This is a genomic window from Alkalihalobacillus pseudalcaliphilus (assembly GCF_028610675.1).
In the GTDB taxonomy this organism is placed as follows: domain Bacteria; phylum Bacillota; class Bacilli; order Bacillales; family Bacillaceae_D; genus Alkalihalobacillus; species Alkalihalobacillus pseudalcaliphilus.
The window spans coordinates 96,944-212,286 of record NZ_JAQQWS010000001.1 but is presented as its reverse complement, the minus strand read 5'-3'; the positions used below and the strand labels follow the sequence as shown (position 1 = coordinate 212,286).

Below are 115,343 nucleotides of genomic sequence, written 5' to 3'. Positions count from 1 at the left end.
TAACTAAAGAGGATTTAATTAATAGTGCAAAAGAGTGTTTAATTCAAAACGGAATAGAAAAATTTACTTTAAGATCAGTTGCAGAAATGGCAGGCGTAACACAAGGAACGATCTATTATCATTTTAAAACGAAGGAGCAATTGTATTTAGATATTGTAAATGACATTTGCACTAAATCGTGGAAAGAGATTTCACAACAAAGTAATCCATATTCGCTTAGTGAAGCAGTAGAATCCGCAAAAAGTCGTTCTTCTTACGATTCTACCTTTCATAAACTATTTCTCTCATTAATTGTATCGAGTTTTAACAATGAAAAAATGAGGAAGCAATTAGGTGAAATAATTCAAAAAGAGAATAATGAATTGACTAAAAAATTATTAAGTGTATGGTCAATATCACCAATTAACGGTATTTCAATTGAAGCTTGGGGAATTTTCATTAATGCGATTGTTGATGGGATAGCATTACAAGCATTGGTACAAAAGGATTTTCCAGTAGATAAAACATTTAAAGAACTTGAACTACTATTTAAAGGTCTTACTCATTTACTTAACAAGGGAGATTAGCCATGAAAAAATATTTAATCACAATATTATCGGGTGTCTTCATTTGGTTTTTTGCGACAATGTTTTTTGTGTTTTTTGGAGAACATGTCCTTTTTAGCCCAGGTTCAAAACAATTTACAACAAGTATTATGTTGTTATTAGTAGGAACAGGATTTTTATTGTGGGGTATTACTTATATCTATCTTTTCTTCGATAAGACAATGAATGCACCACTTAAATTTGGAGTAATTGGAACGATCATTGGTTTATCATTAGACACATTTTCTATATCAAATCACACTTTGATTTTCCCAAAATTGAACGATTCCCAGATTATAGCGTTTACCACATGGATGTCCTTTGCTTATGCATTATATTTATTAATACCTGCATTGATCTACCAACGGAGAATTAAACATATGTAAATAAAATAGAGGGGCTGTTTGCAGTTGAAACAAAACGTCGGCACAATTGATAGAATTGTAAGAGTAATAATCGCATTCATTTTACTTTCTTTATTTTTCTTGTTAGAAGGCAAGATGAAATATTTAGGTTTAATTGGTATCATTCCATTGGTAGTTACGGTCATTAAATACTGTCCACTTTATACAGTATTAAGAATAAACACTTGTACTATAAAACAATAAATTTCCGAAGTTTGTTGACAAGATAATAGTCTTCTTCAAGATTTTTAATCTATGTGTAGTGCAAAAATAATTAAATGGAGCGCGATTTCACTTAATAATCGCGCCCGATCGTTGAAGATTGTTTCTTTGTTCCCTAACATTGATTTGGGAACGTTATTTTGTATGTTTTATAATTTTCAACATCGATTTAGCATTTATCTGAAATTCATATGGTACTTTTACTTCTTCAACAGTATATCCGTGGTGATTTAGATAACTTATTATTTTATCTAAATGCTCATATCTTTTTCCTTCTAAATCATCTAAAGAAAAAATACGAACTTCCTCTTTCGTAACCCTCAATAACTCATTTAGTGTTTCAATGTGAAATTGATAATCTAGTCTATCCGAATACATAAACAAAAAATGTGCCGAGAGAAGAATATCAAATTTTGCATTCTTAAATGGTAATGAAGGTAGAGTGACTGGAATGTATCTTTCATTGAATTTCTTCATATCTTTAGCACAATCTTGCAAAGCATTTAGACGATGTTCTCTAAGGAGCGCGTCTTTATTATTTTCATTCATTTCTCGCTTCGCTTGTTTAGCTGTGGGTACTTGTGCTTGTTGCTTCCTTAATGTTTCAATTCGTTCACGAATATCCTTGTTGTTGTATATTGTTGCTTTCGACACGCCAGCTTCACTAGAAACGCTATTAAAATTAATATTCTCGTTAGCTCGTATAAGCCTATTAATTGCTTCATCTACCTTTTGATAGGTGTTATGGACTTCTTTTAAATGAGCAGAACGGTCATATTTAGTCATTTTGAACACCTAACTTTCTTTTCATCCTATCTTGTCTCACAAAGAAGATATTTCCTTCCTGGAGGGTATTAAAAATATTTTGATAAGAGTTGTTGGAATGTTCAAGGGGGCCATGGTTAAATAGACTAAACTAATAAGAGGATACTATGTTCAATATATGAGCATAGATCCTTTTTTTATACATATTTAAACAAACGGGGTTTGAATGTCAAATGTTTATTATATAAACGAACATAATGAGCACAAACATTTCACACGTTAGATAAAGTTTGCAACCAGCTCTCTAAATAATAATAGGGCACATTATAAAATTCCTTAGAGATATGCTTCTTCACATCTTCATCTAGTACTTTTTACATGAGTATGTACATTTTCAAACAAATTTGTGTCATTTTTTTAATAGCAATTTTTCCACTCCCTTTAAAATTTAAAAAAATGCCCCCAATATGATTGGAGGCACTGTGCAACATTAATGTGTTTAACCATTAAGGACACCAATATAAGTTATCCTAATTATGTCACCTGTATAGGTATAAAATTATTAAGTTTATACTCTTTTTCATATTTTAATCGTAATATATTAAAATGGAATTGGCTTTCTACTGAACCCTTACCAATAAAAAATTGGGGTTATAGCAGAAATTATGAGTTCTAACATCGCCATTATATTTGGTGGAAGCTCTGTTACTATTTATTTTTTGTTTTTAAACATAAGTTCTTTATTTCACATCTATTTCAAAAATATCATCATAGAGAATCGTTTCAACCCCTGTATTATAAGAATAGATATATGGAATGACCTTAAGTTTTGTCACATGATTTTCTAATGCTACAAACCTATTATAGTTATTATAACCCATAGTTAGTGAGGAAAATTCTTGTAATTCCACCCCATTTTGGTCCTCTAGTTTGAAGTAAAGGTCTGTTGTAATATTTTCCATTTTGTAATTTACCCCTGTTGAAACTGGAGTTAATATTAACTCTTCCACCTCTATCTTCTGCCCATCTTCCAATGTGAAGTACTTATCAATGGGTATTGATTTTCTATTTTCCATAAGATTTTCACCTGACGCGGTAAATTCAAAAGTCCATTCCCCTTCTATCACTTCTTTTGAATCAAAACGTTCCAAATTATTAAATACTATTTTAATCTGATGATTATCCTGCAGTTTAATATTTTGTAAGTCAGCAGTCCAAAAGTAATCTAACTCTGAATTAGTTATTCCATTAGAGCTTAAACCACCTCCAGCGAAGTTCGACTTGATACCATCAATATAAACTTCTATATCTGAAAACCAAGTATAATCTAAGTCTTCATCCATTAACTCTGTGTGGAATGTGCTACTAATAAGAAGTTGACCTTCATCTAATATGACTTCATTCAACGTCACTCTCATTCCATTATCTTCTACCGTTTCTCCAATGACCGTTTTATATTCCTTTAAAGAGTCTTCTTGAGAATACACAAATTCCTCAAGTGCCCTTCCAATAATCGGTATATTCGATAAAGCTTCTGCCATTCCAGTTGAAACAAACCCAGAACCAACTAATGTCATACATAATCCACATGCAACCAATATTGAATGCTTCGTTTTCTGTCCCAATTTTTTTCTTTTTTTCCCTTTGAACATAGCCGCCTTTTCCCTTGCAACTAACTTCTCAATAGATATATCAATGTTATCGATGGAACGATTGAACTTTTCTTTATTCATAAAAATAACCCTCCTTTAAAATAGGCCGAAGCTCTTTTTGTGCTCTATTTAAATGTGATTTTACCGTCCCTTCTGGATATTTCATAATTTTAGAAATTTCCTTGATTGAAAGATCGTGATAATACCTCAACAAAATAATGGTTTTGTATTTAGGATCCAAGAACTTAAACGCTTCCGATAAATCCATTGAATGCGTTATGTAATTGATGCTTTCTTTAGAAATTAACTCAGCAAATATTTCCTCATCATCTGTAGTAAAATGTCGAGATTCTTTTCGAATAAAATCAATAGATTTGAAAATGATAATCTTAATGATCCAACTTTGAAAACTCTCTGGTTTTTTTAACATCTTAAGAGAAGTATAAGCTTTGTAAATGGTTTCTTGATAAATATCAAGAGCATCTTGTTCATTTCTAACGTATGAATAGGCAGTCCGATACAATTTATGTCGAACAGAACTAATCAGTTGTTCAAATGCTTCATCATTACCTTTCTTTGCTTTTTGTACTAAATTAACTAAATCCATTATATCTATCCCTCCATTTCATATTAAAGTCGAATGAGGCAGTAGAAACGTTGCAAAAAACTAAAAAACCTCTAAGTGAACATCTTTAACACATTAGGGAAAAATTTGCCTCATAACCCTTCAGCTTTGTCATATAGATTATATCCTTATATTGAAGGCGTTTATTTTATATCCTTTAGAGATATATAAATTTACGAATGCCGTTGACTTCCAAAAGAGGCCAGATTCTAGAAAAAAAAGTGTTTGAGGAATATCTATTGATACTAGATGAACGGTTACTGACTGTGCTGTCCATATATGCATATTTGAAGATAAAAGCTTCTTGGTCACGAAGAGCTTGTTCGGCTTGCTGTGGAGATTATCTTAGATGAATTAGACGATAAGGAATTTAAATAAGCTAAATCAGCCATTGGAAAACCACCAATCGCTCATTTTATATATATAATGGCTCAAAAGGATGAACTAAGTGGATCAATTGTCCGCTTTTTGTAGATCAAAACTCCCCATATGTGGCTAATTTTGAGCACAATATTCATTATAGATGAAAATTACTGTTTGGTGTCCTACCAACAAAATGCGGTTATCTTAACTTCGATGTGAGAACTATTGGAATACCAATGGTTCTCACATCGTTTACATGTATTTAATGTAAATATTGTTTTTTAAAAAGTTTGATCATTTTCTAGTGTCTTGTTAAACTAACGCATTTTTAATTGAAGTAGGCTTTCAAAGTTTTTGCTACTCCATCATTATCATTGGTTTCAGTAACTTCTTTAGCTAAGTCTTTTAGTTTTGCTATCGCATTTCCCATTGCAACGGGATAACCACATAGCTTAAATAACCCCAAGTCATTAAAATCGTCACCAAATACGACTATTTTATTAAGAGAGATTCCAAGTTTTTCTGCTGTTACTTTAACTGCGTATTCTTTAGAAATATTTAATCTCATGATTTGGGTTAATTGATTAGAATCAGTATTGACAATGTTAGTTCTATTACTGAATTTTTTATTTAGTGATTCGAAGGAACTTAGATTTGATACTAGAATCTTTGTTGGATTTATTTGCCTTAATTCATTTAAATCAATTTTTTGGGGATTACTTGTAACTTTCATAATTGAACTATAATCAAGATCTTCATAACTGTACCAACTGTCTTTAGCTTCTATTGATAACCAATGATGTCTTTCCATCTCAATTAAATGATCAATTATTTCTGAAGATAATATTGAATCTATTGTAAAGTGCTGGTTAATACTTAATTGCTCACTAACAATCATAGCACCGTTATAATAGACCATTATTGCTGAAGATTGAATTTCTTCGGGTAATAAATATCTAACTGTTCTGGGGGGACGAGCAGTCGCAATAATTATTGGTATTCGATTCTTGTTTAATTTTTCAATTGATTTTAAATTTCTTTCACTAATCTTTTTATCCGAGTTTAATAAAGTACCATCCAGGTCAAGAACTACTGCTTCCATTTCCATCTCCCCTTAATCCCTAACATTTTTCTTTTAAAAATAATAAACGTTTTGTTATTGTACTAACCTCTACTGTTTATACAATAAGCAAAATCGAAACTATACATATACATTATCATTTTTATGGTCTGCGGTGAATTTAGCCCTTCTTGCTGCTTTCGTATTCCTTCTATTCGGTTCCGTATTTCTTGATTGTTATAGAGAAATGCCTTAGATACACCTGATTCCATCGCAACCTGATTAAAATAATTTTTGCTTTCGTTTTGAGAAAGCTCTAAGCGTATTGGCGAAGCACTTACTTTATGGCTTGATGATTTCGAGGTTGATGCGAGAAAATTCATATACGTGATACGCTAAGCAAATTTCACCATAAATAAAATTCCTGCTCATTGAATTCCATTCTTAATATATCTGGTTTTGATGTATGTAGTAAGAAATTCAAATCGTACTTACTGTAATAATATCCCATCATCAAAGTCATAACAGGTCCATGAGTTCCTACCACTACTTTCCGTTCTTGATAGGTATTTAACAATTCTTTTAAGACTTTTTTTTGCACGATTTTGGCAATCTGTATTAGACTCTCCCCCAATAAAGAAAAATTTGGTTTGGAAAACGATTTTTTTAATAATGGGAATAATCCCCTATCAGATATTCGCTCGTCTTCATCCGAAAAAAATTCTTTCTTTTAAATTTTCAAATAGTAAAACTTCTTGTCGGATTTGTTTAGCTAACGGCTCTACATTTAAAATTGATCGAGTGTATGGACTTGAGACAACACTGTTAATCCCTTCATCCTTTAAAACATCAGTAATTCTTTGAGCTTCTAATTTTCCTTTTTCAGTTAAGTCTCTTATTCTTTCATTTCCTTTTTTTTGTGAATTCCCGTGCCTTACCATATATATCAGTTTTCATAACCGCCTCCAGAATTCCTGCATTCTTGTTTTAGTAAAATAAAAAAGAAGGAAGCAAGTATATAACTTCGCTTCCTTCTTTAACCTTTATTTGATGATAATGTCCGTATGGTGTCCTGGTAAACCACCATTATCTTCTCCAGTATTTAAATCGTAATCATAAGATGCACCTAGCATAAGTCCAAATAAAAGTATTCCTAAAAATATAATTTTTTTCATAATAACCCCCTAATGAACTTTTAAGATAATGCACTAGGATCATTATATCATTTATTTAACAAAAATTATGAGGAAATATCAAAAAATATTAATTTTTTCTATATTATTATTGATATATCTTACCATATCAATATTCCCTTGTAATTCAAAGATTAAGATCGATCTCTTCATGTAATCTCTTCCTATTTCTTTTTCATTCAAGCGATAATAGTTATAGCCTGTTTGATAATATAGATCACCCAACATAAACAAACTCGAATGATTCATACAATTTTCGATTCCCAATAGACTGTAATTTAATGATTCTTTATATTCTCTTCGCTTAGTTAAATTTGCTGAAAGGTTAAAAACGATTTTTGAGTAAATCGTAGGTATATGTAATTCCTTAGTACTATATTCATTCAAACACTCTAACAATATTTTTTCCGATTCTTCGTGCTTTTTTTCATCTGATAGGATAATGCCATAACTCATTTTGATCTCAATTTGCTGTTCTTTATTGACAACGTTTAATTCAAGTGCCTTATCCAACATTTCTTTTGCTTGAGTAAAATCATGGTCTAGATAATAAATATAAATAGCTTGATGCCAATATAAAAATTGTTTATCCGTATTCGTCAAACTGCCCTCTTTCTTCAATTCATTATCAATGATATATTTTAATGCATAGTAATCCCTTTTTGCTTTTAATTTCTCTACCATATATTTAATGTGGCGAAAATTTGATAAAACATCATTATTGACTTTATTTACTTCATCTTGACCATATAAGTAACTCATACTGACGCCTAAGCGCTCACTTAATAAAAATAAAGTGTGGGATGAAGGATTTTCTTTATTTTCTTCTTTTTCCATATTACTTATTAACGCCTGCGTACAAATTCCTTCTGCTAACTTACTTTGAGTTAGTCCACTATTTACCCTCATTTCCTTCAAACGTTCACTTAATATTTTTCTACTTCCACTCATACCAATACGCCCCTTACGCTCATAAATCTACTCTAATTATAGCAAAGAACAGAAAATATTAAAAATATAATAAACTGTAATCCGATATGAATATTTTAATCAAACCCCACATTTAACTCCTTTTACATCTCTCAAATGTAGTATCACTTCTAAAACCATTCAAGATACTCACCCAGCCCCCGTACTATCTACAGGATTATCGAACCATACCCTGACCACCTCTTATTAAACTCTCAATACAATATAGGCACCGCCATCCAGTTTAGAGACTGTTTTCTATTTCACCGAAAAAACATTGGTCCTATAAACATGCTCAACGAAAAATCAGTTATTTAAGTATGAGCGATTCAAAGCATGAATTAGATGTGAAATAAAGTATAGGAAACGTGGTTTATTTCATGGTATTGCTGGGGTGTCTATAAAGTGGAAAAAGAACAATTAATCGTTGATGCCATTATAAATAGGGTTTACTTAAAAATAACGATCTTGAACTATATTTTTAGCATTTTCATCGTTTCCTCTGAAAGCTGGTCGGGGCTTATTTGTATGATCTTACGTCTTAGATTACTAAGTAAAAATTCCGTTCCAGTAGCTATAGATGATACTTGCTATCTTTCTATATGATACAAAATTGGATACGCATCGAGGTTATTGCAGGGAACAGGATTCATGGGTCACCTCCTTATTTTCTTAGTATGACAAAAGCCCTTCTTCCATTTTCATAAAACCCTTAAAGATTATAACCCTTATCAAAAAAATCAAGTGAGCTGACATTTCCTTAATCAATACGGCTACCGCACACTATGAAGATTTCATAATTAAATCATGCCCTTATCCAAGTGAGGTTTCAGTTACCACAGGGAAGAAAGTATAAAAGTGAGTCGACAAAAGCAAGTCATTATTTACAGGCAAAAATATGCGTTGAAGGCAAACGCTGTTCTGCCTGCATCCCTTGAAAGATCAAGAGCTCTTTTTAACCATCCTTTCAATGAGAAAGAAAGCCTGACATGTTATTCGTCAGACAATCTGCTTTTACAGATTGTCGTTATCGACGATTCTAGGCCAGAGCGAGATGCCAGGCTATTAGGAAATGCAGTTGGCTTCCTTACAACCTGGAATCAGACCTTTAGACACCCCGAACAACCAATACATCACACCATCTCAACTAAATCAGCAGCTCGCACTTTCCCTCGTTGATAATAGAGATTCAAATTCTGAGGGTATGATGTAACCCTTCTTCTTCTAAACTTTTGCTATTTTTATACGAACGGCAGTGATGAACTGCAACTACCCGTTTTTTCGTATTCAGACACATCACAAACTAAACTTCTCGGTACTCATCACAAATAATTAAAATTACTATTTTCTTAATATTCCTCTAAAAATAAGAGCATTTTCTATAATTCTGAATTTATTTTATACTCATCAGACTTTGCTTTAATTCAGTAATAATAAGCTTAGCTCCTTCCGTACTTAGAACTAACTTTCCATCATGTAAGGAAAGATTATCAGGACTAATATTACCTGTAACATGACATTCCATATCTGATCGATGCTTTTGTAAAACAATCTTATCATTGTCAATAACAATTTCTAATGGATCTTTTGTATGAATATCTAATAGCTGTCTAATCTCTGTCGGTATTACAATTCTCCCTAGATCGTCAACTTTTCGGATAATACTCGATTCATTCATTTTTTTCATCCCCTTTAGTTTCAAGTAATCATTGACATCAACATCATTATATTTTAAATTTGTTTTATTATCAATATTATCAATATATAATTTAAAAAATAAAATATAGATAAATTATAATATTAATTCACTGCATTTGATGTTATCATTGAACTTCAACAATATTGAACCGAATAGGTTATAAACACAGGGATGAAACGAATAAGCTGTTGAGCAAAATCTCACTCAACAGCCGAGTATTCCTTTTAAGAAGATATTCTAATTATCTCAAACTATTAGCAACATCTTCTGGTATTTTATAGTATAAGTTTATAAAACGAGTAGAAAGTGTAGCATATGAAATATCTTCATATATAACTAACTGACCATTTAAAGAAACATCCCTGTCTTTAAACAACTCAGATAATCGGACTGTATCAATACTACTCATTTCATATATCTTTGCAACAACTGCATCATTTGGAATTTCTTCAGGTATCCATTCATCAATTCGCAGCTCATTCACAAACTCAACAATTTCTTCATCTTCTATAATGACTTCTTCTACTGTCCCCTCTTTTGATACTACCTCAATTTTTTGACCACTTTCAGATAATTCCTCCTCATTTACATTACAACCAACCAATAAAATTCCTACACACAAATTAATTAGACTAAATGCAATTATCTTTTTCATATTACTCCTCCTTATTTCTTTTATTTATCATGATATGAGAAAAGTAGGGAATTTTTATTTATATTTTAATAATTTACTTTGTTCTATATTATCATATAAATTACTTAAATTTACTTTTATTTCGTTTTATAAGTACTTTTATAAAAACGTTCTAGAACTTTGGAGAATTTCTTCAGATCTCATGCAAACCTAAGGTTGCTTGTCATTCAGAACAATTGATGACCCCATTCAATCTATTTATACTCCGGAAAAAACACTTCAAAAAATAAAAGGCCTGCTCTTAGATGGCCTTTTGGATGTCCTCTTTTTTAAACATGATGTAATACCATACAATATTTATAATAACGACCCCTACACCAAGTACTATTGCTAATATCAACATAATCCAACTAAGCTGATTTATATTTGGGTCAGCGAATACTGAAAAAATCATCAAAGCCATAATAATGGATAAAGCAACAAATATACCAAACCCATTCAAAAAAGCCATAATATACTTTGCAATGTACAAATCATTGTAATATCCGATTAGAGGTAACGCATAAGCAATCAAAACAATTACCAACGTATAGAAGAAGCTTCCATTTCCAAATTGACTTGTGTTTTCCCCAATCTGAGATATAGGTGAAAGGGATATACATAAAAAATGAAGACAATATAAGAATGCTGAAATTCCAGTTACAATAAGTACCTTTCGTTTCCTTTCATCAACATGCACCATTCAACCACCCCTTTTTACGATTATATAGAAATAAGCTAAATAATGTATATAAAAATAGCTCTGTGCATATACTAATTATATACACAGAACCACTTAAATTAAGTATTAGCAAATGAAGACACTGAGTGAGCTGAACTTTTTACAACTTATACTAAGAGATGAAGCTGCACGTAATTGGACATCTTCTTTAGCTTTCATTCCTTGTAAAGAAAGAACTTTATTCATGTTTTCACCCCCTTTCAATGGTGTGATAAATCTATTAAACAGTTTCAATAGATTTAACATGGAGCGTTTCATAAGCGTTTACAATTGGCAGCCACGAATACTGCCTTTTTTTATTTATGTCATTTAATGCCAACAAAACGCCAGCTGAACCAGAAAATATATCTCCTGATGCTCTGTAATTATAATCACCTGGCACATAATAATTCCCTTTTTCATTTTCCAAAATATACAAATTTATTGTTTCAAATGCTTTTGAAAAGAATTTGTTGTCATTCATAAACTCTTCATCCACAGCTCTTGCTGTAAGCAACATACCTGTATATCCTCTAAACAAGCCATTTGAATAAAAACACCTAGAATTTGTAACTAGTCCAATACCATTCAATTCTTTCTGCCATTTGTTCTCACCTAAGCAATTCCTAATATGGATCATGGCTAATCCAACACCAGCACTACCACCAGCTATATATGGAAGTAATCTATTTTGTTCCTCTACCTGATACAATCCGGAATTCTCAAGGTGACATTGCTCCAAATCTTTTTCTAAAATCTTTTCACTTAAAACAAGCCATTTTCTATCTTTTAAATGTAGGTAGACTGTGCTAATAAAAAGTGCAGCGCCAGACCAACCTTCAATTAAGCCAATTGGTATTCCATCTTCATCATCTGTTAATACAGGGGCATCTTGATAATACAATTCACCAATTCGATTTGCTGTTTTTTCTGCCTGATTAAGATAGTACTCTTTCCCCGTTGCCAAATAGAAAGAAATTAATGCTAAACCAATTCCAGCCAACCCAGATTTCATAGAAACATTTTCAGTATCTAAAAAATCACCTTCCAAACCCATTATCCTTTCTGCGTCTTCCTGAAAGCCTAATTCATATAAAACACAGGCTATACCAGACTTTCCTGTAAATAAACCATTACCTAAATCCTTCAGATATTTTTCTCCACTGTACTTCTGCACCCAGTTATTAACCAAACTCGGCAACTCACCCGTTCGATGTAAGGCTAGAGCGATACCAAACCCACCATTTAAAATATTTAATTTACCCTCTTTAGCTTCATGTTGCCTAATGTCACCCGGCAACAACCTATCATCTAGTTGTAGGTCTGTAATCATCCCCATGCGTAATTTATCAATAATCTCAGGGATGTCCTTTTCTACAAAATATTTTTTTGGTGCTGATATTAAGCTAGGAAATGCCCTTGCATTAATAGATAAAAATTTGTTCTCTAAGTCGATAACTAAATCCAAAGCATCTTGCCCAAAGTTTCGAAGAATCCATTCATTATGTTTCTGCAAAATGTCCTCAGCCATATCTTGGATTGGGCCAATTGGAATAAATAATTGTCTAGCTATACGTGCTAAAGAAAACCAATCCGCTTGTTCCCTATTGTTTGTTATAGCCCCCGAAAATCCTGGTGTCATTAGTCCTGCATGTTTTTCATCAGTTAAATGACTTGCTGATTCAAAATCAATTAATTTAACCTTCTCATCCTCCAAAATCATTATATTAGTTGGAGTCAAATCACCAAGACCATAACCTTTTTTGTGGACTTCTTTAACAGCTTTTTTTACTTGTTTTATTATCTTTAAAACCTTTTTAGTATACTCACCTGGGTTCTCTTGCATAGGAAACGGATAGTTACCAGACATCCAACTTTGTAATGGTATACCTTCCAAGTATTCCTCTACTAAGAAGATATGTTCCCAAGCATTAAAAATCTCATTAAACTCTACAACATATGGAGAACCTTTTAATTGATTTAATACGTTTCCTTCATGCTTAATTCGCTCGAATGCATCACGTTTTTGTCCATCTAAACCTGCACCTGGTCGACCTTCCTTTAATATCACTTTACGGTTAGTCGTTTTATCATTAGCAATGTATACTCCTCCACCGTTACTAAAATGGATAGCATCCAAAATCTCATAGTTCTCTAATCTTGATTGAGTTTCAGAAGATTCATTAGCTATTTGTTCTTCCATTTCAGTAACTGCTTGTGGTTCTTTTATAAATGATGGAATGTGATAAATAGGTTCTCTTAAATCAGCAATTAATTCACCAGTCGGGCTTTCAATTGCAGGAATTCGAGCCGCTCCTTGAAAAAGGAACATCTCTATAAACGCTCCATATCGAAAATAAACATTTCCTTTTTTCCAACGTTTATCGCTCAGGATGTAAGGACCTTTCGGAATTTCACTCAATAACTCATCTAATTCATTCACAAGGAAAATAAACTGTTCCTCATCCTTTGGATAAATGGTCATAAATTTACCAGAACTTCCTCTGTGACCATACTTGGAGTTTTTGAAAAGCAATTCATATGAATTGGTAACATATTTAAAAGTGACACTCTCTTTATAAAGAACTCCAGCCGCAAGGTCTAGCGTTTTCTGAGCATTTGGTACATCTGAGCTCACATGTATTTTCCAACCTTGGTTTGGTATTTTGATATTAGGATTTAAAATATAAGTCCAATGATCATCTGACGCAGACTGCCAGCCCTCTATAAGCTCTATCTTGAACAAATCCTCTGTAGGTGGAGTGTCATTAGGAGGCTCATAATATTTTGATTCTTGATTTATATACCGTACATATCTCATGTCCATAATGATTACCTCCTAATGATTTTATTAACATAAGAATGCGCTAACAGAACTCACAATACGATTGGAACAACAAAGTGCGATACTTCGCGAAGAGAATAACGGACCCATTGGTTGAATTTCACCTTGCTTCATTCTTAAACCCTGCATCTCAAGAATTCTATTTTTTTCGTTAGATTTTTCCATATTAAACTCCTCCATCTTTCACTTCTTTATTTTCAACCTTGCGGTGGTTCAATGGGTGGAACACAGTAGAATAAACTAATAGTACTTCTGTCTTTACAAACGATACTTATGTTAGATTGTTGTTGAGCAATTGGTTGCTTCCTCATTCTTTGAAGTCTTAACACAGTATTTTTTTCTGACATACGCTACTCCTCCTTTACACATTTTCATTTATAGCAACTTCCCTATTGGAAAGAACTACCCTTGTTAGTAATCATAAATAAAAACATCTGAGTGTTTATCAATTATTCCTACCGCAACCTCATACGCTATTTTTATAGTTTCACCCCAATAAGGTCCCCAGAGCATGTTTTTCTTAGATTTCAAACTCATACTTGTCAAAGAATTCTGAATATAAGCGCCATTTTTTTCTATTAGCCAAGGACCTCCTGACATCCCTCCCTTCCCTTTACTTGAGATACCTTGTAAGGTTGAAGAGTACTGTAAGTCTAACTCGGCTTTTCCTGTACTTATATAAGGCTTATTATTTTTAAAAATACTATCTCTAAAACCATAAACTTTATATTCCAAGCCTTTTTCTAGTTTAAATTGAACAGGATAGCCTTTTTCCATTACTTCATCAATTTCACACACAACAAAGGCAGTGTCATAATCTACAATGGCATCTTTTATCCATCCATTAGGGATTACTGCTCTTTTAGCCTTTATTCTCTTTCTTGATTTTCCATTAAACGGTATAAAATACACTGGATTATAAAAAATTTTATCTTCCCAATCAAACAAACAGTGGGCTGCTGTTGCAACAACTATGAAACTACCATTCCCTCCATCAACCAAACTAGCACTTCCATAGCTTTTACCGTTATTTCGATAAAATTCTATTTTTCCTAGTGCACGAGTTAAAGGGTCAGTCAAATTACCCACAGATTATCATTCCTTTTTAAAGAATATTTGTATTAAATTACCATTGACAAATTCAGTATCACCCAATAAGTTTAAGAAGTCAACATAAATTTGGAAAATATTTTAAATTATTGTAATTTTTTAGAATTGTATCCTCACTTTAGAAAGGGTGTAATCAAATGGAAAAACTAAATATTAAAGAGTTTTTTAGAATTATTCGTTCGTATTATCCATCTAAGAAAATCACCATAACAGCCATTTGTCTTGTATTATTTCAAACATGTCTTTCCTTGGCACTACCCCTTTTTACTATGAATTTCATCGATGAAATGGATATAGAAGGACTTTCATTAGCAACTATATTATTAGTAGGTTGCCTCTTTATTCTTCAACTTATTTGTTCGGCTTTTGCTATATACATGATGATTTTCATAGGAGAAAAAATTGTTTTTTCACTAAGAAATAATACGTGGGAAAGATTAGTTGACCTACCAATTAAGTTTTTCGATGAAAATAGTACAGGAAAATTAATGAGTCGGATAACCAATGATACACTGGTCATAAAAAACTTTATTACTTCTCAACTTATTCCATTTTTCTCAGGTGTGATTTCCGTCATAGGAGCCATTATTCTATTATTTATAATAGATTGGAAAATGACATTATTAATGATGACGGTCGTTCCCGTTCTAATGTTAGTTATGATTCCATTAGGGAAACAGATGTATAAAGTATCACGTGCCTTACAGGATGAAACAGCCTCTTTTCAAGGCGATCTAGGCAGAGTTTTATCGGATATTAGGCTTGTAAAACTTTCATTAGCGGAAAACCAAGAAAAAGAAGTAGGAAACTCGCGAATGAAAAAATTATTTAATTATGGATTAAAAGAAGGAAAGATTTCTGCGGTCGTTCAGCCTATATCAATGAGTGCACTTCTACTTATACTTGTAGTCGTCTTTGGCTACGGTAGTTTACGAGTATCTAACGGGACATTATCAGCTGGAGCACTTGTTGCTATTATTTTCTACCTATTCCAAATTTCTAATCCTTTGGCACAACTCTCTAGTTTTTTTACAGAAATGCAAAAAGCACTCGGAGCAACTGAACGATTAAATTATATTTTGTCTCAAGCTAAAGAACCTATCACAAAAGAAAGTTCAGAAAACAAGCTTTATTCGGAAAATGATAGCCTTATCTTTCATAAATTAAAATTTGGATATAATCAAAATGAAGAAATCTTAAAAGAAATTGATTTGGAAGTGAAAATTGGACAAATGACAGCAATTATCGGACCAAGTGGCTCTGGCAAAACTACCTTATTCTCTTTAATTGAAAGATTCTACAACCCTACTGATGGATTTATCACTTATAAAAATCAAGATATTCAAACCATTCCTCTTAACCAATGGAGAGAGAAAATTGCCTACGTATCACAAGAGTCACCTATTATGTCCGGAAGCATTTTATCCAATTTAACTTATGGACTTAGCACCTACTCTATAGACAAAGTAAATTTAGCACTAAAAGATGCTAACTTAGAAGAATTCATTAACAAATTACCGAAAGGGTTGCAAACAGAAGTTGGAGAACGAGGAATAAAATTATCAGGTGGTCAAAGGCAACGATTAGCAATCGCCAGAGCAATGATTAGAAACCCTGAAATACTATTGTTAGACGAAGCAACAGCTCATTTAGATGGTGCCTCTGAGAAGCTAGTTCAAAAAGCAATGGATGTATTAATGGAAGGCCGAACTACTATTGTTATCGCTCACAGATTATCAACAGTATTGCATTCCGAACAATTGATATTTCTTGAGAATGGCAAAATAACAGGAAGGGGAACCCACTTCGAGTTAATGAGTGAGCACAAACTCTATAATGAGTTAGTATCTCAACAAACTGAGTTTAATCATTTAGTTTCTCATCCCTAAAAATATATCAATACATTCACAGGAACTCTACAAATTAGGAGAAGTCTTTTTTTCAAAAATAAGAATAAATAATTAAAGGGCATCGAATAAATCGATGCCTTTTCATTTAATATCTTAATAAAATTTAAATTCAGCTCGTTTGTAATTACTACCTATTTCCTTATCTCCTAATCTATAAATAACTGCCTTCAAGGCGGTTTAAACGTTTGGATGTTTCTTTTCTAGCTGCTCTATTAATATTTCTTTCCCTTTCCGACTTAAAATCAGTTTCCCATCTAAGAAAACTTCATTATCATCAGAAACTTCCCCTGTCACATCACATGTCATATTTGCTTCATATTTCTTTAAGATGATTTTCTCCCCGTCGATATAAATTTCTATCGGGTCCTTTTCATGAATGTTTAATGTTCTTCTCAATTCCATCGGAATCACAATCCGCCCTAACTCGTCTACTTTCCGCACAATGCCTGTTGATTTCATTTTCATCACATCCTTTTCTATAGTGATTCCGTATGAAGCTGTTGAAATCCTTCTACCATCCACTGTTGAGCATCTTTATTTAACTGAATCTCTAACACCGTTTGGTTCCGTTCTTCTTCATTTATCAAATAGACCGTTATCCCTTCCATCAAAACAATAGCACGCTCCTTTTCTAGAGATGGATAAACGGTTACGTCTTCTACTCGGTATTCTATAGACAGTACTTTCTACTACTTCTTCTGTCACAGGAAAGTACTCATCCACCATAGTCGGTGTCATCACAAGCTCGGCTTTGGCACCCTCATTTCATAATTATCTTGACGTACATCATAAATCGCCATCACAAAAAAGTAACAACATCCGTGACCAGTTTTACATCTTCCTCTTGGTACTCAATATCAACACGTTGATTGGCAGCTGCTAGTAAGGAATTTTGCTCTCCTACTGCTCAGTCAAGGCTTGTAAACCTTCTATTTCCGCAAGCTGTTTATGAAACTCACGAAATCCTATAAATACACCGACGATTACCACCATACCCCAGTCGTTATATATTAATAGTAGGTTCTTTACTAGTATAAATTTTCTATTGCGTCTTCTGTTTCATCACTTCACTAGCTTGTTTTCTCTTTTTTCGCTCACGTATCACATACAAACCAATAACAACCACCGCTAACCCTACTAAAGTTAAAATTAATTGCTCTACAAAAGAATTCCAATCTGTTATCGTACGACCATAATAAAATCCTAAAAGAAAATATAAACTTAACCAAATCAGTGAGGACGTGTGGGCAATGAATAGAAAATGAATAAACCGAAATTTCGCTAACCCTACACTAAAAGGCACCGCATGCCTTACAAAAGGGAAAAAGTAACTAAACGATGCCGCTTTTAGCCCATATCGATCTAAAAGCTCAAAACCTTTTTCAGCCCTTTTTGCCCAGATTGACTCATCTTTTTTCTTTAAACGATCCTGAGGCGAGAATTTATGAGCTGTAAAAAAACCGACCACATATAAAATCGTACCATGCAGCATAATCGCCGAATATATCGTAAAAAAAGCAGGTATAGGCTCTAAAAAAGAATACGTAGAAAAATACCCTCCCGCCATTAATAACACTTCATTCGGAACAGGAAAAATAAATAAACCAATTGCATATATAACAAACAAAGCAGCGTAACCATGTTCTAAAATAAAGTGATAGACGCCTGTTAAATCCATCCTTCCAATTCCCCTCTTTTATTGACCTATAATTAGTTTACCTGATCATGAATAAAAAGGAAAAAGATAACGCTCCCTAACCAATTCTAACTTATGGCTCCAAAATAAAAACACCTCAACACGGAGGTGCGCTTTTCGTTTTAGTTCTTAAAGTAATCTTTGTAATAACCACCGATTTTACCTGTGTTATCAATGACAAAATAAAACTCTTCTGTCTCATTTTTTAATTCGTATATTTTGCCAGCAGTTAGTGATTCATGAACTTGAAACTTCTTTGCATCTGTATGTACGCATTCAACCTCACGAATCGTATCTGTCTCTTGCCATTTTTGATGAATCATATCCTTCCACCTCACAATCACTTAGAAATATATGTTATATTATTATACCATAAACGCTGCAACCAACTAAATACTTTTACAACATTGCTTATGGTAGAGTTGCTTTATTCTTGAATTTAACCAGATTACTTTTAAAAAATTAATTTTTATGAAAGTGATGAAAGAGTCGATATGCTCTTCTTCGAAGGTCGCTCCGGGAATGGGTTCGTGCATACCCATTTGTTTATGTACTTCTCATACATAGAATAACTTAAAAGAAAACAACTCTTAGAAAAGCGAACCAACATTGAATAAATTTTATTAGTCAAACAGATAAAAAATCACTCGAATAGTTACTATTTTAAAACAAACAAACTTTCATATTTGTTGAGAGTGAAGTGAATCGAGAACCATTAATTAAAAGTCAGAACGTTATTTTTATCTTTATTGGTGCCTTTCATTCATAAAAATGGTTGAAAGATTATTACATCCATTCGTCACCCCTCCGCTTTTGGGATATTGCTCGAAAGTATTATCCCAAAATAATTCAGCTCACCGGCGAAGCAGCTACCAATAACAATAAAGAGAGTGTAGGCTTTCATCAAAGATTAGTAACCCATATTCACGTGTTTTTGGACCATCAGTTAAGCACGTTTGGCTACTTCACTTGCTTGACTAAAAGGTAACATACCCTTGAAATGGGTGCCCAATTGAATGTTCCTACTAAAAAATACGAGTAAGAGAGGAGATTTCCCCTCATTACTCGTACTTGTAATTAAGACCTGTTTAATTATTTATTAACCTTCTAATAATAAAGATTCTGGGTCTTCTAGCAATTCTTTCACACGAACAAGGAAGCCTACTGCTTCTTTACCATCAACAATTCGATGGTCATAGGAAAGAGCAATATACATCATTGGACGATTTTCAAAGTTCTCTTGATCAATCGCAACCGGTCGCCATTGGATCTTATGCATTCCTAGAATTCCTACTTGTGGAGCATTTAGGATTGGCGTTGACATGAGTGAACCAAACGTACCTCCATTAGTAATCGTGAAACTACCACCTTGTAGGTCTCCTAATGCAAGCTTGTTATCACGTGCTTTTTTCCCAAGGTTACCAATTTCTTTTTCAATACCTGCGAAGCTTAATTTATCTGCATCACGAACGACTGGTACAACTAAACCGTTGTCCGTCGATACGGCAATACCGATATCATAGTATTTCTTCATTAAAATTTCGTCGCCTTGAATTTCAGCATTTAATAATGGGAATTCCTTTAATGCACCAATAACTGCTTTACTAAAGAATGACATAAATCCTAACTTCACGCCATTTTTCTCAAGAAATGCATCTTTGCGACGTTTACGAACATCCATCACAGCTGTCATATCAACTTCATTAAATGTCGTTAACATGGCTGCTGTTTGTTGGGCTTCAACTAGACGCTTTGCAATCGTTTGACGACGGCGGCTCATTTTAATTCGCTCAGCTGGTTTACCATCATCAGATGTTGTTGCCGCTGGTGTATCTGCCTTCTTTGGAGTTGGAGCTGATTTCGCTTCAGACTTTGGCTGATAATTCTCAACGTCTTGTTTACGAACACGACCTGTTGGATCATTTGTAGACACTTCGTTTAAGTTAATCCCTTTTTCACGAGCTAATTTACGTGCTGCTGGTGAAGCAAGTGGACGTCCGCCTTCAGAATCTGGCGTTTCGTCTTGCTTCGCCTCTTGTTTAGGTTGCTCTGGTTCTGATTTTGTTTCTTCTTTTGCTTCAGGTTCAGCTGAGGAATCTCCTTCAGATCCTTCAGCATCGATCACGGCAATGACTTCCCCTACTTCTACCGTGTCACCTGGCTCTTTTTTTAATTCTTTTATTACACCAGAATGTTCAGCAGTGATTTCTAAGTTTACTTTATCTGTTTCTAGTTCAGCAATAAAATCACCTTGATTTACGTATTCTCCAACTTCTTTTAACCACTGAGCAATCGTTCCTTCTGTAATCGATTCAGCTAATTCAGGTACTTTAATTTCAATCACGAGTAATGGCCTCCCTTAATTTTTACGAGTCAAAGATTCTGTTATGATACGTTCTTGTTCTGTCTTATGAGCAATTGGATTTCCTTCAGCAGGACTTGAACGGAATGTTCTTCCAATATAACTCAAGGATACATCTTCTGGCGTAATATCTCGGATGCGTGACTCCATAAACGGCCAAGCTCCCATATTTTTAGGCTCTTCTTGAACCCAAACAACTTCTTTTAAATTTTTATAAGATGCAAATAATTCACGAATTGGACGTTTTGGAAACGGATAAAGCTCTTCTACACGAGCGATGTGTAACCAATCCCAATTTTCATCTGATTTTTTATCAATTCGTTCAGCTAAATCAATGGACACTTTACCAGAGCAAAGGATGATTCTTTCGACTTTTGTCTTCTTCTTCCCTAAGCCAGATTGTTCCAATAATGGACGGAACTCCTCATCAGAAAATTCTTTTGCGTCCGAAGAAGCATAAGAATTTCTTAACAAGCTCTTTGGCGTCATGATAATGAGCGGACGTACTGAGTCCTTTTTAAGGATTGCTGCTTGACGACGTAATAAATGGAAATATTGGCTGGCAGATGAACAGTTAGCAATCGTCCAGTTATTCTCAGCCGCAAGAACTAGGAAACGTTCTACACGTCCACTTGAATGCTCTGGCCCCTGACCTTCGTAGCCATGTGGTAACAAGATGACTAAACCTGATTTTTGTCCCCATTTTGCACGACCAGCAGAAATCCACTGATCAAACATAACTTGAGCTCCATTCGCAAAATCACCAAATTGCGCTTCCCATAAAACAAGCGTCTCAGGCGAATGTACATTATATCCGTATTCAAAACCTACAACAGCCGCTTCAGATAACGGGCTATTGTAAACGGCAAACGATGCTTTCGCACTTTCTAGCTCTTTGAGTGGTGTATACATTTTATTTGTATCTCTGTCATGTAAAACAAGATGACGTTGAACAAATGTACCACGCTCTGAATCCTGACCAGACAGACGAACTGGTGTCCCATCAGAGATAATAGAAGCAAAGGCTAACACTTCACCATGTGCCCAATCTATCTTTCCGCCTTCTTCAAAACCATCTAAACGTCTCTTAAGAATCTTAGCTAACTTCTCATTAGCATTAAAAGATTCTGGCCACTCAAGTAACTCTTCGTTGATTTGTTTTAACGTATCGAACTCTACAGCCGTTTTAACTTTAGGTAATCCATTAACAATAAAATCTGGCTGAGAAATCTCCACCTCATGCTCTGATTTCTTTGAAGCAACCTTTTCGTATTCTTGACGCAGGAAATCTAAGTTTTCCTTTTCAAGTTGACCACCATACGCTTTTTCAATTACACCTTGCTCAGTTAAGAAGTCGGCATAAACCTTTCTGGCGGTTGGATGCTTTTTAATCATGTTATAAGTAGCTGGCTGCGTAACAAAAGGATCATCTGTTTCGTTATGTCCGAGTCGACGGTACCCAACTAAGTCAATTAAGAAGTCCTTTTTAAAGCGCTTTCTGTATTGAAATGCTAAGTGAATAGCGGCCATACATGCTTCCGGGTCATCGGCATTAACATGAAGAATTGGAATTTCAAATCCTTTTGCCGGGTCACTGGAATATGTTGTTGAACGCGAATCATAAGTTTCTGTCGTAAACCCAATATTATTGTTGGCAATGATATGTAACGAGCCACCAACTTGATAACCTGTTAATCGACTAAGGTTTAGCGTTTCTGTAACAATACCTTGACCTGGGAATGCAGCATCTCCATGAATTAAGATCGAATAGGCTTTTAATGTATTTTGTAAAGGCTCTCCTTTTTGTGAACGATCTTCCTGTGCAGCTCTTGCATACCCTTCAACGATAGGACTAACAAATTCCAAGTGACTTGGGTTATTAGCTAACGTTACAGTAGCTTCAACTGTATTTTCTTCTTTAATTTGTCTATCTGCACCTAGATGGTACTTCACATCTCCTGTCCAGCCATTAATGCCTGTAGAACTTTCAGATGATAAATCTTCCTTTGGTGCGTGTAAAAACTCAGAAAAAATCATATGGTATGGCTTACCTAACGTATGAGTTAAAACATTAAGACGTCCACGGTGGGCCATTCCAATCATAATATTTTCGGTACCCTCATGTACCGACTCTCGAACAGCTTCATCTAACATTGGTACGAGAACATCTAAACCTTCTATAGAAAATCGTTTTTGACCAACGAATGTACGATGAATAAACTTTTCAAAGCCTTCAACTTGAGTTAATCGATTCAATAAATTAATACGTTGTTGTTTTGATAAATTTGGTAAATATAAGCCGGATTCAACCATTTTATATAACCAATTTCTTTCCTCTTCGTCTTGAACATGTCCAAATTCAAAAGCAACGGTTTGGGTGTAAACCATTTTTAAATGATTAATTGCCTCGAGTCCATCTTTTATATGTGATGGTGCATCTGGACATAACAAATCGACAGGTACCTGTCGTAAATCTTCTTCAGTTAAGTCATAACGACTTAATTCGAGCAAGCTATCATTTTTAAAATCTTTGTGAATCGGATGAATATTAGAAGCCAAATGGCCCTTTAATCGGATGGTATCTGCTAATTTAACAGCACCGACAATCTTCCTCATCATGTCCGTTCCGACAGACTGCTTTGCTGTTGGAACTTCAGCTGCAATGAACCTCTCTTCGTCTTGTGACGTTGGTGGTGGCCCTAAAGTATCAAAGAGTGCTCGAAGCTCTTCATCTACTGCTCCTGGGTCTTTGGTGTACTCCTCATAAAGTTCGATTGCAACGCCAAGGTTCGGACCATGAAATCCTTTCCATGACTCGCTTGGTTTGTTCTCCTTGCTGGACATGTGACAAAAACCTCCTAGTTACTTTTAAGTCAAATCTTCAGAAGTTGGATAAAATAACGCTTTCATTCCTATATTATCATGGATACCTAGTTGACTCAAAGGTTATCTGTCCAATTTCAAAGGATTTGTCTAACGATTTTTCAAATTACGACTTTTGTTACATTTCAAAACCATGTAGATAATTTTATTATCCCTTTAAAGTGTAAATCTTTTTATTCTGAAAATCTAGTGATTTGTCATAAAATATTCTTATTTTCATAACTTTTTTTTCCTTTACACAAATATACAGAAAAACTTTCACTATTCAACGAATTCCGTTCATTTAATTTTCAAAAATCTTCGTGAAATTAAGGTTTTTATTCGGAACTTTCATCTGTTTATTCCATTTAAGAAAAAGTCTTGACCACTCATTTATTTACGCAAACCAATTATATTGATTAGTTTTAAATTATTATATTCTATCACCCAAAGACAATCACTCCACTACTTTCACTTTACATGTAAAAGTGAAAGACAACTTCCTTCTTCTTTTACAGTTTTCAACTCGAAAATTCCATAACCTTTGAATCTCTCTATCTTTCCATTTCAGCTAACTTCAAGTACTTCAGTTTGATTACCTTGGGTATATCGTACCGTATTTTACTCATTTATTTTGTTCTACTATTAATGGAATGTTACATTCAAGTTAAATGATGGTAATTGTTCATTTTATCACCGTATAGGTATGTTCAAGTTTAATCGTTTTCGTTATAATGTGAGAAGGAAAAAAAGAAGGGTGTCGTTTTATGTTCAAAAAGATATTCTTCATTTTCTTCTTCCTGGTCGCTTTTTTTATCACTCTCCTCACCGTGGCTCCTATTGATAAACTGAAAGAAATTGGTTATCGCAGTTTCATTGCTCAACAGCAAATTCCAGAAGATTATGTGGAATTGTATCAAGAAGCTGCGAGTGAATACGATATCCCTTGGGAGCTACTAGCCTCCGTGCATCGAGTAGAAACGATATTCTCTACGATGGATCCTATGGTTAGTCCCGTTGGTGCTTTAGGCCATTTTCAGTTTATGCCAAGAACATGGGTCGGATGGACACACCCTGGTGGTGCCCTAGGAGAAATGGATGAAGATATTGATATTACCGACCTTGATTTAATTGCTGATCATGGAGGTTATGGGGTCGATGGTGATGGTGATGGTATTGCCGATCCATTCAATATTGTCGATGCCACACACTCAGCCGCCAAATATTTAGCTGATCACGGTGCACGTGATGGTGATTACGAAAAAGCTCTTTTTGCCTATAATCAAAGTCAAGACTATGTGGATGAAGTAATGAAGTACTTTAATCAGTATAATGATGAATTCGAGTTAATTACGCTACGAAATGTTTATGAATATTAAAGCATCGGACAACGTGTTCGATGTTTTTTATTTTTGGATATATCGAATACATGATAAACTAACACTAAGAAAAACAAAAGAATGGTGAGGATTCGTCATGGAAATTACTTTAAAAAAAGAAATTGATACAAATGTAGAAAACAATGAGGTAGGTATGCCACTTGATATATTTCTGGATAAATCACTAAAACCAGAAAGCTTAATGCTATTAATGTTTCTAACCTCTGCGACACAGAGCGTATTTTCATTTGAACAACTCTCACAAACATTACCGTCTACGGAAGATGAGCTCATGACAGCCATTCATAACCTCAATGACTCTGGTTATATTCAAATTTTAGACAAAGCTTAAAGTTGGGTGAAATCACAAAGGGTTCATCTCTTCACAACCATTGGATATGACAGATAGCGTGTTTATTCTAAAGAAATAAATAACCTGAAAAAGGTTCGCCTACCATTTTTAGGCGAACCTTTTGTTTTACCGCCAGCATCGTTAATATAATTCAGAATAATCAAAAAATATAAACGGAATAAATGACGTTAGTTTACCTAGAAAAACAAAAAAAGCATCACTCTTAACAAAGATACATTCTCAAAGGTATGTTTACAAAATAAAATTCTTTATCGCTACTCCAAAGTGATATTCTTCCATTTATTTTAATTGCCAATTTTTCTAAGACATTCATTGTCAAAGGAAAGCGAGGGTATACTATGTCTTTGTTTATTGTTATTTCAAATACAAAATACATCTATGAAGAGCCAATTATTAACGATCCGAATCTTTTAAATAGTATTCTAGGTATCTTTTGTATAGTTTTATTTATCACAATTATAACTTATCTATATTCTAAGAAAAATAGTGATTAATTAGGTGCTTATATTACCAACTTTATTATTAACAGAAAGTTATGAATTTTTTTCATATTGTAGATTTTAATATAATCAGTTATTACTATGATACATTCGCCATCTCAGAGGATTTTGTAATTGTAAAAACAGCACCACATAGTAAAGGAATAGATATCGGTCAATTTTTTGGGACACCTCCATTTAAAGAAGTAACAAACATTAAAAATCAAACAGTAAGTATTTTTGGTTACCCATGGGATAAAATTTCATCTACAGAGCTAATACCTCAATGGGGAATGTTTGGCACTATTTTTGACGAAGTTTCTAGCGTATTACTTTATCATAGCCCGGACAATCAGGTTCACCTATATTAAATAACTCTAGTGAAATTGTAGGTGTGCATGCTCGTGGATTTAGGGACGGGAATGGAACCCCAGTCTTTAATGGAGGGCCAAAGATGTCCTCATATTTAAGCCAATTTTTAATAGAGTCAATAGATTTGACTGAGCATTAATATAAAGCCCTCATCCCAAAGAATGAGGGCTCAACTTATTTTTGTGACATCCCATTTACTGGTCATGACACAAATCCATTTCGATTATTAAAAATAATCACGTAAAAATAGTTAGCAAAATCTCAAAAAACAACAGGAATTATCTGTTATCAATCGGCTCCGGATACATATCATGATTCATCAAACGATATTCGGCAATTTTTTCATATTTCGTGCCAGGTTTTCCGTAGTTTGTATATGGGTCGATCGAAATACCACCTCGTGGCGTAAATTTCCCCCAAACCTCAATATAACGAGGATCCATTAACTCAATTAAATCATTCATAATGATATTCATACAGTCCTCGTGGAAATCGCCATGATTTCGGAAGCTAAATAAATAGAGCTTTAACGACTTACTCTCAACCATTTTCTCACCAGGAATATAACTAATATAAATCGTCGCAAAATCAGGCTGGCCTGTTTTTGGACATAATGAAGTAAATTCCGGACAATTAAATTTAACAAAGTAATCACGATTTGGATGTTTGTTATCAAATGACTCTAAAATCTTTGGATTATATTCAAAATCATAAGTTGTCCCTTGATTTCCTAGTAATGTTACCCCTTCTAATTCTGAATCTTGTCTTCCACCCATACCAAATACCTCCTATACGCCTCGTTTATTGCCCCACAATAATGTGTGCAATTGTGGTAATACTTTAGCGTTATTCATTTCTTTCGATTGAATGGCCTTATCAATCAGCCATTCGTATTTATTTAATAGACGTTGTAATAATTGCTCGTTTTCTTCTGTCTGACTATCATCATTACCAACTTGCAAAAAGAAAGGAATGTCTGGATATCTTTGATGGATAGCTGTTGCATATTCAAAATCTGTATCATCAAAAACAACAACCTTTAAGCTCACATTCCTACCCGTAAGATTTGAAGTCATCGTATCTAATTTCTGATAATCTGTCACCATTTTAGAGCTTGGTGGCTTCGGCGAAATCGTCACCTCATCAATATCTTGAAGCCAGTCCTGCCACACGGAACCTTGTGTCTCAATCGCCGATTTTACACCATTTTCCTTTAAAAGTTCAAGCAAAGAAGCTATCCCTTTATGCAATGCTGGATTTCCTCCAGAAATCGTCACATGGTTAAATTTGGCACCACCAATTTCTTTGAGCTTTGACCAAATTTCCTCTGCCGTCATTAACGTACTTTTACCTGTCCCATTCCATGTAAAAGCAGAATCACACCAGTCACAACTATAATCACAGCCAGCCGTTCTCACAAACATCGTTTTTTGTCCGATAACCATTCCTTCTCCTTGAATCGTCGGACCGAAAATTTCCATCACCGGAATTTTCTTCATGATAACTCACTCTCTTTAGGTCGATATACGACATAACTAGTTGGTGTTTCTCGTACAATCGTTTGTATACAAACAGGTTGATTGGACTGCTTTTGTAAAAAACGATTAATCTCCGTCGTTATCGTCTCTGCTACTACCTCTGTCGTTGGGTGCTTCCCTTTGAAATCAGGATGTTCATTTAACAGTGAATGGTCATATTTTTTATGAACGTGGTCTTTTAATAGTTTGAAATCAACTAAAAACCCTAACGAATCCAATTCATCACCAACCACAGTCATGTTAATTGTATACGTATGACCATGGACTTTTTGACATTTCCCCGCCATTTCATCATCAATATAATGAGCAGCAGCAAGGTGCATGTCCTTATTTAGCTCAAAGCGAAAAGTATGCGGGGTTTGCGGATAATAATTATACATCATCGTGAAGCACCCCGTTTTTTTCATTTATATATAAGTCGAGACCTTTTTTCCTTAATTCACATGCCGGACATTCTCCACAGCCAGCACCACGAATTCCTTCATAACATGTCAATGTCTTCTCTTGAACAAAATCAAGATAACCAAGTTCATCTGCGAGTTGCCACGTCTCTTTTTTATCTAACCACATAAGCGGGGTATGAATCACAAATTGATGATCCATCGCGAGATTTAACGTCACATTTAACGACTTAATAAAGCTATCGCGACAATCAGGATAACCACTAAAGTCGGTTTCACATACACCAGTTACGATATGTCTTGCACCTACTTGTTTTCCGTAAATAGCAGCAAATGATAAAAATAAATGATTACGCCCCTCTACAAATGTTGAAGGAAGTCCCCCTTCTTTACCCGCTTCTACTTTAATATCATCTCTTGTTAAGGCATTGGCCGATAGCTGGCTTATAAGTTGCAAGTCTAACACCTTAAATGAGACACCTAATTCATTTGCTATCTCTTTGGCGCATTCAATTTCATCGCGATGTCTTTGTCCATAATCAAAGGTTACGGTTACTACTTCTTTAAAATTTTGTAATGCCCAAACTAAGCAAGTAGTACTATCTTGACCTCCACTAAAGACAACGACCGCTTTTTCCTCTTTTAACATGTACGTATCCTCCTTGTTATCAAAGAAAGAACGTTCGTCAACTCCTATTATTCAAAAATAGAATCAAAATAACTTACACAAAAAGAAGACTCTACCATATTTGGCTCAGTGAGTCCTTGTATAGTTTTTTATAGAGGGAGTTTGCGAACCTCTTGTAGACTTCATTGAATTAGTCATACTTTCTTATACTAACATAAAGAATGAAAGGTAGCTATTATTTTTAAGCTTTGATAAAATAGGAATGATATTGACCATTTTGCTTCATATATGTAAGCGATAATGCTGTCATTACATAAAAAAATTGAAAATTCAAAGAAAAAGAGGGATGCACGATGTCAATGTTTGAGCAAAAACTCAAAAAATATGCTGCCTTAGCCGTAGAGGTTGGTGTCAATGTTCAAAAAGGACAAACACTTGTCGTAAGAGCACCACTTTTTGCTGCTCCATTAGTACGTCTAGTGACGGAACGCGCTTATGAAATGGGAGCAAAAAATGTACATGTAGATTGGAATGATGAAGAAGTTACACGTCTTAAATACAATCTAGCACCAGATGAAGCTTTTCTTGAGTACCCTGAATGGTTAGCAAAAGGGTATGAACAACTATGTGAAGAAGGAGCCGCTTTTTTAAGTATTACTGGTGCTGACCCAGACCTATTAAAAGGGGTTGATCCTGAACGTGTTTCTAACGCCAATAAGACAAGTGGCAAAGCAATGGATGGTTTCCGTTCCTATATCCAGGCTGACAAAGTGAGCTGGTCGATTGTCGCGAATCCTTCAGAGGGCTGGGCGAAAAAGGTATTCCCTGACGTTGAAGCTGATGAAGCCATCGAAAAATTATGGGAAGCTATTTTCCAAGCAACGCGTATTCACGAAGAAGATCCCGTGAAAGCTTGGAAAGCACATTTAGCTTTACTTGACCAAAAGATGAGTTTACTTAATGAGAAACATTTCCACGCTCTCCATTATACGGGTGGTGGTACAGACTTAACGATTGAGTTACCAGAAACACATCTTTGGATTAGTGGTGGTAGTGTAAATAAAGATGGTCATGAGTTTGTCGCTAATATGCCAACGGAAGAAGTATTTACGGGTGCCAAGAAAACAGGTGTTAATGGGGTCGTTAAAAGCACAAAACCTTTAAATTATGGTGGAACGATCATTGACAACTTTACCCTTACTTTTAAAGATGGTGCCGTTGTTGAATTTGAAGCTGAGCAAGGCTATGAAACATTAAAGCGTTTATTAGAAACGGATGAAGGATCTAAATTCATTGGTGAGGTTGCTTTAGTTCCACATGACTCGCCGATCTCGAACACAAATATTCTTTTCTACAACACATTATTTGATGAAAATGCTTCCAACCACCTTGCCTTAGGTTCGGCTTATGCGTTCAGTATTGAAGGCGGGAAAGAAATGAAAAAAGAAGAGCTTGAACAGAATGGTTTAAATACAAGTATTACACACGTTGACTTTATGATGGGTTCAGCAGAAATGAATATAGATGGTGTTTATAAAAACGGGAAAAAAGAAGCTATCTTTAGAGATGGTAATTGGGCATTCTAAAATTGTATAAGCATAGCGAATGAGTTGGGTTAATCCCTACTCATTTTTTCTTGTTTGCCGTACCGTATTCTTTTCACAATTACAGCATCCTACATGCTCTACATGAATGTCAATGCACCCTTTTTAATTTGGTGAGGCTCATTTAGCTCTCATTACAGTAAATGAAATTTATAAGTCAACATATTCGACACTTTTTCCTATAACGGTTGAAATGTATATTCTAGGTTACACTACAAAAAAGGAGGTGGCGGTAATGAGCACACCATATACATGTCCTAGCTGTAAAACAAACCGAAGCAGATTTCATATCATCGACCAAGTCGCTAAGGCTGTAAAGGTTGACCCAGAGACTGGTGATATCGTGCAAAGCTATGAACAAAACCAATTAGAGCCCTTTCATTTACCTTATCAAGGCCCCGAAAGAAAAATACAATGTGCGGCTTGTGGTCTGATTGAAAATGAAGAACGATTTGTCAAAATGGCTCAACGCTAAAAAGAGAACCATTACAAAGAAAGTTAAAAGCATGAAAAAGGCTGAAGGTTCATTCTCAAACCTTCAGCCTTACTGTTTTTACTCAAATCTATTCATAAATTGTTTCCCTAATAAAAATGTACCAATTGCATAAGCTTCCATTTGGTCACGCCATTTCTTATCATCACTAATACTATCAACAATAGCTAATTCATAGGTATGTGACGTATGAACTGAATCTCCATTTAATTGATTGTTTAAGAAATTGGCGGTTTCAGCTAAGCCATGACTACCATGATATAGCACTTGATAAAAGGATATAAATCCATGCATGACCCCGTTATAACGAATCCCTTCCACATAATTTCCATTTTTAGCTAATAGTTCCGCATAAGCCTCCCCTTCATCTCGTAAAGGATCGAACTCAGCGGTTAATACGAGTGCCGGCGGTAAATCCGATAAATCACTTGCATCAAGTGGTGATGTATATGGTGAACTCCAGCTACTTCGATCTGGCGTATATTGCTCCCTAGCTTTTAACATAACCGCTCTTGATAACAAATAATAGCCACTATCATATTTTTCACGTGAAGGAAATTCGACATCATCAAACGTAGTGAGCGGATATAATAAGGCTTGTGCTGTAATATCTGGACCGTTTCGATCACGTGCCATTAATGAAACGACTGTTGCTAAATTCCCTCCCGCACTATCACCTACTACAGCAATTTTATCTGGATCCCCATTAAATAGCTCTGCATGTTGTTTTGCCCACACTAATGCCTCATAGCTATCTTCAATAGGAGTTGGAAAAGGATGATCAGGTGCCACTCGATACCCTACGGCAATCACCACACTATTCGTTCGAGCCGCTAAAGAACGGACAATATTATCATGTGTATTAATATCACCATACCCTTCCATAAATGCCCCACCATGATAATATAAAATAATCGGATGCGGACCATCTTTTAGAGGCTGATAAACTCTTAAGTCAATAGTATCACCATCACTGGTTGGCATCTCTACCATTTCGCGCGTAAAAGTGGACGTACCTTTTCCTGCAAATATTCTCGGGACTTTCATATCGGGTGTGACTAAATTATGATTAATGGCATGTAAAAGAACACCTGTCTTAATAGGTACTTTCCCCGCCTCAGTATTTGACATACTATTAACGGAAATAACGATTGTGGCAATAAAAATGATCGTTACAATTGATAATGTTACAAACACTCTTTTGATGATGCGTCCCAAAATTGCCACCCCCTGATGTTTATATCTTGGCGAAATTAGCTCGCTTATATTATTATATTAAAATTGTAACATAATGTTTGATAATTTCACATAATTATTTTGTCATATTTTTCAGACATTCTGAGTAGGTTGATAGTCTTTGCTGAGAAGTACACTCTCTTTTTTGTACGGTGGTGGTGGCTGGTGGTATGGTGCGCTGAACCTTTTGAGAAAAGTCTTTTAAGACCTTCCAAAAGGTGGTGGGGCTACAGCTAAATATGCTCTTCCTCAAAACCGTTTATAAATGAAAAGATATCCATATTTATAGTTGGATATCTTTTCATTTTAAATAATCATGATTTAATACAGCTGATTCTATTAATGCCAGTGCTTGTCAATAAATTGATCACGACCCGATTGCAGTCTATCTTTCTTATAATTTTCCGGTTCCTTTTTATAGAAATCTTGGTGCTCCTCTTCCGCACAATAAAACGTACTCGCTGGAAGTATCTGTGTAACGATCGGTTGCTTAAATCGATTTTCTTGCTCCACTTTCATCTTAGAACGTTCTGCTAACTGCTTTTGGTTTTCAGTATGAAAGAAAATCGCCGTTCGATACTGTGGTCCGCGATCATGAAATTGGCCATCGGGATCAGTAGGATCAATTTGAGGCCAATATAAAGATAATAAACGTTCATATGAAAATAAAACCGAGTTAAATGTGATTTGAACGACTTCATAATGGCCAGTCACACCCGTTTTCACTTGCTCATAGGTAGGGCTTTCAATATGTCCACCCATATATCCGGATTCAACCTTGATAATTCCTGGTAACTTGTCAAATGGTTGAACCATACACCAAAAGCACCCTCCAGCAAATGTAGCTTGTTCTATATTCTTTTGTCCTTTTTCCATAACGATCACCTATTCTTTTATTTTTTACTTATGATTAGCCCTACATGTATTGAAATTGCTATAACTGCTGTCTTAATTCAGTTAACGCTTGGTCTTTGGCTTTTGCTTCAATCATCACATCTGCGTCTACGTTAGCCAAAACTCTTTGAAGGATTTGAAAATCCGCTAGGTGAATAAAATCCGCATGTGAACGATCGATACTAGAGCTTTTACCTGAACTTATATGTACTTTAGGTATAAAATCTAGTTCTTGCCACGTTTTGCTCACTTTAAGAAATAATTCTTTCAATTCCTTCTCCTCTGTTCCGAAGCAGCGCTCATGGTGTATATCAAAACATATAGGAACCCCACATCGTTTGTGAATCGCCAAAACATCCTTTGTTGAGAATATTTTATCATCATTCTCTAAACGTAAATAGCTTTTTATTTGTTTGGATAATTGACGATATTTTTGCTCAAACCTGATCATTGCCTGCTCTTTATCTCCATACAATCCACCTGTGTGGATAATCATATCCGTCCCATTTACTAATTGTAGAACTTTTGCATGATAATCTAAATCCTTGAGTGCATTGTCAACAACAATTCGCCTTGGTGAATTAATGATTGTATATTGTCCTGGATGAACGGTTAGCCTTAGTTGGTGTTTAGCTTGTAAAGCTTTAATATCATGGAATATTTCTAAAACATCATCGTCTTTTGCCCAGTCCCACATCATTTTTTCATGAGTCGCAAATGGGATTAAATCACTTGTAATACGGAAAAAATAAATTCCATGTTCGATGTTCCATTCCAAGACCTTCTTTAACTCAGTAACATTATGTAAGGCTAACTCTTTCATGTAAGTCATACCTTTTGTTTCTAAAGTTTGTAAGCGGCATGTACGAAACTTTGTAGGCATTGTTAGGTTTAAGCAAGCATATCCTAACTTCATTGCATTCACCATCCTTCATCAGTACGTATACATTCAAATAAATACAAGAGTTTTTGCCGTAAGTGAAAAAGCCGATGACTATTTCTAGTCATTCGACTTTATTGGAATTACTCTGACTTCTCATATTCATATTGAATTTCTTCATGTTTCCGACTATATTTAACGCGTAAATCATGACCATCGAAATACCAAATATCTTTATCCTCAATAAAAAATATAATTCCTTCTACTTCTTCTTTTGCTCCTATTGTTACCGGTTTGTCTAAATTTACCCCTAAAGAAAAGCTTGATTGTACAGCTCCACACCCACCGTAACGTGCGAAGAAACGAACGTATTCACCTTCACCTTTTAGGTCAAATTCTTTTTTAAACCATTGTAATGCAGGTTTCGATACTTGAATTTCCATTTTTAAACACTCCTTATTACCCCAGACGGAAAGTTATTGATTAACTTGTTATTCCCGTTTTTATAGTTTATCAATCCTCTTTCATTCTGTCTATTTTTACTTCAAACAAAAATGTTTGACTAAGGAAACATTAGGACACTTTTTGAATATAAATAAAATAAAGGAGAATAGATATGAATAAGTCTAAACAAGTTGTCTACAGTTACTTTTTATATAAATTAGGTTTGTTATCTCATGAAGAGATGAAGAAACTTGTTTCCAGGTAAGTGAACTTTTATATGAAAGTTACTTGTGGGCGATAGTTTGTGCCGTGAAGTTAGCTCGTCATCCATCTCGCGATCAATGACCTTAGTAGGACAGAGCTCCCTGTTTGTTCAGGCCGACTCCTGATGGTGATCGAGTTGTAAACGGGCCACAGTTTGAACAGTCGCCACTACTTTCATCCTTGTTGGTGGCGAAATGAACGGGGCTTCGCCATGTGGATTTTGTATGAAAGTGATGCTAATGATTATATGGGAGCTCTAATCACCGCTAGCGAAAATCATGCTCCGCTGGGCATGTGCTAAATCTTAAGTAGTAACATAATCCTGATAGCATTACAAAAATAAAAGTAAAGTAAAAAAGAAAATGAATGAAATGCCCCGTCAATAAAAGTACACAAACCACACTTTCATGTTTGTTGGGTGTGGACATGTTTGACTCTAATATATATTAACAAAAAAATCATGGCTCTTTAGTAGCTGAGGCCATGATTTTCTCCGTGGTTATTTGGTTCCTTTTCCTTTAGTGAGATGGCAAGGAACTCCTTTTCCGATTGCTCCTGGTTCACTCATTTTATTCATATAGTTAATTCCTCTTTGACATTGTGTCTTACAACTGATGCATACGTCGGAAGTAACTGCACGCATCGTATATTGATATTTTTCTTGTACGGACGGCTTTGCTTGCACTTTCTTTTTTGCCTTTGCTTTCGCCATAAATTCCCCTCCAACCGCATATGATGCTCTATCCTATGCTAGGTGGTTGAAGTGGTGATTAGCCATTACAAATTTTATCATGTTGAACAATCACATGGTGAAACTTAGGATACTAACTGATCGATTCTCTCAATAAGTTTTGCAATTTGTGGCTTCGAGATTTGTTCATCAGCTCCTACTTTTTCGCCTTTGTGAAATAAGTCCTCACTAATGATCGATGAGAATACAATGACTGGAATCTGATTCCATCTTGGATCCTCTTTAAGTTTTTTCGTTAAATGATGTCCATCCATTTGTGGCATTTCAATATCTGTAATAATTAGATCGGGGTCATTTTGCTCTTGTCGTTCGTTATCTAAATAATCCCAAAGTAAATAGCCATTTTCAAAGAAGCGTAACTTCTCATAACCCGCTTCATTTAAGGTGTCTTTTAATAATTGACGTAATGTCGTCGAGTCTTCGGCAATAAGAACATACTTATCCGATCTTTCTCTTTCACCTAAGGCTTTCACCGCATTTATATCTAAGCCCGTTTTTGGATTAATATCAACGATGATTTTTTCAAAATCTAATAATAGCGCCAATTTGTCATTCATTTTTACTATACCATTCGTGTGTGCTTCAAAACCAGTCGAAAGATCACTAGGTTTTTCGATTTGATTCCATGAAATTCGATGTATTCTTGAAACACTATGTACATGGAAAGCCACTTTCATTTGGTTAAGCTCTGCAATAATAAATTTATCTGAGGCACCCTTATCGGAAGGAGCTAAATCCAAAACTTTCGCCAGATCCACTACTGGTATAACCTCTTCACGCAAACGAATAATTCCTTCTACATGATGATGGCTGTTCGGAGTTGCCGTAATCGGTAAAGGTTGGATGATCTCTCTTACTTTTAAAACGTTAATACCAAATGAACTACCACCAATTTCAAATAAAACGATTTCTAATTCATTGGTTCCACTTTCTAATAAAATATCTTGCTTCATTATTTTCCCTCCACTATAAAAGTCATCACACAATGACAAAAGACCTGATTCATATGTTCTATTTATAGTTTATAAGAAGCACGATACCTTTAGCAAGCACGAAATGCAAAATAGGTCAAAAAGACTTAGTGCCTAGCCTTTGTTCATACAAAGGCTAGGCACTATCCGATTTATAGGTGAATATCGATCTCACTGTCTTCTTTTAATTCTTCATAATGCTGTTGAGTAGCTTCTAATCGACGTTGATTCACTAATTCCGCTTCTAACGTCTCACGCTCTTCTTCTAATTCACCAATTTCTTCATTGGCCTCAGCTCGAGACTCATATAGTGTCACAACTTCGTCTTCGGTCACTTCTTCAAATGTAATATGATCATTCATATATTGGTCACGCTTCATTTGAAATTCTAAATCCATACGTAAATCTTCAAGAGTAAATCCATACTCTTCCAACTCTTCTTCTAATTCTTTTTCAGAACCGCTTCCATATTGAACAAGAACCATTTCATATCTTTGGTCAAGCTCCTCCTCAGTAACCTCATAATCAGATTCCTCGACCTTTTGCATAATTAGACGGTCTTGTACGAGTACATCCAATACCGCTTGCTCAAGCTCCTGGAGAGTTTCTTTTCCTTCTTCTGATTCTAAATCATAGCCGTAAAACGCAACGAGCATATTCGCTTGATTTTCTAAGTAAGGAACAAATTCATCTCTAGCTATATCATCACCGTTAACGGTTGCTACAACTTCAGGATAATCATTAACATCTAAGTTCACTTGTGGCATTTCTTCATTTTGATTTTCTTCTGGTGCAGTACCTTCTTCATTATCTCCACTATTACATGCTGAAAGAATCATCATTATGACGATCGCTAGTGCAACAACATTCCAATTTCTTAACATCCAATAAAGACCCCTTTCAAATAAATAAAGCTGTCCCTATTGTATCATAAAACCTTATTAATCATTCAACTTTGAAGCTCCTTTTAAGAACGTTACCTTTAGAGTCTTTTGAAGAATTAACCGTTATTTCACAATATCAATAGCCATTTTCCTAGTCGAAGGCACAGATGACTTCAATTACGGATGATTCTCAAAAATATTGTAATTTTCATCAGCTCAGGTGATGCCTTTTTAAATAACTAAGAAAATTCTCTTCAGTTAAACCTTTGATAAAATCTTCTGAAAAATAAGCCTCTAATTGATCGAATAAATCTAGAAATTTACTTGAACTATCGATCCCATCAATAAATGTAAAAATCCCATCAAAATCAGAACCTATTCCAATATGCTTACTCGCTCCGAGTTTGCAAAAGTGTTCAAGATGCCTTACTAGATCATGCACAGTCGCATGGTTTGTACCTGTGATAAAAATAGGATATAACACAATTCCAATAAACCCACCTTTTTGAACGATTGCTTTGATTTGCTCATCACTTAAATTCCGTGGGTGCGGACATATTTTCTTAGCATTGGAATGACTAGCTATCACTTTATCCGTTAATTCAAGCACATCCCAGAATCCTTTCTCACTCAGATGTGATACGTCTGTGATGATATTCTCTTGATCATTTTTAACAATCATCCGTTTCCCTAACCGTGTAAGTCCTGCTCCCCGTTCCTCTCCCACACCGTCCGCACATAGATTAGCATCATTCCAGGTCACACCGACAGAGAGAACGCCTAGCTGATACAATATCGATAATTTCGTCTCATCATTTCCAATTGCATCTAGGCCTTCCAAAGCTAAAATCGCGCCTATCTCCCCATCCTGTAAAGTTTGAATATCTTCCCATTTTTTTATATGCTTCATCTGTGGATGTGGTTTTATTACTTTTTCATAAAAAGCTTGAACCTGTACCAATGCTTGTTGGAATTTGGACTCTTGCTTAATGTCAGGATCGATAAAAATGGCAAAAAATTGCACACGAACATGGCCAGCTTGTAAGTTTTGTAGATTAGCTTGAATATGTTGATCATGTTCAAACCTTTTAGTTGGATCTTCTGCTAACTTTAATAAAACATCACAATGTGTATCAATAACTTTTATGCCCATTAGCCCACACACCTTTTCCGCGAATTAATCACTTTATAGTTTGTTTTAACATATGAATAACATAAAGGAAATATTAAAGGAAGGGAGTTACCATAATGGATCATAAGCCCCCCGAAAAGATTTGGTATGGTATGCAAAATATGTTGCAATCCATTGATGACTTTTTTGCACGCTCTATGCTTTCATTTCAGACAGAACTACTATTCCAACAACCAATACCGATTGAAATTCATGAAAAAACGGATGGATTTTATATACACGCTCAACTTGACGGAGTTAAAAAAGAGCAAATTGAATTAAATATCTATCCACATTCTGTCCAAATTATCATAACACATCATGAAACATCTGATATCATAGACGCCACTTCTCATAACCACTATCAAAAAGCACAAACAAAAAAACAAGCAAGAACCATTCGAGTTCCGTTTGAAATTGATTATCGTGAGGTGGATACAAGGTTTCAAAGCGGTTTACTCAAAATCAAACTTCATGAAAAAGGAAAAAATTTAACCATATAGTAAAGGGTGAAATATCATGTATCAAAATGGTTATCCCAACAATTTTCAGCCAAGCGCTAACACCGCTCATCCTGTTCATCATCACATACCTATGAATCATAGTCAGATGCCACAACCTCAAATGTACCAGCAGCCCGTTCATTCTGTTCAAATGTTACCGACGTACCCTACTCAACAACCGATGCAGTCCATCCCTATCGGTAGAAGGACTTATCAAGGACCTAACTTACCTCCACGTGGCTTTCAACCAGGTATAAATAATCGTAGGATGCAACAGCAAAGGATGGTCAACCAACAGCCAAGCGAACCAAAAGGGCTAAAGAAATTACTGAAAAAGAAAGAAGCACAACCTGCCAATCAACAAAATCCAACATTAAAATCGCCTTCACTCCTAAAACAAGCTTTTGTCGGACCAGATGGTAAGTTTGATTTAACTCAAACCATTCAAACTGTTGAACAAGTGACTAAAGCGATGAATGAGGTCTCACCAATTGTCGCTCAAGTCCGCTCCATGTTTCAAAAAACATAAAAAGAGCCATGTCTGGCTCTTTTTTGTATGAAAGGGACTTATGGTGATAAGATGTCCCTTCGGAGCTCGCTCCGCGAATGGAGGCACACTTTCCGCTTGGATGCTGAGCTAACTTGCTAACGCAAGTAGATCTCAGCCTGCCCTTTCCTCCTACAGGAGCCGGCCCCCATAACACCTTTTTCTAACCGGCTGTTAATTGCTGCTTTTTTGTTTTTAATTCGTATACAAAAAATAGTGCCATTCCTATTAATGAGCATATGCCCATATAGAAGTACATCGTCGAGACACCGATTAGGTCGATCATTGCACCACCAATTAAAGAACCGACAATCCCTGAAAATGCAAAAAATGTTGTGATAAATAATACATGCCCAGTTGCTTGTAAATGGTCAGGGAATAAACGACTTACATATTGAATAGCTGTCACATAAACAATACCAAAGCTAAATCCGTGTAAAACTTGTAATGGCAAAAGCATCCATGCCTCGGTTAAAAAGCTCATCACTATCCAACGGAAAGCAAAAACGGCTGAAGCTATCACTATTAATTTCATCGGGGAAATATGTTGAAACCAGCGTACACTTAAAGCGAAGACAAGAGCCTCTGCTACCACACCTATAAACCAAGCCAAACCGATTAATGATTCTGAGCCACCTAACTCAACGATATATATACCTAAATAACTATCGTTCGCACGATGTGGAATCGATAGAAACAAAATACAAAATAAGAAAAAACCAAGACGGCGGTTAAAGCCCGTTTTCCAAGCATCAATCAATGTAACCGAACGACTAGAACCAGGAACATCTGATAGTGAAAAGGCAAAACAAAGAGCTAAGCTTGCCATTAAGACTAGAGGAATAACAAAATGCTCAATTCCGATCCGTGCTAATACAAAACCCGATACGAGTGATGTCGTAGCAAACCCAATGGAACCCCACATTCTAATTTGACCAAACTTAAGCCCTCTATAATTAGCTGTTTTTTGAGCCAAGCTATCACCTAGTGCTGTAATTGGCGCAAAAAATAAAAACAACACAAACATTAATATTAAATATTGAATAAAACCAGAAGCTACATAATAAAGCGTAGAAATAGAAATAAGCCCTATTAAAGCGACAATTAATATTTTTCTGATTGTCTTAAACTTATCACTTAGAAATCCCCAAATTGGTTGAGCTATAAGCATCGCTAATGGCCCCACAGCCATTAAGATACCAACCTCACTTCCTGATAACCCTTCCTCACGGTAAAACACGGATAAATAACTAATAATAACCGTATTGACCGAATAAGCAAAAAATAAATAGGCGATAAGTCGAAAAACCGCATGATCACCTTTTTGATTGCGTTGAAATTCCACAACCTCTCTCCTTCCTAAAGAACAAAAAAAGTGGAACCTCTAATTAGTCGAGGTTCACTACTTTTCCATACCTATAATAATCCATCTTTCTCAAAAAGATATTCATAAGGAATATCTACAAATAAATAAAGAGATTCCGTTAATGGAAATGAATATGTACGAATACGCTCATCTCGCTCAATATCCGTATATAAGTCGGATAAGAGCCCCTTTTTTTCTACATTCATTCGAACTATGTTTTCCAAGAAATACGGTCGCCAACTCCAGTTCTTATTTCTTCCCTCAGGATGAAGTTGCCATAAGCCGTATTCATCACGCTCAGCATTCGCTGTTTTCTGAAATCCATCTTGATCACAAATATAAACTCGAAATGCGAATTCTTGGCAATCATTTCCTATCTTTAACGTCAATTGATCTAGATCTTTCTCTTTCATGAGTTCTTTTGCAGCTAGCTTCATCTTTTGGTTCATGTCATTTAGTAAGCGAATCTGGGCCTCTACTTTTTTCCGCTCAAATGTAATAAAATGCTGGAACTCTTTTTGAAGCTTTACTTTACATTTATCGATGGGAACAAATTCTGAATGTTCTTCAGATAGATAATAGCCCTCATAATACCTGCCACCGTTACGCCACGCATAATTTAAATGATGGAAGCCACTAATCCCTTCAAATAATAAGGTTGCCCCTATCTTTCTAGATAACATTGAAATCGAATGATGTACCTCCCGAAAAACATGTGGTAATGAATCTTCGTTTAAAAAAGAGACATCTACTTTAACAATATCAGGGCTTAACAGAGCAAGGTGATCAAGGTTCGAAGATTTTGTATTAAGTTCATGAACCGCAATTTTGAACCCTGCACTTTGTAAGTATGCGACTAGATGTTTCATCTCATCAGGGTTCTCCATGACTAGATTTTCTTCTAATTGTAACACAATGTTAGGATGAACCGATTTTGGTTGCTCCAAGGACTCAATTCTTTTTAAAAAGTTCTCTCCGTTATCCGCAAGTAACAGTTTGGCATCATAATTAACAAACAACAGTACTTGCTGGTCTGAACCTTGAAGGGTTGCAAGAGCTTTTTTTAATATGACATCTTGAATTTCAATCCGATACTCTTCAGGAATGGAACGATCGCGAAAAAACCAACCTAGACTTTTGATTCCTTCGTCTGTTTTTATTTTTGCTAATACTTCATAACCAATAATTAATTGCTTTTCTGCATTGATAATCGGCTGATAAAAAGGAATAATTTGTTCTTGATGAATCATAACGTCTAACGGATCCACTTCTCCACCTCCTACAAAACCATTACATTTCATTATAGCATATTCTCACCTGAACGATTTCAAGCACTTGTAACTTTAGTATGAAAGTTGCTAAAGGCGATGTGCGGAGCTTTGATGTTCGCTCCGGGAATGGGGGCACGCACCCTCCGGCGGACGCTGAGCTAACTTGCTAACGCAAGTGGATCTAAAACCTTCCCTTTCCTCTTGCAGGTGTCGGCCCCCTATTCCCGGAGCTACGGTTGATGCATGCTTCTTGGTTAGTGATCTTCTCATTCCAAAAAATGAGTTAAACAATAATGAACTACCCAGATAAAGAAGCATAACCAAATTGAATCAAGAGCTGAGTTGAAAAAGACTAATCCTCACTTCCATTTATACTCCAAGGTTCGGCCTCAGTATCTGCACAAATCCTTTTATATCTTATGGTGGCGATAGATGACTTTCATTTTTGTTAGTGTCGGAGCTGATTTTAGCTCCGACATAGGCAGTGCGAACATGGAGCGTTACTCGTCGCTACCGAAAATGGTGCTTAAAGATTAACAGAAGCTAAAAAAACCTTAAAGCCGTTTCCTACCTAGCCTTAAGGTTACACATGTTTTTTTAAAAACTGTTGAATATATTTAATGACCAGCTTAGGTCGTTCTTCTGGTGTTAAGTGCCCCGTATTTTTCAAACAAACCAATTGACTATTCCTAAGATCATTGGCTAATTTTTGTCCAATTCGATAAGGGATAATATGATCGGCCTCTCCCCATATTAATAAACAAGGTTGATCTACTTGTAATAGCTGTTCCTTGCTCAAATCGCCTTCTCGGTCCCGAATTAAATATAACATCGAACGATAGAACTCTTGTTCCTGCAACGGTTGCCGATACCCATCAATTAATTTCGCATCAATAATTCGCCGATTAAAAACAACCGTTTCCAATGCTGTTTGGTAATCCTTTTTACTAATCCACCATTTCATCAATGTATCAGCGAACGGGAGATAGCTAGCATATAAATAAGAACGTTTTACTTTCTTTAAGTACCCGGAACTATTAAGTAATATTAAACCTTGCACCCATTCAGTTTTTTTTAATGCTGTATATAATCCAACTTGTCCACCCATTGAGTGACCAATAATAATCATTTTCTCAATATTTAGTAATTCTGTGAGACGGAGAACCGTATTCGCATAATTGTCAAAGGAATAACGAAACCCCTTTAGCTTTCCGCTTCGACCAAATCCCGGTAAATCAAATAATAAACAATTATAGTTTTTTTTGAGTGCAGGTACTATTTTTCGGAAGCAAAAAAGGGATGAAATAAATCCATGAATAAACACAAGGACCGGTTTGTTTTTATGTTCCTCAGAAAAATAATACTCATAATAGATGTCTGAATTTAGTAAATATACGGTTTTACTTTCCTTTATGTGTGACATCGTTAGCACTCCAATTCGATCTATTTTAAACGAGATATCATCAAACTAAGTAAAAGTGAAGGTTATTAGTATTCTTTCCTTTTTCTTCTCCTTTATGATCATTTCTCATTTTTTTAGATCGTAAAATCATACGGCGTTTCTTGGTAGACATAGTAGTTCAACCAATTAGAAAATAATAAATTGGAGTGGGCTCTCCACCGTAATTTAGGCAACTTACCTTCTTGATTATCAGGAAAATAATTGATCGGTAATTGAATATTCATCCCTTTTGCTTTATCACGCTCATATTCTTGCTGCAAGGTATCTGTATCATATTCTGAATGACCCGTTACAAAAATTTGTTTGCCATTCCTCGAGCTACATAAATATAAGCCTGCTTCATCTGACCAGCTTAACACTTGTAAGTCTGGATGTTCTTTCACTTGTTGCAAACATATATCGGTATGTCTAGAATGTGGGGCGAGAAATTCCTCATCAAATCCCCTAAGTAGTTTAATCGTCGGTTCTAAAACTTGGTGGGTAAAAACGCCAAATACCTTTTTAGGTGTAGCTATTTTTTCGATTCCATAATGATGGTATAACCCCGCTTGAGCTCCCCAACAAATATGCAATGTCGAGGTAACATTGGTTAAACTCCAATCCATGATCATCTTTAGCTCGGTCCAGTAATCGACTTGCTCGAATGCTAATTTTTCTACGGGGGCACCTGTAATAATCATCCCATCGAATTTTTGTGCCTTTACTTCATCAATCGTTTTATAAAAGGTTTTTAGATGTTCAAAGGATGTGTTTTTGGATTGGTGTGTATCAGGGTGTATAAATGATACGTCAACTTGTAAGGGTGTGTTACCTAATAAGCGTAATATTTGCGTTTCTGTTTGTACTTTTAATGGCATTAAATTTAAAATTAAAATTTTTAATGGGCGAATATCCTGAGTATAAGCACGAGTTTCGTCCATAATAAATATATTCTCTCGGTTTAATATTTCTTTTGCTGGTAAGTCATCTGGTATTTTGATAGGCATATTCTCTACTCCTTTTTGCATAAAAGTTACTTGGGTTGTGCTCATTTCTCGAGATAACTTGACCTTTCGGTCTTTGTTATTGGTCCGCTTTTGAAAATGCGTGAAGTAGCCAAGCAAGCCTGGCTAACTGTCCAAAACATTTAGATTTTAGATACTAATCCTAATGGGTTACTACACACTTTTTTTGGGGTTGGTGGTGACTGGGCTACGGCAAAGTGTGAGAATCCTCAAAACCGCTATTGAATGAAAAGCCACCAGTAAAAGAGCAAAACACCACCTTCATGGTTGTATTAGGCGACGCTAATTTGGCTGGTGTTTATGTAGTGTTAATTGATCTATAATAAAAAACATAGTTGAACTTTGTTCGTGTGGGTTTTCTTACCTATCTGTTATAATACTACAAAATTTCTGAAAAATACGCTTATAAAATTGAAATTTTACGTGTTTACGCTTTTTTTGTCAAGGTTATGTTCTTCATGAAATGAAAGGTGGGAACGCAAATGAAATATGTAGCTACTTGGTTATATCAAATTCATAAGCATCATAAAAGCTATAAGATGACAAGTGAAGAAATGACGTTAGAAGAAGCAATTATATTTGCGGCTGATTTAGAAAAGAGTGGCAAAGCCAAATCAATTGAATGGTATGATCATGCAGATACCTATTGGACTACAAAGCAATTAAGGAAATTAAAAACAGTAACCGATACTGAACCGACTGATATTCAGGCTTATTTTGATGCTGGTTTTGATCAAACATCCAAACAAAGTGGACTTGGCATATCCATTTATTATAAACAACACCATAAAAACTATCGCCTCCGCATCAATCAGTTATTAGAACTACTTGAAGATAATAATGAAGCTGAATACGCTGCGATGTATTTTTTATTAGACCACTTGGAACGACTTAATATTCGTCATCAAACCATTCACGTTTATGCTGATTCCTATGTTGTCATTAAACAACTAGGTGATGAATGGCCCGTTTACGAAGAGCATTATCAAAAGTGGCATGAACGTATTGAGAAGAAAGCCTCCCAATTAGGGATTACGGTTCATTATCATCACATTCCCCGCGAAAAAAATAAAGAAGCAGATAAGCTTGCTTCAAAAGCGCTAAACAACGTTCAAGTAGAGGCATTAAGCGAACTGACTCAAGACTAACAAAAAATAAATGGGTGCCTTAGATAAGGCCCCCATTTATTTACGATTATTCTTCATTTAAAGCCTTCAACAATTGTTCAGCTAATCGATTATTTACTCTCGTTTGACCTAATGGCTCTATTTTCCTACCATACTCCTCATGGTGAAAATCGGAGCCTCCAGTCACATACAAGCTAATTCCTAAATCTTCTTCAATATCTGCTTTAATCTTCTCAAACTTTGCTATTTGCTCACTCGTATGGTCACGATGATAGATTTCAATCCCATCTAAGCCCATTCTAACCCAATCCTTGATATGAGAATCAAACGAATAATGACCTGGATGAGCTACAATGGAAATTCCTTGACTTTGCTTAATCCACCTAATAGCCTCTGCAACAGTCATTTCCTTTTCCTTCTCAACATAAGCGGGCTTACCTTCTGCTAAATAAAAATCAAAAGCTTCTTGGATACTTTGCACATATCCTTTTTCCACTAAAGCTTTTGCCATATGAGGACGTCCAACACTTCCCCCATCCACAAATTGTAAAACATCTTCTTCCTCTAAATGAACATCAATATTTTTTAATTTATCAATGATTTGAGCTAGTCGAATTGAACGCTGTCGTTGTTGATGCGTTAACATTTGAACAAAAGATGCGTCATCCGTTCGAATTCCATAACCAAGAATATGCACAGCCTTCCCGTTATACTTCGTTGACAACTCAATCCCCGTAATAAACTGTAACCCTAATTCTTCGGCTTTTGTTTTTGCTTCCTCAATCCCTTGAATTGTATCATGATCGGTTAATGCCACATATTGTAGACCGACACGTGCACACTTTTCCATTAAATCGGTTGGAGAGTAACCGCCATCTGAGGCCGTCGAATGCATGTGTAGGTCAGCATGGTTCTCCATCATTCATAACTCCTTTAATTCACTTCGTCCGTTTCTAGTGGGAGCGGCCACACCAGTTGTCCTGTTTTAGTATGGTCAGTAAATACTAATTCGTATTGTGTTGAAACAGGTACGTCAAAAGCTACTTCCCCTCTATTTTTTCGATTTGGATGTAATTGACCACCTAATATTCCCTTTAAAGAGGCATCAGAAGTGTGACTGTATGCATATCCGTCCTCATCAACTAACGTAAAATGAACAAGGCTTATGTTTTTCACTTGTTCACTCTGATTGTCAACAGTAATATCAACAATCACACGCTGTTCATCTTCCCCTTCTGATCTGACCTCTGTTCGTACATCATTCACAGAAATGGCCAATTTATTTAGCTCAAATTCCCCAAAGAGTGCTTCTGACGCTTCCTCTCCACCCTCTGTTGTTGTTTCACTGGAATTAAAATCTCTCACGTAAAAAACAACTAATAGGAGTAATACACATAAGCTACATAAAAGTATTACTTTCCCCTTCATATCTGTCCTCTCCTCAAATGTTACTTCTTGCTGTTTCTCTAGATGTCCATTATAGATATGTTGGATAGTCTTGCTTCATACCTGTTTTTACTTCCACCAATCATCCTGAATGGAGACTGGCTGTTGACGTTTATGTTCAGTGGCGAAATATCGGGCTTCAATTTTACTCACCAATACTTGTTCGACTTCCTTACCTTCCAAATAATCATCTAACTGATCATAAGTCATTCCCAACGCTTCCTCATCAGGAATCCCCGGCTTATCATCTTCTAAATCAGCAGTAGGAGCTTTCGTATATAAATGCTCAGGAGCACCTAATTCTTTTAGTAATAATTTCCCTTGTCTTTTTGTTAAACCAAAAAGTGGGGCAATGTCACAAGCACCATCTCCAAATTTCGTGAAAAATCCAGTTATAGCTTCAGCAGCATGATCTGTTCCGATAACGAGACAGCCATAATGGGCACCGATATCATACTGAGATTTCATTCGCTCACGGGCTTTTGTATTCCCTTGATTAAATAAGCTTAAAGCATCGCCTGTTGCCTGCTCGACAGCACGCACCGCTGCTTCAACTGCTGGCTTAATATTAACCGTTAGTGAATGAGTCGGTTGAATGAAGGCAAGGGCATCTTGAGCATCCGCTTCATCATGCTGTTCACCATATGGTAATCTCATCGCAATAAACTGGTATTCACTTTCTGATTGCTCACTGTTTAGTTGGTCAATAGCCATTTGTGCTAGCTTTCCACATAAGGTTGAGTCCTGCCCACCTGAAATCCCTAATACAAACCCTTTTGCACCGCTCTTTAATAAATAGTCTTTTAAAAATTGAACACGTGTTTGGATTTCCTCTTTCGGATTAATGGTTGACTTAACGTTCAATGCTTCAATTATTAATGCCTGATTGTCTGTCATGTAATGAGTCCTCCTTGTGTTTGTTTTCGTGCTTGAAAAAAATCTTTGCAGTTGACTCCACTGCTTTTCTTTTTCTAATATTTCTATTTGTTTCTCCCCTATAAGGTCAAAATGTGGGTAACTATTTCGTTGGTCAATCCATTTTGCTTGTAATTGATAGTTATGTCCCCATTCCTTTAACTTGGAAATATTACGGCATCCAACTTTTGTGACCGTTTCATAATGCGGAAATCGTTTGTCATACCAATAATGGGTGATAAAAGCAATTTCGTTATTATTTACTTTTTGTTTCCATAGCTCTAGCTCGTCCCTCGTTATTCCAAAAGCCAATCATTTTCACCTTCTTAATGCCAAAATATCATGTGAAATAGCTTCTAAAGCCTTGTTCTCTCCTTTCATATTTTAGCATAAAAAGATCGAAATCATAGCAAGTATGTATCTGCTTTTCTTCTTTTTACCCGAATGCCCATCTTTATACACGTTTTCTTTATAATCTTTCACTTGTCTTTGTATGAAAGTTACTTAAAGCTGATATGCGGAGCTCTAATCATCGCTACCGAAAATCATGCTGCGCGTCCTGCGAAGGATAAATTACTCCTGGTAAAAAATGTTTAATTTTGTTCTTCTATCGGACAACTTAAAAAACATTTATGTGAAAAGGGCGGGGAAATATAAAAACAGTAATTAGGATTAACAGATAATCCTTTACAACAAGTTTTAAACAAACACATATAATACTAAATAATATTAGAGTTGATAATAGTACACATATGGGATTGGGATGGATGATTTCCAAAGATAAACAAACACAAAATTACAATCATCGGCACACTGGTGGTACTGTCGGATATAACTCCTATATGGGAATAAAAAGACCGACTTTTGATAAGTCGGTCTTCTTTTTTGTACGATTATTGTGTGTGAATTCCCAGATGTTTTTCAGTGTTATTATGAAATTTTATAAGATATTTAACTTTTTTAAAGCCTGTTAAATCCGTATATATGCTTTTTTCTTTGGTTTATTTATGTTTTAATTTTTCATACGCTTCATGCCAATCTGGTAGGTGTTTTCTTATAGAGATCGGGCGGAAAGAGTCTTGTTTTACACAAACATGAATCGAATAACCGGTTACACAGACTTCGTTTTTCTGATTTTTTACTTCATACCCATATGTTACACGAAGGCCGTCGTAGTCCTCTACCCATGTGTTTATCGTTACAACCTCCCCGTAGGTTGTTGGCTTTTTATAGGAACAGTGGACATCAATGACGGGTGATAAAATACCTGATTTCTCCATTTCAGCATAATGGAATCCCAATTCCTTGATAAAATCAGTTCTCCCCACTTCAAACCAAACAATATAATTAGAATGATGAACGACACCCATCTGGTCCGTTTCTGCATACCTCACCGTTATATTCGTTGAAACTACCTTCATTGCTATCACCTCTATGATTTTATTAATTGTTCTACATCAACCCTAGTAATCCGTGATAAATCCTCTGTATCGAACAATTGATTTTTAATCAATCGCTCAGCTTGACCTTGAATTAGTTCCTCAACAAAATTATGAGCAAATCGCCCGTTCCCCGCGTGTCCTTTTTCTGGCAAGCTCTTTTCTATTAACGTCACTGCTTCTTCTGTCAGATTATAGCCTAAGGATTTGATTTTGTGAAAAATGATTTGCACGAGTTCTTCATTCGAATAAGAAGGGAAGTTTACTTGTTTTTGGAAACGTGAATTTAATCCTGGGTTACTATTAATAAATTCTTGCATTTCCTTTTCATATCCTGCTAAAACGACAACGATATTTTCTTGATGGTGACTCATCTCTTGTAACAAAGTCGTGATAGCCTCTTGACCAAAGTCGTTTTTATTAGGTGAAAACAAGGAATAAGCTTCATCAATGAATAAGACTCCACCTAAAGCATCTCGCACTTTTTCTTTCGTTTTTGTTGCAGTTTGTCCAATATAACCTGCTACTAAATCAGCTCGGCTAGCTACAACCAAATGCCCTCTTTTTAAAATACCTAACTCCTTTAAAATCCGTGCATAAATTTTTGCTACAGTCGTCTTCCCAGTTCCAGACGCTCCCGAAAAAATCGTATGTAGCTGAATTGGGCTTGTCTTTAAGTTAGCTTTTCTACGCATTTGCTGAATTTTGATATAATCACTCAGCTTCTTCAATTCTGCTTTCACTTGCTCTAACCCTATTAGTTGTTCAAGTTCCGCTTGAGCATTCATCTCATCTTCTGTTTCTGGCAAAACATCCTGCTCTTGTAAGAGTACAAATTGAGAGGGATCACTTGAATTAGAAGCTTTTGAACCTTTTTCAAAAATAGCATCCAATATAATATTCTTTACGGTTCTAGCATTACCAAAGCTTTCATCTACCTGAGCTTTTTCAATTCTTTCTATTAGTGCTTTTTCTGCTTGCTCCGTTAATAAAAAGTCGTTATCTGCTGCTATCTTTTTCCCGATTTCAAGTAACGCACTTGTCGAATAATCCTTCATTTCAAGTTGGTTTTGTTCTGGGAAGCGACTACGTAAACCTGGATTCGAGCGTAAGAACGTATTCATTTCCTCAGGATATCCCGCTAAAATCACCGCAAACTGATTCGCTTTTTCACCTGTCATAGCCGCTACCAGTGTATCAATTACGGTTTGACCATAATCATTGCCACTAGCCCCTGCCCTTTTTAAGCTATATGCCTCGTCGATAAATAACACTCCACCAGTCGCTTTTTCAATGGCTTGCATCGTTAATTCCTCTGTTTGTCCAACAAACCCCCCAACAAGTTGGGAACGATCAACCTCATATACTTGATTATGCTCCAGTAAACCAAGCTCATGATAGATTTTAGCAATCAGTCTAGCCATAGTCGTTTTACCTGTACCAGGATTTCCTGTAAAAATCATATGCAAGCTCAATCCGTCTTTCGTTGTATATCCTAGTTCCGCCCTTCTCTTCTGATACTGTAAATATTGATACAACTTTTCAACTCGAGTTTTAATCATATCTAAGCCAATCATTTCTTGTAATTCAACAAGGGCTGATTGACTTTTCTGGTCGGCTTTTAATTCATCTAATAGCTCTTGCCAATTGGATATTACTTCTTTAATATCCGTAACGGCTTTTTTGATTTGCTGTAATTGCTCATTCGAATAATAAATACCAGAAATGGACTGGGCATAGGCACCTGTCGCTTTTATAATCAATGAAAAGGGTTCCTGCATTTTTTGATACCATTTATATAATTGTAGAATCTTTTCTATCCGTAAGTCGACATCATAGTTGGAATCGATTCCTCCGATTTCTTCATAGATAGCCTTCAAGCCGTCAAGTTGCTCGAAATATTGTTCAGCTAAATAATAGTACTGTTCAGCGCGTTCTTTTTTGGTTGAAGAGTGATCGGTTTCTCTAATTGCTGGAAAATCGAAAGGGACATTTATTTCTTGTAGTTTAGTAAATAAATATTCGACATGCCATTTAGTTAATTGCGGATGCTGCTTATCCACATGTAAGGCTTGTTCTAACCATTTTTTCATGAGTTGGTCAAACTGATGCACTTTTTTGAAACGAAATTCCATCAATGATACATATAATTGGACTTTAATCTCTTCTAAGAGCTTTATGTCTTCTGGTTCTTGATTGTCTTTTAATTGTTTGTCTACTTGTTTTAAAATTGTTAATGCTTTTGTATCAGAAAAAGGCTCTACTTCGTCTGTGACAGCCTCTATCCATTCTTGTATTTCCGTTATTGTCATCTTCTGTTCATTCACAAGCTCACCACTTTCTATCATTCAAGTACGATTTTAACAAACTTTACTTTGAAACGCACTTATCGGGTGATTTTGGATGGAAGTTCCTTCCGTGCTGGTAAATTATATGGTAAATAGAATAAACCTTCTTTTTATTTGTTGAAACAACCAGTAAAATCCGTAACCCACCATGGCCCCAGCTGTATTTAAAAACAAGTCGTCCACATCTGCTACACGATAAAGGAACGTAAATTGAATAAGTTCAATCATAAATGAAACGATAAATCCCATCCACACCACTTTTGCAAACTGCCCCTTTAACCTTCTGAATACAATGGGAAGAAAAAATCCTAATGGAATAAATAAAACAATATTTCCAATTAATATTTTTATAGGATCATAAAAACTTGGACTATATATAGCAATTCGATAAATAGAACGAAAAGGTATAAGGTTATAGTTCCTCCCTCCAGGACCTGCTTCCCCTAATGAAGCCCCATAATTCCAAGCGAATAAGGTGATATATAATAAGACAGATAAATAGATGATAAAGGGAGCATGAATAATCCATTTAGATTTATTCATTATTTCACCTCCAAAAATGAACGCATTTGCTATTATCTATTCAATGTCCCATCAAAATATATCCCATCTCTATACAAAACTAACTTGATTAGCTCGTTGCATTCCTTCACAAAAGGAGTATGATTCTCATGGAGTGAAAGTGGCCCCTATATTTAATCAGAAAAAACGAGTTCGATATATCATCGAACTCGTTTCTCATGTCTTTAAGGCAACTTTTTTACTATAAGCGTTTTATCCTTTAGGTGGAATATAATTGGGTTGTTCATTTCCTTTATTATTCATTTTCTTCCCTTTATTTGAATCACTTTTTCTTGGCTGTGTGCCTAAATGATTCGGTCGAAACTGATCAAAAGAATGTTTGGACTTCGCCATATTTAATCCCCTCCTAAACATTAGGATGAGTTTGTTTCATTTAAATTATGCTGTTATGACTCAGAAGATAAATGGCGCTGTTCCCAACGATCTTCCAGTTGTTCTAGACGTTGCTCGTCATTTAGTAGTTCTTCCTTATTTTCACGAACTAGTTCTTCAAATGATAAATTTCTGACTTTTCTCAAAATAAACACCCCACTTTTTTATCTATTAGTTTTCCATATATTCGTGGATTTATACACGTTCATCACTATTTATGTTTGCTTTTGCTTTGGGCTTATATATACTTCTCCATTTTCATGCCATATCATGAGGAAGATGTCCTCGACATGCTCATAACCATACTTATTAATAAGTAAACGTATTTGTTCAACGGTACCCATTTTTTGAACGTTTTCTATAACGACTTCGCCATCTTCAATTAATACGGAAGGATAACCAGAACGGCTTGGTGTTTTTCCGATATCTTGAGGAGTCAAAGCTTGAAATGCATTTTTCTTAATGACACTAATCTGCCCATTTAATTCTAAAATAGCATAATCTACCTCATTTAAGTTACTTGCATCTTTTAAGCGTAAATCCATCATTAATTGTTCGATTGTGACCCTTGTTTTTTTAAGTTGTTTATTTAAGATTTTTCCATGCTGTATAAGGATAATGGGTTCTTCTTCAATAACTCTTCGAAATCTTGGTGTTTTTAAAGCTATCAGAGAAAGAGCAAAATGTAAGCTCGCTATAACAGCTGCCGAACAAACAGGTCCAGTCATTGATAAATCACCATCTGTTAAGGGTGCACCTAAAATATCACCAATAACGACACCGAAAATAAAATCAAGAGGGTCAATCGAACTCATTGAGCGTTGACCTAACACTTTTACAAAGAAAAATATATATAAATAAATGATGATTCCACGTATTAAAAAACCATAAATCGGTAACTCTTCTGCCCCTACCCAAAACTCGAACATCCGACAATCTCCCCCAAAATAAAATTATGACTTCGAATTCCTCATTTTTAATACCTCGATTTCAGCATAGGAGCCTTTTTGGGCTTGTGGGAATCGCAATCTTCTCGCTTGCTCCTCTTTCTTTAGCTTTAATTTTCGCCTATGATTAGCCATGTGATCATCCTCCTTAACCTTTGTGGTCGTTATTATGACCAAGAATAGCGTTTTTATGATATAAAAAAAGCGATAAATGCTTAGAAGCATTTATCACTTTCAAAAAGGAGCCGATTATTTATCATTTTTTTTATTTGAGTCTACAATTCGTTCTAACAGCTCTAAAATATCTTCTTTCGATAAATCTTGTGCCTTTGAAGAAGATGTCTGCTGTTTCTCTTCTTTCTCATTTCCAAGCTCATCTTCGGTTTGTTTAGCTAATTCTTCGTCTGTTTCGACTTCTTTATCAAAATTAGCCGTCTCTTCATTTTCTCGTGGAAATTCTTCTTTTTTCTCCACATGTCTCGGTAGTTGCTTATAATCATCAACCTCGATGAATTCACCTTCAACCGTTACATAACGTTTTTTCTTTTTACGCATCTCTGAATCAAAAAGGCTATACACAACCGGTATGACAAAAAGTGATAAGAGTGTACTACTAAATAATCCACCGATTACGACTAAGGCCATCGGTTGCTGTAATTCGGCACCTTCACCAATTCCTAAAGCAAGTGGTACCATTCCAAGTATCGCGGTTAGCGATGTAAGTACGATCGGCCTAGTACGATCTTGAACCCCTTGTACAAGTGCGTCGTAAGAACTCAATCCACGTTCTTTTAATTGATTGACATAGTCTACTAACACGATAGCGTTATTAACAACAATTCCTATTAAGACCATACCACCTATAAAGACCGTTACGCCAATTGGTGTTTGAGTAATCGTCAGAATAAAAGCCACACCAATCACGACTAGTGGAACAGTAAACATAATAATAAACGGTGATTTAAATGATTCAAATTGTGCTGCCATAACAAGGTAAATAAAAACAATTCCTAGAATTAGAGCTAAGATCATACTGTTCATTGAGTCTTCCAGTAACTCTTGCTCACCACCCCAGCTAAGCGACGTTTCTTCGGCAAAATCTAAATCATCATATATTTGGTTGATTTCATTCGTTACATTTCCTAAAGCAGACCCTGCTGCATAATAAACCGTAAATTCAACGGCTTCTTCCTGTTCGAGACGATTAACAGTAGCTGTACTTTGCCCTTCAACAATCTCTGCAACGTCATTTAAGTTAATATACTCATTTTGACCATTTTGAATTTGAATGGTCTCTAACGCTTCAATATCTTCAATATAATCAGGATTTAATTGAACCACTATATCATAAATGTCTTGTTCTTCTGTTTGAAGTGTTGAAGCAATTTGTCCTGTCGTTAGCTGATTAATTTGATTAGCGATCTGAGCGGGAGCTAATCCATTTTCTCTTGCCGCGTCTATATCGACTTCAATCGCGATTTCAGGTACTTGCTCCTCAATACTCATCTCTACTGTTCGGATGATATTTACATCCTCTAACTCTAATTGAAGTTCTTCAGCTTGTTCATAGAGACGAGTCGAGTTTGAATCACTAATTGTAAATACGGCTGTATTGGCATCTGTTCCAAGAGCATTCATCGTGGTGGCTGAAATATCTGCATCCGAATCAGCTCTACTTAATTCACGCTCGATCGATTCAATGAATGCACTTGTCGATACATTTCTCTGTTCAAGTGGCACCATCGAAACTTGTATTTGAGCCTCGTGGCTTGCTCCGCCTCCCATACCTTGGGCTGTTGAACCTGTAGTACTGACAAAATTGGCGATTTCATTATGACTTTCTAATACATCCTCTACAGCTTCTACTGCTTCTTGTGTCCGTTGAAGTGATGTTCCATTTTCTAATTCAATATCTATCGTAAATGAACCTTGATCACTATCCGGTAAAAATTCAAAACCTACAGTCGTTAAACCTAATCCACCGACAATTAACGATGCCGCTGTAATAACTAAAACGGTAATTCTGTGATTTAAAACCCATTCTGCTGCTGATTTTAATGCCCTCATAGGCTTCGTTTGTTTTCTTTGTTCCTCTAAGTTCTCTGATGGTGTTTTTAACCAACGACTGGCGATCATAGGAATGACCGTTACCGCCACAATTAAAGAGGCAATTAAGCTGAAAGAAACAGTCAAAGCAAATTCAGCAAATAGATTTCCTATAATACCGCTAATAAAAACGATTGGTAAAAATACAGAAATCGTTGATAACGTAGACGCAGTAATAGCCGCTGCCACTTCTTTCGTTCCATCTAAGGCCGCTTGCTTCGGGTCTTTTTGCATCGATAAATGTCTATATATGTTCTCAATAACAACAATCGCATTGTCAATTAACATACCAATTCCAAGTGCAAGTCCACCAAGACTCATCAGATTCAAACCAATATCAGTAAAATACATAAAAGCAAAGGTAGTAATTACTGAAAACGGGATTGCAATTCCAATGATAATAGGTGTTTTTAAATTTCTTAAAAAGAAAAATAAGACTAACATCGCCAGAATTCCACCAAAAATTAACGCATTCGTCACACTATCAATCGATAAGCTTATAAACTCCCCTTCATCATATAAAGTAATCACATCTAAATCTTCATACTTTGATTGTGAGAGCATCTCTGTTAAACGGTCATTTACTGCATTTGACACGGATACCGTATTCGCATCGGACTCTTTCATCACAGTAAATTGAATAGCCTCTTCTTGATCAGCTCTTGTAATAACCTGCTGTTCTTCTTGTCCTATTTCAACCGTAGCTAAGTCGGTTAAGACAATCTCATCACCGGTTTCTGGATTTACTGAGACAACTAAGTCTTGAATATCTTCTAAACTCGTTAATTCACTAATAACTCTTGTTGTTAAGCTCAATTCACCATCTGCTACTGTACCACCTGGCATAGCAACATTGTGAGCTTGTATGACATTAATGATATCTTCTTGTGTTACGCCTGCTGATACTAATTCATCTTGGTCGAGGTAAATCTGAACTTCTTCAATAATCGCACCCGACTCATTCACACTGGCGACACCAGGTATTTTATTGACTTCATCTGAGAGGTCAAATACTACATCTTGAAAGTCAATAACAGGCTCATCAGAAGTAATGGCTAACATTAAGGTTGGCATCATAGATGGATCAAATTTAATAAAACTAGGTTCATTTGCTCCATCTGGTAAAGGAATTTGACGTAAGGTATTAATAATATCCAGTTCAACATCTTCAATGGACGTTGACCAGTCAAATTCTAATAGGATTAAAGATGTCCCTTCTGACGTTTGTGAGGTCATCCGTTTTAAACCAGATGTCGTACTTAACCTCTCCTCAATCGGATCCGTAACACGCTGAAGGATCTCCTCCGGACTAGCCCCATTATAACTCGTCGCAACAGCTGCAATCGGTGGACTTATATTCGGGAACAACTGCAACGGTAGGTTTGATAGCGAAACAAACCCCATAATAAGAAAAAACAACATGGCGACGATTGTGAATTTCGGTCGCCTTATCGAAAAATTTGTCATTCTATGTACTACCCCTTTTCTAATTGTTGATTAGTTAATTAGTTATTTCGTAAGTTAAGAATCTAAACTATTAAGTTTCTTAATTAAATTCATGGTAATGATCTTAGCTTTTTAAGTCAAACGAAAGACCTTATTCTAACCAAATTCAGAAAACTTCGTCCGAATGAAATCAGTATCTTTTAGGAATCAGCCGTTGAGGATTGAATAACCTCTTCAAAAGCATGCATCGTTTTAACAACATGCTGGAGATCTTCTAAAGGAATCTTAGTAAAATAATCCTCTAATACCTTTTTTTCGAACTTTTCAAGCTCTGTTTTTATCTTTACTCCTTTTTCTCCAAAGATCAATTTCCATTCGCGTCTATTATCTGGGTTTAATTGTCTTTTTATTAAATCTTGCTCTTCTAACTTATCGACCATTTGTGTAACCGCACTTTTACTCACATTTAGATATTCAGCCATTTTTTTCATGGTTATTTCAGGGTCTCTTAACATTAAGAATAAAATCGTCTCTTGTTTTTTTGTTAATTGAATTTGACTAAGCTGACTCACTTGCGGCAAAATGTATTTGGTCAAACGATGAATCGAAGCTTCCATCTCTAATAGTATTTCCCTATAATGTTCTAACACGTATGACACCTCACTTTTATATCATTAAGTTAAACAAAGCTCCTCGTAAATAGCAATTAAAAAACCAGCCTACTTGGATAAATAGACTGGTTTATCATTTGTATTAAGCTAGCTTTTGACGTAAAACCATTTGTAAAATACCACCATGCTTGTAGTAATCTACATCAACTTCACTATCAAAACGAACTAATGCTTCAAATTCAGTTTTGCTTCCAGCTTCATCAACTGCAACTACCGTTACGTATTGACGCGGTTTAACATCAGCTGGTAATTGAACTTCAATCGTTTCTTTACCTGTTAATCCGAGGCTTTCAGCACTCTCACCTTCTTTGAATTGAAGAGGAAGTACACCCATTAATACAAGGTTACTACGGTGAATTCTTTCATAACTTTCCGCAATAACTGTTTTAATTCCTAAAAGATTTGTTCCTTTAGCGGCCCAGTCACGAGAGCTTCCCATTCCGTAATCCTTACCAGCTAAAACAACTAATCCTGTATCTGATTCTTTGTATTTCATCGCTGCATCATAAATAGACATCACTTCTTCTGTTGGCCAGAAAGTTGTGAAGCCACCTTCTGTACCTGGAGCGATCTGGTTACGGATACGAATATTCGCAAATGTACCACGCATCATGACCTCATGATGTCCACGACGAGATCCATATGAGTTAAAGTCACGTTGCTCTACGCCTTTTGAAAGTAAGTATTTACCTGCAGGTGTATCTTTTCCGATTGCACCAGCTGGAGAGATGTGGTCAGTTGTAACCGTATCGCCAAACTTACCAATCACACGTAGACCTGTTAATGGCTTAATTGTCTCAGGCTCTTTTGATAAACCTTCAAAGAAAGGAGGGTTGGCAATATACGTCGAGTCATCATCCCACTTATACAATGAATCATCTGTCGTATCAATTTCATTCCAACGCTCGTTACTTGAGAAAACATCTTCATATTCACGACGGAAAAGTTCTGGTGTTACAGTTTCTTTGACTACTTTTCTAATTTCCTCAGCAGATGGCCAAATATCACTAAAGTAAACATCTTTTCCATCTTTACTTGTACCAATTGGATCATTTTTTAAATCGATATCAACCGTACCTGCTAAAGAATATGCCACAACTAATGGCGGTGAAGCTAGGTAGTTAGCTTTAACTAACGGATGAATACGACCTTCAAAGTTACGGTTTCCTGAAAGAACAGATGTCACTGTTAAATCACTTGTAGAAATCGCCTCTTCAATTTCGTCTTCTAACGGTCCAGAGTTTCCAATACATGTTGTACAGCCATAACCAACAATGTTATAACCTAACTTCTCCATATAAGGAAGCAATCCAGAATCTGTTAAATATCCCGTTACAACCTTTGATCCAGGTGCTAAGGATGTTTTCACATATTCGGGTACTTCTAATCCAAACTCAACGGCTTTTTTGGCAACAAGACCAGCACCAATTAAAACGTATGGATTCGATGTATTTGTACAGCTCGTAATCGCAGCAATCGCGATTGAACCTGTTTTCATCGTTGTTTCGCGACCATCATTAAACTTAATGTCCACTTCTTTCTTAAACTCTTCTTCTGTTAATCCTAATCCTTGTGTTCCTTGTGGAGCCACAACAGCATTACGGAATGAAGACTGCATATCTGATAATGGTACTAAATCTTGCGGACGTTTAGGACCAGAAAGATTTGCTTCAATTTGAGTTAAGTCAATTTCTACTACGTCCGTATAAGTAGGGTCTGGAGTTTCACCTGGAACGTAGAATAAGCCATTTTCTTTGCTATATTCTTCAACAAGTGCGATTTGTTCTTCTGAACGTCCAGTGAGACGGAGATAGTTTAACGATTCGCTGTCAACTGGGAAGAATCCACAGGTAGCACCATACTCAGGAGCCATGTTTGAAATCGTTGCACGGTCTGCAAGTGGCATAAACTCTAAACCAGGACCGAAGAACTCAACAAACTTACCAACTACTTTTTTCTCACGAAGTACTTGTGTTACTTTTAAGGCAACATCTGTAGCCGTTGTTCCACTTGGTAATTCACCTGTAAACTTCACACCAATAACTTCAGGTACTGGGAAATAAGAAGGTTGTCCAAGCATTCCAGCTTCCGCTTCAATTCCTCCAACACCCCAACCTAAAACACCGATACCGTTAATCATTGTTGTATGTGAATCGGTTCCGACAAGTGTATCTGGGAAAGCAATCGTTTCACCATTTTTCTCAAGAGCATGTACCACATTAGCTAAATACTCTAAGTTCACTTGGTGGACGATACCTGTAGCTGGCGGAACGGCACGATAATTATCGAATGCTTTCTTTGCCCAGCTAAGGAACTCATAACGCTCTGCGTTACGTTTGAACTCTAAGTTCATGTTATAAATCAATGAATCACTTGTCCCAGCTTTATCAACTTGAACAGAGTGGTCAATTACTAAATCAACTGGTATTTCTGGATTGATTTGACTTGCATCGCCACCTAAGTCTGCCATGGCTTTACGTAAAGCAGCTAGGTCAACAACAGTTGGAACCCCTGTAAAGTCTTGTAAAATTACACGTGATGGTTTAAAAGGAACCGAAATATCCTCATTTTGACCATCTGTTCCCCATTTTGCTAAGTTCTCTACATGTTCTTTTTTAATGAAGTAATCATCATACTGACGAAGCACAGATTCTAATAACACCTTAATTGAGTAAGGTAATTTAGAAACTTCGCCAATTCCTGCTTGCTCAAGCGCGTCTAAGGAATAATACTTGTACGACTTGTCACCAACACTAAATGTTTTTTGTGAATTGTAAACATCTAAATTTTTTGACATATGTATTCCCTCCTCCATATCAATAATACCGCATACAATTAAATTTGTCTAAATTCCGAACTCCTTCCATACAAGAAGTACCGCAAAAGAAAACGCTTTAAATGTATTTCATACGATATCCCTTTTATAGAATAGCAAAACTTATGAAAAGAATAAATATTATTTTTTATATTTAATCAATTCTTTTTCAGAAAAAATATAAGAATTAACTTATTTTAATTGGTTGGGAGCAATTGCTATCATAGTCCAACGCACATACGGAGATGCTAAAAGTGGAGGTGTTTGATATGAAGAAAAAATCGAATCACATTATTCCAAATATGAATCATGCTAATTCACAAGGTAATGGTGCTGGTTATCAATCTTCTTTTCAAGAGGAAATGGCTAATGAGCCACTAAGTGCTACAGAAAAGCAATTTAATAAAAAGACAAAAAAAAGACAGTAAAGGAGCATAAAATAGATGGAACATCATCGTTCAACCAAAAAAGAACATAACACAGCTAAATCTCAACGACGTAATGGCGGTCAACCACTACCTTTAAGTGGTTCAAAGAAAACAAAACAAAAAAACCATGTTAGCCAAACAAATGGTGAGGGTTAATTGAAAATTAAAAAGGCGAGAATTTCTAACTCTCGCCTTTCCTTCTTTATTGGTTCTGTTGTCGCTTCTTCCGTTCTTCCGTTCTCTTCTTACGTGTTTGGAATCTTTCCTCAGCCCCCACATACTGCCACTTTTCTTCTTCTGTTTCAGCAATAACTTTGGGAACAGGAGTTGGTTTGCCCTCACTATTTAAAGCAACAAACGTCATATAAGCTGTTGCTGTCAGCCTTTTTTCTCCAGAAATTAAATTCTCTGCCTCTACTTTCACATAGACTTCCATGGATGTTTTACGTGCAAAAGTGACGTAAGCTTCGATACAGATTGCTTCTCCCGTATGGATCGGGGCAATGAAATCCATACTGTCACTTGAAGCCGTCACAACCGCGGCACGTGCATGTCGCATTGCTGCAATACTTGCTACCTTATCAGCATTGGCCATAACCTTCCCACCAAACATCGTACCATGAAAGTTCGTATCTGGTGGTAAAACTAAATCCGTTAAAATTGTTTTTGATTCTTTTGCTTTTTTACTAATTTCCATCACTTACTCCTTTTAAAGAAAAAATAATATCACTTCTCATTATACTTTGTCCTAATCTTCCTTGCCTATAGCAAAGATAAAATTATCATAGTATATAAAATATTCAACAATTACAACGGTCCATTCATGACTGGTTTCTCATTCACTTTGTATGAAAGTTCAATGGGTGATGCTCATTTTCAAGACAATTTGACCTTTTGGTCTTTGTTTTTTGTCCGTTTTTGAAAATCGAAAGCACCTTATCAGATGAATGAATTCATCTGAATGGTGTTTCGATTTTCAAACTTCACGCAAATGCGTGAAGTAGCCAAGCGAGCTTGGCTAACGGTCCAAAAACACTAGGATTTCAGATGCTAATCCTGATGAGTTACTACACTCTCTTTTTTGTTGGTGGTGGCTGGTTGTGCGGTGCGCTGAATCTTTTTGGGATAGCCCGTGCAGCAACACCAAAAAAGGGGCGGGGCTACGGCAAAATGAGAGAATCCTCAAAAACCTTTTATGAATGAAGAGCCACCAGTTAAAGAGTGAAACCGTACTTTCATTTTAGTTATTGTTGTAAGAGTGATATCTGTACTTAAGTATTAGCAATACCCAGCGGACGAAAATATGCAGAGACTCCCTCGGTAAAAGCTCCCTCGGGACGTAGTGGCAGAGCCGAGTTCCTGCGGCGTAGCCGAATAGCTCAGCGCCCCCCCCCCCAGGACACCGAGCATAATTTCCGGTAGCAACGAGCAACGCTCCATGTTGCACTAACTTCCATACAAAAAAAACTTCTCAATCTCACCTTTTAGGCTTATAATGATAAATATCTTTTCAAAGATTAAGAGGTGAGTAATGTGAAAAGAATGGCTTTAGCAATTATGCTTTCCATCTGTTTGTTCCAACTCGCATTTTCGCCTTATACAGAGATCATTTGGCATCAGACAAGTCACAACTATCTCGACGTTGACCGAATTGTCGCTGATGATCCAGGAAAGACACCACACTTTTTTGGTGACGATAATGAAAAGAGTAGCCACTATACAAGTGCACTCCTTTTAAATGTATTAGTCATTCTATTTATACATGGGATAGCGTTTGTATTTACCACTAGAAAGGGCTGGTTATACCCGAAGCTCTTTCAGTCAAATTACCTCAAAGAGAGCCCCTTTTTGCAAAGTAACTATTTGTAAAAAAGGAGGCGAAAACGATGATGGTAATCAGATTTATCATGATTGTCTTTTTATCATTAACAGCTCTAAGTTTCTTTACATTTCAAGGAATTGAAGGCGTTAAAGCTATGGTTGACTTAATGAAATCCAGTAAATAATTCATAAACCTCACAAAATGAGCGTCCCTCATTTTGTGAGGTTTTTTGTTTTTTTTTCGTATTATTATAACAAAATGATGACGAAGAAGACGATACTTACCCGGATTTTACAAATAGATTTCAACCAGATTAAATAGCTAGAGAATGTATTGCTAGTTCACTTAGAGACTGGTAGGATTGCAATCGTTGGATGATTAAAGTCCAAACAAGCAGATTAGCTCCACGAAAACAAGAGTTACTTGATGAAAGGACTCGCAATTAAAAGGAGGTTTTCACTTGATGAAAAAGAAATCTACATCAAGACTACTACAACGAATGGGCTTGCCGCTGGCTGCTGCTGGATTGTTTATTCTCTTCTCACCTGAACAATCTTATGCACACTCAGAGGGAAAAAATGAGCTACTCCAAAAAGGGATGGAAGGTTCTCAAATTGAAGAGCTACAAGAAAAACTGGCGGAACGAGGCTATTTCGTCGAGGAAGATATAACAGGTCTTTTTGAAGAGGAGACTCAAAATGCCATAAAACAATTTCAAAAAGAAAATGACTTATTAGTAGATGGGCTTGTCGGGCCACAAACACTTGGTGCCATTACTGTACTTCGAATAGATGATGAAGGTTCCTTAGTTAAAGCCTTACAAGAAACTTTATCAGAGCTCGATTACTTTGATGGTGATGTGAATGGTCAGTATAACAAAGAAACAAAAGAGGCTGTTTTAGCCGCACAAAAAGAGTTTGAAATTGGTATTGATGGTATAGCAGGACCTGAAACATTCTCAGCGATTTACAATGCTATTTATAAAAGTGAACTAGAAGCGGTAGCTCCTACTCAAACAAGTCAACCCAATGAATCTGAAGTTAATGAGTCCAATGAACAGACAGAATCAGAACCTAGTGAACAAGATGAACAAGAAGGACAAACACTTTCAGTTGAAGCCACTGCCTACACAGCAGAATGTGAAGGCTGTTCTGGTATAACGGCTACAGGCATTAACTTATTAGAAAATCGCGATAAAAAGGTCATTGCCGTTGACCCTACAGTTATCCCTCTAGGAAGTACTGTATATGTGGAAGGTTATGGTGAAGCTATTGCAGGAGATACTGGCGGAGCTATAAAAGGGAATAAAATTGACCTCCACATGCCAACAAAAGATGAAGCCATCCAATTTGGGCGTCAACAAGTACAAATTACTATCTTAGATTAATGAGTAATAAAAAAGGACAGTGCTGAAAAGCCTGTCCTTTTTTATGCCCAAATACTCATTTAGTCCAGCCTGGTTGATATGTGTAAATGACATGACCGTTATGTCTAGCTGCACCTCTAAAACTCAAAAAGTCCTCTTGTTTTGTTAACACCGCTCTAAAATCTAAAAATTGATCCTTTTCAACTACATAACGTTCGATTTTTCCATCTCTTAATTGCTGTAAAATATCAGTAACCCCTTCAGACATCATTTACTCCCCCTTATACGTTTCACCCATAAAAGTAAGGTAATATTTTAATAGCAAACATGGCAATTACAGCTAATGACAACCACAATGTAGATTGAAATAAAGAAGCCATTTCATCATAAAGCTCTCGGTTTTCTTTAAAGTACTCAAGCATTTCTCTCATTTTCTTTGCTGTTATACCTAATAACGCTCCGATGATTAACCATAATAGGATAACAGCAACAGTCCATGAAGTAAGCCAATCTGTTACCATCACAACGCCAGAAATGAAAGAAAGCACAATCGCTCCATGTGCAACCTTAAAAATAGGCCGATAAATAGCAAAAACTACTTTTAATTTGTTTGTGTCCGTTATAGGAATCCCTTTTATTAAAATGGGTAATGGAATTAAAATAAAAAAGATCACGGATATGAGGACATGAATCCCGTAACTGATAATAAATGTCATAAACGCTTTCACCCCCTATCTATTTTAGCAAATGAGGTTTAAAAGAAAAAGCAAGATTGTGACGAGATTACGAAAATATGATTTATTTACTTACTTTCATACGTTGATATTCCCTTTTTTCTCGTAAATATGGTAGGATATAAACGATATCAAAAGAGGTGACAAACATGAATGATTGGTTTATGTGGTTCATCGTTTTTTGGACAATCTTTCTTATCACTGTCATGTTTATTGGCGGGTACTTTATGTTTAGAAAATTTCTTAAAAGGTTACCTAAAGACGATGGAAAGTCAATATTAGATTGGCAAGAGTATTATATTGATAAAACGTTACATTTATGGGAAGAGGATAAGAAACAGCTATTAAACGAGTTGGTAGAACCTGTTCCTGATTTATTTCGAGATGTTGCAAAAGGTAAGATCGCAGGGAGAATTAGTGAGCTTGCTTATAATGAGGGTGCAAAAAAGCTAACATTAGAGCACATGATTCGTGGTTATATTCTGGCAACACCAAAACGAGACCACAAATTCTTACGAAAAAAGCTCAATGAATTAAAAATTGATGTAGATCCATTTGAGTACTTATTTGAAGAAGTAAAAAGTTAAAATGAAAAACTCTCCCATGCAAGGAGAGTTTTTTGTATGAAAGTTGATGCTGGTACTCATGTGCGGAGTTTTGATCGTCGCTACCGAAAATCATGCTCCGCGTCCTATGGGGTGGTGCTGAGCTAATCGGCTTCGCCACTGGATCTCAGCTCTGCCACTGCGTCCCATGGGAGTCTCCGCATGTTTTCGTCCGCTGGGTTAGTACTTATTCTCAAGTAATAAAACAATCTAACTCCTTTCTTTTTAAACGAAAAAGTACAAAGGCAAAGTGAACGAAAAGCCACCAGTTAAAGAGTCAAACACTACTTTTACTCTCTATGTTGTTACTTCCCGGCTTTTCCTACAACACTCGGCACTACTTAAATGAAGTTCCACCAGTCAAAAAGCCAGACACCACTTTCATCCTTGTTGGTGGTGGAACGGTTTTGGCTCCACCATGCGGGTTTTGTATGAAAGTTATCTAAACCTCATGTGGTGAGCGTTAATCACCGCTACCGAAAATCATGCTGCTAGACAATCACGCGGTGCTGAGTTAATCGAGGGTTGGTTTCTGTAGATGGAAGAGCTAATCAGCTATGCCCCGCCATCCCTCCGCTGAAGTTCCTGTAAACTCAATATTAGGCTTGCCATTCATAAACGATTTTGATGGTTCTCTCACTTCACCATATCTCCGCCATTCTTTTAGAAGAAACTCACAAGAGCCATTCCCAAAAGCTTCAGTACACGGACACCCAGCCATCATCAACAAAATAGAGGCATTAGCTCATTTTTATTATTTAATACAATACTTATTTATGTATGGATGCTTGGTATTTCTTTTGTTTCATTACTTTGGTTTATTATCTTTTTGTAAGACCTAAGCATCGCAATTCTCCAAGGTAAGATCATAGAGAATGCCATCACAAAAAACATACCCGCTAATGTTTCAACTTCAATAGAATAACCTAATACAACTCTTAATAATATCCTCACTACTAACAATCCAATTAAAATGAACACAAACATTTTCGAACGTTTTAAATAAATATGGCTATCGATCCGTTCAAACTTTGATGTTTTTATAAGTAAAAACGAAAAAAGTATTCCTAATGCAACGGATTCAATGATTTGAATTCCATGTAAGTGTGTCGGCTCATATAAAAACATCAAAAACCCAGTAGACATAAATAATGGAGGCAACACAATCTTTTTGGCGGTCACTGGTTTTAATTGTGATTTAAGGCGAATGAATATGACTATAACCGCCATTATAGCTGCACCCAATGTTGAAAAAATTAAATAATATGGCTCCAAAACTTTCAATCCTTCCGCTTCCATAACATTTTAATCATATCTGTCTATTACGATACCGCACATTTAAAAAAGTTACAATCTACAGTTCGATAATCATACTTAAGGTGGATTTCTAAATAATCAATAGGGTAAACGACACTAAAGTTAATGAGATGGTCAAAACTTTCTAAAAAAATCTATTTCTTTCCTTGACAATTAAACGTATAATTCAACTATAATCAAATCTACTAAAAGGAATTTTACATTTATGTATATATATTTAACTGGCATAACCTTAGTCATTGCCGCATTTACACTTTTATTATTTTCTGGGATACTTCCCTTCGGCTACACCTCTTGGAAAATTTCATTAGGATCAGGTATTGTTTTAGCTATAGTAGGTGCCTACCTAATTTTTAAAGCTGTACAGAAATTCGAAGTAAAAAAAGTGGATAAGGATTAAGTCACTGCTTTTAAGATGGACACTTTCAATAGCATTGCTAGTAAACAGGCTAAAAATGCATCAGTTAGCCTATTAAACCAATTTTATCTTACACCCTGCTACTTTCCTTCAGAAACGCTAGGAGACTGTCATGTATCTATTCATTATCACGCTCATATTACTAGCTGTTATATTAAGTTGTTATGCTACTGAATTCTTATTAAAGAAATTCTTTCCTAGCATCTCAAATAAACTTCGTAATGCCCTACAATACCTTCCAGGTGCAGTCATTACTTTTTTTATTTCCAGCCAATCCTCAAGCAATGCAATCTTTATAAGGGCTTTATTTTTCTCCACCGTTATTTTATGTATCTTCACCCTAATGATTTGGTTAAAAAGTCTTACTATCAATCCCAAATAACATGATTTTTATATCGATATGAAGAGGCTTTGAAACCAATATGATTATATTCACCTTTGCTTAGTAGAAATCCATTGACAGAAAAAACAGGGTTTTACTCTTCCCTGTTTCTGTTTAAATTGAATTTATTTTAAATAAAACCACTCTAAATTTCTTTTCACCATGATCGGTTAATCTTTCCCAGACAGCCGTTTTTCCATTAATATATGGGTAAAAGCCATTGTCATCTAACTGGGCTATCGCTTTACTTTCAAATGAATAACCATATATTCTATTATTTGATTGCCAAACCAAATAATCATCACTGATATCATAAAAGAAAATATTACCTTCAAATAATTGAATCTTTTCCTCTTCTTCAGTATTCAAAGCCAGCAAATATAATTTACTTTTTTGTTCATCATGATGATCTTCCTGCCAAGCCAAATAGTGTTTATTAACCTTCGGGAACGCTACCATATTCTTAACCGGCAAACTCTTAATCATTTCCTTAGATTGAAGAGAATAGATATTTATTTTTGTTAGATAAAGTCTTTGAATATTTCTTTTAACAACAAAAAAACCACTCCTCCTTTGGTTAACTTTATAACCAAGAAAAAGCGGTTTTATGAATGATTAAAAGATTAATTGTAATTCAAAAGGAAAGATTAAGCAGATGGCATTTTTGCTCAAATTTTATCCGTATTAATTAATGGCTTATACGCCAAGAACGTTAACCCTTCAACCTTCTTACTTACCTTGTTGCTTTTGCATCGCTTGCATCATTTGGTTAATCTTTTTCTGTGATGGCTTTTGACCCATTTGCATCATCATCACTCGTAACATTTGTTCATTAATTGGTGGGTTTTTCTTTAAATATGACATCATCGTCTTTCTAGCGATGAAGAATCCAATTGCGACTCCTGCTAGAACTGCCACTGTGTACCCAAGAATATGCAACCACATATGTCCAACTTCCTCCTTCAGCCTATTAAAACGTTCAAGTTATCTCAACTAACTTGAATCAACCTTTTCCATTATATCTTATGAGAGCTTGTTTTAAAAGTCTATTCTCCTATCATTTCGGAAGATTTTGAAGGAATAAGTGAAATCTTTTAAAATGTCTAACACCAATAATGCTTATTCATGTATTGTTCTTGGCGAATAGGATTTAACCACCCATAATGTTCATGGTTGGTATCAACAGCAAAGTAACATGGATCAAGTCTTCTAAGCACTTCAAAAAATACAGTTTCCGCTTCTGGCCCACCCGTTGCTTTTATCCGTAAATAGTTGGCATGAATGTCTAATATGGCTTCACTTTTTGGCTTGTCTACGTGGACATAATAAGAATTTTCTTGTTCAATAAATTCTTGTTTCCCTTTTATGAGTGATTTTAGTTTCTGTTGAATGAGTAATGTTGGAATTGGTCTTGAGATATATTGTATTTGTCTATCGAAAATACTTCGTTTGGATGTCGCTGCCAATTCGCGCTCAAGAAATAGTTGATATAGCTTGAGTTCTCTTCCGCAATAATGGCTGGCGATGTTTTCTCCTAATAAATATATGTGGTAGTGTCTCATACTTACACTCCTTCCAACCAGCTTTCTATCTATTATAAGTAGATTTTACTGAATTTGCTGTCTGAAGTTGGAGAGAACACTGACTTGTTTTGTCGAAATTGCACTAGTTTTTGTATGAAAGTGGACTTCGGGGCGATAGTTTGTGCCTTGATGTTAGCTGGTCATCCATCTAGCGATAAATGACCTTAGTAGGACAGTGAACCCTGTTTATTCAGGCCGACTCCTGGTGTGACCGAGTTGTAAACGTGCCAACAGTTTGAACAGTCGCCACTACTTTCATTATTGTTGGTGGCGGAGTGAATGGGGCTCCGCTATGGGCGTTTTAGTATGAATGTTAGTGCGAACATAGAGCGTTACTCTACTGAAACTATGTATAGTTAAAAAAACCTCTACACTCAAAATGATGTGTAGAGGTTTTGCTTGATTTTATTGAATGAGCGCTTTTACTTTAGCCACTACGTTATCTACAGTAAAACCGTACTCAGCTAATATTTTGTCTGCAGGTGCTGATGCTCCGAATGTATCGATAGCTAACACATCCCCTGCTAAACCAACATATCTTGCCCACCCTAATGAACTTCCCATTTCAATACCTAAGCGAGCTGTAATATGTGGTGGTAATACAGATTCTTTATAACTCTTTGGCTGTTTTTCAAAACGATCCCAACTAGGCATACTGATTACATTGGCAAAGATTCCTTCTTTTTCCAGAAGACCTTGAGCTTCAACGGCAAGTGAAACTTCAGAGCCAGAAGCTAAAAGAAGTACATTTGCTTCACCACTCGCTTCAGAAACAACATAAGCACCTTTTTCCACACCTTCATATGCTAAGTCTGCTGTCGTTTCTAGAGTCGGTAAGTTTTGACGCGTTAAAACAAGTGCGGTCGGTGTATCTGTACTTTCTATTGCATGCTTCCATGCAGCAACTGTTTCGTTACTATCTCCTGGTCTAATGACTGATAAACCAGGCATTGCACGTAGTGAGGCTAATTGTTCAACAGGCTCATGGGTTGGACCATCTTCACCAACAGCAATACTGTCGTGAGTAAATACATAAATGACAGGCTGATTCATTAGTGAAGCTAGACGTATAGCTGGACGCAAATAATCTGAGAATACAAAGAAAGTCGCACCAAACACCTTTAAGCCACCATGAAGTGACATACCATTTACTGCCGATCCCATTGCAAATTCACGTACACCAAACCAAATATTGCGACCTTCATAATGGTCTCTTGAAAAGTCTCCTAAACCTTTCATATACGTTTTGTTTGAACCAGCTAAATCAGCAGAGCCTCCAAAGATTTGAGGAACTTTGTTAGCAATCGCATTCAAAACTTCTCCAGAAGAAGAACGCGTCGCTACACTTGAACCAGCTTCATAACGTGGTAATGCCTCATCCCAACCTTCAGGAAGTTTGCCGGCCATCGCTAGTTCATATTGAGAGGCTAATTCTGGGTATTTTTCTTGATATGCAGCAAAAAGCTCATTCCATTTCGCTTCTTTTTCTTTACCTTCCTTCTTTTTCTCAGCAAAGAATGCCTCTACTTCTTCTGGTACATGGAACTCTTGCTCATATGACCATTTATAATATTCTTTTGTGCGTGTAATCTCATCTGCACCTAATGGCGCACCGTGTGAATCAGACTTACCAGATTTATTCGGTGAACCATAGCCGATCACCGTCTTCACTTCAATTAATGTTGGTCTATCATCAGCTTTGGCCTGCTCAATTGCTTGGTTGATCTCAGCTAAGTCTCGTCCATCTTCTACACGAATGACCTGCCAACCATATGCTTTATAACGATCTTCTACACTTTCTGAAAAAGAAATATGTAAATCACCATCAAGAGAAATATCATTTGAATCATACAAAACGACTAATTTCCCTAATTTTAAATGTCCTGCTAGGGAAGCCGCTTCTGCTGATACACCTTCCATCAGGTCGCCATCACCACAAATACTATATGTGAAATGATCAACAATTTGATAATCTTCTTTATTATAAGTCGCAGCGAGATGGCGTTCTGCCATGGCCATACCAACTGCCATGGCAACACCTTGTCCAAGCGGTCCAGTTGTAGCCTCTACTCCTGCCGTATGACCAAACTCTGGGTGTCCTGGTGTTTTACTACCCCACTGTCTGAAATTTTTCAATTCTTCAAGAGGTAAATCATAACCCGTTAAATGTAGGAGGCTATACAATAACATGGAACCATGCCCTGCGGATAAAACAAAACGATCACGATTATCCCAATTAGGGTTATCAGGATTATGGTTCATGAACTTCGTCCACAAACTAAATGCCATTGGAGCTGCCCCCATTGGCATCCCCGGATGACCTGAGTTTGCCTTCTCTACAGCATCGATAGAGAGTGTACGAATCGTATTAATTGCTAATTGCTCAATAGTAGTTGTCATTTTATTTCATCCTTTCCTTTAAATCCATTACCTTCGCTTTTTATCATATCGTTTATACACATAAATCACAAGCAATTAAGGTGTTCATAAAAAAATTGATACTGACTCATTTCACTCTATAGAACATATAAAAAGCTGCCGCTAATTATGTTCAGAATAACTAGCAGCAGCCTTGTCTATTTAATGGGTAAACCCTTTGTACGTGTCTTTGCTTTTTTTTAGTGCCTCCGGTGTCACATCATCACCGTTTTCATCGACAACCTTTACGCTGTGTAATTGATTTTTAAATGCCCCTCTAAATGTTTGAATATATTCTTTGCGGAGCTTCTGCTGTTCTAACTGTTCTTCTTTCGATAACCCCGTTGTCTTTGATCTTTTTGATAACTCATTTATACGATTAATCTTGTCTTTCGATAGCATATCATCCACTCACTTTCTTATACAAAACATCCCCATTAAACCTTTAATGAGTGTAGCATGTTTAATTTCATTGATGCAAGCATTAGCGTTCACCTGATCATAAACTATCGAAAAAGAAAATACATACACGTATTTATTCAGATTGTCTCTCTTTTATATATTGTTGATATCTACGGTGCACGGTTGCTTTTGATACATCAAAACCAAACCCTCTTAAAGTCGCTGCAATATCATGAAACGTTAATTCAAGTTGGCGTAAACGAACAATTTCCTCAATCGGTACTTCTTTTTTGGTTCTCCCCCCCGCTTCTTGATTTTTAATATTTCTTTGTGGGTTAAATCCTTTTTGAACGGCTTTTTTCATTCCTCTACTTATCTTCAAATTATGTAGTTTCCGTTGATATTCTTCAACAATAGCCACGATATCTAACACCATATGATCGGCATCTGATAATTCTAATTCTCCATTATGTTGAAATGTGTAAATAGATGTATTATATTTTCTTAACTCATGTAAGATAGCCATCTTGGCATGACCTCTGCCAATCCGTGTATCATCCTGAACTAATACTTGATGAACAGTCTCTTCTTTACATTCTTCTAACATATCTAAAAGTCCAGGACGATCAATGGAATAACCACTTTCAATCTCTTCATATACTTGAACGATCGACCAGCCTAAACGATTTGCATAATCGGTCAGTTCTTCTCTTTGTCTTTTTAGCGAGGTTTGTTGACTTTGTTTATCTGTACTAACTCGACAATATAAAACGACATTAATTTTCTCCATCTTCCTCTAATTCCACCTTTTGATGATTAACAGTAAATTGCGACTTCTGCTCTTCTCTTTTTTCAAATTCAGCATTTGATACAACTCTATCAATTTCCTCTGAAGATTCTATTACTATTTCATGTTTCTCTAATTCATCATTAGTCAATAGTAAAGTAAAGCACATAAACATTAAAGTCAAAAAACCTGTACAAACAATCGCCCACTCTTGCCCTGATAATCTTTTCATCCGAAACACCTCATTTATAGAATGTACGTTCGCTTTTATCATAAATGAGAACAACTGTTTGTGTCAACCGTTTTTTAGAACTTATGTTTGCATTACATATGTTCGCATGGTACAATTTAGTTACGAAGGAAATATAAGCGAGGTGACAGCTCATGACAAAACTATCAAAAAGGCAACAAGAAATACTAGATTATATTAAAGTTGAAGTACGAAAAAAAGGATATCCACCTTCAGTTAGAGAGATAGGCGAAGCAGTTGGACTAGCTTCAAGTTCCACCGTCCATGGGCATTTATCTCGATTGGAAAAGAAAGGGTTTATCCGTAGAGACCCTACTAAACCTAGAGCGATTGAAGTATTAACTTTGGATGATACGATGGTGGAAGCCAATCAAGTGGAAAGAAAAGCAAATTATATTCCGATTATCGGGAAAGTCACAGCAGGTCTTCCTATTACAGCCGTTGAAAATGTTGAAGGTTATTTGCCTTTACCTGAGCATTTAGCAGCTAATGAAAATACGTATGTACTCGTCATTGAAGGAGATAGTATGATTGAGGCTGGTATTTTTAATGGAGATATGGTTATTGTGAGACAGCAACAAACCGCCAATAATGGCGATATCATTGTGGCGATGACAGAAGATGAAGAAGCAACCGTAAAACGTTTTTTTAAAGAACAAGACTATATTCGTCTACAGCCAGAGAATGCGACCATGGATCCTATCCTATTAAAAAATGTTTCCATTCTCGGGAAAGTAATTGGTGTGTTCCGCACGATCCATTAATTTGTTTTTTATGAGAAAAAGCCTTTGGAACCCAAAGGCTTTTTCTTTTAGTTCATCGCTATACGTCTTCTGTTATATTGAAACATGATAACAGAGATTATGAATAATAATACCCCAAGCAATAGCCATTGATAATGAGAAGTGGCTGTATGTGGTAACGTCTTTTTATTATTGTCACCTGTTCCTCCTGTTCCTCCCCCATCAACTTCATCATCTTGATTTTGTTCACGATCTTTTTCCTTATTATGATCATTCCCGTTTTTCTCCTCTTCATCCAGTTGTTCCTTGTCACCTTCTAAAACTGTAAAAATAGAGAAGTGGTTTGTCGTTGCTGTAACACGCTCACTATCAACGCTACTTGATGGAAGAACATCCCACTGTTGTTTCTTTTCATTCCAATGATAAACAGCTAGATTCTCACTATTTGTAACGGCATCAGCAACGTAGGTGAATGATAATGTAATAGGTACGTCAAAAGTTTTGACTAGGTCTTTTCCTTCTTTAATTATTAACTCGTACACAGTACTTGGTGTGCCTTCCGTATATACCAGCTGATTTATAAATAATTGAAAGGACTGTTCACCTGTAAAATTCTCGAGCGGGATCAAAAGAGTTAAACCGGTTGAGATGAGTTCTAACGATACTTTTTTTTTCACTAAAAGCCTCATTTGCTCAACTGTAAGTGAAAGAACCAGTTCCTCTGATTCAACCGAACTTAAATCGACGATGAGCGTCGCACTTTCAGCAAGCATGTCTAAGTTCTCTGAGCTAATCGTAGCCTCATGCCCACTCATTTTGATATCCGCTATTAAGAAATCAATAGGCTCCTCGGGATGTGGTTTAGGCTCTTCAGGTTTTGGTGTTTCTGGCTTTGGTTCTTCCGGCTTAGGATTCTCAGGTTCTGGTTCTGGTGTCGGTTCTTCTTCCGGTAATGAGCTAATCTCAGCAATTCTACCTTCTACGTGATAGGCAATCGGTTCATGGAATGTTTTGACAAAGGCAATCAATGCCTCCAAATCCTCTGGGCCAGTTACCATATTTTTCGCATATTGACCCATTAATCGATATTTATCTCCATTTGACTCAGCCATATAGTTATTAGTTGTTACCGTATACGTTCTACTCTCATCAATCAAAGAACCATCTAGTAACATAATATCGACAACTTCATCGCTCGTTTGATCCCACGTATAATGAAAGCCTGCTATACTAAAATCCGGGCCATAACTCGTGATTTGTGCGTTTAAGATTTCACGTAGTTCAGCTCCGGTTACTTCAAAGGTTACTAAGACATTGTTAAACGGTACGATATTAAACAATCGGTTAAACGTTATTTCTCCTGCGGGGAGCTGGTCACGTATTCCGCCACCATTCATTAAAGCAAAATCACTTTTCATCTGCCATAACATGCTATCAGCAATTAAATTACCAAGTGCCGTGTCACCATCATTAGAATAACCACCAACCATATCAATTGCTGCATGCCCTACCACTTCATTTAAAATAGGAGCTACACGGTTTTCATAGTCTGCTAGAATTGCTCCAACCGCTGGTTCAGGTTCGATTTTAGCTTGGTCGACATAGATGATCTCCGCTTCCTTTTCAACTATATCTCCTGTTACAGGGTCTATGGTTACGTCAACCGCACCAAATGCTTTTCCATATTCATAAGCTTGAACAATCAAGACATCGTCAACCATCGCATTGACAATTTGATGGTTATGCCCGGCAAAAATTATATCTACTTCATCATCTACTTCTTTGGCTAGATCTGCTGCTGGGCCTACCGCTGTCTCACCTGACTGTGTGGCAGCCATATGGGCAAGTACGATAATCGCACGTACTCCTTGTGCCTTTAATTCTTCTACAGCGGAATTCACAGCTTCTACTTCATCAGTAAATTCAATATCTTTGATGCCATCAGGGATAACCATATTAACCGTATCGGTCGTATTAACACCGATAAAAGCTACTTGCTCGCCTTCAACCTCAACAACTTCATAAGGCGGAAGGAAATGCTCACCACTTTCTTTATCCAAACAGTTTGCACAAAGCAATGGGAAATCCATGCCCGCATATCCGGGAGAACCTTTACCTTCAGGATGATCTCCACCCTTGACAATTCTCATTAATTCTTCTGTTCCTTCATCAAATTCATGATTTCCAACCGTGCCGAAATCAAAGCCAATTTCATTCATCATTTCTATCACAGGCTCATCTTGAAATAAAGCGGAAACAGGTGAACTGCCACCTATCATATCTCCTGCATGGACGATAAATGTATTCTGATTACGTTTTGACCATTCATTTAAATAGGCAGCCACATAATCAAATCGACCTACTTGTAATAATTCTTCTCCAACCGTTACCGGATAAGTTTGATCTATTTTTCCATGCAAATCATTGACACTTAATATTTGCATGGAAATGAGTTCCTCATCCGGGATGATTTCTTCGCCCGCTTCTACATAACCATTAGCTTCTGCTTCTTCAACCGATGCAAAGAAAATTCTTTTATCTACAGGGACCTGCTCCCATTCATTCGGTTCAACATACGTTTTTGTATCCGAGTTACCGACATATCGATGTAGACCATTCCCTGTTTCCCTTGCTCTAAATTCAAAAGGCATCTCTAATAATGGATTTTCGGGATTCCAAATACCGATTTCTGCATCCTTTGCTTTGCGAACAGTTTCTTGATACAATTCATAATCTTCCGCGTCACCAACCGGCCATATAAAATATGTAGTTGCATAACCAGCCCTCACCATTTCTAAGTTGATATTTAATCCATCACTTTTACGTACAATTTGAGCTAAAAGTCGGCCATACTGGTCTGTTGCTTCTGGCCCAACTAATACTTCAACTTCATCACCCACTTCTAAAAGTTCTTTCATGTATTCTGTTGCTAAATCACCATGATATTTTTGATTTTCATCTAACTCGTTCTTGATAGATTGATACGTCTCTGGTGTATCCATATTAAGAAAACGTACAGCTGTTGCCCCTAAAACAGGTGTAGCTAAGTGAATCGTATCGCCATCGGTAATTCTCGCTACAGTTGATTCATATTTTCCTTCTGGATTTGGAGCTTCGGGTTGTTCATCTAACAACGTAAAATCATTGCTTGAACGTGGCAATAGTTGATACGTATTATATTGACTTAAAATACCTGTCACAGAATACCATGATCCTGTTGTGATATGCTCAATGGCACCCGTACCTTCCATCACTCGTACCGTAGTTCCGACAAAATTCTCATCGATTAAACTTACATTATAACCTCCACCTGCTGGGCTATCAGGTATATGTTGAATAAAACCTTCTACTTCAACTAATTGACCTTCTAATGGTTCGGCGATAACAGGATCATTTAAATCGCCTAAGTTTAATGAAATCGGTTCTGGTAAAGGATGACCTGCTGATATCTTGGTCACTCCACTTTCAGTTGGGACCACTTCTAATAATCCGTTATACTCAGTTAAATGTCCTCGAACTTCAACAAAATCCCCTTTTTGTAAAGTAGGAAAGTTTGATTTATTAAAATGAAAAATATTAATACCTGCTGTCTCGTCTTGAATATACGTTGCAAACTGATTTCCCGAACTAATCGTATCTGTATCAACGGTCACAACACCTTGAACAATTACTTCTGTATTCATTGATAATTGTCTTGCTTGCTCAATAGAAATGTGTTGAGGGTCTTCAGGCGGTGCAGGCTCATTCGTATATTCTATTATTTGAAAGCCTGAAGCTGATCGTAAACCTGGTACTGAAAAATACGGTTCTAAATCTCCAGTAATCTGTACTTTCGCATGATAATTCTCTGGGTTATCTACGACATTTAAGCCATTTCTGACCTGGCCGGTTGGTAGTTGAATAGGCAACATCTTTCGTATATCCGTCTCATCAGGATGTTCCGCAATGGCAACGTTCGTTTTTGAAGTAAAAGGTGGTGCTAACGTAAAGTTGTTTTGGCTTGCCACTGTGCCAACTATGTAACCTTCTACTGTCGCTCTCCCTTGATTATGTTCAATGGCTTCTGTTACTGAAATAACTCCATCCGCACTTTGTGCTTGTCCTTGCCAAGCTGGCATTACACTAGTGACTGTAAGTAGCACAATCAAAAACACACTTAAAGCTCGTATAAAACGGTGATTGTTCATTCATTTCCCTCCTGTAGACTGAATAGTCGGATTTTTCACTGTAGATCAAGAACTAAACCCTTTATCACAATAATAAAAAAATCCTAACAAGGAAAGAATACCACTTTTTCTCAAGGAAAAGATTAACGTTATGTAAAAATAAGGTTAAAGTATGAAAAAGCATTGAGAAGCTTTAAGACTTATTGTTCAATTTATCGACAAAATCATAGGCCTTTTTCTCAACTTTAGTAAGGCTATTTCACAATAGCAATTACCTATGAGGATAGACCCATTGAGTTGAGTGTTTTGTAGGTCAAGTTCACTTGAGAAATGAGCACCACCCATTTAACTTTCAAATAAAAATAGAAAAGAACTCCTTACGAAAAGGAGTTCCTCTTTTACTTCGTATTCTTCTGTTTACTTCTTAGTGCCAAACTAAAGATCGTTGTCAGTAATAATAAGCCCGCTACAATGATGAGAGCATAATCAATCCATTTTCCAAAGCCCCAGTCTACGACAAGTAAGCAAAGTAAAACTAATACAAAATTTAATCCAATTTGAAAGTTTTTCATTTTGACTTATAGGCGATTTTTCTCGCCATCCTTCCTTTCATCTTCATCATGCCTTTATTATAACATCTTATTACGTAAGGATAGGGTTTAAAACTATAGAGACGATAATTCTCTACAAATGAAAAACTTGGCTTCTTTTAAATTTCTTTGGTAGAGGTTCGAACAATCAATTCTGGCTCGTAAAAAAACGATTCAATCGTTGTTTGATTTCGTTTATGACGATTCTCTACTAATCCGAGAATCATTTGAGCTGCATCGGCACCCATTTTCATTTTTGGGTGAGCAACTGTCGTTAGCTTCACTTCGGAAACAGTCGCCAAAAATGAATCATCATATCCAATTATTGAGAGATCTTCAGGTACACGTATTTTATGTTTTCTTAACACATCTAATAACTGAATAGCCAGTTCATCATTATAGCAAACTAATGCAGTTGGCAACTCTTGATTCGTTTGCAAGACTCGCTCTAGCTCTTGATTTGGCTTACCTATCTTATCTTCTGACGTATAACTAATCAAATTAGCAGGATGGATTGGTATTTGATAATCACGGTGTGCTTTAATATAACCTTTCATCCGTTTCGTACCTTGTGAATCATCCGTTTTAAAAAAGCCCACAATATTCGTATGCCCTAGCTTAATTAAATACTCCGTTTGAATGTATCCGCCTCGCTCATCATCAAGCATTAAACAAATTGGCTCCAATTCATCATAAGCCGCATTAATCATCATATAAGGAATGTTCATCCGCTCAAAATTGAAATAATAGTTTATATTCGGATTAGAAAAAGCACTTTTTGTAGGTTCAACAATTACACCATCAATGTTTTGTGTGATAATGGTTTCAAGAATTCTTTTCTCATTTTCAATATCATTATTTGTACTATACAAACTCACCTGATATCCCCGTTGGCTTAAATACGATTCCGCCCCTCGAATAATGGATGGGAAAATATAATCGGAGATATACGTTGTGATAATAGCAATATTTTTTTGTTCATGATTCTCTTTTTTGATCGCTGCTTGCCGATCCGCACAAAAAGTACCAGCTCCTTGCTCGCGGTATAACCAGCCCTCGCTAACAAGTTCACCGATTGCCACACGAATTGTATGGCGACTGACATCAAATTCTCTCATGAGTTCATTTTCCGAACTTATTTTTTGATGGGCAACATACGTACCATCAAATATTTTTGATTTAATAAACTGTTTCACCTTACTATATTTTGTCTGCATGTCTCGACTCCAATTCACAAACGAAATCTATGATAAACACTTCAATTTTAAATAGGAAGCTTTTTACCTATGTACGGAAAATGTGTAGATTGTTTTAGATTCATATAATTCTCCTTTTTTTAATACGACAGAAGGAAATGTGGGGTGATGAATCGCATCTGGATGCTTTTGCGTCTCTAAACATAAACCGATATATTTTTCTGCCGTTCTATCACCAATTTGAAGTGTTGAAGATATATGATTACCTGTATACAACACAACACAAGGCTCGGTCGTCGTTACTTCCATAAGCCTGCCACTACTCTCGTCAAGAAGTTGAATCGGTGAGTCTTGTCCTTCATTTAAGATAAAGGGATGATCGTACCCGAAGCCGACTAATTGATTTTGAGGGTGTTCGGAATGCACACCATCAAGAATAAGACGCCCTTTTCTAAAATCAAAGGGTGTTTGCACAACTGAATGATACTCTCCCGTTGGTAATAAATGTTCATCTAATTTCAAAAAGTGCTCACTTGGCATTGTTAATTGATGCTTCAACACCGTTTCTTTTGCTTCTCCACTCAAATTAAAATAACTATGATTCGTTAAATTAAGAAGGGTATCTTGGTCACTTGTCGCTTGATAAGATATTGAAAAAACGTCATCAGATGTTAAGCTATAGGTTATTTTTATGGTAACATTACCTGGGTAACCCTCTTCTCCGTCTACACTCGTATACGTTAATTCTAACGCAACACCTTGCTCGCTCTTTTTTTCCTCCACATGCCAAATCGCTTGGTCAAAGCCTTTAACACCACCATGCAAATGATGTTCCCCTTCATTACTAGCTAACTGATAATTAGTTCCATTTAATTGAAATTCTGAACCTTTAATCCTTCCTGCCACTCTCCCAATGACTGCTCCGAAATAAGGAGCTTCCTGATAGCCTTTTACTTGTTCAAAACCTAAGACGATATTCTCTCGATTTCCATGTTTATCTGGCATCATTATTTTAGTAATAATGCAGCCGTAATTAATGACAGATATGGATAAATCAGTTGCACTTGATAATGTATATTCATAGATCGGTTGTTCGTATAATGTATCAAACTGTTTTTTGGTGATATCCATTTCGTTCTCCTTTTCATTTGGAAGTGATTAAACCTGGTGCAAATATCGTACTTAACGTCGCAATAGAAAATTAAATCTTGCATGGTAACAGCTAAAAAAGTTAACTCGTACGTATAAGTATACATAATTAATGGGACGATTAGAAGAAATATCTAACCCAATAGACGATTTATTCTAAATAATTGATTTACTAATTAGCCTATGAGCATTTAAATCAAGAACTTTGTATTTTCTGGTTATTTTTTTCGTAAGAGGGGGTAAAAAAGAATGGAATAATAATGATAAGAAAGAGTGATTATCATGAAAAAAGCTGTATATTCCTTGTCTTTTTTATTACTCTTTGCGTGTTCACCCAATTTATGGGATTCTGAATTTGTCCAATTTAACGACATCACGTATATCTTAACCAACGAAGAAATCGAACAGATGAATATCGAACAATTTCTTGGTCAAATCACAGTCAATGCGAATGAAGACAATGCGTATGGTGGTAATTTTTCAAATATTTATGAGGTAGGCACTAAATTGTACCAAATATTCGATATCTCCCCTAACGAAGCAATTGCCATTGAGATTGAAGAAGGTAAATATATAAAAGCGATGTTTCAAGAGTAGAAATGATTGAGCTTTTGCCTTTGGGTGAACAAGGTTTGTTGATTAAATGGGTGTTAGACAGATGCCCGTCCACAATGCAACTAACTCATAGACTTCTAGTTGCTCGCTTACCGAAGAATTGACGTTACTAACAGTATGAAAGGAGCTGAAAAAAAGGGAGGACCTTACCTATTGGACTCTTATTTATTATTAAATTACCTCAACCTTTAGTCATACAGCACACTATATCAAATTAGTACACTTACAAACCATTGATGAATTCCTTTGACTCTTCAGCTATTTCCTCAAAATTTATATGATGAATATAATGGGTACTGTTATATTTGATAAGTTTACTGTTTCCATGCCTACGGATAAATTCTTCTTGAAAATCTATCCACGATCGCTCATCCCAACCAGTTCCTTGACCATTAGAAGAGAACAAAAGCATTGGAACATTTGGAAGCTGCTCTTTTTCAACTCTCTTTGCATTCTCTTTAATTTGACTAACTTCATTGACCATATTTTTCGTCGACGTTCTACGGTATAAAATAGTTTGATATAAATCACTCTCTTCCTCTGTTAAAATATCATGTTTTAATGCTTCACTTACAGAGAGATTTGGAACCCATCTAGTTAAGCCCATATTTGCAGCCATTTCACCTAAGCGAATCACCGTAATCGGGATATTTAAATCTTCATATACAGCAGGTACAGCCATATCTAAACCAACGATCGCCTCTACTTCTTTAGGATAGAGCTGAGCCCAATATAATGCTTCAATACCAGACATAGAGTGCGGAAATAAGATATAAGGCCCTTCTACTTCTGATTTTATAAGGGCTTCTCTTGTTTCTGATAAAATGGTATCAATATCTCTATTACTATCTGTAATTTCACTAAATCCATAACCAGCCTTTTCAACGACGACAATTTTATATTGATCACTTAACATCGTGTACAATGTTTTAAAATCTAAAACGGGTGAACTCGTCCCTCCACCAGACATAAAAACAAGCGTCTTCTCTCCTGTCCCCTCCGTATAAACATGCATATTATGACCATTTACTTCAACAAAATCTCCTATAGGTTTTAGCCACTCATCTTCCCTTGAAAGCTGGATTTGATGGTTCATATAGCTAAAAGAAATTATAAGAACAATCATTCCGAAAATCATAAGAAATACAATAGACATCCGCTTACCCACCCTTTTCATGCCGCTGCCTCCCATAAGGTATCTAAATATTGTTAGGTTAAAATGAATACAACATCGTTCAATTCTATCTTTACTTACTGAAGGTAAGCTTGATTGATACTTATTCTATTTTATCATAATTAACAAATATTCTTATTATTTTCATGTAAAATTAGGACTTTATGTAAGTTACTGCCTTTTATCGCTAGAAATGATTCATGCCATACTTAAAATAGTAGCCTAACTAAGCCCTAAAATCGAAGCTGATCCCATTAAAAAATTCGAAGAAAACACAAACTATATATTTTAAGGGCAAAAATGGGGCATAAAGATAATTGTATAGTACAAATCATCTATAATGCCCCCTAAAAAAAACCCTCAACACGGTTAGTGTCAAGGGTTCTCACTTCTTAATAGTTCTGCATGTACTGGTCGCGTTCCCACGGGTGTACTTGCGTGCGGAACATGTCCCACTCAATTTCTTTTGCTTCGATAAAGTGTTCAATTGCATGCTCACCTAAAGCTTTTACTAATACTTCATCTTTAACTAGTGTATCAATCGCTTCTTTAAGTGTTGCTGGAAGGTCATTAATACCTTCTTCCACACGCTCTTCTTTACTCATCACATAGATGTTACGGTCCGTTGCCGCTGGTGGTGTTAACTTCTTTTTAATTCCGTCAAGTCCTGCTGCAAGCATTGCTGCCATCGCTAGATATGGATTGGCTGCTGGGTCTGGACTACGTACTTCGACACGAGTACTCACTCCACGTGATGATGGAATACGTACAAGTGGACTACGGTTACGCATTGACCATGCTACATATACAGGTGCTTCATAGCCAGGAACTAAACGCTTATAAGAGTTTACAATTGGGTTTGTAATCGCTGTGAAAGCTTCCGCATGCTCAAGAATTCCACCTAAGAATTGCATCGCTGTTTCACTTAATTGTGATTCAGTCGATTGGTCGTAGAATACATTACCTTCTTTATCAAATAAAGACATATTACAATGCATACCTGAACCGTTAACACCAAAGAGTGGCTTAGGCATAAACGTCGCATGCAAACCATGCTTACGAGCAATTGTTTTGACAACTAACTTAAATGTTTGGATGTTGTCACACGCTGTAATTGCATCCGCATATTTAAAATCAATTTCATGTTGCCCAGGTGCTACCTCGTGGTGTGAAGCTTCAATATCAAAGCCCATATCTTCAAGCTCTAATACGATATCACGACGGCAGTTTTCACCTAAATCAGTTGGAGCTAAATCAAAGTATCCGCCTTTATCATTAAGCTCTAATGTTGGCTCACCATTCTCATCATTTTTGAATAAGAAAAATTCAGGCTCTGGTCCAATATTAAAAGCTGTATAGCCCATATCTTCTGCTTCTTTTAGGACTTTCTTTAAGATTCCACGCGGATCCCCTTCAAATGGAATTGGCTCTTCACCTGGTTTTGTTGGTTGATAGATATCACAGATTAATCGAGCAACCTTTCCTTTTTCAGGTGTCCATGGGAAGATCACCCATGTATCTAAATCAGGATATAAATACATATCTGATTCCTCAATACGTACAAACCCTTCGATAGATGAACCATCAAACATCATTTTGTTATCAAGTGCTTTTGTTAACTGATCAACAGGAATTTCTACGTTTTTAATTGTCCCTAAAAGGTCAGAAAATTGGAGACGGATAAAACGTACATTATTTTCTTGTGCAATTTGAATAATGTCTTCTTTTGATAACTTTGCCACTGTAAATTAGCTCCCTTCAGTGCTATATATTGAAAAGATTCCTCATTCAAAAAGAATCTATTCTACCTAATTTATTGTCGCGGATAAAAGCGGGACAATTGCCCTTGAATTAAGGAAGCTTTCCCATGTTTACCTGCATCTTGGATTTCCTTTTTTAGAAGCTTGTGAACTTCTTTATCGGTTAATTCTCTCTGTGCTGCTTGTGACTGCTTCTTTTTCTCTTCTCTTTCGGCAATAAAATGCTTAATCGCTGAAATATTAAAGCCCTTCTCTAACATTTCTTTGATTTCAAGTAAACGGTCTACATCATTAAATGAAAACAACCGTTGATTTCCTTCTGTTCGAATGGGATGTACGAGCTGATGTTCTTCATAATAGCGAATTTGTCTAGCGGTTAAATCGGTTAACTTCATGACAATTCCAATTGGAAATAAAGGCATATTACGACGATCTTCAATCTTCATACCGACACCTCCGATTCTATACTATTAGATTACTAAATGTAAGAATAGATGTCAAATCTATGTCAGAATACCTTACATGACCTTAATCTTTTACTAACCCTAAACTCTCTACTGCTTGAAGTACGGCTAATTTCACATGCTCATACGTTAATCCACCTTGTACAAATGCAACATACGGGGCTCTTATTGGACCATCTGCTGTTAGCTCAATACTTGCTCCTTGAATAAAAGTTCCCGCTGCCATAATAACCGGATCTACATAACCTGGCATTGAACTTGGCTCCGGTCGAACATGGGCATTAACAGGCGAAGCAGCCTGAATCGTTTGACAAAACTTGATCATCGACTCAGCATCTGGAAAACGTACAGATTGGATAAGGTCAGTTCTTTTATCATGCCACATAGGTGAAGTGCTCATGCCAAGTTCCTCTAAGAAAGCAGCAGTAAAAGCTGCCCCTTTTAATGCTTGTGAAACCACATGAGGAGCAAGGAAGAAGCCTTGATACATTTCCTGCAAACTATACAAACTCGCCCCACCTTCACGCCCTATACCTGGTGCAGCTAAACGATAGGAAGCGAGCTCAATCAAATCATCACGACCTACAATATAGCCACCTGTTTTGACGATACCGCCACCTGGATTTTTGATGAGTGAACCGGCGATTATATCGGCACCAACATGACAAGGCTCACGCTCCTCAACAAATTCACCATAGCAATTATCAACAAAAACGATCACATCCTTATCGATTGAGCGAATGAGCTGAATCATTTCTTCAATCTGTCCAATCGTAAAGGAAGGTCGATCATCATAACCTTTAGAACGCTGAATTCCAATCACCTTTGTCTTTGGATTCATTGCTGCACGAATGGACGACTCATCAATCCAACCATTGTCCATTAAAGGAATCGCCTGATAATGAATATGAAACTCCTTTAAAGAACCATTTCCACTACCTCTTACACCGACAATTTCCTCTAATGTATCGTAAGGTTTTCCAGTAATATATAGAAGTTCATCATCAGGTCTTAGAATACCAAATAATGAAGTGGCAATAGCGTGTGTACCCGAAATAATTTGTGGTCTAACAAGTGCTGATTCACCACCAAATACGTCCGCATAAATATTCTCTAACGTTTCACGTCCAAGATCATCGTAACCATAGCCTGTTGATGGTGTAAAATGATAATCAGAAACTTGATACTTTTTAAATGCAGCCATAACTCTCGCTTGATTGATTAATGCATAATGTTCAAATTGTTTATGTACAGGTGCTATTTTAATTTCTACCCGATCCACTAAAGCCTGAAACTTCTCTTCTTGCCAAAATTCCATATTCCCTACTCCTTTAAAATTACGTAATCAAGCTATTATAGCATTTTTTAAAGCACGTGAAAAAACTACCACTTTATATTTTGTGATAGCTTTTCTTCCTTTATTTAGTTTGAACACGCGAAGAACTAAAATTAAAATCATCCGCCTCCAACGTTTCTAAGCTCCTTCTATCAAAGGTACCTTGTCGTAAGAGTCTGACTGCCTGTAATCGAATCGCTTCTTCAACTAGATTTCTTATATACCTCCCGTTACTAAAAGCACGTTCTTGCTCAATTCGGATTAACTTAAGCTCATCCTTGATGTGACGTAAAGCCTCCGCTGTTAACGTATATTCACGCTCATGACCCATACCAATTAATATTTCCAACAATTCATCTAACGTATAATTAGGGAAATCAATTGAAATTGGGAATCGTGAAGGTAATCCGGGATTAAGCGACATAAAATAATCCATTTCTCGTGAATAGCCAGCCAATATTAAGACAAATTGATGCTGTTGATCCTCCATCGCCTTAACCAGTGTATCAATCGCTTCTTTTCCGAAATCTTTTTCTCCGCCACGCGCTAAGGAATAAGCTTCATCCACAAATAGAACACCACCACTCGCCTTTTTTATGACTTCACGCGTTTTTTGAGCAGTATGACCAATGTATTCACCTACTAAATCAGCACGCTCTACTTCAAGCAAATGCCCTTTCTCCAACACTTCCATTTCATGAAAGAATTCAGCGATAATTCTAGCAACAGTTGTTTTACCGGTCCCTGGGTTCCCTTTAAATAACATATGGAGAACTTGCTTTGAGGTCTTTAGTCCTTGCTGTTCACGACAGTGATTTACATAAATCCATGCGTATATTTCTTTTAATAGCTTTTTTATTTCTGTTAAACCTACGTACTTTTCCATTCTTCTTTCAAACTTTTTTAAAACCTCATGCTTTTCCTTATCTTCTTCTGAATAATAAACAATGTCTTTGGACTTTACACGTTCTTGTCTCGCTTGATTTAAAACGACATTAATACGTCCACTTTTTTTCGTGTTGTTCGGGTTACTCATGCTGCTCACCACCCATCTATTACTCATCATCATCCAAAAGGTCCTACCAAACTAAGAACTAATCCAATAAAAGCAATTGGCTTACAGATTCATATTGGTATAATTGGTACAAGCACTTATTAAAGGAGGGTATTTTTTGGTAAAATCACTTCCACCTTTCGTTAACGATTATTTAAACCAACTCTTATTAAAAGGAAAAAAAGCCTCAACGATTAAACGCTATGAACATGATTTATTTTTATTCTTCCGTTGGTTAGACAAAAGACGCAACCAGTCATTGGATATCGCTTGGAAACAATTAGAATTAGCCGATATTAAAGCCTTTATTTCTTATTTAACTCATGAAAAAAAACACCAGATTCGCACGATCCGCAGAATTCATTCTGCTTTAAAACAGCTCAGTAAATATTCGATTGGAGAAGGATTTTGTTCCGATCATGTTTTCCGTTATTCAACAGCACCTGAGTTGGTACTGACCCCATTGGAATCAACTGAATGGGTAAGTCGAAGTGAATGTATAACTTTGCTCCATTCGATCCAATCCAATGACGGCTTATCTGAGCAACAAATAAAAGTTCGTCCCTTTCTTATTGCAAGAAATCAGTGGATTGTCTATTTATTTTTGCATTATGGATTTACTTTACAGGAAGTCACACAGTTAACGATGAAACACATTCATTTTGAACATAGTCAAATTAATTTGGATGAACCAACACCACGGATGATTCATTTGCATACGCGGCATCGGAAGCTTGCTTTTCATTACTATCAAACGATTTCAGATCCCTTGAAGCCACGCTTACATAGTGATGACCCGTATTTGGTTGCTTTTGATTTTAAAAGAAAAACCTTCCGTTGGTCGTATGAGGATGACTCACCTAAGCGTTTAACGAATATTGCTATTCAGAAAATGCTGCGGGTAGAAGCAAAGCGGGCTGGTTTGCGATCTGGAATTTCTGCACAGCATCTTAGAAATCGTTTTGTATTAAGGAGCCTGCTAAAGGCAAATAACCCTTTACAGCTCCAAGAACAATTAGGGTTTCAATCTTTACTTTCTTTTCAACGTTATATACTTACACTTGAGTCGTTAACTCCCGATCAGAAGCTTGATTTATTGGAGGATATACACTAACATATGATATTTTTCTAACAGTTATGAGAGTCAACTGCTGTAGACAAGTTGATTTTGTTAGGTATGAGAGTTGCTTAAAGCTGTTATGCGGAGCTATATATTCATCGCTCCCGAAAATTATGCTCCGCGTCCTGCGGGGTGGCGCTGAATTAACTGGCTTCGCCAGTGGATTTCAGTCCGCCACTACGTCCCGCGGGAGTCTCCGCATGACTCGCCCGCTGAATTACAGTAATTCTTTAGTTCAAAAAAACAATCCAACACTATTCTTTTAAAATGAAAAAGAACAAAATCAAATTGAATGAAGTTCCGCCAGTTAAAGATTGAAACCCTACTTATATGTTTGGAGAGGACTAGTTGTAAACGTACCCACAGGTTAAGAAGTCGTCACTACATATGAATGACCACTTTGTGCAGATACTCTAAGGTTTGGCCTCCGTATCTTTACATTAACCCCCTCTTTGTGCAGATACTCCAAGGTTTGGCCTCCGTATCTTTACATTAACCCCCTCTTTGTGCAGATACTCCAAGGTTTGGCCTCCGTATCTTCACATTAACCGCCTCTTTGTGCAGATACTTCGGGGTTTTGTCTCCGTACCTTCACGATTCTTTATGTACCTTAAGATGGCTGAGATAGATGACTTTCATTTTTGTTGGTGGTGGAGCGGTTTTGGCTCCTCCATGCGGATTTTATATGAAAGTTGATGTTGATGCTCATGTGCGGAGCTTTGCATCAGCTTCCTACAAATTCGCGGTCGCCTCACACATCATTGCCTTACAGACTATGGTTGTCACACCACTATAAAAAGTTCAACCGGAGAGGTTGAACTTTTTATTTATATTTTTATATGACCTCCTACTTTTACATTAATTTTGATTATATCTATTCACTCATGAATAATTGATATAAACTCCTCAACCGTTAAACCTTCAACTTCTCTTAACATTTCATTTGAAATTTCTTTTACTGAGAGCTTACAGCACTGATAAACTTAGCTGCAAAAAAACGCCATTAAATATTAGTGCACAGAGTAATAAAGAAACCATTATTTTTTTATGAATTTCATATAATTACCTTCTGTTCCCACTATATTAACACACGTAAAAAAAGCAATGAGAACATGGTTCTCATTGCTTTTTTAATCATTGACGCTCAAAACACTCCGTTTTTATGTAGCTTCTGCTTCACTTTTTAATTGAACATTACGTTGTGGGGCGAAGGTTGAAATGGCATGCTTGTAAACAAGTTGTTGCTTACCTTCTGATTCAAGTATGATCGTGAAATTATCGAACCCTTTAACTAAACCACGTAATTGGAATCCGTTTAAAAGGAAAACAGTTACGGTAATATTGTCTTTTCTTAATTGATTTAAAAATTGGTCCTGTATATTGATTGTTTTCATGATTCTGTCCTCCTCAATTATGCTATCTCTTTATTTCGATACGTTCTGCAATTTTCCTTCAATAAACTCTGATATTTGTTGAAAAAGTTTTTCGGTTAATCCTTCTGAAACATCAAACCAAGTCGTATTCGTTTTGTTACGAAACCACGTAAATTGCCTTTTTGCATACCTTCTCGAATTTTGTTTAAGTTGTTCAATCGCTTCTTCTTGAGTAATCAGTCCATCAAAATAGTCGTAAAGCTCCTTATAGCCAATTGCCTGTATACTTTGCACTTCCCTTAAACCTTGCTTGTAAAACCTGTTCACCTCATCAATTAGACCATTCTTTACCATCAAATCAACCCGTTTGTTGATTCGTTCATACAACTGTTCACGCGGCATCGTTAAGCCGATCATAGCAAGATTAAAATGGTCCTTTTCGACGTGGTCGTTTTGTTGTTGTGAAAAAGGTATGCCGGTAACATGAAAAACTTCAAGGGCTCGAATGACACGCCTTACATTATTAGGGTGAATGACATCCTGCACCTCAGGGTCTACTGACAATAAGCGATTATATAAGGCATCCTTGCCTTTTTCCATAGCAAAATTCCCAAGTTCAGTTCGGTAATGTTCATCTTCAATCTTCTCTGAAAATTGATAACCTTTAATGATAGCATTGACATATAGACCCGTACCACCAGTTAAAATCGGTGTTTTACCCTGAACATTTAACGCTGTAATTAATGGTATAACATGTTCTTGGAAATCCGCAACTGTAAATGCTTCGTCAGGATCTTTAATATCAATCAAATGATGAGGGATCCCTTGCATTTCCTCTTTTGTCACTTTTGCCGTGCCGATATCCATTCCACGATATATTTGCATAGAATCACCACTTATTACTTCACCGTGGTATTTTTTGGCTAGCTCAATACTTAATGCCGTTTTTCCAACTCCTGTAGGCCCAACAATGGCCACCAAATCTTCCTTCATCATCTTCTCCCTTTTTATACCTTTTCAAACATCCATATGTTAATTTCCCTTAACTTTTCAGGTAACCATAATGAAATGCCGCATGCTTACGTTTTTGCACATTAAATTCAAACTGCTCAAATCGACTGCTCTGCCAATGATCCTTTAAAACGACACGGTGCTTCGCTACTTTTTTCGCTAAAGCAATTGCTTCTGGACTAATCGTCTCATAGTGTGCAAGGCTACGGATGCCCGCAATGCCTTTTGAATTTAAAATAGCCTGCTCAAACATCGGATCAAAATAGACGACATCAACACTATTCTCTGGTAATCGGGATAAGTAATCAAGGTGATGGCCATGAATGACTTGAATTCGTTTCATCAATTCAAGTAAATCAGAACGACCATCATCCCACGATTGCATTCCTACTCTAACTAATGTGGCAATGACTTTATTTTCTTCTAATCCGACGACCTTTCCTGATTCGCCTACTAAATATTGGGCAACAAGACTATCTGCACCTAAACCCATCGTACAGTCAAGAAAACTCATGCCTTGCTGTAATTTCGTCACTTCTTTTAACGGCTCTGTTTGGTTATTTTCAATTTGCTTAATCCTCACAAAGGCAGAGTTAGGGTGATAGAAAAAAGAGGATTGAAGGGAGCTTGGGAAATATTCAATTTTATCTATCCCGACAACGATTATATCTTGTTTCTCCTGCTTCATTAAACTTTCTACGGAATGCCCTTGTCTTTTAACATATATAAAATTTAAATCATTTGCAAGCTGAATCGCTTTCGGTTCTAAATCTTGGGCACGTTTACGAACGGTTGTGACTATCAATCCTGTTACTCCTTTTTTGTCTTACATGACTCGTTTAAACATTTTTTCAAGTTCATACGTGGTAAAGTGAATCAGAATGGGACGACCATGAGGACACGTAAACGGATCATGGCATGTCCTTAATGATTCTAATAGTGCAAAAATCTCATCGTGACGCAAATGACGATTCGCTTTAATCGCCGCTTTACATGACATTAAAATCGCCGCTTCTTCACGTAATTGACCAATATCTACCTTCTGTAAAGATAATACCTGCTCAACAATTTCGCGAATGGTTTCCTCTTCCAAACCTTTTGGAAGCCAAGTTGGATGGGAACGAACTATATAAGCTTGTGGACCAAAATCCTCAACAAAAACCCCAACTTGCTTCAATTTATCAAGGTTTTCGTCAATACGACCTTTTTCTTGATACGTACATTCGATCGTAATCGGAACGAGCAAATCCTGAACATTTGGCTCCTCCTCTTTGACCTTCTCCCGAAAATACTCATACTTAATCCGTTCTTGGGCGGCATGTTGATCAATTAAATACATCCCTTGTTCATTTTGAGCAACAATGTACGTTCCATGCATTTGACCAACCGGGTAAAGGATTGGCACTCTGTCACGTTCGATGTCGATTTCTTCATGATGAACAATCGCATGTGTTTCACTTCCAACTGTTGAATCCTCTTCAACATAGTTGTCCTCAAAATCTACCCTTTGCTGACGTTCATCACGTCCTACGAGAGAATGTGTAGATGAGTCACTTTCTTTCACTTCAAAAATATTCTCAGCTTCGCTAGAAGGGAGCGAAGTTAGCGGCTGTTCTTTTTTCACCTCGGGATACAGAAATGGTTCAGCGGACTTCTTCGATTCAATAGCTGGGCTAGTTTCTGCCTTCACCACATTATCGATCATCCCCTTTGAGCCACTATGATCAGGCACGGGCTCCTCCGTTTCAAATGACAAAGCAATTTGTTCACTTTGTGGTTTGATAACCTTTTTAGTATCGGCATGAGGAATCAATGTTTGTTTTTTGAAGATCGCTTGAATAGACTCTGTAATTAACGTACACAGGTCCTGTTCCTTACTTAAACGTACTTCCAATTTTGCGGGATGTACATTCACATCAATGAGTAAAGGATCCATGTCAATACAGAGCACGACAACTGGAAATCTCCCTATCGGAAGTAAAGTATGATAACCAGCTTGTATCGCTTTGGCAATTGTGTAATTCCGAATATACCGACCATTGACAATGACGGAAATATATTGCCTTGAAGCTCTTGTTACTTCCGGTTTCGCGACAAAACCTCTCACCTGATAATCCAAGGTTTCTCCCTTAATTTCCAACATACTCTTGGCCATATTACGACCATAAATGGCAGCAATCACTTGTTTCATATCACCATTCCCAATGGTATGCAACATTTGCTTTCCATCATGATATAACTCAAATGAAATATGAGGATGGGCAAGTGCTAATCGGTTCATAATATCACTAACATTACCAGCTTCCGTTGTAACTGTTTTTAGATATTTAAGTCTTGCAGGTGTATTATAAAAAAGTTGGGTGACGTGAATTTCTGTTCCTTTACGAGTTGCCGAGGCGCTTCTTTCAACAATCTCTCCACCTTGCAGCTTCATCTCAGTCCCCGCACCCTCACCTGTACTTGTTTTTAATAAAATGTGAGAGACAGAGGCGATACTCGGTAAAGCCTCTCCTCTAAATCCAAGTGTTCGAATATGAAACAGATCTCTATCCTGCTTTATTTTACTCGTTGCATGACGTAAAAAAGCCGTCTCCACATCACTTTGTTCAATACCATCTCCATTATCAACAATACGAATCGAGGATAAACCACCTTCTTCAATTTCAACGAGAATATGAGTACTATTGGCATCAATTGCATTTTCTACGAGCTCTTTCACAATGGAGGCAGGACGTTCCACTACTTCTCCTGCAGCAATTTTATTGGACAAACTTTCTTGAAGCTGTCTAATTTTGCCCATCTGTCATACTCTCCTCTCTCTTTACTATTTTAGAGACTTTTGCCATTCATACACTTTTTGCATCGCTTCAAATGGCGTTAAGTGCAAAATATCTAGCTCTTTAATTTTTTTCACGAGTTGCTTTTCTTTTTTCGATAGTGGACTACGCTCTTCTAACACATCCATTTCTTTAAATAAAGATAACTGTTCAGGTTCTTCATGTATAAATTCAACCTCATCGTTGCTAGGCTTTGTTTTTGGTCGTGAAATTTTTTCAATATCAGATGCTATCTGGTCTGGTTCTACTGTTGCCGCAACAGGAATATGTTTCATTCCCTGCTCTAACTCTACTAATAATTTCTCCGCCCGTTCTGTGACTGGTCTAGGCATTTGAGCAAGCTCAGCTACATAAATCCCATAACTTCTGTCTGCTTGTCCTTCAATGACTTTATGCAAAAATACGACATGCCCTTGGTCCTCTGTTGCGGATACATGAACATTTTGCAGATTCTTTAAGTGATCGGAAAGACTTGTTAACTCATGATAATGAGTAGAAAACAATGTTTTAGCTTTCACTTCGTCATGAATATACTCAATGATAGCTTGGGCAAGGGCGATACCATCATACGTAGACGTACCACGCCCAATTTCGTCTAAAAGGATTAAACTATTTTGAGTCGCTTTCGTTAAGGCATATTGCGTTTCTAACATTTCCACCATAAATGTACTTTGTCCACTCGCCAGATCATCTGCCGCTCCAATACGGGTAAAAATTTGATCAAAAATCGGTAATTCTGCTTCTTCTGCCGGTACATAACAGCCAATTTGAGCCATGACAACAATTAACGCTAACTGCCTCATATACGTACTTTTACCGGCCATATTCGGACCTGTTATTAATAACATTTCTCGCTCAGTTTCAAGCTTTACATCATTAGCCACATAGTCACCTTTTGGTATAACCGTTTCGACTACCGGATGGCGTCCACCGATAATGCTGACATGTTTTTTGCTCGAAAATAGAGGCCGTATATAGTGCTTATTTTCAGCAATCGTAGCAAACCCTAATAAAACATCTAGTTCGCTAATTGACTTCGCTAATTTTTGAATCGGTTCCACATATTGTTTAGCCTCTTCTCTAATCGAAGAAAATAACTGATATTCAAGCTCAACCATTTTCTCCTCAGCACCAAGAATCATCGCTTCTTTTTCTTTTAATTCAGGTGTAATATAACGTTCAGCATTGGTTAAAGTTTGTTTGCGTTCATATCGCCCTTCTGGTAGAGATGCTACATTCGCTTTCGTCACCTCGATATAATAACCAAACACTTTGTTGTACCCGACCTTTAAAGTCTTAATACCCGTTACTTGCCTTTCCTTTTGTTCTAGCTCTGCAATCCATCTCTTTCCGTTTACACTAGCATCACGATAAATATCTAATTCTTGATGGAAGCCTGATTTAATGATGCCGCCATCTTTAACTGAAACGGGCGGGTCTTCGATGATGCTCGCTTCTAACTTTTCAATGAGTGATTCATACGTTGTATGCCCCTTAAAAAAGTGAGCCTCTAATTCGGCATCCATCTCCTTCAATAGTGCTTGTACAACAGGAATTTTCATCAAAGAACGCTTAAGTTGAATAAGTTCACGTGCATTGACATTTCCATAGGCAATTCGCCCAACTAAACGCTCTAAATCATATACTTGTTTTAATTCATCTCTTAATTCTTCACGTTCAAAATAGTGCTTGATAAAAACATGAACGGTATCAAGTCTTTGCTCAATGATCGTTTGATTTAGTAAAGGTTGCTCAACCCATTTCTTGAGCATTCTTCCCCCCATTGCTGTCACCGTTTGGTCGAGTACACCAATCAAGGCACCTTGTTTTTTCTTATCTCTTAATGTTTCCGTCAATTCTAAGTTTCTTTTAGAGTGCCTGTCAATCTTCAAATAGGAGTTAGCAGGGTAATAGTGGACAGCTTGTAAATGGTTTAATGAACGCTTTTGTGTCCGCACTAAATACTGGCACATTCTCCAAAAAGTCGTTTGTAATTTTTTTTGTTCTAACGAATGAACGAGGTGCTTATACTCCGTCAATTCGCTTTCATCTTCCTCATAAGAAATCGTGATCGTTAATGCTTCTTTAATCTTAGTAAGCTTATCGCTGGAGAAATCTGCGGAAACAACAAGTTCTCGTGCTTTGGAAGAAGTGAGTTCTTGAATGATTTCCTGTGGATCATCTCCTAGTAGAGTGACTTCATTTTCTCCTGTTGATAAATCAGTACGAATAAAGCCAATGGTTTGATCAGGGAATTGGGTAATCGAAGTAATAAAATGATTCTCTTTCTCTTGGATCATCCCTTTTTCTACGACTGTTCCGGGAGTTAAAATCCGGACCACTTCGCGTTTAACGACTCCTTTAGCCACTGCCGGGTCCTCTACTTGCTCACATATGGCTATTTTGTAGCCTTTTTCTATGAGTCTAGTCATATACGAATCTGCAGAATGGTGTGGTACACCGCACATTGGGATTCGATCTTCACCTTTTCCACGTCCAGTTAAGGTGATCTCTAATTCCTGAGCCGCCTTGATGGCGTCTTCATGGAATAATTCGTAGAAATCGCCTAAACGAAAAAATAAAAAGGCATCCTGGTGCTTTGCCTTAATCTCTAAATATTGCTTCATCATTGGTGTTTGTTCAGCCATTGTTAACCTCCGCCGTCCATCTTTTAGATGTTGCTATTATAACATATTGCTTAATTTGAACCTAATAGATTATAAGGTTTATTGTATGAAAGTTGGTGCGAACATAGAGCGTTACTTGTCGCTACCGAAAATTACGATCCGCTGGATTACATCTAATTCTCAGGTTCATAATCATTCTTACAAAGAACAAAAACAAACTTTCATATTTGTTGGTGGCGAAGTGAATCTGGCTAATTGTTTCTGGAGCTCAAACCCTAACTTTTTCTTGTGTTAGTTGTTTCTTCCCTCTTTCCTTACACTACTAAAATTCTTTTCTCTCCTGTTTGATATATGCCAGATTCATCCAATTGTTCATAATTGATTTAGAATTTCTTAATGGTTTTTTATTTGGCATAACGTCTAATTTAGTTATGTTTATCATATCGTGATAAAGATAATGAATTTTTTATCATGAGGAAATTTGGAACACTAGTCATTTGTCCTGCATAGGATGTCAGTGAATAGTTTGGCTAGGCGAACGATGTTAAGCCACAAAGCTACGAACTACTTAGATTAAATGATTAAGAGGAGGGTAATGTGAACATGGCTCAAAATGATTTTAATTATCGAGAGATCATAACAAAAGCCGTATGCGGGAGAGGACGTAAATTCTCAGAAGCTACCCATCATATTAAACCGACAAACAGGCCTACGAGCATTCTTGGTTGCTGGGTCATTAACCACAAATATGATGCAGCACAAAAAGGTGAAAATGTTGAAGTAACAGGTAGTTATGACATTAATGTTTGGTTTTCGTATGCTAATAATACGAAGACGGAGGTCGTTTCGCAAACAGTCACCTTTACAGACATTATTGAATTAACAGAGCGTGACCAAAATGTGTTATCTACAAACATGGAAGTCTTAGCAGAGGCTATCCAACAGCCAAACACTTTAGAAGCAACGATTGCAGAGGATGGAAATCGTGTTGCCGTACAAGTTGAACGTGAATTTTTAGTTGAATGTATTGGAGAAACGAAAATCTCTGTTGCTTGCAATCCAGATGGAGTCATTCGAACATTCGCGTCGGATGATGAAGAGGATGAAGTGAGCGATGAAGAATTCGAGCGTCTCGACCCAAATTTCCTTCATCAAGAAATGGAAAAAAATTAAAGACCAGTAACCCTGGTCTTTTTTTAAGTTTTCTATGAATGTAAGAAAACTAATATGGCAGTGAGATTGAGGTATACTCACAGTGAAAAGCAGGAAATGTGGGCCAACTTCGCCGTGACGGCAGAATAAAATCCCATCTATCTTCGAGAAAACGTGACTACCACTACTTCAGCACTTACTAAAGATTGAGGCTATCATTTTGTTTACATTAGAAAAAACCAGAAAAGCCCTCGACGCCTTCCTGGTTCCATTTACTTATTTTTCACATGAATCTTGAATAAGAGGGTTTTTCATCGTTGTTCCTTTTTGGACATCGCCACCCATTGAAATAATTACTTCTTCTGTAATTTTTCGTGAAATGGCATTTGTCACAATTTGAAGAAGGTCATTGACATCGGCTTGACTTTGTTGGAATTCTTGCACAAGTGGGATTTCCTCAATTTCCGTCTGCAATTCCTCAATCTTTGCTTCTGTTTGCTTTAAAGCTTCACCTTTCTGATAATGCTTTAAATTAACCGCTTCTTTTTGTAACTTCTTAATTTGTGCGATTAATTCTTGAACACGAAGGTGCTCATTAATCTTTTTCTCTGCCTTCTTAAAAAAATCAACCTCTTCTGTTTGAGCCATCATCACGGCTAAGTCTTTTGCTTTTTCAATTATATCTTGTCTAGTATACTTTGCTTCCATTATTTCGTTACCTCCACTGATTGAACTAACTCTCCACTTAATGACCACGTTTTTACATCCGTAACTTTCACATACACGATTGTTCCTATGGCCGATTTTGGACCTCTAAAATTCACTAAACGATTCGTCCGTGTACGCCCTGCTAGAACGTCCGGATTTTTCTTACTTTCACCTTCTACAAGAACCTCTACAACTTTCCCTTCATAATCAAGGTTTTTCTTTGCAGAGATCTCGTTAACTAATGCATTTAAACGAGCAAGTCGTTCCTTTTTCACTTCGTCAGGGACATTGTCTTTCATTTTTGCTGCAGGTGTACCTTCACGAGGCGAATAAATATACGTAAACGCACTATCAAATTCAATCTCACGTACTAATGATAATGTATCCTCAAATTGTTCTTCGGTTTCGTTTGGAAAACCAACAATTAAATCGGTTGTAAACGAAGCATTAGGAATCGTGTCTTTAATTTTATTTGCTAACTCAATATATTGTTCACGAGAATACTTACGTGCCATCAGCTTGAGTATTTGTGAATTCCCATGCTGTACAGGTAAATGAATATGTTCAACTAAATTGCCACCTTTAGCAAGTACTTGAATAAGGTGATCATCAAAATCACGAGGGTGACTTGTTGTAAACCTTACACGAGGGATATCAATTTTATGGATATCATCCATTAAATGTCCTAATCGATAATCGATATCCTTTAAATCCTTCCCGTAAGCATTCACATTTTGTCCAAGTAATGTAATTTCTTTATAACCTTGTCTCGCTAAATTACGCACTTCCTCAATGATATCTTCAGGACGTCTACTTCTTTCCTTCCCCCGTGTATAAGGCACGATACAGTATGTACAGAACTTATCACAGCCATACATTATATTAACCCAGGCTTGCGTCTTTCCTTTTCTTTCTCGTGGCATGTTTTCAATAATATCGCCTTCTTTTGACCAAACCTCAATGACCATTTCTTTACCAAAAATAGCTTCCTTAAGCAAATGTGGTAAGCGATGGATATTATGAGTCCCAAAGATTAAATCCATATGCTGATGCTTTTGCATAATCCGATTGACGACACTTTCTTCCTGTGACATACAGCCACAAATACCAAGAATTAACTCAGGGCGTTCTTGCTTTAATGTTTTCAAATGACCGATTTCACCAAACACTTTATTCTCAGCATTTTCACGTATCGCACACGTATTTAGAAGAATGACATCGGCATCCTCAGTACGATCCGTTTCAGAAAACCCCATTTCTAATAATAACCCGCTCATATTCTCTGAGTCATGAACATTCATTTGACAGCCATATGTGCGAATCATAAACTTTTTTCCTACACCAATATGTTTCATATCATCTGGGATTAAAGAGTCTGGACGAATTACCTGAATATCCTCTTTGCCACGACGCTTTCCTTGCTTATAATCTGGTTGATCTAAAATAGAGATCTCTCGACCCTGAATTCGAATCACTTTTTTATTTCCATCTTCCGAGATTATTTTGGCATTAGAAAAATCGAAATACTTACTATAGTCTTTAGCTTTTCCGTTCGAGGATTTTACGTCCTTTTCGGAAGACTCTTCTGTATTTCCATGACTCCCTAATCTTTGTTCTTCATTCATGAAAAAACTCCCTTTCCTTCAATATCAAAACCTATCATAACTAGAACTACAGAAAGATAGGTGAAACGAATCAACAAAATGGAAACATTCAATAGTATATTATACTTGTCTTTATCTTGAAAAACAATGAATCTTCTATGTCGCCCATAAATCGTCAAAGACACCATAAAAAAGCCATAAGAAGAATCTCTTCCTATGGCCAGCCATATGCTGATACACATTCATGTTGTTACGGCAATTATCTTGGCTCAACAATCAGTTTAATCGCCGTTCGCTCTTCACCATCAATTTCAATATCAGTGAAAGCAGGAATACAAACTAAGTCAATTCCACTCGGTGCGACAAACCCTCGTGCAATCGCAATCGCTTTAATTGATTGGTTCAGGGCTCCTGCTCCAATCGCTTGAATTTCCGCTGCTCCTCGTTCACGAATGACTCCAGCTAGAGCACCAGCGACAGAATTTGGTGTGGATTTTGCTGAAACTTTTAAAACTTCCATTTCTTGTACCTCCTTTTATGACGACTAAATAATCGTTCTAGCTAAGACGTGGACAAAAGGTAAACCAATTGAACATACACTCTTGGGTGATATTGTACAAGAGATGCCGATAGTTATTAATATTTCGCAAAATCAAGACATATTCCTGCTTTCACATATAAATTTCTAAAGAATCATTCTTTAGTCTGATTATATAGAAAAGAAGGGCTGATCTTCATTAATAAGAATTCGTTGAATTGATTTTGCTAACCCCGTCTTCGGGTCGACATCAATTACCACTCCGTTTAATTGTTCCCTTCCATGCGTTACTTCAAACCTTGCTGGTAAACTTGTTAAAAATCGCTGAATGATAACATCTTTTTCTACACCTAAAATCCCGTCATACGGACCTGTCATCCCAACATCAGTGATATAAGCTGTCCCTTCCGGTAAAATCCGTTCATCGGCCGTTTGCACATGCGTATGAGTACCTACTACAGCCGTCACTTTTCCATCTAAATACCACCCCATTGCCTGCTTTTCACTTGTGGCCTCAGCATGGAAATCAACAAAAATATATGGTGTTCTTTTTTTCACTTCTGCTAAAATTTGATCGGCTTTTCTAAAAGGACAATCAATAGGCGGTAAAAAAGTCCTTCCCATTAAATTAATAACGGCAACCTCAATTTGATTAATTTTCACAAACGTATAACCTTTACCTGGAACACCCGGGGGATAATTGGCAGGTCGAACAAGATTTTTGGCATCATCAATAAAATCAAAAATTTCCTTTTTATCAAAACTATGATTTCCTAATGTAATAGCTTGAGCTCCTGCATCTAAAAACCCTTTATATATTTTTTCAGTAATGCCTTTACCAGATGCAGCGTTCTCCCCATTTATAATAGTCAAAGTAGGTTTGTATTTCTGTTTTAATCTGGGCAGATATTCATCTACCATTGCTCTACCTGGTGAGCCAACTACGTCACCAACAAATAAAATTCTCATAACATCCTCATTTCTATCATTAGTCTTTCAATAGTATAATCGATCTTTCTCTCTTCGTCATCTACACCCATATATCCATTTGCCCAAAATAAAAAAGCGACAATTGTCGCTTTTTTATTTTGCATATTCAACGGCTCTTGTTTCACGAATTACTGTAACACGAATATGACCAGGATAGTCAAGTTCATCTTCTATTTTCTTCGTAATTTCTCGAGCTAATTTATGCGCTAGAGCATCGTCAACTACATCAGGGCGAACCATAATACGTACTTCACGCCCAGCTTGAATCGCATAAGTTTTTTCAACGCCGTCAAACGATTCCGAGATCTCTTCAAGTTTCTCAAGTCGTTTAATATACGTTTCTAAAGTCTCACGTCTTGCTCCAGGTCTTGCTGCAGAAAGGGCATCTGCTGCCGCCACAATCGTCGAGATGACAGATGTTGATTCTACATCACCATGATGGGAAGCAATCGCATTGATCACGACTGGATGCTCTTTATATTTACTTGCCAGCTCAACACCAATCTCAACATGACTACCTTCGACTTCATGGTCAATCGCTTTACCGATATCATGAAGTAAGCCAGCACGTTTGGCAAGCTTGACATCTTCACCAAGTTCAGCAGCCATTAAACCAGCTAAATAAGCAACTTCTGTCGAGTGCTTAAGAACATTTTGTCCATAGCTTGTTCTGAATTTGAGACGACCTAAAATCTTAATTAAATCAGGGTGTAAACCATGAATACCCATCTCAAAGGTTGCTTGCTCACCATATTCGCGGATTGCCTCGTCCACTTCTCTTCTTGACTTATCCACCATTTCTTCAATTCGAGCAGGATGAATTCGTCCATCTTGAACTAGTTTCTCTAATGCTGCACGAGCAATTTCACGGCGAATTGGATCAAAGCCGGATAAAATTACCGCTTCAGGTGTATCATCAATAATTAAATCAATACCTGTTAACGTTTCTAATGCTCGAATATTTCGACCCTCACGACCGATAATTCGACCTTTCATCTCATCATTTGGAAGAGTGACTACGGAAACGGTTGTTTCTGCCACATGATCAGCAGAACAACGTTGAAGGGCTAATGATAAAATTTCTCTAGCCTTTTTATCTGCCTCTTCTTTTGCTTGTGTCATTCTTTCTTTAATGAAAATAGCTGTCTCATGAGCTAGCTCACCTTCTAGTTCGTTCCGGATAGATTCTCGTGCTTCTTCACGAGTAAATCCAGAGATGCGCTCCAGCTCATCTTTTTGTTTTTGTACGATTTCCTCAATCTTGCTTTCCGTTTCTTCAACTTGTCGTTGTTTTTTGGTGAGAGATTCCTCCCTTTTATCCAAAGCTTCTTCTTTTTTGTCCAAAGTTTCACTCTTACGGTCTAGGATCTCTTCTTTTTGTACCAAACGATTCTCTTGTTTTTGAATCTCATTTCGTCGTTCACGAACTTCACTTTCAGCTTCGGTACGAATTTGATGAATTTCATCCTTCGCTTCTAAGATCGCTTCTTTTCGACTAGATTCAGCATCGCGCTTCGCGTCTTCCACAATTTGTTTGGCGGCTTGCTCCGCACTTGAAATTTTCGCTTCTGCAATGGATTTTCGAACAAGATATCCAACAACTGCACCGATTAATACGGCGACAACAAGCAAAGCAGGGAAGAGGAAACCACTTGTTAAACCATCCACTCTTTCACCTCCTCTTGCTATCTAATTGTTGGTTCCATACATGCAAATAATCATGTTTATTATGTTTCTAACCATTTTGTTTATATGCGGAAAAAGGATAAAATAATCACCCGCATACCATATAATTGTAAAGCTCGTATACACGATTGTCAAGAGTTGTCAAGAACTAGCACCTCACTCACACCATCTCGTATGGTAACCTGATAGGCCTTATCACCTGATTCAGCAAGATGGTGATTGTGCGTAATCATAATTACTTGGCGTTCAAACATCATACTGAGCGATTTAAGAAAATCATATAAATAATGCACATACTCGCCCGAAACATGCTTTCCAGGTTCATCTAATAACAAGGCACCGCGTAGTTTTGGCTGAATCGTTTCGATTAAGGCGACACGCAAAGCCAGTGTTACGATATCCACGACCCCTCCACCTCTTGAATCCTGTGGTTTTGTTTTTACTTGAACACCTTCATAATCCGTTACCACATAAAATTCAGCGACAGCACGACTGCCATGCTCTTCTATTTCAATCACAAAAGAAAAAAGTGGACCAAAAACATACTGCAGGGCGTTTGTCACTAGATTTTCCATCTGCTGCTTAGCTTGCTCTCTTGCATATTCAGCTGATTGCTGTAACAGAACCCTTGCTTTCTCATAAATATCAATCGTTTCTTCGTACTGATTTAGTTCTTGTTCCTTTTTCTCTAGTTGCTCTAATAACAACTTTTTTCTTGCGTCGTGTCGTATCCATTCATGATTTTTTTCTTGGATTTGCTTTTTCAACTCCGCAATTTCTTTTGAGTAACTAGTCATTCTTCATGAGTTCCTTTGGTATTAATGACCATGCCTCCTCTAAGGCTTGCTCAATTTCCTTTTCAAGGCTTTCGATTTCATGATCTAAATTCTCTGGCTTAACACCTAACTCATCAAGCTCGGCAAGTAATCGTTTTTCTTGGTTTTCCAATTCTTCAAGCTTAGCCTCTGCTCGATAACGCATATCCTTAGCTTGTTCAATCGTACGTTTCATTTTCGTTAAATCTTGTTCTATATGTTCGTGATTCATTCCAATCATCTCTCCTTACTTTTCAATCAATTCCTTCACTTCTTGACCACAGACCGGGCATGTGCCTCTTTGTAATAACTCTTGCTCATATTCAAGCTCTAATGTCTGTAATTCATTAAGCTTACTTTCAATAAATTGTTTACCATTATGCAAACGTTCATCTAATTCTTTATGCCTTGTAACAAAGCCATTTAATACGATAAAACGTTGGGTTAGTTGACTGATTTGTTCTATTCTTTGCTGAACATCCGTTAAATCACGATAATTTTCATGTTCTCTCTTGGCCTTTTTCTTCTCTGCAGAATGTCTGGCGACTATAACTTGTAATTGCTTTAATTTCTTACTCTTATCAACAAGTCTAGCAATTCGATCGATTTGTTCAATCGGCTCTTCTTTAATAAAGTCAGATAACCGAAGCTGCTCTTTTGATTCTTTACTTTGATTTATAAAAAGTTGATATTGACGACCTAATTTGAATAAGTTCAAGCGTTTATGATTTGAATCGAAGACTCGATCGTATAGTGTTTGTATTTGATCTATGTCCTTTGTTTTATGAATCCACTGTTCACAAATTAAGCGATTCTTTCTCGTTTCTTCGACATAGCTCCGTTTACGCTGCAGCTCTTTTAATTTTACAAGCATTTGTGCTAATTTTTGATTATTCACTTCCCACAAATGAACATCTTCTACAGTTTGTAATGTTCGCTGCATGACTAACTTCTCAGCCTGCTGCCTTTGATAAAGAACAATTAATTCCTTCCATTTATCAAGTTTTTTTCGTTTTTGCTCAATTTGTTCCAAAAGTAACTCTGATTTCTCTAACTGTCGCTTAGACTTTTCTAACTCTTCGTATGGTTTAAGCTGAGTCACCAATTGGTCAACCGTTTCCTGACCTTGTTTTTTACGTTGCTGTAATGAAGCCACATCTTTAGAAGTATCTCGAATTGCCATATCTAAATAGTGAGCACCACTTATCCGACCAATCGTTTTGGCTCGTACCGACCCAGCTTGTTCTAACAAGAAGGGACCGTCTAATTGCTTGGCGACATGTAAATATAACTCATTATCCCGATCTACACGTAATGGATACATGCCATGAGCCTCTAAGACCTCTTTAGGAACTTGTGTACCAAACCCTTCTAAAATCAATTCTTCCTCATTCGGCTTCTGAATCATATACCGATTTTTGGAGCTAGTTCGCTCACGAATTATCGTAATTCCACCTTCAAATTGTAAGGTTACTCGTACAAAATTGGCTCCTACCCGAATAAAATCTGTTCCTCTTGGCAAGTTGTATAGGGCCCATTGAATCGCTCGAATAATCGCGGTCTTTCCACTATCGGACTGACCGACGATCACATTTAAGCCTACATCAAAATCAACCCACGTATCAAGATGGGATTGGAAGTTTTCTAACCTAATCGAGACAAGATTATTCATATTCCTCCCCCTTCCAAGCTTCTTCAACGGCCGTAATTCTTCTCAAAGCCTCTTGTTTAACCGTTTCATCAACATCTGACATCGTCGCTAACTCTTGAATAATCTCAGACATTTGTAAACTTTGAAACTCGGTTTGCTCTTTCACCTGCTGAATGAACTCATGCAACTTCTCTTCTTGATGTACGGCTTTTTCCAAAAAGCTCCGATCTAAAACACGCTCGCCTGACTGTGCTGTTTTTAACACTTGTTCTTTCAAATCTATTCGCTCTTTCGTTAGTTCTCCTACTATAATCTTTGGCATTCGGCTTAACTCTGACCAATGATTATTTACTCGAGCGATCGCACCAGGATTACAAATATACGTCCCTTCGCGTTCCTTAATACCAAAGCCGCCATGATAATGTCCAGTGAACAATATATCAGCAGTCGTCCCCCATATATGGTCAATCAATGTATGAGGGATTCCTTCTGGTAAGGCTTTTTCAACAAGCATACTATGAACTAAATGAATCATATAGTCAGCATCATGTTCATTGATTGGGTAATAATCCAATTTAGGGTCCCGTTGATCTAAATCATAGTGATAGGGTTGTCCAGATAATTGAATCGTCAACCCGTCTTTTTCGATTAAAATAGGCTTATGTGGATGAATGATAGTCATAAGACCGAATGAATCTAATAATCCTAACATCGTTCGTGATAATGTGTTAGGATTATGGCCAAACGTATCGTGATTGCCTGATATTGCATAAATCGGCATATGTGCCATACGAAAAATCTTCGCAAACTGGCCGACTACATTGGGTGATAAATCGGGTCTATCAAAGACATCACCACCGTGGATAATAAAATCAACATTTTCTTGATTGGCTATTTCAATTACTTCTTGGATTTTTAATTTTAACGTCTCGGCAAAATCATCGAGACGGTTTTTCGGAGAGGTACCACGAATATGAGTATCCGTAAAATATAAAAACTTCATTGTTTCCTCCTGTTCGTACATAACACTTTATACCACGAAATCTTTTTAGCTTGTCATCTACTGATCTATTATAGAACATTCCGCTAATAAGCATCCACCGATACACGCAGATAAATAGAAATAGTCGGCAAAAACACCTTTTATGCTTTGCCGACAATATCATTTATCTATCTATATCACTTATTATTTTAAATCTAATGGTAACTCATCCAATTCATCTTCAGAAGGAGCATCAACTAAGATTTCTCCATTTAAACCATGATGATCACGAATCTTCTTTTCTACTTCTTCTGTAATGCTAGGGTTTTCTTTAAAGAAGATCTTAGCATTTTCACGCCCTTGTCCTAAACGCTCATTATTATAGGAATACCACGCCCCGCTTTTTTGAACAATGTCTAAATCAGCCGCGATATCTAAAATCGATCCCTCACGAGAAATTCCTTCTCCGTACATAATATCAACTTCAGCTTGTTTAAAAGGAGGTGCCACTTTATTCTTTACAACTTTAATTTTAGTTTTGTTTCCGACCATGTCATTGCCTTGCTTTAAGGTTTCAGCACGACGTACTTCTAAACGAACAGAAGAATAGAACTTCAGGGCACGGCCACCTGGCGTTGTCTCAGGGTTACCGAACATCACCCCGATCTTCTCACGAATTTGGTTAATAAATATCGCAATCGTTTTGGATTTATTCACAGCTCCTGACAACTTACGTAACGCTTGGGACATTAATCGTGCTTGTAATCCAACATGGCTATCGCCCATTTCTCCTTCAATCTCAGCTTTGGGTACAAGTGCTGCCACTGAGTCTACAACGATAATATCAACTGCACCACTACGTACTAAGGCTTCAGCAATTTCAAGTGCCTGCTCACCTGTATCCGGTTGGGATAAAAGTAATTCGTCAATATTAACGCCAAGCTTTTGTGCATAAACAGGATCTAAAGCGTGCTCAGCATCAATAAACGCCGCTTGTCCACCGTTACGTTGTACTTCAGCAATCGCATGAAGGGCAACCGTTGTTTTACCAGATGACTCCGGACCATAAACTTCAATAATTCTTCCACGTGGATAGCCGCCTACTCCTAGAGCGATATCAAGGGCAAGAGCTCCACTGGAAACGGTAGAAACACGTTGCTCAGCCTGCTCCCCTAATTTCATAATGGAACCTTTTCCAAACTGTTTTTCGATTTGGCGCAATGCCATATCAAGAGCCGCTTTACGTTCACTCATGTACAATCTCTCCTCTATTTTAAAATATTCATTAATTCATTAATAAATAAGGTTATCTCACCCGAAATGATAAACTACTCATTACTTCGTTTCTTTAAAAGGCGAATCTATGTTTCCTATTTTCTATTTTAACTCTTTTTATCGAATTTGCCAACTGTTTTTACGAACATTTATTCGGTATTTGTGAAAAAGGAGAGAAGAGGTGGATGCTTGATCGATCCACCTCATTAATTAAGAACGAGTGGGTGTTCTTTTTTCTCTTTTTGGTCGAGGTTTGGCTGGCTCAAGATTCACTCGAGCTCCATTAATACGGGAATATCGAAGGGCTTCATAAACAAAAGGTGCAACCTCTTCAGGTACTTCCATAAAAGTAAAGTTTTCAAAAATATCAATTCGTCCGATTGCTTTGCTTGAAATACCTACGAGCTCTGAAACTTCATCAGCGACAATTTTCGGTGTAAGCTGTACATTGCGACCAACGTTAATAAAGAAACGAACCATTCCTTTTGCTCCACCCGTGTCACCAAAATTATACCCAGCTTCTTCATTTGGTGTTTCCGAAGAAAAATTCATTTTTAATAAGGCAGAAACAACATCTTGTGGTGCATGTTCTTGTAAAATATCTTCAACAAGAGGTGCAAATAATTCAAATTCCTTTCCTCTTGATTCAATCGTATCGGTTACACGCTTTTTCCATGAATCACGTTGCTTTTCAACCACTTCTTCGATAGTTGGAACATCCTGTGAAGGGATACTCATTTTAATTTCATGTTCAATCGACCGAAGATGTTTCATTTCTCTTGGTGTAACGAGTGTTAATGCTAATCCTTGACGTCCAGCACGACCTGTTCGACCAATTCTGTGTACATAGCTTTCAGGATCTTGAGGAATATCATAGTTGATGACATGTGTGACATTCTCAACGTCGATACCACGTGCGGCAACATCTGTTGCGATCAAAAATTCAATCGATGAATCACGGAATTTTTTCATAACCGCATCTCGTTGGGATTGAGTCAAGTCACCATGCAAGCCATCTGCTAAATAGCCACGAGCTTGTAGAGCTTCTGTTAACTCAGCCACTCCTTTTTTTGTCCGGCAAAAGAGGATGCCAAGTTCAATCTCCTCACTATCGATAATCCGACATAAAGAGTCAATTTTATTTCTTTCTAAAACTTTAAAATAAATTTGGTTAATTAAAGGTGCCGTTACCTCACCCTTATTAATTGTAACGATTTTTGGTGTCGTCATATATTTTCGAGACAGCTTTTTAATCGCTGGTGGCATCGTTGCCGAAAATAATAATGTCTGCCTTTTCTCTTGGACTTGCTTTAAAATTAACTCAATGTCATCAATAAAACCCATATCTAACATTTCATCCGCTTCATCCAAAACAACCGTATGCACACTATCTAATCCTAATGTTTTTCTTTTAAGATGGTCTAAAATTCTCCCCGGTGTACCAATAACAACTTGGACACCTTGTTTTAAGGCCTTAATTTGATGACCAATTGACTGGCCCCCATAAATCGGTAGCGTTCTAATTTTGTTATAGACGGACAACTTTTGGAGCTCTCCAGAAACCTGGATGGCTAGTTCGCGTGTAGGAGTTAAAATTAGTGCTTGAACTACTTTCTCATGGGTAACTTTATCAACGACAGGAATTCCAAATGCCGCTGTCTTACCTGTTCCTGTTTGAGCTTGGCCAATGACATCCCCACCCTCTAAAATAACGGGAATTGCTTTTAATTGAATCGGAGATGGCTCTTCAAAGCCCATGTCTTTAATTGCTTTTCTAATTGAATCAGATATATCAAAATCATTAAAGTTTGTCATTCAAAATCTTCCACCTTTTCATTTCTTTCAGCAAATAATAGCACCCATACTTCACTGTTCTTACACGGATGGCTTGGCGAGAACCTTGCAGTACTATTGGGTAAGCCATGGGCTCAGCTTCTTTACCAACAATCCCTATGTAAACGGTCCCTACATCTTTATTTTCTTGTTTCGTTGGTCCTGCCACTCCAGTAAAGCTAATTGCTATATCACTGTTATATAGCTCTTTGGCAGCCACGGCCATTTGTTTGGCACAATCAGGGCTGACAACGCCAAATTGTTCTATTACTTCTTTCGACACGTTTAGTTGCTTTTCCTTTACTTTTGATGAATAAGCAACCGTTGAACCGACAAAAACGCTAGAGGCACCAGAGAAATTCGTCATTTCATATGAAAATAAACCACCTGTTAAACTTTCTGCTGCTGCTATTGTTAATTTGTCTTGCTTAAGCTGACGAAAGAGCACGTCCATTATGGTTATTTGATCATATCCATAAAAAAACTCACCTACAATGTCCATAATAGCCTGCTCGGTTTCATCTAATAAAACTTGTGCTTTTAAATCGTTTGCTTCTTTAACAGTAAGCCTCAATGTGACCTCTCCATCACTTGCTAAAGGTGCAATCGTAGGGTTTGACTGAGCATCAAGCAAACGCTCTAATTTGGTTTCAAGTATGGATTCTCCAATACCAAAAAAGCGTAATACTCTTGAAGAGATTTTCTCGCGTTGTGGTAATTGCTGCTCTAATAATGGCACAAGTTCATTGATAAACATGGGCTCCATCTCTTTCGGTGGTCCCGGTAATAAAACAACAGCCTTCGAACCTTGCTGGAAGTACATACCGGGTGCCATGCCAAAATGATTCGCCAATACCGTAGACCCTCGTAACACGAGTGCTTGTTTTTTGTTATTTTCGGTCATTTCGATATTTCTATTTTTAAAAAATGCAACGATCGATTGTAAAGCTACTTCATCTGAAACGAGAGTTGTTTGATACATAGAAGCAACCGTTTCTTTCGTTAAATCATCCTTCGTTGGGCCAAGCCCACCTGTTAAGATAATCAGATCGGAACGCTTTTGACTTATGTTGAGACATTCTAATAATCTAGTTTGGTTATCCCCTACAACCGTTTGAAAATACACATCAATTCCGAGTTCTGCTAGCTGTTTGGAAATGAACTGAGCATTTGTATTGGTAATTTGACCAAGTAATAACTCAGAACCGACCGCGATAATTTCAGCCTTCATACTATTCCCCTTTAATTAGCCTTGATTAGCTAAAACATGCTTATTTTTCACAAAATAATCAACACCTGAAACAATGGTTAAGATCGTAGCAATCCACATCATAATATCAGCAAATGGGAAGGAAAGTGCAGCAAAAGGAATGTTATATAGCATCAGTGCGGAGATACCAATGATTTGAAAAGTTGTTTTCCATTTCGCAATAGGGCTCGCAGCGATGACATCTCCTTCACCAGCAGCAATTAATCGAATGCCCGTTACCGCAAACTCTCTACTTATGATAACAATAGCCATCCAACCGGCAAGTAAATCTAATTGAACTAGTCCTATTAATGCAGCCGTTACTAACAACTTATCTGCTAATGGATCCAAAAACTTCCCAAAGTTAGTCACTAAATTTAATTTTCTTGCATAATATCCATCTAACCAGTCCGTAGCTGAAGCAAAGATAAAAATACATGCTGCTATAAAATGCCCTACTGGGATTTCAGTACCTAAAATCACGAACGTTCCCATCGGTAAATCAGCTAACATAAATATCATAAATATAGGGATTAATATCATTCGCGATACTGTAATTTTATTTGGTAAATTCACTCCATAAACCTTCTTTCTCTAAATTAACGCATATTTACAAACTGAAGAGCAAAATCAAAATCTTGTTCTTTTATCGTTTGAATAATAGCTTGTAAATCATCAATACTTTTAGCTGTAACTCTTACTTGTTCACCTTGAATTTGCACCTTCACTTTTAACTTTGTATCACGGATAACCTTTGAAACCAATTTTGCTTTTTCAGTCGGTAGCCCATTGATTAATTGAATAGGTTGCCTAACAAGCCCTCCTGATGCTGGCTCAATTTTTCCAAGTTCCATCGATTTTTGAGACAATCCTCGTTTAATAAATTTAGTTTTCAAAACATCGAGAACACTATTTAATTTATAATCATCATCAGAAATAACGGTAATTTGCTCTTCTCCAGAACGTTCAATAGAACTTTTAGAGCCTTTAAAATCATAACGAGTACTGATTTCTTTCACTGCTTGGTTAATGGCATTGTCGACTTCCTGTAAATTAACTTCAGAAACAATATCGAATGAATGTTCCTTTGCCATCCTCTCACCTCTTCTATAAATTATCGATTATGTATGAAAGCACTGCTAGCAAGAATCCTTTCATAGAATTGGATTTAATTAGAAGTACTTGTTCCATATTGTAACATAAAAAGCCGAAATAACTAAAAGATCACACTGAAATATCATAAGTATTTTATGTATGACGAAGCCCCATTCACTCCGCCACCAACAAAGATGAAAGTAGTGGCGTTTTTAAATATCTGGTCCGTTTACAACTCGCTCACCATTAGGAGTCGGCTGAACAAAAAAGGCACACTGTCCTGCTAAGGTCATTTGTCGCAAGATGGATGACCAGCCAACTTCAAGGCACTAACCATTGTCTCGAGATACACTTTCATATAAAAAACAAACTGTTCTTTAGTAAACTGAACAAACCCCGCAAGCTGGTTGCTTTGCGGGATTTATCTTTAAGAACTTTCTTCTCCTGTTAATGTAATGCGTACATATTGATGACTTGCTTCTAACTCAAATTCAACACGTTCTTCATTGACATATAATTCTACGTTTTGTGAAGCTCCTAAGTTAATGTCAATCTCACTTTCATCACTAAAATCAAACTCAAGCATAGCACCAGCACTTGGTTGACTACCACCTTCTATAATAGTGCCAGATTCGTCCTTAATATCAAAGTAAGATGTATCGTTAAAAACTAATTGAATCGCTAATTCATCTGTACCTGACAACTCATAAAATGATCTAGTGCCTTGTGTTTCTACAAAGTTTAATTCAGAAACTGTCTCAGGTTCTTCAGGCTCTTCTTCAGTTTCTTCACCTTCCGTTCCATTAGACTGTTCATCATCTTCCACTCCGTCATCGTCGTCATCTAACAAGTCTTCGTTAAAAACACCTTCATCTCCACCATCATTTGGTGGCATTGCTTCTGAATCATTATTGCCAGAAAGAGCTTGGACGATCAGCCATGCCAAAGCGACAAAAACGACGATAGTAAGAAAGCCTGCTATTAGCGGAACAATAGGATTCTTTTTACTAGGACTATTCGGTTTTACACTTGAATGAGACGCACGTTCACTTCTCGATGGTAAAGATTGTATTTCTTTTTGTGGATTTGGAAGCTCGTCCTTAAATTGATCAAACAGTTGCTCAGGGTCGATCCCGACAGACTCCGCATACGTCTTTACAAACGCACGGGCATAAAAGACACCTGGGAGCGTTTCAAATCTTCCCTCTTCGATCGCCACTAAATACCGCTTCTGAATTTTTGTTGTTGCTTGTAAGTCTTCTAAAGTAATTCCTTTTTCTTCACGAACTGACTTTAAATGTTGACCAAGCTCTGACATAATCTAACACCTACCTACTACATTAACTTATATCAAAAGACGAAAAGCCTGATTCTACTGAATCATAGGATATTTCCTCTGAATCGTCATTTCTTAATTCAATAATACAATCAAAATCTTCTAGCTCATATTCTGTTTCTCTTACAAAAATATCAGGATGTTCAACGACCTTTACTGCAGACAATTGCATAATTTTATTCACAAGCTCACGATGCTTTTCAGTTGCCCGCATTGTTGAGACGATCCCGTCAATAATAAAGATATGATCATTACCTTGTTCATCCTCATTTAAATGGGTCCTGACTGTTTGTCTTAATAAAGTTGAAGAGATAAATGACCAGCGTTTATTTGCACAAACACTCGAGGCGACAATGGATTCTGTTTTCCCTACTCGGGGCATGCCTCTTACACCTACAAGAAAATGACCGTCGCGTTTATAGAGTTCTGCCATAAAATCAACAAGCAATCCTAATTCTGATCGTATAAACCTAAACGTTTTTCGATCATCTGCATCTCTCTGTATGTATTTCCCATGCCTAATCGCAAGGCGATCTCTTAACCTTGGCTCACGAAACTTCGTCACTGAAATACTATCAATCGTTTTTAAGATCGCTAAAAATCGTTTAATTTGGTCATCATCTGAACTCTTTATTAGCATCCCTCGATTTTTATCATCTACACCATTAATGGTGACAATGTTTAACGAAAGCATCCCTAATAATGATGAAATATCTCCTAGTAATCCAGGGCGATTTTTGACAATTTGATATTCTAAGTACCATTCTTTTAATTCGGTCATCTCAAACACCTTTCTTACCCTTGATCATCTTTTTAATGAAAGTGTTGATGATTGTCAATTTAAGGCGATTTTTTCTTTCTTTTTTATCATAATTGATCTTGCATATAAATGAAAGGTGTTTGTATCATCATTTTCATAAAAAAGAGATCGATTCTTCCCTTTTTAATTTATCACCTATAAAATTAGACTTTTTTTCACACTGTTTTCTCTTTATTACATTTTTTGACCTTGTTTTTCAGTTAAATCTAAAAAATGGATGAAAAGGTAAATATCCCTTTTCATCCATTGCTTGATTTCAAAAAGAAAGCTTCAAGTGACACTATGATTAATCGTGATGTGAAACTAACTTCACCATCATGTTTGCAATGGCGTGCTGTTCACTTTCATCCGCCACTTTCCATAGTTCTGCTAATACTCGCTCTTGTTCGTTTTTCGGCTCCACTTGCGCCGCCAAATACTCACCAACTTGATAAGCAACATCACTGACAACATTATGGCTCATTCCTTCACCTTCAGCTTGCTCTAATCGCTCACCTAAAAAGTCTTTCCATTGTTCCCAATTATCAATTACAGACATGAAATACTCCTCCTTTTGTAATGTAGTATTACGATTCATATCATGCCTCAAATGAGTTGTCTTTATGCATGTTTTATGTGAAAGTTACTTAGGGGTGATGGTTTGTGACTTGAAGTTACCTGGTTCTTTATTCCCTTCACACCTTTTCGTGTGACTTCACTCACTCACTTCCCTTGAGTAACTGACTCGTTCGTGCCTTTTCGTTACTTTACTCACTCACTTCCCTTGAGTAACTGACTCGTTCGGCTCTTTTCGTTACTTTACTCACTCACTTCCCTCGAGTAACTGTCTCGCTCGTGCCTTTTCGTTACTTTACTCGCTCACTTCCCTCGAGTAACTGTCGCGTTCGACTCTTTTCGTTACTTTACTCACGCACTTCCCTCGAGTAACTGACTCGTTCGGCCCTTTTCGTTACTTTACTCGCTCACTTCCCTTGAGTAACTGACTCGTTCGGCTCTTTTCGTTACTTTACTCACTCACTTCCCTCGAGTAACTGTCTC

General features: G+C 36.6%; 114 protein-coding genes, 2 pseudogenes and 1 riboswitch (1 of these 117 cut by a window edge). Of the genes and pseudogenes, 22 read left to right on the top strand and 94 right to left on the bottom strand.

Annotated features, from left to right (window positions below; translation table 11 throughout):
- The 3 genes in view from PQ479_RS01060 to PQ479_RS01050 are tightly spaced (at most 18 nt apart) and all read left to right on the top strand, a layout consistent with a single transcriptional unit that may run on beyond the window.
- Positions 1–566, top strand: partial view of a TetR/AcrR family transcriptional regulator gene (locus PQ479_RS01060; protein ID WP_047989410.1) — the 3' portion only. The gene continues 19 nt to the left of window position 1, outside the view; 566 of the gene's 585 nt are visible here — the last part of the coding sequence; its start codon lies off the left edge, out of view; it ends in the stop codon at positions 564–566.
- A 2-nt stretch (positions 567–568) separates the two neighbouring features.
- Positions 569–970 carry a DUF5367 family protein gene (locus PQ479_RS01055; RefSeq protein WP_047989411.1) on the top strand — a complete coding sequence of 134 codons (402 nt, stop codon included), beginning with the start codon at positions 569–571 and terminating at the stop codon, positions 968–970.
- Between the two features lie 18 nt (positions 971–988).
- Positions 989–1,192 (top strand): YgaP family membrane protein, encoded by a 204-nt coding sequence (locus PQ479_RS01050; RefSeq protein WP_337957074.1) that lies wholly within the window; start codon positions 989–991, stop codon positions 1,190–1,192.
- 486 nt (positions 1,193–1,678) lie between these two features.
- Here PQ479_RS01050 and PQ479_RS01045 read toward each other — a convergent pair.
- The 16 genes and pseudogenes from PQ479_RS01045 to PQ479_RS00975 form a co-directional block, all read right to left on the bottom strand.
- A pseudogene (locus PQ479_RS01045) lies at positions 1,679–1,996 on the bottom strand (DUF6262 family protein); the annotation flags it as partial.
- A 719-nt stretch (positions 1,997–2,715) separates the two neighbouring features.
- Positions 2,716–3,708: a DUF4179 domain-containing protein gene (locus tag PQ479_RS01040; protein WP_047989413.1), complete on the bottom strand. Its 993-nt coding sequence runs from the start codon at positions 3,706–3,708 to the stop codon at positions 2,716–2,718.
- Positions 3,701–4,234, bottom strand: a complete 534-nt coding sequence (locus PQ479_RS01035; protein ID WP_047989414.1) for a sigma-70 family RNA polymerase sigma factor — start codon at positions 4,232–4,234, stop codon at positions 3,701–3,703. The genes PQ479_RS01040 and PQ479_RS01035 overlap by 8 nt, the downstream gene beginning before the upstream one ends.
- 709 nt (positions 4,235–4,943) lie before the next feature.
- Positions 4,944–5,717: a Cof-type HAD-IIB family hydrolase gene (locus tag PQ479_RS01030; RefSeq protein WP_053070440.1), complete on the bottom strand. Its 774-nt coding sequence runs from the start codon at positions 5,715–5,717 to the stop codon at positions 4,944–4,946.
- A gap of 62 nt (positions 5,718–5,779) precedes the next feature.
- Positions 5,780–6,058 (bottom strand): DUF6262 family protein, encoded by a 279-nt coding sequence (locus tag PQ479_RS01025; RefSeq protein WP_273716705.1) that lies wholly within the window; start codon positions 6,056–6,058, stop codon positions 5,780–5,782.
- 23 nt (positions 6,059–6,081) lie between these two features.
- Positions 6,082–6,632, bottom strand: a pseudogene (locus PQ479_RS01020) (histidine phosphatase family protein).
- A gap of 86 nt (positions 6,633–6,718) precedes the next feature.
- A complete protein-coding gene (locus PQ479_RS01015; protein ID WP_273716704.1) occupies positions 6,719–6,850 on the bottom strand; it encodes a hypothetical protein in 132 nt (43 codons plus the stop codon).
- 78 nt (positions 6,851–6,928) lie between these two features.
- The gene (locus PQ479_RS01010) at positions 6,929–7,819 is read right to left on the bottom strand and encodes a helix-turn-helix domain-containing protein (RefSeq protein WP_273716703.1); all 891 of its coding nucleotides are present in this window, start codon (positions 7,817–7,819) and stop codon (positions 6,929–6,931) included.
- A gap of 1,411 nt (positions 7,820–9,230) precedes the next feature.
- On the bottom strand, positions 9,231–9,515 hold the full coding sequence (locus tag PQ479_RS01005; RefSeq protein ID WP_047989632.1) for an AbrB/MazE/SpoVT family DNA-binding domain-containing protein: 285 nt from the start codon (positions 9,513–9,515) through the stop codon (positions 9,231–9,233).
- A 262-nt stretch (positions 9,516–9,777) separates the two neighbouring features.
- Positions 9,778–10,191, bottom strand: coding sequence for a hypothetical protein (locus PQ479_RS01000; RefSeq protein ID WP_047990722.1), 414 nt, complete (start codon positions 10,189–10,191; stop codon positions 9,778–9,780).
- A 280-nt stretch (positions 10,192–10,471) separates the two neighbouring features.
- On the bottom strand, positions 10,472–10,912 hold the full coding sequence (locus PQ479_RS00995; RefSeq protein WP_047989418.1) for a DUF5391 family protein: 441 nt from the start codon (positions 10,910–10,912) through the stop codon (positions 10,472–10,474).
- Positions 10,913–11,017: 105 nt separating this feature from the next.
- The gene (locus PQ479_RS00990; protein WP_273716702.1) at positions 11,018–11,137 is read right to left on the bottom strand and encodes a class III lanthipeptide; all 120 of its coding nucleotides are present in this window, start codon (positions 11,135–11,137) and stop codon (positions 11,018–11,020) included.
- A gap of 34 nt (positions 11,138–11,171) precedes the next feature.
- Entirely contained in the window at positions 11,172–13,757 is a 2,586-nt protein-coding gene (lanKC, locus tag PQ479_RS00985; protein WP_047989419.1) for a class III lanthionine synthetase LanKC, read from the bottom strand.
- 24 nt (positions 13,758–13,781) lie between these two features.
- A complete protein-coding gene (locus PQ479_RS00980) occupies positions 13,782–13,940 on the bottom strand; it encodes a hypothetical protein (RefSeq protein WP_273716701.1) in 159 nt (52 codons plus the stop codon).
- A 32-nt stretch (positions 13,941–13,972) separates the two neighbouring features.
- A complete protein-coding gene (locus PQ479_RS21840; RefSeq protein ID WP_420535503.1) occupies positions 13,973–14,122 on the bottom strand; it encodes a class III lanthipeptide in 150 nt (49 codons plus the stop codon).
- A 64-nt stretch (positions 14,123–14,186) separates the two neighbouring features.
- On the bottom strand, positions 14,187–14,864 hold the full coding sequence (locus PQ479_RS00975; RefSeq protein ID WP_047989420.1) for a trypsin-like serine peptidase: 678 nt from the start codon (positions 14,862–14,864) through the stop codon (positions 14,187–14,189).
- Between the two features lie 158 nt (positions 14,865–15,022).
- On the opposite strand from PQ479_RS00975, the gene PQ479_RS00970 reads away from it, so the two are divergent.
- Positions 15,023–16,774, top strand: coding sequence for an ABC transporter ATP-binding protein (locus PQ479_RS00970; RefSeq protein WP_047989421.1), 1,752 nt, complete (start codon positions 15,023–15,025; stop codon positions 16,772–16,774).
- Positions 16,775–16,972: 198 nt separating this feature from the next.
- On the opposite strand, the gene PQ479_RS00965 is transcribed toward PQ479_RS00970, so the two are convergent.
- The 6 genes from PQ479_RS00965 to PQ479_RS00940 form a co-directional block, all read right to left on the bottom strand.
- Positions 16,973–17,254 carry an AbrB/MazE/SpoVT family DNA-binding domain-containing protein gene (locus PQ479_RS00965; RefSeq protein WP_047989422.1) on the bottom strand — a complete coding sequence of 94 codons (282 nt, stop codon included), beginning with the start codon at positions 17,252–17,254 and terminating at the stop codon, positions 16,973–16,975.
- Between the two features lie 17 nt (positions 17,255–17,271).
- Entirely contained in the window at positions 17,272–17,406 is a 135-nt protein-coding gene (locus PQ479_RS00960) for a hypothetical protein (protein ID WP_273716700.1), read from the bottom strand.
- 431 nt (positions 17,407–17,837) lie between these two features.
- Positions 17,838–18,473 carry a DedA family protein gene (locus PQ479_RS00955; RefSeq protein WP_047989423.1) on the bottom strand — a complete coding sequence of 212 codons (636 nt, stop codon included), beginning with the start codon at positions 18,471–18,473 and terminating at the stop codon, positions 17,838–17,840.
- 140 nt (positions 18,474–18,613) lie between these two features.
- Positions 18,614–18,814 carry a DUF6501 family protein gene (locus tag PQ479_RS00950; protein ID WP_047989424.1) on the bottom strand — a complete coding sequence of 67 codons (201 nt, stop codon included), beginning with the start codon at positions 18,812–18,814 and terminating at the stop codon, positions 18,614–18,616.
- Positions 18,815–19,590: 776 nt separating this feature from the next.
- A complete protein-coding gene (gene odhB / locus PQ479_RS00945) occupies positions 19,591–20,835 on the bottom strand; it encodes a 2-oxoglutarate dehydrogenase complex dihydrolipoyllysine-residue succinyltransferase (RefSeq protein WP_047989425.1) in 1,245 nt (414 codons plus the stop codon).
- Positions 20,836–20,850: 15 nt separating this feature from the next.
- Complete coding sequence (locus PQ479_RS00940) at positions 20,851–23,697, bottom strand: 2-oxoglutarate dehydrogenase E1 component (RefSeq protein WP_047989426.1); 2,847 nt, start codon at positions 23,695–23,697, stop codon at positions 20,851–20,853.
- A gap of 785 nt (positions 23,698–24,482) precedes the next feature.
- Here PQ479_RS00940 and PQ479_RS00935 point away from each other — a divergent pair.
- From PQ479_RS00935 to PQ479_RS00925, 3 genes are all read left to right on the top strand, one after another.
- Positions 24,483–25,094: a lytic transglycosylase domain-containing protein gene (locus tag PQ479_RS00935; protein ID WP_047989427.1), complete on the top strand. Its 612-nt coding sequence runs from the start codon at positions 24,483–24,485 to the stop codon at positions 25,092–25,094.
- A gap of 97 nt (positions 25,095–25,191) precedes the next feature.
- Positions 25,192–25,446, top strand: a complete 255-nt coding sequence (locus tag PQ479_RS00930) for a hypothetical protein (RefSeq protein WP_047989428.1) — start codon at positions 25,192–25,194, stop codon at positions 25,444–25,446.
- A 556-nt stretch (positions 25,447–26,002) separates the two neighbouring features.
- Complete coding sequence (locus PQ479_RS00925; protein ID WP_047989429.1) at positions 26,003–26,317, top strand: hypothetical protein; 315 nt, start codon at positions 26,003–26,005, stop codon at positions 26,315–26,317.
- Between the two features lie 279 nt (positions 26,318–26,596).
- On the opposite strand, the gene queF is transcribed toward PQ479_RS00925, so the two are convergent.
- From queF to queC, 4 genes are read right to left on the bottom strand one after another with little or no spacing between them, the layout of a single operon-like run.
- The gene (gene queF, locus PQ479_RS00920) at positions 26,597–27,094 is read right to left on the bottom strand and encodes a preQ(1) synthase (protein ID WP_047989430.1); all 498 of its coding nucleotides are present in this window, start codon (positions 27,092–27,094) and stop codon (positions 26,597–26,599) included.
- Positions 27,095–27,106: 12 nt separating this feature from the next.
- A complete protein-coding gene (gene queE, locus PQ479_RS00915) occupies positions 27,107–27,817 on the bottom strand; it encodes a 7-carboxy-7-deazaguanine synthase QueE (protein ID WP_047989431.1) in 711 nt (236 codons plus the stop codon).
- Positions 27,814–28,239 carry a 6-carboxytetrahydropterin synthase QueD gene (gene queD, locus PQ479_RS00910; RefSeq protein ID WP_047989432.1) on the bottom strand — a complete coding sequence of 142 codons (426 nt, stop codon included), beginning with the start codon at positions 28,237–28,239 and terminating at the stop codon, positions 27,814–27,816. The genes queE and queD overlap by 4 nt, the downstream gene beginning before the upstream one ends.
- Entirely contained in the window at positions 28,229–28,906 is a 678-nt protein-coding gene (gene queC / locus PQ479_RS00905; RefSeq protein ID WP_047989433.1) for a 7-cyano-7-deazaguanine synthase QueC, read from the bottom strand. Before queC ends, queD begins: the two co-directional genes overlap by 11 nt.
- A 114-nt stretch (positions 28,907–29,020) precedes the next feature.
- A riboswitch (PreQ1 riboswitch) is annotated at positions 29,021–29,064 on the bottom strand.
- A gap of 174 nt (positions 29,065–29,238) precedes the next feature.
- Between queC and PQ479_RS00900 the strand changes: the two genes are divergently transcribed.
- Positions 29,239–30,471, top strand: coding sequence for an aminopeptidase (locus PQ479_RS00900; RefSeq protein WP_047989434.1), 1,233 nt, complete (start codon positions 29,239–29,241; stop codon positions 30,469–30,471).
- 253 nt (positions 30,472–30,724) lie between these two features.
- The gene (locus PQ479_RS00895; protein ID WP_047989435.1) at positions 30,725–30,964 is read left to right on the top strand and encodes a hypothetical protein; all 240 of its coding nucleotides are present in this window, start codon (positions 30,725–30,727) and stop codon (positions 30,962–30,964) included.
- A 78-nt stretch (positions 30,965–31,042) separates the two neighbouring features.
- Here PQ479_RS00895 and PQ479_RS00890 read toward each other — a convergent pair whose 3' ends face one another.
- The 8 genes from PQ479_RS00890 to PQ479_RS00855 all read right to left on the bottom strand — a co-directional run bounded on the left by PQ479_RS00890 (position 31,043) and on the right by PQ479_RS00855 (position 38,459).
- Complete coding sequence (locus PQ479_RS00890) at positions 31,043–32,200, bottom strand: alpha/beta hydrolase (RefSeq protein ID WP_047989436.1); 1,158 nt, start codon at positions 32,198–32,200, stop codon at positions 31,043–31,045.
- 357 nt (positions 32,201–32,557) lie between these two features.
- On the bottom strand, positions 32,558–33,073 hold the full coding sequence (msrA, locus tag PQ479_RS00885) for a peptide-methionine (S)-S-oxide reductase MsrA (RefSeq protein ID WP_047989633.1): 516 nt from the start codon (positions 33,071–33,073) through the stop codon (positions 32,558–32,560).
- 79 nt (positions 33,074–33,152) lie between these two features.
- A complete protein-coding gene (uvsE, locus tag PQ479_RS00880) occupies positions 33,153–34,028 on the bottom strand; it encodes a UV DNA damage repair endonuclease UvsE (protein WP_047989437.1) in 876 nt (291 codons plus the stop codon).
- A 107-nt stretch (positions 34,029–34,135) separates the two neighbouring features.
- Positions 34,136–34,435: a HesB/YadR/YfhF family protein gene (locus tag PQ479_RS00875; protein ID WP_047989438.1), complete on the bottom strand. Its 300-nt coding sequence runs from the start codon at positions 34,433–34,435 to the stop codon at positions 34,136–34,138.
- A gap of 764 nt (positions 34,436–35,199) precedes the next feature.
- Positions 35,200–35,412: a hypothetical protein gene (locus PQ479_RS00870; protein ID WP_047989439.1), complete on the bottom strand. Its 213-nt coding sequence runs from the start codon at positions 35,410–35,412 to the stop codon at positions 35,200–35,202.
- Between the two features lie 104 nt (positions 35,413–35,516).
- Entirely contained in the window at positions 35,517–36,404 is an 888-nt protein-coding gene (locus PQ479_RS00865) for a chemotaxis protein (protein ID WP_047989440.1), read from the bottom strand.
- A gap of 170 nt (positions 36,405–36,574) precedes the next feature.
- Positions 36,575–37,306, bottom strand: coding sequence for a SurA N-terminal domain-containing protein (locus PQ479_RS00860; protein ID WP_047989441.1), 732 nt, complete (start codon positions 37,304–37,306; stop codon positions 36,575–36,577).
- Positions 37,307–37,517: 211 nt separating this feature from the next.
- Entirely contained in the window at positions 37,518–38,459 is a 942-nt protein-coding gene (locus tag PQ479_RS00855) for a membrane dipeptidase (protein ID WP_083991283.1), read from the bottom strand.
- Positions 38,460–38,554: 95 nt separating this feature from the next.
- Between PQ479_RS00855 and PQ479_RS00850 the strand changes: the two genes are divergently transcribed.
- Together PQ479_RS00850 and PQ479_RS00845 are read left to right on the top strand one after the other, a co-directional pair.
- Positions 38,555–38,980 (top strand): Hsp20/alpha crystallin family protein, encoded by a 426-nt coding sequence (locus PQ479_RS00850; RefSeq protein WP_047989442.1) that lies wholly within the window; start codon positions 38,555–38,557, stop codon positions 38,978–38,980.
- Between the two features lie 16 nt (positions 38,981–38,996).
- A complete protein-coding gene (locus tag PQ479_RS00845; RefSeq protein WP_047989443.1) occupies positions 38,997–39,509 on the top strand; it encodes a YppG family protein in 513 nt (170 codons plus the stop codon).
- A gap of 181 nt (positions 39,510–39,690) precedes the next feature.
- Here the strand turns inward: PQ479_RS00845 and PQ479_RS00840 are convergent, their stop codons facing one another.
- From PQ479_RS00840 to metA, 4 genes are all read right to left on the bottom strand, one after another.
- A complete protein-coding gene (locus tag PQ479_RS00840) occupies positions 39,691–40,872 on the bottom strand; it encodes an MFS transporter (protein WP_053070441.1) in 1,182 nt (393 codons plus the stop codon).
- Between the two features lie 71 nt (positions 40,873–40,943).
- Positions 40,944–42,161, bottom strand: coding sequence for an EAL domain-containing protein (locus tag PQ479_RS00835; RefSeq protein ID WP_047989444.1), 1,218 nt, complete (start codon positions 42,159–42,161; stop codon positions 40,944–40,946).
- Positions 42,162–42,747: 586 nt separating this feature from the next.
- Positions 42,748–43,587 carry an alpha/beta fold hydrolase gene (locus PQ479_RS00830; RefSeq protein ID WP_047989445.1) on the bottom strand — a complete coding sequence of 280 codons (840 nt, stop codon included), beginning with the start codon at positions 43,585–43,587 and terminating at the stop codon, positions 42,748–42,750.
- 113 nt (positions 43,588–43,700) lie between these two features.
- On the bottom strand, positions 43,701–44,612 hold the full coding sequence (gene metA / locus PQ479_RS00825) for a homoserine O-acetyltransferase MetA (protein WP_047989446.1): 912 nt from the start codon (positions 44,610–44,612) through the stop codon (positions 43,701–43,703).
- Between the two features lie 500 nt (positions 44,613–45,112).
- On the opposite strand from metA, the gene PQ479_RS00820 reads away from it, so the two are divergent.
- Positions 45,113–45,778, top strand: a complete 666-nt coding sequence (locus PQ479_RS00820) for a reverse transcriptase-like protein (RefSeq protein WP_047989447.1) — start codon at positions 45,113–45,115, stop codon at positions 45,776–45,778.
- A gap of 46 nt (positions 45,779–45,824) precedes the next feature.
- Here PQ479_RS00820 and PQ479_RS00815 read toward each other — a convergent pair whose 3' ends face one another.
- From PQ479_RS00815 to acnA, 13 genes are all read right to left on the bottom strand, one after another.
- The gene (locus tag PQ479_RS00815) at positions 45,825–46,676 is read right to left on the bottom strand and encodes a PHP domain-containing protein (RefSeq protein ID WP_273716699.1); all 852 of its coding nucleotides are present in this window, start codon (positions 46,674–46,676) and stop codon (positions 45,825–45,827) included.
- Between the two features lie 14 nt (positions 46,677–46,690).
- Entirely contained in the window at positions 46,691–47,185 is a 495-nt protein-coding gene (locus tag PQ479_RS00810) for a DUF4352 domain-containing protein (RefSeq protein ID WP_047989449.1), read from the bottom strand.
- A gap of 87 nt (positions 47,186–47,272) precedes the next feature.
- Positions 47,273–48,100, bottom strand: coding sequence for an ammonia-dependent NAD(+) synthetase (nadE, locus tag PQ479_RS00805; protein ID WP_047989636.1), 828 nt, complete (start codon positions 48,098–48,100; stop codon positions 47,273–47,275).
- A 1,019-nt stretch (positions 48,101–49,119) separates the two neighbouring features.
- Positions 49,120–49,539 carry an acyl-CoA thioesterase gene (locus PQ479_RS00800; RefSeq protein WP_047989450.1) on the bottom strand — a complete coding sequence of 140 codons (420 nt, stop codon included), beginning with the start codon at positions 49,537–49,539 and terminating at the stop codon, positions 49,120–49,122.
- Positions 49,540–49,550: 11 nt separating this feature from the next.
- Positions 49,551–51,884: an AAA family ATPase gene (locus PQ479_RS00795; protein ID WP_273716698.1), complete on the bottom strand. Its 2,334-nt coding sequence runs from the start codon at positions 51,882–51,884 to the stop codon at positions 49,551–49,553.
- 102 nt (positions 51,885–51,986) lie between these two features.
- Positions 51,987–52,448, bottom strand: a complete 462-nt coding sequence (locus tag PQ479_RS00790) for a VanZ family protein (protein WP_047989451.1) — start codon at positions 52,446–52,448, stop codon at positions 51,987–51,989.
- 231 nt (positions 52,449–52,679) lie between these two features.
- Positions 52,680–52,820 carry an acid-soluble spore protein N gene (locus PQ479_RS00785; protein ID WP_047989452.1) on the bottom strand — a complete coding sequence of 47 codons (141 nt, stop codon included), beginning with the start codon at positions 52,818–52,820 and terminating at the stop codon, positions 52,680–52,682.
- 53 nt (positions 52,821–52,873) lie between these two features.
- The gene (locus PQ479_RS00780; protein WP_337957073.1) at positions 52,874–53,014 is read right to left on the bottom strand and encodes an FbpB family small basic protein; all 141 of its coding nucleotides are present in this window, start codon (positions 53,012–53,014) and stop codon (positions 52,874–52,876) included.
- A 60-nt stretch (positions 53,015–53,074) separates the two neighbouring features.
- Positions 53,075–53,788: a DUF421 domain-containing protein gene (locus tag PQ479_RS00775; RefSeq protein ID WP_047989453.1), complete on the bottom strand. Its 714-nt coding sequence runs from the start codon at positions 53,786–53,788 to the stop codon at positions 53,075–53,077.
- A gap of 24 nt (positions 53,789–53,812) precedes the next feature.
- On the bottom strand, positions 53,813–53,941 hold the full coding sequence (locus PQ479_RS00770; protein WP_273716697.1) for a hypothetical protein: 129 nt from the start codon (positions 53,939–53,941) through the stop codon (positions 53,813–53,815).
- A 114-nt stretch (positions 53,942–54,055) separates the two neighbouring features.
- Positions 54,056–57,379, bottom strand: coding sequence for an efflux RND transporter permease subunit (locus tag PQ479_RS00765; protein ID WP_047989454.1), 3,324 nt, complete (start codon positions 57,377–57,379; stop codon positions 54,056–54,058).
- A gap of 179 nt (positions 57,380–57,558) precedes the next feature.
- On the bottom strand, positions 57,559–58,008 hold the full coding sequence (locus PQ479_RS00760; RefSeq protein ID WP_047989455.1) for a MarR family winged helix-turn-helix transcriptional regulator: 450 nt from the start codon (positions 58,006–58,008) through the stop codon (positions 57,559–57,561).
- A 103-nt stretch (positions 58,009–58,111) separates the two neighbouring features.
- Positions 58,112–60,826 (bottom strand): aconitate hydratase AcnA, encoded by a 2,715-nt coding sequence (acnA, locus tag PQ479_RS00755; RefSeq protein ID WP_047989456.1) that lies wholly within the window; start codon positions 60,824–60,826, stop codon positions 58,112–58,114.
- 287 nt (positions 60,827–61,113) lie between these two features.
- Between acnA and sspO the strand changes: the two genes are divergently transcribed.
- Positions 61,114–61,272, top strand: a complete 159-nt coding sequence (gene sspO, locus PQ479_RS00750) for a small acid-soluble spore protein O (protein WP_047989457.1) — start codon at positions 61,114–61,116, stop codon at positions 61,270–61,272.
- Positions 61,273–61,287: 15 nt separating this feature from the next.
- A complete protein-coding gene (locus PQ479_RS00745) occupies positions 61,288–61,428 on the top strand; it encodes a small acid-soluble spore protein P (protein WP_047989458.1) in 141 nt (46 codons plus the stop codon).
- A gap of 46 nt (positions 61,429–61,474) precedes the next feature.
- Here PQ479_RS00745 and PQ479_RS00740 read toward each other — a convergent pair whose 3' ends face one another.
- A complete protein-coding gene (locus PQ479_RS00740; protein WP_047989459.1) occupies positions 61,475–61,969 on the bottom strand; it encodes an acyl-CoA thioesterase in 495 nt (164 codons plus the stop codon).
- Between the two features lie 836 nt (positions 61,970–62,805).
- On the opposite strand from PQ479_RS00740, the gene PQ479_RS00735 reads away from it, so the two are divergent.
- Together PQ479_RS00735 and PQ479_RS00730 are read left to right on the top strand one after the other, a co-directional pair.
- The gene (locus PQ479_RS00735; protein ID WP_047989460.1) at positions 62,806–63,141 is read left to right on the top strand and encodes a hypothetical protein; all 336 of its coding nucleotides are present in this window, start codon (positions 62,806–62,808) and stop codon (positions 63,139–63,141) included.
- 416 nt (positions 63,142–63,557) lie between these two features.
- Positions 63,558–64,481 (top strand): peptidoglycan-binding protein, encoded by a 924-nt coding sequence (locus PQ479_RS00730; protein ID WP_047989461.1) that lies wholly within the window; start codon positions 63,558–63,560, stop codon positions 64,479–64,481.
- A gap of 55 nt (positions 64,482–64,536) precedes the next feature.
- Here the strand turns inward: PQ479_RS00730 and PQ479_RS00725 are convergent, their stop codons facing one another.
- Together PQ479_RS00725 and PQ479_RS00720 are read right to left on the bottom strand one after the other, a co-directional pair.
- Positions 64,537–64,731 (bottom strand): hypothetical protein, encoded by a 195-nt coding sequence (locus PQ479_RS00725; protein ID WP_047989462.1) that lies wholly within the window; start codon positions 64,729–64,731, stop codon positions 64,537–64,539.
- Between the two features lie 19 nt (positions 64,732–64,750).
- Positions 64,751–65,176 (bottom strand): hypothetical protein, encoded by a 426-nt coding sequence (locus tag PQ479_RS00720; RefSeq protein WP_047989463.1) that lies wholly within the window; start codon positions 65,174–65,176, stop codon positions 64,751–64,753.
- A 167-nt stretch (positions 65,177–65,343) separates the two neighbouring features.
- On the opposite strand from PQ479_RS00720, the gene PQ479_RS00715 reads away from it, so the two are divergent.
- Positions 65,344–65,781 (top strand): DUF2621 domain-containing protein, encoded by a 438-nt coding sequence (locus PQ479_RS00715; RefSeq protein ID WP_047989464.1) that lies wholly within the window; start codon positions 65,344–65,346, stop codon positions 65,779–65,781.
- A gap of 792 nt (positions 65,782–66,573) precedes the next feature.
- Here PQ479_RS00715 and PQ479_RS00710 read toward each other — a convergent pair.
- The 8 genes from PQ479_RS00710 to PQ479_RS00675 form a co-directional block, all read right to left on the bottom strand.
- Positions 66,574–67,098 carry a CcdC family protein gene (locus PQ479_RS00710; protein ID WP_047989465.1) on the bottom strand — a complete coding sequence of 175 codons (525 nt, stop codon included), beginning with the start codon at positions 67,096–67,098 and terminating at the stop codon, positions 66,574–66,576.
- Between the two features lie 932 nt (positions 67,099–68,030).
- Complete coding sequence (locus PQ479_RS00705) at positions 68,031–68,342, bottom strand: hypothetical protein (RefSeq protein ID WP_273716694.1); 312 nt, start codon at positions 68,340–68,342, stop codon at positions 68,031–68,033.
- 303 nt (positions 68,343–68,645) lie between these two features.
- On the bottom strand, positions 68,646–68,861 hold the full coding sequence (locus tag PQ479_RS00700) for a YneF family protein (protein WP_047989468.1): 216 nt from the start codon (positions 68,859–68,861) through the stop codon (positions 68,646–68,648).
- Between the two features lie 158 nt (positions 68,862–69,019).
- The gene (sirA, locus tag PQ479_RS00695; protein WP_047989469.1) at positions 69,020–69,478 is read right to left on the bottom strand and encodes a sporulation inhibitor of replication protein SirA; all 459 of its coding nucleotides are present in this window, start codon (positions 69,476–69,478) and stop codon (positions 69,020–69,022) included.
- Positions 69,479–69,904: 426 nt separating this feature from the next.
- Positions 69,905–71,899, bottom strand: coding sequence for a transketolase (gene tkt / locus PQ479_RS00690; protein ID WP_047989470.1), 1,995 nt, complete (start codon positions 71,897–71,899; stop codon positions 69,905–69,907).
- Between the two features lie 180 nt (positions 71,900–72,079).
- On the bottom strand, positions 72,080–72,319 hold the full coding sequence (locus PQ479_RS00685) for a DUF896 domain-containing protein (protein WP_047989471.1): 240 nt from the start codon (positions 72,317–72,319) through the stop codon (positions 72,080–72,082).
- A gap of 133 nt (positions 72,320–72,452) precedes the next feature.
- Positions 72,453–73,100 (bottom strand): YneB family resolvase-like protein, encoded by a 648-nt coding sequence (locus PQ479_RS00680; protein ID WP_047989638.1) that lies wholly within the window; start codon positions 73,098–73,100, stop codon positions 72,453–72,455.
- Positions 73,096–73,338: a hypothetical protein gene (locus PQ479_RS00675; protein ID WP_047989472.1), complete on the bottom strand. Its 243-nt coding sequence runs from the start codon at positions 73,336–73,338 to the stop codon at positions 73,096–73,098. Before PQ479_RS00675 ends, PQ479_RS00680 begins: the two co-directional genes overlap by 5 nt.
- Positions 73,339–73,490: 152 nt before the next feature.
- Between PQ479_RS00675 and lexA the strand changes: the two genes are divergently transcribed.
- Positions 73,491–74,120 (top strand): transcriptional repressor LexA, encoded by a 630-nt coding sequence (gene lexA, locus PQ479_RS00670; RefSeq protein ID WP_047989473.1) that lies wholly within the window; start codon positions 73,491–73,493, stop codon positions 74,118–74,120.
- 47 nt (positions 74,121–74,167) lie between these two features.
- Here the strand turns inward: lexA and PQ479_RS00665 are convergent, their stop codons facing one another.
- The 4 genes from PQ479_RS00665 to PQ479_RS00650 all read right to left on the bottom strand — a co-directional run bounded on the left by PQ479_RS00665 (position 74,168) and on the right by PQ479_RS00650 (position 81,182).
- Positions 74,168–78,286 carry a DUF6359 domain-containing protein gene (locus PQ479_RS00665; protein ID WP_047989474.1) on the bottom strand — a complete coding sequence of 1,373 codons (4,119 nt, stop codon included), beginning with the start codon at positions 78,284–78,286 and terminating at the stop codon, positions 74,168–74,170.
- A 377-nt stretch (positions 78,287–78,663) separates the two neighbouring features.
- Positions 78,664–78,837 carry a hypothetical protein gene (locus tag PQ479_RS00660; RefSeq protein WP_273716692.1) on the bottom strand — a complete coding sequence of 58 codons (174 nt, stop codon included), beginning with the start codon at positions 78,835–78,837 and terminating at the stop codon, positions 78,664–78,666.
- 137 nt (positions 78,838–78,974) lie between these two features.
- On the bottom strand, positions 78,975–80,072 hold the full coding sequence (locus PQ479_RS00655; RefSeq protein ID WP_047989475.1) for a GntR family transcriptional regulator: 1,098 nt from the start codon (positions 80,070–80,072) through the stop codon (positions 78,975–78,977).
- A gap of 63 nt (positions 80,073–80,135) precedes the next feature.
- Complete coding sequence (locus tag PQ479_RS00650) at positions 80,136–81,182, bottom strand: aldose epimerase family protein (protein ID WP_047989476.1); 1,047 nt, start codon at positions 81,180–81,182, stop codon at positions 80,136–80,138.
- 300 nt (positions 81,183–81,482) lie between these two features.
- Here PQ479_RS00650 and PQ479_RS00645 point away from each other — a divergent pair, with 300 nt between their 5' ends.
- Positions 81,483–81,797: a hypothetical protein gene (locus tag PQ479_RS00645; RefSeq protein WP_053070443.1), complete on the top strand. Its 315-nt coding sequence runs from the start codon at positions 81,483–81,485 to the stop codon at positions 81,795–81,797.
- A 241-nt stretch (positions 81,798–82,038) separates the two neighbouring features.
- On the opposite strand, the gene PQ479_RS00640 is transcribed toward PQ479_RS00645, so the two are convergent.
- From PQ479_RS00640 to spoVK, 5 genes are all read right to left on the bottom strand, one after another.
- A complete protein-coding gene (locus tag PQ479_RS00640; protein WP_273716691.1) occupies positions 82,039–82,992 on the bottom strand; it encodes an alpha/beta fold hydrolase in 954 nt (317 codons plus the stop codon).
- 389 nt (positions 82,993–83,381) lie between these two features.
- Positions 83,382–84,731, bottom strand: a complete 1,350-nt coding sequence (gene glnA / locus PQ479_RS00635; RefSeq protein ID WP_047989477.1) for a type I glutamate--ammonia ligase — start codon at positions 84,729–84,731, stop codon at positions 83,382–83,384.
- Between the two features lie 71 nt (positions 84,732–84,802).
- Positions 84,803–85,195: a MerR family transcriptional regulator gene (locus PQ479_RS00630; RefSeq protein WP_047989478.1), complete on the bottom strand. Its 393-nt coding sequence runs from the start codon at positions 85,193–85,195 to the stop codon at positions 84,803–84,805.
- Positions 85,196–85,277: 82 nt separating this feature from the next.
- The gene (locus PQ479_RS00625; protein ID WP_047989479.1) at positions 85,278–86,531 is read right to left on the bottom strand and encodes a methionine gamma-lyase family protein; all 1,254 of its coding nucleotides are present in this window, start codon (positions 86,529–86,531) and stop codon (positions 85,278–85,280) included.
- Positions 86,532–86,631: 100 nt separating this feature from the next.
- Positions 86,632–87,585, bottom strand: coding sequence for a stage V sporulation protein K (gene spoVK / locus PQ479_RS00620; protein ID WP_047989480.1), 954 nt, complete (start codon positions 87,583–87,585; stop codon positions 86,632–86,634).
- A gap of 136 nt (positions 87,586–87,721) precedes the next feature.
- Here spoVK and PQ479_RS00615 point away from each other — a divergent pair, with 136 nt between their 5' ends.
- Both PQ479_RS00615 and PQ479_RS00610 read left to right on the top strand, forming a co-directional pair.
- Positions 87,722–88,717 (top strand): tyrosine-type recombinase/integrase, encoded by a 996-nt coding sequence (locus PQ479_RS00615; protein ID WP_047989481.1) that lies wholly within the window; start codon positions 87,722–87,724, stop codon positions 88,715–88,717.
- Positions 88,718–89,351: 634 nt separating this feature from the next.
- A complete protein-coding gene (locus PQ479_RS00610; RefSeq protein WP_273716690.1) occupies positions 89,352–89,519 on the top strand; it encodes a hypothetical protein in 168 nt (55 codons plus the stop codon).
- A gap of 364 nt (positions 89,520–89,883) precedes the next feature.
- Here PQ479_RS00610 and hfq read toward each other — a convergent pair whose 3' ends face one another.
- The 5 genes from hfq to mutS are packed head-to-tail and all read right to left on the bottom strand — an operon-like array spanning position 89,884 to position 96,592.
- Complete coding sequence (gene hfq / locus PQ479_RS00605; RefSeq protein ID WP_047987959.1) at positions 89,884–90,117, bottom strand: RNA chaperone Hfq; 234 nt, start codon at positions 90,115–90,117, stop codon at positions 89,884–89,886.
- A gap of 30 nt (positions 90,118–90,147) precedes the next feature.
- On the bottom strand, positions 90,148–91,089 hold the full coding sequence (miaA, locus tag PQ479_RS00600; protein ID WP_047987958.1) for a tRNA (adenosine(37)-N6)-dimethylallyltransferase MiaA: 942 nt from the start codon (positions 91,087–91,089) through the stop codon (positions 90,148–90,150).
- A gap of 49 nt (positions 91,090–91,138) precedes the next feature.
- Entirely contained in the window at positions 91,139–91,912 is a 774-nt protein-coding gene (locus PQ479_RS00595) for a class I SAM-dependent methyltransferase (protein ID WP_047987957.1), read from the bottom strand.
- A gap of 21 nt (positions 91,913–91,933) precedes the next feature.
- Positions 91,934–93,907: a DNA mismatch repair endonuclease MutL gene (mutL, locus tag PQ479_RS00590; protein ID WP_047987956.1), complete on the bottom strand. Its 1,974-nt coding sequence runs from the start codon at positions 93,905–93,907 to the stop codon at positions 91,934–91,936.
- Positions 93,908–93,931: 24 nt separating this feature from the next.
- Positions 93,932–96,592: a DNA mismatch repair protein MutS gene (gene mutS, locus PQ479_RS00585; protein WP_047987955.1), complete on the bottom strand. Its 2,661-nt coding sequence runs from the start codon at positions 96,590–96,592 to the stop codon at positions 93,932–93,934.
- 582 nt (positions 96,593–97,174) lie between these two features.
- Here mutS and PQ479_RS00580 point away from each other — a divergent pair.
- Complete coding sequence (locus PQ479_RS00580) at positions 97,175–97,744, top strand: outer spore coat protein CotE (RefSeq protein ID WP_047987954.1); 570 nt, start codon at positions 97,175–97,177, stop codon at positions 97,742–97,744.
- A gap of 255 nt (positions 97,745–97,999) precedes the next feature.
- On the opposite strand, the gene PQ479_RS00575 is transcribed toward PQ479_RS00580, so the two are convergent.
- The 18 genes from PQ479_RS00575 to PQ479_RS00490 form a co-directional block, all read right to left on the bottom strand.
- Entirely contained in the window at positions 98,000–98,431 is a 432-nt protein-coding gene (locus PQ479_RS00575; protein ID WP_047987953.1) for a YlbF/YmcA family competence regulator, read from the bottom strand.
- Positions 98,431–100,056: a tRNA (N6-isopentenyl adenosine(37)-C2)-methylthiotransferase MiaB gene (gene miaB / locus PQ479_RS00570; protein ID WP_047987952.1), complete on the bottom strand. Its 1,626-nt coding sequence runs from the start codon at positions 100,054–100,056 to the stop codon at positions 98,431–98,433. Before miaB ends, PQ479_RS00575 begins: the two co-directional genes overlap by 1 nt.
- 238 nt (positions 100,057–100,294) lie before the next feature.
- Positions 100,295–100,555, bottom strand: coding sequence for a stage V sporulation protein S (locus tag PQ479_RS00565; RefSeq protein WP_010898529.1), 261 nt, complete (start codon positions 100,553–100,555; stop codon positions 100,295–100,297).
- 189 nt (positions 100,556–100,744) lie between these two features.
- Positions 100,745–101,542 (bottom strand): TIGR00282 family metallophosphoesterase, encoded by a 798-nt coding sequence (locus PQ479_RS00560; RefSeq protein ID WP_047987951.1) that lies wholly within the window; start codon positions 101,540–101,542, stop codon positions 100,745–100,747.
- The gene (locus PQ479_RS00555; RefSeq protein WP_273716689.1) at positions 101,539–101,667 is read right to left on the bottom strand and encodes a hypothetical protein; all 129 of its coding nucleotides are present in this window, start codon (positions 101,665–101,667) and stop codon (positions 101,539–101,541) included. The genes PQ479_RS00560 and PQ479_RS00555 overlap by 4 nt, the downstream gene beginning before the upstream one ends.
- Positions 101,657–103,231: a ribonuclease Y gene (gene rny / locus PQ479_RS00550; protein ID WP_047987950.1), complete on the bottom strand. Its 1,575-nt coding sequence runs from the start codon at positions 103,229–103,231 to the stop codon at positions 101,657–101,659. The genes PQ479_RS00555 and rny overlap by 11 nt, the downstream gene beginning before the upstream one ends.
- Positions 103,232–103,380: 149 nt before the next feature.
- On the bottom strand, positions 103,381–104,046 hold the full coding sequence (locus tag PQ479_RS00545) for an ATPase (RefSeq protein ID WP_047987949.1): 666 nt from the start codon (positions 104,044–104,046) through the stop codon (positions 103,381–103,383).
- The gene (locus PQ479_RS00540; RefSeq protein ID WP_047987948.1) at positions 104,039–104,296 is read right to left on the bottom strand and encodes a hypothetical protein; all 258 of its coding nucleotides are present in this window, start codon (positions 104,294–104,296) and stop codon (positions 104,039–104,041) included. Before PQ479_RS00540 ends, PQ479_RS00545 begins: the two co-directional genes overlap by 8 nt.
- A 15-nt stretch (positions 104,297–104,311) precedes the next feature.
- Positions 104,312–105,736 (bottom strand): AAA family ATPase, encoded by a 1,425-nt coding sequence (locus tag PQ479_RS00535; RefSeq protein WP_047987947.1) that lies wholly within the window; start codon positions 105,734–105,736, stop codon positions 104,312–104,314.
- A complete protein-coding gene (locus tag PQ479_RS00530) occupies positions 105,729–106,718 on the bottom strand; it encodes a metallophosphoesterase family protein (protein WP_047987946.1) in 990 nt (329 codons plus the stop codon). The genes PQ479_RS00535 and PQ479_RS00530 overlap by 8 nt, the downstream gene beginning before the upstream one ends.
- A 183-nt stretch (positions 106,719–106,901) precedes the next feature.
- Positions 106,902–107,951, bottom strand: a complete 1,050-nt coding sequence (gene recA / locus PQ479_RS00525) for a recombinase RecA (RefSeq protein WP_047987945.1) — start codon at positions 107,949–107,951, stop codon at positions 106,902–106,904.
- Positions 107,952–108,182: 231 nt separating this feature from the next.
- Positions 108,183–109,787 (bottom strand): DEAD/DEAH box helicase, encoded by a 1,605-nt coding sequence (locus PQ479_RS00520; RefSeq protein ID WP_047987944.1) that lies wholly within the window; start codon positions 109,785–109,787, stop codon positions 108,183–108,185.
- Positions 109,774–111,036 carry a competence/damage-inducible protein A gene (locus tag PQ479_RS00515; RefSeq protein ID WP_047987943.1) on the bottom strand — a complete coding sequence of 421 codons (1,263 nt, stop codon included), beginning with the start codon at positions 111,034–111,036 and terminating at the stop codon, positions 109,774–109,776. The genes PQ479_RS00520 and PQ479_RS00515 overlap by 14 nt, the downstream gene beginning before the upstream one ends.
- Positions 111,037–111,051: 15 nt before the next feature.
- Positions 111,052–111,630, bottom strand: a complete 579-nt coding sequence (gene pgsA / locus PQ479_RS00510) for a CDP-diacylglycerol--glycerol-3-phosphate 3-phosphatidyltransferase (RefSeq protein ID WP_047987942.1) — start codon at positions 111,628–111,630, stop codon at positions 111,052–111,054.
- Positions 111,631–111,653: 23 nt separating this feature from the next.
- Positions 111,654–112,148 (bottom strand): YajQ family cyclic di-GMP-binding protein, encoded by a 495-nt coding sequence (locus tag PQ479_RS00505; protein WP_047987941.1) that lies wholly within the window; start codon positions 112,146–112,148, stop codon positions 111,654–111,656.
- A gap of 428 nt (positions 112,149–112,576) precedes the next feature.
- Positions 112,577–113,467, bottom strand: a complete 891-nt coding sequence (locus PQ479_RS00500) for a helix-turn-helix domain-containing protein (RefSeq protein ID WP_047987940.1) — start codon at positions 113,465–113,467, stop codon at positions 112,577–112,579.
- Positions 113,468–113,489: 22 nt separating this feature from the next.
- Complete coding sequence (locus PQ479_RS00495; RefSeq protein WP_047987939.1) at positions 113,490–114,266, bottom strand: YmfK family protein; 777 nt, start codon at positions 114,264–114,266, stop codon at positions 113,490–113,492.
- Between the two features lie 325 nt (positions 114,267–114,591).
- Positions 114,592–114,843, bottom strand: coding sequence for a DUF3243 domain-containing protein (locus PQ479_RS00490; RefSeq protein ID WP_047987938.1), 252 nt, complete (start codon positions 114,841–114,843; stop codon positions 114,592–114,594).
- Positions 114,844–115,343 lie beyond the last annotated feature (500 nt).

Coding starts and splice junctions, on each gene's coding strand:
- PQ479_RS00775 (WP_047989453.1), bottom strand. CDS start 53,788: ATGTTCGAGTTTTGGGTAGGGGCAGAAGAGTTACCGATTTATGGTTTT.
- PQ479_RS00815 (WP_273716699.1), bottom strand. CDS start 46,676: ATGGAGAACCATGCTGACCTACACATGCATTCGACGGCCTCAGATGGC.
- PQ479_RS00720 (WP_047989463.1), bottom strand. CDS start 65,176: ATGACATTTATTATCAGTTACGGGATTCATGTCCTCATATCCGTGATC.
- hfq (WP_047987959.1), bottom strand. CDS start 90,117: ATGAAAACAATCAATATACAGGACCAATTTTTAAATCAATTAAGAAAA.
- PQ479_RS00575 (WP_047987953.1), bottom strand. CDS start 98,431: ATGGAAGCAAAGTATACTAGACAAGATATAATTGAAAAAGCAAAAGAC.
- PQ479_RS01035 (WP_047989414.1), bottom strand. CDS start 4,234: ATGGATTTAGTTAATTTAGTACAAAAAGCAAAGAAAGGTAATGATGAA.
- PQ479_RS00845 (WP_047989443.1), top strand. CDS start 38,997: ATGTATCAAAATGGTTATCCCAACAATTTTCAGCCAAGCGCTAACACC.
- PQ479_RS00995 (WP_047989418.1), bottom strand. CDS start 10,912: ATGGTGCATGTTGATGAAAGGAAACGAAAGGTACTTATTGTAACTGGA.
- PQ479_RS00850 (WP_047989442.1), top strand. CDS start 38,555: ATGGATCATAAGCCCCCCGAAAAGATTTGGTATGGTATGCAAAATATG.
- PQ479_RS00830 (WP_047989445.1), bottom strand. CDS start 43,587: ATGTCACACATAAAGGAAAGTAAAACCGTATATTTACTAAATTCAGAC.
- PQ479_RS00870 (WP_047989439.1), bottom strand. CDS start 35,412: ATGGCGAAAGCAAAGGCAAAAAAGAAAGTGCAAGCAAAGCCGTCCGTA.
- PQ479_RS01000 (WP_047990722.1), bottom strand. CDS start 10,191: ATGAAAAAGATAATTGCATTTAGTCTAATTAATTTGTGTGTAGGAATT.
- PQ479_RS00940 (WP_047989426.1), bottom strand. CDS start 23,697: ATGTCCAGCAAGGAGAACAAACCAAGCGAGTCATGGAAAGGATTTCAT.
- PQ479_RS00560 (WP_047987951.1), bottom strand. CDS start 101,542: ATGAGAATTTTATTTGTTGGTGACGTAGTTGGCTCACCAGGTAGAGCA.
- PQ479_RS00580 (WP_047987954.1), top strand. CDS start 97,175: ATGGCTCAAAATGATTTTAATTATCGAGAGATCATAACAAAAGCCGTA.
- PQ479_RS01055 (WP_047989411.1), top strand. CDS start 569: ATGAAAAAATATTTAATCACAATATTATCGGGTGTCTTCATTTGGTTT.
- PQ479_RS00660 (WP_273716692.1), bottom strand. CDS start 78,837: ATGAAAAACTTTCAAATTGGATTAAATTTTGTATTAGTTTTACTTTGC.
- PQ479_RS00800 (WP_047989450.1), bottom strand. CDS start 49,539: ATGAAGGTAGTTTCAACGAATATAACGGTGAGGTATGCAGAAACGGAC.
- PQ479_RS00655 (WP_047989475.1), bottom strand. CDS start 80,072: ATGCAGACAAAATATAGTAAGGTGAAACAGTTTATTAAATCAAAAATA.
- PQ479_RS00875 (WP_047989438.1), bottom strand. CDS start 34,435: ATGGAAATTCAAGTATCGAAACCTGCATTACAATGGTTTAAAAAAGAA.
- PQ479_RS01005 (WP_047989632.1), bottom strand. CDS start 9,515: ATGAATGAATCGAGTATTATCCGAAAAGTTGACGATCTAGGGAGAATT.
- PQ479_RS01010 (WP_273716703.1), bottom strand. CDS start 7,819: ATGAGTGGAAGTAGAAAAATATTAAGTGAACGTTTGAAGGAAATGAGG.
- PQ479_RS00770 (WP_273716697.1), bottom strand. CDS start 53,941: ATGGCTAATCATAGGCGAAAATTAAAGCTAAAGAAAGAGGAGCAAGCG.
- PQ479_RS01025 (WP_273716705.1), bottom strand. CDS start 6,058: ATGAATTTTCTCGCATCAACCTCGAAATCATCAAGCCATAAAGTAAGT.
- sirA (WP_047989469.1), bottom strand. CDS start 69,478: ATGAGACACTACCACATATATTTATTAGGAGAAAACATCGCCAGCCAT.
- PQ479_RS00645 (WP_053070443.1), top strand. CDS start 81,483: ATGAAAAAAGCTGTATATTCCTTGTCTTTTTTATTACTCTTTGCGTGT.
- mutS (WP_047987955.1), bottom strand. CDS start 96,592: ATGGCTGAACAAACACCAATGATGAAGCAATATTTAGAGATTAAGGCA.
- PQ479_RS00515 (WP_047987943.1), bottom strand. CDS start 111,036: ATGAAGGCTGAAATTATCGCGGTCGGTTCTGAGTTATTACTTGGTCAA.
- PQ479_RS01030 (WP_053070440.1), bottom strand. CDS start 5,717: ATGGAAGCAGTAGTTCTTGACCTGGATGGTACTTTATTAAACTCGGAT.
- miaA (WP_047987958.1), bottom strand. CDS start 91,089: ATGAAGGAAGATTTGGTGGCCATTGTTGGGCCTACAGGAGTTGGAAAA.
- miaB (WP_047987952.1), bottom strand. CDS start 100,056: ATGAATGAAGAACAAAGATTAGGGAGTCATGGAAATACAGAAGAGTCT.
- PQ479_RS00650 (WP_047989476.1), bottom strand. CDS start 81,182: ATGGATATCACCAAAAAACAGTTTGATACATTATACGAACAACCGATC.
- PQ479_RS00630 (WP_047989478.1), bottom strand. CDS start 85,195: ATGAAGATTGAAGATCGTCGTAATATGCCTTTATTTCCAATTGGAATT.
- PQ479_RS00765 (WP_047989454.1), bottom strand. CDS start 57,379: ATGACAAATTTTTCGATAAGGCGACCGAAATTCACAATCGTCGCCATG.
- recA (WP_047987945.1), bottom strand. CDS start 107,951: ATGAGTGAACGTAAAGCGGCTCTTGATATGGCATTGCGCCAAATCGAA.
- spoVK (WP_047989480.1), bottom strand. CDS start 87,585: ATGAGTAACCCGAACAACACGAAAAAAAGTGGACGTATTAATGTCGTT.
- PQ479_RS00710 (WP_047989465.1), bottom strand. CDS start 67,098: ATGGAAGCGGAAGGATTGAAAGTTTTGGAGCCATATTATTTAATTTTT.
- PQ479_RS00865 (WP_047989440.1), bottom strand. CDS start 36,404: ATGAAGCAAGATATTTTATTAGAAAGTGGAACCAATGAATTAGAAATC.
- PQ479_RS00955 (WP_047989423.1), bottom strand. CDS start 18,473: ATGGATTTAACAGGCGTCTATCACTTTATTTTAGAACATGGTTACGCT.
- PQ479_RS00785 (WP_047989452.1), bottom strand. CDS start 52,820: ATGGCGAAGTCCAAACATTCTTTTGATCAGTTTCGACCGAATCATTTA.
- PQ479_RS00740 (WP_047989459.1), bottom strand. CDS start 61,969: ATGGAAATTAGTAAAAAAGCAAAAGAATCAAAAACAATTTTAACGGAT.
- PQ479_RS21840 (WP_420535503.1), bottom strand. CDS start 14,122: ATGTCAGAAAAAAATACTGTGTTAAGACTTCAAAGAATGAGGAAGCAA.
- queC (WP_047989433.1), bottom strand. CDS start 28,906: ATGTTAAAAGAGGAAAAAGCGGTCGTTGTCTTTAGTGGAGGTCAAGAT.
- queF (WP_047989430.1), bottom strand. CDS start 27,094: ATGGGTGGAAGACAAGATTCAGAATTAGAAGGGGTAACATTACTAGGA.
- PQ479_RS00545 (WP_047987949.1), bottom strand. CDS start 104,046: ATGACTAGTTACTCAAAAGAAATTGCGGAGTTGAAAAAGCAAATCCAA.
- PQ479_RS00790 (WP_047989451.1), bottom strand. CDS start 52,448: ATGAATAAATCTAAATGGATTATTCATGCTCCCTTTATCATCTATTTA.
- PQ479_RS00990 (WP_273716702.1), bottom strand. CDS start 11,137: ATGAATAAAGTTCTTTCTTTACAAGGAATGAAAGCTAAAGAAGATGTC.
- queD (WP_047989432.1), bottom strand. CDS start 28,239: ATGATGTATAATTATTATCCGCAAACCCCGCATACTTTTCGCTTTGAG.
- PQ479_RS00610 (WP_273716690.1), top strand. CDS start 89,352: ATGACTTTCATTTTTGTTGGTGGTGGAGCGGTTTTGGCTCCTCCATGC.
- PQ479_RS00520 (WP_047987944.1), bottom strand. CDS start 109,787: ATGACAAACTTTAATGATTTTGATATATCTGATTCAATTAGAAAAGCA.
- queE (WP_047989431.1), bottom strand. CDS start 27,817: ATGAAGAAAATTCCGGTGATGGAAATTTTCGGTCCGACGATTCAAGGA.
- mutL (WP_047987956.1), bottom strand. CDS start 93,907: ATGGGCAAAATTAGACAGCTTCAAGAAAGTTTGTCCAATAAAATTGCT.
- PQ479_RS00685 (WP_047989471.1), bottom strand. CDS start 72,319: ATGCTATCGAAAGACAAGATTAATCGTATAAATGAGTTATCAAAAAGA.
- uvsE (WP_047989437.1), bottom strand. CDS start 34,028: ATGAAGTTAGGATATGCTTGCTTAAACCTAACAATGCCTACAAAGTTT.
- PQ479_RS00980 (WP_273716701.1), bottom strand. CDS start 13,940: ATGGAAAAATCTAACGAAAAAAATAGAATTCTTGAGATGCAGGGTTTA.
- metA (WP_047989446.1), bottom strand. CDS start 44,612: ATGCCTATCAAAATACCAGATGACTTACCAGCAAAAGAAATATTAAAC.
- PQ479_RS00495 (WP_047987939.1), bottom strand. CDS start 114,266: ATGACCGAATTAAAAGAATGGTACTTAGAATATCAAATTGTCAAAAAT.
- PQ479_RS00725 (WP_047989462.1), bottom strand. CDS start 64,731: ATGATGTCTGAAGGGGTTACTGATATTTTACAGCAATTAAGAGATGGA.
- PQ479_RS00505 (WP_047987941.1), bottom strand. CDS start 112,148: ATGGCAAAGGAACATTCATTCGATATTGTTTCTGAAGTTAATTTACAG.
- nadE (WP_047989636.1), bottom strand. CDS start 48,100: ATGACAGACAATCAGGCATTAATAATTGAAGCATTGAACGTTAAGTCA.
- acnA (WP_047989456.1), bottom strand. CDS start 60,826: ATGTCAAAAAATTTAGATGTTTACAATTCACAAAAAACATTTAGTGTT.
- PQ479_RS00950 (WP_047989424.1), bottom strand. CDS start 18,814: ATGATTCATCAAAAATGGCAAGAGACAGATACGATTCGTGAGGTTGAA.
- PQ479_RS00935 (WP_047989427.1), top strand. CDS start 24,483: ATGTTCAAAAAGATATTCTTCATTTTCTTCTTCCTGGTCGCTTTTTTT.
- PQ479_RS00820 (WP_047989447.1), top strand. CDS start 45,113: ATGAAATATGTAGCTACTTGGTTATATCAAATTCATAAGCATCATAAA.
- PQ479_RS00730 (WP_047989461.1), top strand. CDS start 63,558: ATGAAAAAGAAATCTACATCAAGACTACTACAACGAATGGGCTTGCCG.
- PQ479_RS00855 (WP_083991283.1), bottom strand. CDS start 38,459: ATGGGCATAAAAGTTATTGATACACATTGTGATGTTTTATTAAAGTTA.
- PQ479_RS00860 (WP_047989441.1), bottom strand. CDS start 37,306: ATGTTAAGAAATTGGAATGTTGTTGCACTAGCGATCGTCATAATGATG.
- PQ479_RS00540 (WP_047987948.1), bottom strand. CDS start 104,296: ATGAATCACGAACATATAGAACAAGATTTAACGAAAATGAAACGTACG.
- PQ479_RS00700 (WP_047989468.1), bottom strand. CDS start 68,861: ATGTGGTTGCATATTCTTGGGTACACAGTGGCAGTTCTAGCAGGAGTC.
- PQ479_RS00530 (WP_047987946.1), bottom strand. CDS start 106,718: ATGAAGTTTTTATATTTTACGGATACTCATATTCGTGGTACCTCTCCG.
- PQ479_RS00535 (WP_047987947.1), bottom strand. CDS start 105,736: ATGAATAATCTTGTCTCGATTAGGTTAGAAAACTTCCAATCCCATCTT.
- PQ479_RS00810 (WP_047989449.1), bottom strand. CDS start 47,185: ATGAAGGGGAAAGTAATACTTTTATGTAGCTTATGTGTATTACTCCTA.
- sspO (WP_047989457.1), top strand. CDS start 61,114: ATGAAGAAAAAATCGAATCACATTATTCCAAATATGAATCATGCTAAT.
- PQ479_RS00895 (WP_047989435.1), top strand. CDS start 30,725: ATGAGCACACCATATACATGTCCTAGCTGTAAAACAAACCGAAGCAGA.
- tkt (WP_047989470.1), bottom strand. CDS start 71,899: ATGACAACTACTATTGAGCAATTAGCAATTAATACGATTCGTACACTC.
- PQ479_RS00490 (WP_047987938.1), bottom strand. CDS start 114,843: ATGTCTGTAATTGATAATTGGGAACAATGGAAAGACTTTTTAGGTGAG.
- PQ479_RS00565 (WP_010898529.1), bottom strand. CDS start 100,555: ATGGAAGTTTTAAAAGTTTCAGCAAAATCCACACCAAATTCTGTCGCT.
- PQ479_RS00555 (WP_273716689.1), bottom strand. CDS start 101,667: ATGCAAAATAAAAAAGCGACAATTGTCGCTTTTTTATTTTGGGCAAAT.
- PQ479_RS00625 (WP_047989479.1), bottom strand. CDS start 86,531: ATGGAATTTTGGCAAGAAGAGAAGTTTCAGGCTTTAGTGGATCGGGTA.
- PQ479_RS00665 (WP_047989474.1), bottom strand. CDS start 78,286: ATGAACAATCACCGTTTTATACGAGCTTTAAGTGTGTTTTTGATTGTG.
- PQ479_RS00640 (WP_273716691.1), bottom strand. CDS start 82,992: ATGAAAAGGGTGGGTAAGCGGATGTCTATTGTATTTCTTATGATTTTC.
- PQ479_RS00925 (WP_047989429.1), top strand. CDS start 26,003: ATGAATTTTTTTCATATTGTAGATTTTAATATAATCAGTTATTACTAT.
- PQ479_RS00500 (WP_047987940.1), bottom strand. CDS start 113,467: ATGTCAGAGCTTGGTCAACATTTAAAGTCAGTTCGTGAAGAAAAAGGA.
- lexA (WP_047989473.1), top strand. CDS start 73,491: ATGACAAAACTATCAAAAAGGCAACAAGAAATACTAGATTATATTAAA.
- PQ479_RS00715 (WP_047989464.1), top strand. CDS start 65,344: ATGAATGATTGGTTTATGTGGTTCATCGTTTTTTGGACAATCTTTCTT.
- PQ479_RS00970 (WP_047989421.1), top strand. CDS start 15,023: ATGGAAAAACTAAATATTAAAGAGTTTTTTAGAATTATTCGTTCGTAT.
- PQ479_RS00900 (WP_047989434.1), top strand. CDS start 29,239: ATGTCAATGTTTGAGCAAAAACTCAAAAAATATGCTGCCTTAGCCGTA.
- PQ479_RS00930 (WP_047989428.1), top strand. CDS start 25,192: ATGGAAATTACTTTAAAAAAAGAAATTGATACAAATGTAGAAAACAAT.
- PQ479_RS00745 (WP_047989458.1), top strand. CDS start 61,288: ATGGAACATCATCGTTCAACCAAAAAAGAACATAACACAGCTAAATCT.
- lanKC (WP_047989419.1), bottom strand. CDS start 13,757: ATGGACATGAGATATGTACGGTATATAAATCAAGAATCAAAATATTAT.
- PQ479_RS00675 (WP_047989472.1), bottom strand. CDS start 73,338: ATGAAAAGATTATCAGGGCAAGAGTGGGCGATTGTTTGTACAGGTTTT.
- PQ479_RS01040 (WP_047989413.1), bottom strand. CDS start 3,708: ATGAATAAAGAAAAGTTCAATCGTTCCATCGATAACATTGATATATCT.
- PQ479_RS00965 (WP_047989422.1), bottom strand. CDS start 17,254: ATGAAATCAACAGGCATTGTGCGGAAAGTAGACGAGTTAGGGCGGATT.
- PQ479_RS01015 (WP_273716704.1), bottom strand. CDS start 6,850: ATGAAAAAAATTATATTTTTAGGAATACTTTTATTTGGACTTATGCTA.